112 protein-coding genes and 1 tRNA gene (1 of these 113 only partly in view) are annotated in these 113,313 nt (G+C 52.1%); 54 read left to right on the top strand and 59 right to left on the bottom strand.

The features are described from left to right. From HRQ87_RS08890 to HRQ87_RS08875, 4 genes are all read right to left on the bottom strand, one after another. On the bottom strand, positions 1-787 hold the 5' portion of the coding sequence (locus HRQ87_RS08890) for a threonine ammonia-lyase (RefSeq protein ID WP_174137439.1). The gene continues 194 nt to the left of window position 1, outside the view; only the first 787 of its 981 coding nucleotides appear in the window; the start codon lies at positions 785-787; its stop codon lies beyond the left edge, outside the window. Beyond that, positions 784-1,614 carry an alpha/beta fold hydrolase gene (locus HRQ87_RS08885; RefSeq protein WP_174137437.1) on the bottom strand — a complete coding sequence of 277 codons (831 nt, stop codon included), beginning with the start codon at positions 1,612-1,614 and terminating at the stop codon, positions 784-786. Before HRQ87_RS08885 ends, HRQ87_RS08890 begins: the two co-directional genes overlap by 4 nt. After that, the gene (locus tag HRQ87_RS08880; RefSeq protein ID WP_174137435.1) at positions 1,615-2,295 is read right to left on the bottom strand and encodes a haloacid dehalogenase type II; all 681 of its coding nucleotides are present in this window, start codon (positions 2,293-2,295) and stop codon (positions 1,615-1,617) included. A 72-nt stretch (positions 2,296-2,367) separates the two neighbouring features. Further along, a complete protein-coding gene (locus HRQ87_RS08875) occupies positions 2,368-3,153 on the bottom strand; it encodes a metalloprotease (RefSeq protein ID WP_174137433.1) in 786 nt (261 codons plus the stop codon). Positions 3,154-3,553: 400 nt separating this feature from the next. Here HRQ87_RS08875 and soxR point away from each other — a divergent pair, with 400 nt between their 5' ends. Continuing rightward, on the top strand, positions 3,554-4,012 hold the full coding sequence (gene soxR, locus HRQ87_RS08870) for a redox-sensitive transcriptional activator SoxR (RefSeq protein WP_174137431.1): 459 nt from the start codon (positions 3,554-3,556) through the stop codon (positions 4,010-4,012). Positions 4,013-4,084: 72 nt separating this feature from the next. Here soxR and HRQ87_RS08865 read toward each other — a convergent pair whose 3' ends face one another. Genes HRQ87_RS08865 through fabA form a run of 3 tightly spaced genes read right to left on the bottom strand, consistent with a single transcriptional unit; the run spans position 4,085 to position 6,641 of the window. Next, complete coding sequence (locus HRQ87_RS08865; RefSeq protein ID WP_174137429.1) at positions 4,085-4,873, bottom strand: enoyl-ACP reductase FabI; 789 nt, start codon at positions 4,871-4,873, stop codon at positions 4,085-4,087. Positions 4,874-4,880: 7 nt separating this feature from the next. Further along, positions 4,881-6,110, bottom strand: a complete 1,230-nt coding sequence (gene fabB / locus HRQ87_RS08860; RefSeq protein ID WP_174137427.1) for a beta-ketoacyl-ACP synthase I — start codon at positions 6,108-6,110, stop codon at positions 4,881-4,883. An 18-nt stretch (positions 6,111-6,128) separates the two neighbouring features. After that, positions 6,129-6,641, bottom strand: a complete 513-nt coding sequence (gene fabA, locus HRQ87_RS08855; RefSeq protein ID WP_174137425.1) for a bifunctional 3-hydroxydecanoyl-ACP dehydratase/trans-2-decenoyl-ACP isomerase — start codon at positions 6,639-6,641, stop codon at positions 6,129-6,131. 165 nt (positions 6,642-6,806) lie between these two features. Here fabA and irrA point away from each other — a divergent pair, with 165 nt between their 5' ends. After that, positions 6,807-7,223 (top strand): iron response transcriptional regulator IrrA, encoded by a 417-nt coding sequence (gene irrA, locus HRQ87_RS08850; protein WP_174137423.1) that lies wholly within the window; start codon positions 6,807-6,809, stop codon positions 7,221-7,223. On the opposite strand, the gene HRQ87_RS08845 is transcribed toward irrA, so the two are convergent. Beyond that, positions 7,220-8,002, bottom strand: coding sequence for a metallophosphoesterase family protein (locus HRQ87_RS08845; protein WP_174137421.1), 783 nt, complete (start codon positions 8,000-8,002; stop codon positions 7,220-7,222). The genes irrA and HRQ87_RS08845 overlap by 4 nt on opposite strands. A 311-nt stretch (positions 8,003-8,313) precedes the next feature. Here HRQ87_RS08845 and HRQ87_RS08840 point away from each other — a divergent pair, with 311 nt between their 5' ends. The 4 genes from HRQ87_RS08840 to HRQ87_RS08825 all read left to right on the top strand — a co-directional run bounded on the left by HRQ87_RS08840 (position 8,314) and on the right by HRQ87_RS08825 (position 12,713). Beyond that, positions 8,314-9,018 (top strand): sugar transferase, encoded by a 705-nt coding sequence (locus HRQ87_RS08840; RefSeq protein ID WP_174137419.1) that lies wholly within the window; start codon positions 8,314-8,316, stop codon positions 9,016-9,018. A 61-nt stretch (positions 9,019-9,079) separates the two neighbouring features. Next, positions 9,080-10,270, top strand: a complete 1,191-nt coding sequence (locus tag HRQ87_RS08835) for a polysaccharide biosynthesis/export family protein (RefSeq protein ID WP_343035215.1) — start codon at positions 9,080-9,082, stop codon at positions 10,268-10,270. A gap of 32 nt (positions 10,271-10,302) precedes the next feature. Beyond that, a complete protein-coding gene (locus HRQ87_RS08830) occupies positions 10,303-11,802 on the top strand; it encodes a lipopolysaccharide biosynthesis protein (RefSeq protein ID WP_174137415.1) in 1,500 nt (499 codons plus the stop codon). Next, positions 11,799-12,713: a polysaccharide pyruvyl transferase family protein gene (locus HRQ87_RS08825; RefSeq protein ID WP_174137413.1), complete on the top strand. Its 915-nt coding sequence runs from the start codon at positions 11,799-11,801 to the stop codon at positions 12,711-12,713. Before HRQ87_RS08830 ends, HRQ87_RS08825 begins: the two co-directional genes overlap by 4 nt. Here the strand turns inward: HRQ87_RS08825 and HRQ87_RS08820 are convergent. Both HRQ87_RS08820 and HRQ87_RS08815 read right to left on the bottom strand, forming a co-directional pair. Beyond that, positions 12,697-13,965 carry an O-antigen ligase family protein gene (locus HRQ87_RS08820; protein ID WP_174137411.1) on the bottom strand — a complete coding sequence of 423 codons (1,269 nt, stop codon included), beginning with the start codon at positions 13,963-13,965 and terminating at the stop codon, positions 12,697-12,699. The genes HRQ87_RS08825 and HRQ87_RS08820 overlap by 17 nt on opposite strands. Positions 13,966-13,981: 16 nt before the next feature. After that, positions 13,982-14,758, bottom strand: coding sequence for a family 16 glycosylhydrolase (locus HRQ87_RS08815; RefSeq protein ID WP_174137409.1), 777 nt, complete (start codon positions 14,756-14,758; stop codon positions 13,982-13,984). A gap of 280 nt (positions 14,759-15,038) precedes the next feature. Here HRQ87_RS08815 and HRQ87_RS08810 point away from each other — a divergent pair, with 280 nt between their 5' ends. Then, positions 15,039-16,043: a glycosyltransferase family 2 protein gene (locus tag HRQ87_RS08810; RefSeq protein ID WP_174137407.1), complete on the top strand. Its 1,005-nt coding sequence runs from the start codon at positions 15,039-15,041 to the stop codon at positions 16,041-16,043. A gap of 7 nt (positions 16,044-16,050) precedes the next feature. Then, positions 16,051-17,037, top strand: a complete 987-nt coding sequence (locus HRQ87_RS08805; protein ID WP_246251960.1) for a glycosyltransferase — start codon at positions 16,051-16,053, stop codon at positions 17,035-17,037. Here HRQ87_RS08805 and HRQ87_RS08800 read toward each other — a convergent pair. The 6 genes from HRQ87_RS08800 to HRQ87_RS08775 all read right to left on the bottom strand — a co-directional run bounded on the left by HRQ87_RS08800 (position 17,034) and on the right by HRQ87_RS08775 (position 24,074). Continuing rightward, positions 17,034-17,279 (bottom strand): hypothetical protein, encoded by a 246-nt coding sequence (locus HRQ87_RS08800; RefSeq protein WP_174137405.1) that lies wholly within the window; start codon positions 17,277-17,279, stop codon positions 17,034-17,036. The genes HRQ87_RS08805 and HRQ87_RS08800 overlap by 4 nt on opposite strands. A gap of 192 nt (positions 17,280-17,471) precedes the next feature. Next, positions 17,472-19,781 (bottom strand): polysaccharide biosynthesis tyrosine autokinase, encoded by a 2,310-nt coding sequence (locus tag HRQ87_RS08795; RefSeq protein WP_174137403.1) that lies wholly within the window; start codon positions 19,779-19,781, stop codon positions 17,472-17,474. A 165-nt stretch (positions 19,782-19,946) separates the two neighbouring features. After that, positions 19,947-20,861, bottom strand: a complete 915-nt coding sequence (locus HRQ87_RS08790) for a glycosyltransferase family 2 protein (RefSeq protein WP_246251958.1) — start codon at positions 20,859-20,861, stop codon at positions 19,947-19,949. Next, positions 20,858-21,868: a glycosyltransferase family 2 protein gene (locus tag HRQ87_RS08785; RefSeq protein ID WP_174137399.1), complete on the bottom strand. Its 1,011-nt coding sequence runs from the start codon at positions 21,866-21,868 to the stop codon at positions 20,858-20,860. The genes HRQ87_RS08790 and HRQ87_RS08785 overlap by 4 nt, the downstream gene beginning before the upstream one ends. Then, positions 21,865-23,061, bottom strand: coding sequence for a glycosyltransferase family protein (locus HRQ87_RS08780; RefSeq protein ID WP_174137397.1), 1,197 nt, complete (start codon positions 23,059-23,061; stop codon positions 21,865-21,867). The genes HRQ87_RS08785 and HRQ87_RS08780 overlap by 4 nt, the downstream gene beginning before the upstream one ends. 149 nt (positions 23,062-23,210) lie before the next feature. Then, complete coding sequence (locus tag HRQ87_RS08775) at positions 23,211-24,074, bottom strand: hypothetical protein (RefSeq protein WP_174137394.1); 864 nt, start codon at positions 24,072-24,074, stop codon at positions 23,211-23,213. A 101-nt stretch (positions 24,075-24,175) separates the two neighbouring features. Between HRQ87_RS08775 and miaB the strand changes: the two genes are divergently transcribed. Both miaB and HRQ87_RS08765 read left to right on the top strand, forming a co-directional pair. After that, positions 24,176-25,516 carry a tRNA (N6-isopentenyl adenosine(37)-C2)-methylthiotransferase MiaB gene (gene miaB / locus HRQ87_RS08770; protein ID WP_174137392.1) on the top strand — a complete coding sequence of 447 codons (1,341 nt, stop codon included), beginning with the start codon at positions 24,176-24,178 and terminating at the stop codon, positions 25,514-25,516. Between the two features lie 112 nt (positions 25,517-25,628). Next, a complete protein-coding gene (locus tag HRQ87_RS08765) occupies positions 25,629-26,462 on the top strand; it encodes a DMT family transporter (protein WP_174137390.1) in 834 nt (277 codons plus the stop codon). Between the two features lie 12 nt (positions 26,463-26,474). Here HRQ87_RS08765 and HRQ87_RS08760 read toward each other — a convergent pair whose 3' ends face one another. Genes HRQ87_RS08760 through HRQ87_RS08750 form a run of 3 tightly spaced genes read right to left on the bottom strand, consistent with a single transcriptional unit; the run spans position 26,475 to position 28,296 of the window. Next, positions 26,475-27,560: a 5-(carboxyamino)imidazole ribonucleotide synthase gene (locus HRQ87_RS08760; RefSeq protein ID WP_174137388.1), complete on the bottom strand. Its 1,086-nt coding sequence runs from the start codon at positions 27,558-27,560 to the stop codon at positions 26,475-26,477. Then, the gene (gene purE, locus HRQ87_RS08755) at positions 27,553-28,032 is read right to left on the bottom strand and encodes a 5-(carboxyamino)imidazole ribonucleotide mutase (RefSeq protein ID WP_174137386.1); all 480 of its coding nucleotides are present in this window, start codon (positions 28,030-28,032) and stop codon (positions 27,553-27,555) included. Before purE ends, HRQ87_RS08760 begins: the two co-directional genes overlap by 8 nt. A 45-nt stretch (positions 28,033-28,077) precedes the next feature. Beyond that, positions 28,078-28,296, bottom strand: a complete 219-nt coding sequence (locus tag HRQ87_RS08750) for a YdcH family protein (RefSeq protein WP_174137384.1) — start codon at positions 28,294-28,296, stop codon at positions 28,078-28,080. 155 nt (positions 28,297-28,451) lie between these two features. On the opposite strand from HRQ87_RS08750, the gene HRQ87_RS08745 reads away from it, so the two are divergent. Next, the gene (locus HRQ87_RS08745) at positions 28,452-28,868 is read left to right on the top strand and encodes an Hsp20 family protein (protein WP_174137382.1); all 417 of its coding nucleotides are present in this window, start codon (positions 28,452-28,454) and stop codon (positions 28,866-28,868) included. 3 nt (positions 28,869-28,871) lie between these two features. After that, positions 28,872-29,099, top strand: a complete 228-nt coding sequence (locus tag HRQ87_RS08740) for a DUF1150 family protein (protein ID WP_174137380.1) — start codon at positions 28,872-28,874, stop codon at positions 29,097-29,099. A gap of 141 nt (positions 29,100-29,240) precedes the next feature. Here the strand turns inward: HRQ87_RS08740 and ccoP are convergent, their stop codons facing one another. Genes ccoP through ccoN form a run of 4 tightly spaced genes read right to left on the bottom strand, consistent with a single transcriptional unit; the run spans position 29,241 to position 32,658 of the window. Continuing rightward, positions 29,241-30,098: a cytochrome-c oxidase, cbb3-type subunit III gene (ccoP, locus tag HRQ87_RS08735; RefSeq protein WP_174137378.1), complete on the bottom strand. Its 858-nt coding sequence runs from the start codon at positions 30,096-30,098 to the stop codon at positions 29,241-29,243. Continuing rightward, positions 30,095-30,310: a cbb3-type cytochrome c oxidase subunit 3 gene (locus HRQ87_RS08730; RefSeq protein WP_174137376.1), complete on the bottom strand. Its 216-nt coding sequence runs from the start codon at positions 30,308-30,310 to the stop codon at positions 30,095-30,097. The genes ccoP and HRQ87_RS08730 overlap by 4 nt, the downstream gene beginning before the upstream one ends. 9 nt (positions 30,311-30,319) lie before the next feature. Beyond that, positions 30,320-31,045 carry a cytochrome-c oxidase, cbb3-type subunit II gene (gene ccoO, locus HRQ87_RS08725; RefSeq protein WP_174137374.1) on the bottom strand — a complete coding sequence of 242 codons (726 nt, stop codon included), beginning with the start codon at positions 31,043-31,045 and terminating at the stop codon, positions 30,320-30,322. A gap of 14 nt (positions 31,046-31,059) precedes the next feature. Continuing rightward, entirely contained in the window at positions 31,060-32,658 is a 1,599-nt protein-coding gene (gene ccoN, locus HRQ87_RS08720; RefSeq protein WP_174137372.1) for a cytochrome-c oxidase, cbb3-type subunit I, read from the bottom strand. Between the two features lie 197 nt (positions 32,659-32,855). Here ccoN and HRQ87_RS08715 point away from each other — a divergent pair, with 197 nt between their 5' ends. Continuing rightward, entirely contained in the window at positions 32,856-33,695 is an 840-nt protein-coding gene (locus HRQ87_RS08715; RefSeq protein ID WP_174137370.1) for a universal stress protein, read from the top strand. On the opposite strand, the gene HRQ87_RS08710 is transcribed toward HRQ87_RS08715, so the two are convergent. Together HRQ87_RS08710 and fnrL are read right to left on the bottom strand one after the other, a co-directional pair. Next, positions 33,692-34,627, bottom strand: coding sequence for a PhzF family phenazine biosynthesis protein (locus HRQ87_RS08710; RefSeq protein WP_246251956.1), 936 nt, complete (start codon positions 34,625-34,627; stop codon positions 33,692-33,694). The two genes, HRQ87_RS08715 and HRQ87_RS08710, sit on opposite strands and share 4 nt — an antisense overlap. Beyond that, positions 34,599-35,339, bottom strand: a complete 741-nt coding sequence (gene fnrL / locus HRQ87_RS08705; protein WP_174137368.1) for a transcriptional regulator FnrL — start codon at positions 35,337-35,339, stop codon at positions 34,599-34,601. The genes HRQ87_RS08710 and fnrL overlap by 29 nt, the downstream gene beginning before the upstream one ends. 74 nt (positions 35,340-35,413) lie before the next feature. Here fnrL and hemN point away from each other — a divergent pair, with 74 nt between their 5' ends. After that, a complete protein-coding gene (hemN, locus tag HRQ87_RS08700; RefSeq protein WP_174137758.1) occupies positions 35,414-36,769 on the top strand; it encodes an oxygen-independent coproporphyrinogen III oxidase in 1,356 nt (451 codons plus the stop codon). Positions 36,770-36,839: 70 nt separating this feature from the next. Here the strand turns inward: hemN and HRQ87_RS08695 are convergent, their stop codons facing one another. From HRQ87_RS08695 to deoC, 3 genes are read right to left on the bottom strand one after another with little or no spacing between them, the layout of a single operon-like run. After that, positions 36,840-39,173: an aldehyde dehydrogenase family protein gene (locus HRQ87_RS08695; protein ID WP_174137366.1), complete on the bottom strand. Its 2,334-nt coding sequence runs from the start codon at positions 39,171-39,173 to the stop codon at positions 36,840-36,842. Continuing rightward, entirely contained in the window at positions 39,170-39,409 is a 240-nt protein-coding gene (locus HRQ87_RS08690) for a hypothetical protein (RefSeq protein ID WP_174137363.1), read from the bottom strand. Before HRQ87_RS08690 ends, HRQ87_RS08695 begins: the two co-directional genes overlap by 4 nt. A 4-nt stretch (positions 39,410-39,413) precedes the next feature. Next, the gene (gene deoC / locus HRQ87_RS08685; RefSeq protein WP_425501534.1) at positions 39,414-40,394 is read right to left on the bottom strand and encodes a deoxyribose-phosphate aldolase; all 981 of its coding nucleotides are present in this window, start codon (positions 40,392-40,394) and stop codon (positions 39,414-39,416) included. Between the two features lie 109 nt (positions 40,395-40,503). Here deoC and rpe point away from each other — a divergent pair, with 109 nt between their 5' ends. Both rpe and ybiA read left to right on the top strand, forming a co-directional pair. Further along, positions 40,504-41,187, top strand: coding sequence for a ribulose-phosphate 3-epimerase (rpe, locus tag HRQ87_RS08680; protein WP_174137360.1), 684 nt, complete (start codon positions 40,504-40,506; stop codon positions 41,185-41,187). 1 nt (position 41,188) lies between these two features. Continuing rightward, positions 41,189-41,647, top strand: a complete 459-nt coding sequence (gene ybiA, locus HRQ87_RS08675; RefSeq protein WP_174137358.1) for a riboflavin biosynthesis intermediates N-glycosidase — start codon at positions 41,189-41,191, stop codon at positions 41,645-41,647. Between the two features lie 68 nt (positions 41,648-41,715). Here the strand turns inward: ybiA and HRQ87_RS08670 are convergent, their stop codons facing one another. After that, on the bottom strand, positions 41,716-42,804 hold the full coding sequence (locus HRQ87_RS08670) for a hypothetical protein (protein ID WP_174137356.1): 1,089 nt from the start codon (positions 42,802-42,804) through the stop codon (positions 41,716-41,718). A 131-nt stretch (positions 42,805-42,935) separates the two neighbouring features. Here HRQ87_RS08670 and HRQ87_RS08665 point away from each other — a divergent pair, with 131 nt between their 5' ends. Then, positions 42,936-43,628, top strand: a complete 693-nt coding sequence (locus HRQ87_RS08665; RefSeq protein WP_174137354.1) for a response regulator transcription factor — start codon at positions 42,936-42,938, stop codon at positions 43,626-43,628. Next, complete coding sequence (locus HRQ87_RS08660) at positions 43,613-44,578, top strand: ATP-binding protein (RefSeq protein ID WP_174137352.1); 966 nt, start codon at positions 43,613-43,615, stop codon at positions 44,576-44,578. The genes HRQ87_RS08665 and HRQ87_RS08660 overlap by 16 nt, the downstream gene beginning before the upstream one ends. Positions 44,579-44,649: 71 nt before the next feature. Here HRQ87_RS08660 and HRQ87_RS08655 read toward each other — a convergent pair whose 3' ends face one another. The 4 genes from HRQ87_RS08655 to HRQ87_RS08640 all read right to left on the bottom strand — a co-directional run bounded on the left by HRQ87_RS08655 (position 44,650) and on the right by HRQ87_RS08640 (position 47,760). Next, the gene (locus HRQ87_RS08655; RefSeq protein WP_174137351.1) at positions 44,650-45,414 is read right to left on the bottom strand and encodes an ABC transporter permease; all 765 of its coding nucleotides are present in this window, start codon (positions 45,412-45,414) and stop codon (positions 44,650-44,652) included. Then, positions 45,411-46,202 carry an ABC transporter ATP-binding protein gene (locus tag HRQ87_RS08650; protein ID WP_174137349.1) on the bottom strand — a complete coding sequence of 264 codons (792 nt, stop codon included), beginning with the start codon at positions 46,200-46,202 and terminating at the stop codon, positions 45,411-45,413. The genes HRQ87_RS08655 and HRQ87_RS08650 overlap by 4 nt, the downstream gene beginning before the upstream one ends. Further along, a complete protein-coding gene (locus HRQ87_RS08645; RefSeq protein WP_174137347.1) occupies positions 46,203-47,210 on the bottom strand; it encodes an ABC transporter substrate-binding protein in 1,008 nt (335 codons plus the stop codon). Positions 47,211-47,373: 163 nt separating this feature from the next. Then, the gene (locus HRQ87_RS08640; protein WP_174137345.1) at positions 47,374-47,760 is read right to left on the bottom strand and encodes a DUF1801 domain-containing protein; all 387 of its coding nucleotides are present in this window, start codon (positions 47,758-47,760) and stop codon (positions 47,374-47,376) included. 428 nt (positions 47,761-48,188) lie between these two features. Between HRQ87_RS08640 and HRQ87_RS08635 the strand changes: the two genes are divergently transcribed. Next, positions 48,189-48,557 carry a hypothetical protein gene (locus tag HRQ87_RS08635; protein WP_174137343.1) on the top strand — a complete coding sequence of 123 codons (369 nt, stop codon included), beginning with the start codon at positions 48,189-48,191 and terminating at the stop codon, positions 48,555-48,557. A gap of 447 nt (positions 48,558-49,004) precedes the next feature. Here the strand turns inward: HRQ87_RS08635 and HRQ87_RS20635 are convergent, their stop codons facing one another. Both HRQ87_RS20635 and HRQ87_RS08625 read right to left on the bottom strand, forming a co-directional pair. Continuing rightward, positions 49,005-49,100: a DUF2798 domain-containing protein gene (locus HRQ87_RS20635; protein WP_425501540.1), complete on the bottom strand. Its 96-nt coding sequence runs from the start codon at positions 49,098-49,100 to the stop codon at positions 49,005-49,007. A 50-nt stretch (positions 49,101-49,150) separates the two neighbouring features. Beyond that, positions 49,151-49,735, bottom strand: coding sequence for a DUF1285 domain-containing protein (locus tag HRQ87_RS08625; protein WP_174137338.1), 585 nt, complete (start codon positions 49,733-49,735; stop codon positions 49,151-49,153). Between the two features lie 68 nt (positions 49,736-49,803). Here HRQ87_RS08625 and HRQ87_RS08620 point away from each other — a divergent pair, with 68 nt between their 5' ends. The 4 genes from HRQ87_RS08620 to HRQ87_RS08605 are packed head-to-tail and all read left to right on the top strand — an operon-like array spanning position 49,804 to position 56,520. After that, a complete protein-coding gene (locus HRQ87_RS08620) occupies positions 49,804-50,811 on the top strand; it encodes an AAA family ATPase (RefSeq protein ID WP_174137336.1) in 1,008 nt (335 codons plus the stop codon). Then, positions 50,808-51,680 carry a DUF58 domain-containing protein gene (locus HRQ87_RS08615; RefSeq protein ID WP_174137334.1) on the top strand — a complete coding sequence of 291 codons (873 nt, stop codon included), beginning with the start codon at positions 50,808-50,810 and terminating at the stop codon, positions 51,678-51,680. Before HRQ87_RS08620 ends, HRQ87_RS08615 begins: the two co-directional genes overlap by 4 nt. Next, positions 51,680-54,445: a DUF4159 domain-containing protein gene (locus tag HRQ87_RS08610; protein WP_174137333.1), complete on the top strand. Its 2,766-nt coding sequence runs from the start codon at positions 51,680-51,682 to the stop codon at positions 54,443-54,445. The genes HRQ87_RS08615 and HRQ87_RS08610 overlap by 1 nt, the downstream gene beginning before the upstream one ends. Beyond that, positions 54,442-56,520, top strand: a complete 2,079-nt coding sequence (locus tag HRQ87_RS08605) for a hypothetical protein (protein WP_174137331.1) — start codon at positions 54,442-54,444, stop codon at positions 56,518-56,520. The genes HRQ87_RS08610 and HRQ87_RS08605 overlap by 4 nt, the downstream gene beginning before the upstream one ends. Positions 56,521-56,526: 6 nt before the next feature. Here HRQ87_RS08605 and idi read toward each other — a convergent pair whose 3' ends face one another. The 4 genes from idi to chlG are packed head-to-tail and all read right to left on the bottom strand — an operon-like array spanning position 56,527 to position 60,430. Beyond that, on the bottom strand, positions 56,527-57,060 hold the full coding sequence (idi, locus tag HRQ87_RS08600) for an isopentenyl-diphosphate Delta-isomerase (protein ID WP_174137328.1): 534 nt from the start codon (positions 57,058-57,060) through the stop codon (positions 56,527-56,529). Beyond that, positions 57,057-58,235: a geranylgeranyl diphosphate reductase gene (locus HRQ87_RS08595; protein WP_174137326.1), complete on the bottom strand. Its 1,179-nt coding sequence runs from the start codon at positions 58,233-58,235 to the stop codon at positions 57,057-57,059. The genes idi and HRQ87_RS08595 overlap by 4 nt, the downstream gene beginning before the upstream one ends. 3 nt (positions 58,236-58,238) lie before the next feature. After that, positions 58,239-59,525 carry a BCD family MFS transporter gene (locus HRQ87_RS08590; RefSeq protein ID WP_174137323.1) on the bottom strand — a complete coding sequence of 429 codons (1,287 nt, stop codon included), beginning with the start codon at positions 59,523-59,525 and terminating at the stop codon, positions 58,239-58,241. Continuing rightward, positions 59,522-60,430, bottom strand: coding sequence for a chlorophyll synthase ChlG (gene chlG, locus HRQ87_RS08585; RefSeq protein WP_174137322.1), 909 nt, complete (start codon positions 60,428-60,430; stop codon positions 59,522-59,524). The genes HRQ87_RS08590 and chlG overlap by 4 nt, the downstream gene beginning before the upstream one ends. A 160-nt stretch (positions 60,431-60,590) precedes the next feature. Here chlG and arfB point away from each other — a divergent pair, with 160 nt between their 5' ends. Genes arfB through HRQ87_RS08570 form a run of 3 tightly spaced genes read left to right on the top strand, consistent with a single transcriptional unit; the run spans position 60,591 to position 63,210 of the window. Continuing rightward, entirely contained in the window at positions 60,591-61,010 is a 420-nt protein-coding gene (gene arfB, locus HRQ87_RS08580; RefSeq protein WP_174137757.1) for an alternative ribosome rescue aminoacyl-tRNA hydrolase ArfB, read from the top strand. Continuing rightward, on the top strand, positions 61,007-62,275 hold the full coding sequence (locus tag HRQ87_RS08575) for an aspartate aminotransferase family protein (protein ID WP_174137319.1): 1,269 nt from the start codon (positions 61,007-61,009) through the stop codon (positions 62,273-62,275). Before arfB ends, HRQ87_RS08575 begins: the two co-directional genes overlap by 4 nt. After that, a complete protein-coding gene (locus tag HRQ87_RS08570; protein ID WP_174137317.1) occupies positions 62,272-63,210 on the top strand; it encodes a phosphotransferase enzyme family protein in 939 nt (312 codons plus the stop codon). Before HRQ87_RS08575 ends, HRQ87_RS08570 begins: the two co-directional genes overlap by 4 nt. On the opposite strand, the gene pncB is transcribed toward HRQ87_RS08570, so the two are convergent. Further along, complete coding sequence (gene pncB / locus HRQ87_RS08565; RefSeq protein WP_174137315.1) at positions 63,193-64,482, bottom strand: nicotinate phosphoribosyltransferase; 1,290 nt, start codon at positions 64,480-64,482, stop codon at positions 63,193-63,195. The two genes, HRQ87_RS08570 and pncB, sit on opposite strands and share 18 nt — an antisense overlap. A gap of 198 nt (positions 64,483-64,680) precedes the next feature. On the opposite strand from pncB, the gene HRQ87_RS08560 reads away from it, so the two are divergent. Then, positions 64,681-65,664, top strand: a complete 984-nt coding sequence (locus HRQ87_RS08560; RefSeq protein WP_174137313.1) for an NAD(P)H-binding protein — start codon at positions 64,681-64,683, stop codon at positions 65,662-65,664. Positions 65,665-65,751: 87 nt separating this feature from the next. On the opposite strand, the gene HRQ87_RS08555 is transcribed toward HRQ87_RS08560, so the two are convergent. Continuing rightward, entirely contained in the window at positions 65,752-67,725 is a 1,974-nt protein-coding gene (locus HRQ87_RS08555) for a bifunctional 2',3'-cyclic-nucleotide 2'-phosphodiesterase/3'-nucleotidase (RefSeq protein ID WP_174137311.1), read from the bottom strand. Between the two features lie 191 nt (positions 67,726-67,916). Here HRQ87_RS08555 and nudC point away from each other — a divergent pair, with 191 nt between their 5' ends. The 3 genes from nudC to HRQ87_RS08540 all read left to right on the top strand — a co-directional run bounded on the left by nudC (position 67,917) and on the right by HRQ87_RS08540 (position 70,164). Beyond that, a complete protein-coding gene (gene nudC / locus HRQ87_RS08550; protein ID WP_174137309.1) occupies positions 67,917-68,882 on the top strand; it encodes an NAD(+) diphosphatase in 966 nt (321 codons plus the stop codon). Between the two features lie 7 nt (positions 68,883-68,889). After that, positions 68,890-69,351, top strand: coding sequence for an SRPBCC family protein (locus HRQ87_RS08545; protein WP_174137308.1), 462 nt, complete (start codon positions 68,890-68,892; stop codon positions 69,349-69,351). A 72-nt stretch (positions 69,352-69,423) separates the two neighbouring features. Next, positions 69,424-70,164, top strand: coding sequence for a YebC/PmpR family DNA-binding transcriptional regulator (locus tag HRQ87_RS08540; RefSeq protein WP_174137306.1), 741 nt, complete (start codon positions 69,424-69,426; stop codon positions 70,162-70,164). Here the strand turns inward: HRQ87_RS08540 and HRQ87_RS08535 are convergent. Then, positions 70,161-70,997, bottom strand: coding sequence for a hypothetical protein (locus HRQ87_RS08535; RefSeq protein WP_174137305.1), 837 nt, complete (start codon positions 70,995-70,997; stop codon positions 70,161-70,163). The two genes, HRQ87_RS08540 and HRQ87_RS08535, sit on opposite strands and share 4 nt — an antisense overlap. Before the next feature lie 267 nt (positions 70,998-71,264). Here HRQ87_RS08535 and lon point away from each other — a divergent pair, with 267 nt between their 5' ends. Beyond that, positions 71,265-73,679 carry an endopeptidase La gene (gene lon / locus HRQ87_RS08530; protein WP_174137302.1) on the top strand — a complete coding sequence of 805 codons (2,415 nt, stop codon included), beginning with the start codon at positions 71,265-71,267 and terminating at the stop codon, positions 73,677-73,679. A 74-nt stretch (positions 73,680-73,753) separates the two neighbouring features. On the opposite strand, the gene HRQ87_RS08525 is transcribed toward lon, so the two are convergent. The 3 genes from HRQ87_RS08525 to HRQ87_RS08515 form a co-directional block, all read right to left on the bottom strand. Further along, positions 73,754-75,019 carry an ABC transporter permease gene (locus HRQ87_RS08525; RefSeq protein ID WP_174137300.1) on the bottom strand — a complete coding sequence of 422 codons (1,266 nt, stop codon included), beginning with the start codon at positions 75,017-75,019 and terminating at the stop codon, positions 73,754-73,756. Continuing rightward, positions 75,016-75,822 (bottom strand): taurine ABC transporter ATP-binding protein, encoded by an 807-nt coding sequence (locus tag HRQ87_RS08520; RefSeq protein WP_174137298.1) that lies wholly within the window; start codon positions 75,820-75,822, stop codon positions 75,016-75,018. The genes HRQ87_RS08525 and HRQ87_RS08520 overlap by 4 nt, the downstream gene beginning before the upstream one ends. 67 nt (positions 75,823-75,889) lie before the next feature. Then, positions 75,890-76,900 carry a taurine ABC transporter substrate-binding protein gene (locus tag HRQ87_RS08515; RefSeq protein ID WP_174137296.1) on the bottom strand — a complete coding sequence of 337 codons (1,011 nt, stop codon included), beginning with the start codon at positions 76,898-76,900 and terminating at the stop codon, positions 75,890-75,892. A gap of 374 nt (positions 76,901-77,274) precedes the next feature. On the opposite strand from HRQ87_RS08515, the gene HRQ87_RS08510 reads away from it, so the two are divergent. The 3 genes from HRQ87_RS08510 (at position 77,275) to HRQ87_RS08500 (ending at position 80,042) form a co-directional block, all read left to right on the top strand. Beyond that, positions 77,275-77,835 carry a GbsR/MarR family transcriptional regulator gene (locus tag HRQ87_RS08510; RefSeq protein WP_174137294.1) on the top strand — a complete coding sequence of 187 codons (561 nt, stop codon included), beginning with the start codon at positions 77,275-77,277 and terminating at the stop codon, positions 77,833-77,835. Between the two features lie 62 nt (positions 77,836-77,897). Beyond that, the gene (locus tag HRQ87_RS08505; RefSeq protein WP_174137292.1) at positions 77,898-78,545 is read left to right on the top strand and encodes a DUF4166 domain-containing protein; all 648 of its coding nucleotides are present in this window, start codon (positions 77,898-77,900) and stop codon (positions 78,543-78,545) included. Positions 78,546-78,548: 3 nt separating this feature from the next. Beyond that, positions 78,549-80,042 carry a TIGR01777 family oxidoreductase gene (locus HRQ87_RS08500; protein ID WP_174137290.1) on the top strand — a complete coding sequence of 498 codons (1,494 nt, stop codon included), beginning with the start codon at positions 78,549-78,551 and terminating at the stop codon, positions 80,040-80,042. Here the strand turns inward: HRQ87_RS08500 and HRQ87_RS08495 are convergent. Further along, entirely contained in the window at positions 80,036-80,797 is a 762-nt protein-coding gene (locus tag HRQ87_RS08495; protein WP_174137288.1) for a class I SAM-dependent methyltransferase, read from the bottom strand. The genes HRQ87_RS08500 and HRQ87_RS08495 overlap by 7 nt on opposite strands. 63 nt (positions 80,798-80,860) lie before the next feature. Between HRQ87_RS08495 and gloB the strand changes: the two genes are divergently transcribed. Together gloB and clpA are read left to right on the top strand one after the other, a co-directional pair. Then, positions 80,861-81,628 carry a hydroxyacylglutathione hydrolase gene (gloB, locus tag HRQ87_RS08490; protein ID WP_174137286.1) on the top strand — a complete coding sequence of 256 codons (768 nt, stop codon included), beginning with the start codon at positions 80,861-80,863 and terminating at the stop codon, positions 81,626-81,628. Between the two features lie 204 nt (positions 81,629-81,832). Beyond that, positions 81,833-84,154 carry an ATP-dependent Clp protease ATP-binding subunit ClpA gene (gene clpA / locus HRQ87_RS08485; RefSeq protein WP_174137284.1) on the top strand — a complete coding sequence of 774 codons (2,322 nt, stop codon included), beginning with the start codon at positions 81,833-81,835 and terminating at the stop codon, positions 84,152-84,154. Positions 84,155-84,187: 33 nt separating this feature from the next. On the opposite strand, the gene HRQ87_RS08480 is transcribed toward clpA, so the two are convergent. The 3 genes from HRQ87_RS08480 to HRQ87_RS08470 form a co-directional block, all read right to left on the bottom strand. Next, entirely contained in the window at positions 84,188-85,684 is a 1,497-nt protein-coding gene (locus HRQ87_RS08480; RefSeq protein ID WP_174137283.1) for a peptidoglycan -binding protein, read from the bottom strand. Positions 85,685-85,687: 3 nt separating this feature from the next. Continuing rightward, a complete protein-coding gene (locus tag HRQ87_RS08475) occupies positions 85,688-86,827 on the bottom strand; it encodes a biopolymer transporter ExbB (RefSeq protein WP_174137281.1) in 1,140 nt (379 codons plus the stop codon). Between the two features lie 71 nt (positions 86,828-86,898). Then, positions 86,899-87,429, bottom strand: a complete 531-nt coding sequence (locus HRQ87_RS08470; protein ID WP_174137279.1) for a gamma-glutamylcyclotransferase — start codon at positions 87,427-87,429, stop codon at positions 86,899-86,901. 65 nt (positions 87,430-87,494) lie between these two features. Here HRQ87_RS08470 and HRQ87_RS08465 point away from each other — a divergent pair, with 65 nt between their 5' ends. Continuing rightward, positions 87,495-88,493 (top strand): DUF2125 domain-containing protein, encoded by a 999-nt coding sequence (locus tag HRQ87_RS08465; RefSeq protein ID WP_174137277.1) that lies wholly within the window; start codon positions 87,495-87,497, stop codon positions 88,491-88,493. 1 nt (position 88,494) lies between these two features. Here the strand turns inward: HRQ87_RS08465 and HRQ87_RS08460 are convergent, their stop codons facing one another. From HRQ87_RS08460 to rpsD, 4 genes are all read right to left on the bottom strand, one after another. Next, positions 88,495-89,103: an extensin-like domain-containing protein gene (locus HRQ87_RS08460; RefSeq protein WP_174137275.1), complete on the bottom strand. Its 609-nt coding sequence runs from the start codon at positions 89,101-89,103 to the stop codon at positions 88,495-88,497. Continuing rightward, complete coding sequence (locus tag HRQ87_RS08455; protein WP_174137273.1) at positions 89,100-90,017, bottom strand: prephenate/arogenate dehydrogenase family protein; 918 nt, start codon at positions 90,015-90,017, stop codon at positions 89,100-89,102. Before HRQ87_RS08455 ends, HRQ87_RS08460 begins: the two co-directional genes overlap by 4 nt. Continuing rightward, positions 90,014-91,099: a histidinol-phosphate transaminase gene (gene hisC, locus HRQ87_RS08450; protein WP_174137271.1), complete on the bottom strand. Its 1,086-nt coding sequence runs from the start codon at positions 91,097-91,099 to the stop codon at positions 90,014-90,016. Before hisC ends, HRQ87_RS08455 begins: the two co-directional genes overlap by 4 nt. A gap of 108 nt (positions 91,100-91,207) precedes the next feature. Continuing rightward, entirely contained in the window at positions 91,208-91,828 is a 621-nt protein-coding gene (gene rpsD, locus HRQ87_RS08445; protein ID WP_174137269.1) for a 30S ribosomal protein S4, read from the bottom strand. Positions 91,829-92,015: 187 nt separating this feature from the next. Here rpsD and HRQ87_RS08440 point away from each other — a divergent pair, with 187 nt between their 5' ends. The 4 genes from HRQ87_RS08440 (at position 92,016) to HRQ87_RS08425 (ending at position 94,093) form a co-directional block, all read left to right on the top strand. After that, positions 92,016-92,351, top strand: a complete 336-nt coding sequence (locus HRQ87_RS08440) for an ArsR/SmtB family transcription factor (RefSeq protein ID WP_174137267.1) — start codon at positions 92,016-92,018, stop codon at positions 92,349-92,351. Beyond that, positions 92,344-93,021, top strand: a complete 678-nt coding sequence (locus HRQ87_RS08435; protein WP_174137265.1) for an MIP/aquaporin family protein — start codon at positions 92,344-92,346, stop codon at positions 93,019-93,021. The genes HRQ87_RS08440 and HRQ87_RS08435 overlap by 8 nt, the downstream gene beginning before the upstream one ends. Next, entirely contained in the window at positions 93,018-93,440 is a 423-nt protein-coding gene (gene arsC / locus HRQ87_RS08430) for an arsenate reductase (glutaredoxin) (RefSeq protein WP_174137263.1), read from the top strand. The genes HRQ87_RS08435 and arsC overlap by 4 nt, the downstream gene beginning before the upstream one ends. 128 nt (positions 93,441-93,568) lie before the next feature. Beyond that, positions 93,569-94,093, top strand: coding sequence for a hypothetical protein (locus HRQ87_RS08425; RefSeq protein WP_174137261.1), 525 nt, complete (start codon positions 93,569-93,571; stop codon positions 94,091-94,093). Between the two features lie 59 nt (positions 94,094-94,152). On the opposite strand, the gene yidD is transcribed toward HRQ87_RS08425, so the two are convergent. From yidD to rpmH, 3 genes are read right to left on the bottom strand one after another with little or no spacing between them, the layout of a single operon-like run. After that, entirely contained in the window at positions 94,153-94,377 is a 225-nt protein-coding gene (yidD, locus tag HRQ87_RS08420) for a membrane protein insertion efficiency factor YidD (protein WP_174137259.1), read from the bottom strand. After that, positions 94,374-94,769: a ribonuclease P protein component gene (gene rnpA, locus HRQ87_RS08415; protein ID WP_174137257.1), complete on the bottom strand. Its 396-nt coding sequence runs from the start codon at positions 94,767-94,769 to the stop codon at positions 94,374-94,376. Before rnpA ends, yidD begins: the two co-directional genes overlap by 4 nt. A 21-nt stretch (positions 94,770-94,790) precedes the next feature. Next, positions 94,791-94,925: a 50S ribosomal protein L34 gene (gene rpmH / locus HRQ87_RS08410; protein WP_159806877.1), complete on the bottom strand. Its 135-nt coding sequence runs from the start codon at positions 94,923-94,925 to the stop codon at positions 94,791-94,793. Between the two features lie 285 nt (positions 94,926-95,210). On the opposite strand from rpmH, the gene HRQ87_RS08405 reads away from it, so the two are divergent. The 4 genes from HRQ87_RS08405 (at position 95,211) to HRQ87_RS08390 (ending at position 98,900) form a co-directional block, all read left to right on the top strand. After that, the gene (locus tag HRQ87_RS08405) at positions 95,211-95,942 is read left to right on the top strand and encodes a TVP38/TMEM64 family protein (protein ID WP_174137256.1); all 732 of its coding nucleotides are present in this window, start codon (positions 95,211-95,213) and stop codon (positions 95,940-95,942) included. Positions 95,943-95,944: 2 nt separating this feature from the next. Continuing rightward, positions 95,945-97,360 (top strand): dihydrolipoyl dehydrogenase family protein, encoded by a 1,416-nt coding sequence (locus HRQ87_RS08400; RefSeq protein ID WP_174137254.1) that lies wholly within the window; start codon positions 95,945-95,947, stop codon positions 97,358-97,360. Between the two features lie 15 nt (positions 97,361-97,375). Continuing rightward, positions 97,376-98,776: a sensor histidine kinase gene (locus HRQ87_RS08395; RefSeq protein ID WP_174137251.1), complete on the top strand. Its 1,401-nt coding sequence runs from the start codon at positions 97,376-97,378 to the stop codon at positions 98,774-98,776. Positions 98,777-98,823: 47 nt separating this feature from the next. Next, positions 98,824-98,900: transfer RNA gene (locus tag HRQ87_RS08390), tRNA-Arg, on the top strand. A gap of 475 nt (positions 98,901-99,375) precedes the next feature. Here HRQ87_RS08390 and HRQ87_RS08385 read toward each other — a convergent pair. Beyond that, complete coding sequence (locus tag HRQ87_RS08385) at positions 99,376-101,124, bottom strand: ATP-dependent helicase (RefSeq protein WP_174137249.1); 1,749 nt, start codon at positions 101,122-101,124, stop codon at positions 99,376-99,378. Then, positions 101,121-102,986 (bottom strand): ATP-dependent nuclease, encoded by a 1,866-nt coding sequence (locus tag HRQ87_RS08380; RefSeq protein ID WP_174137248.1) that lies wholly within the window; start codon positions 102,984-102,986, stop codon positions 101,121-101,123. Before HRQ87_RS08380 ends, HRQ87_RS08385 begins: the two co-directional genes overlap by 4 nt. 335 nt (positions 102,987-103,321) lie before the next feature. Between HRQ87_RS08380 and HRQ87_RS08375 the strand changes: the two genes are divergently transcribed. The 3 genes from HRQ87_RS08375 to HRQ87_RS08365 all read left to right on the top strand — a co-directional run bounded on the left by HRQ87_RS08375 (position 103,322) and on the right by HRQ87_RS08365 (position 106,725). Continuing rightward, complete coding sequence (locus HRQ87_RS08375) at positions 103,322-104,473, top strand: DUF2130 domain-containing protein (protein ID WP_174137246.1); 1,152 nt, start codon at positions 103,322-103,324, stop codon at positions 104,471-104,473. A 149-nt stretch (positions 104,474-104,622) separates the two neighbouring features. Continuing rightward, a complete protein-coding gene (locus HRQ87_RS08370) occupies positions 104,623-105,153 on the top strand; it encodes a hypothetical protein (protein ID WP_174137244.1) in 531 nt (176 codons plus the stop codon). Between the two features lie 9 nt (positions 105,154-105,162). Then, positions 105,163-106,725 carry a hypothetical protein gene (locus HRQ87_RS08365; protein WP_174137242.1) on the top strand — a complete coding sequence of 521 codons (1,563 nt, stop codon included), beginning with the start codon at positions 105,163-105,165 and terminating at the stop codon, positions 106,723-106,725. 154 nt (positions 106,726-106,879) lie between these two features. Here the strand turns inward: HRQ87_RS08365 and HRQ87_RS08360 are convergent, their stop codons facing one another. Beyond that, positions 106,880-107,632 carry a TIGR02391 family protein gene (locus tag HRQ87_RS08360; protein ID WP_174137239.1) on the bottom strand — a complete coding sequence of 251 codons (753 nt, stop codon included), beginning with the start codon at positions 107,630-107,632 and terminating at the stop codon, positions 106,880-106,882. 455 nt (positions 107,633-108,087) lie between these two features. Here HRQ87_RS08360 and HRQ87_RS08355 point away from each other — a divergent pair, with 455 nt between their 5' ends. From HRQ87_RS08355 to HRQ87_RS08330, 6 genes are read left to right on the top strand one after another with little or no spacing between them, the layout of a single operon-like run. Continuing rightward, positions 108,088-108,345 carry a hypothetical protein gene (locus tag HRQ87_RS08355; RefSeq protein WP_174137237.1) on the top strand — a complete coding sequence of 86 codons (258 nt, stop codon included), beginning with the start codon at positions 108,088-108,090 and terminating at the stop codon, positions 108,343-108,345. Then, positions 108,342-108,698 carry a plasmid mobilization relaxosome protein MobC gene (gene mobC / locus HRQ87_RS08350; protein ID WP_246251952.1) on the top strand — a complete coding sequence of 119 codons (357 nt, stop codon included), beginning with the start codon at positions 108,342-108,344 and terminating at the stop codon, positions 108,696-108,698. Before HRQ87_RS08355 ends, mobC begins: the two co-directional genes overlap by 4 nt. Continuing rightward, positions 108,695-109,981 carry a relaxase/mobilization nuclease domain-containing protein gene (locus HRQ87_RS08345; RefSeq protein ID WP_174137235.1) on the top strand — a complete coding sequence of 429 codons (1,287 nt, stop codon included), beginning with the start codon at positions 108,695-108,697 and terminating at the stop codon, positions 109,979-109,981. Before mobC ends, HRQ87_RS08345 begins: the two co-directional genes overlap by 4 nt. Before the next feature lie 41 nt (positions 109,982-110,022). Next, positions 110,023-111,894: a type IV secretory system conjugative DNA transfer family protein gene (locus HRQ87_RS08340; protein ID WP_174137233.1), complete on the top strand. Its 1,872-nt coding sequence runs from the start codon at positions 110,023-110,025 to the stop codon at positions 111,892-111,894. An 11-nt stretch (positions 111,895-111,905) separates the two neighbouring features. Then, positions 111,906-112,517 (top strand): hypothetical protein, encoded by a 612-nt coding sequence (locus HRQ87_RS08335; RefSeq protein ID WP_174137230.1) that lies wholly within the window; start codon positions 111,906-111,908, stop codon positions 112,515-112,517. A gap of 51 nt (positions 112,518-112,568) precedes the next feature. Next, positions 112,569-113,207 (top strand): hypothetical protein, encoded by a 639-nt coding sequence (locus tag HRQ87_RS08330; protein WP_174137228.1) that lies wholly within the window; start codon positions 112,569-112,571, stop codon positions 113,205-113,207. Positions 113,208-113,313: the final 106 nt, after the last annotated feature.

Below are 113,313 nucleotides of genomic sequence, written 5' to 3'. Positions count from 1 at the left end.
AATCGCGTTCATCAACAATGATGCCCGGGCCGCAAAGGCGGTGCATAATGGGAAAAGTTAGATCCCCAGGTTGCTGTGTAATAATGGCATCACAAAGGGACCCGCTAGTTTGCGTGTTGTGTTCGATTTGACCAGACACGAGTGAACGCGTGACGTCATCGAAATTCACGGGCTCAACCGGGCGAACGCGCAGACCGGGGGCTACAGCCTCTAACGCCAAGGCGATGCCTGAAGTAAAGCCGCCACCGCCACAACACACCAGCACATCAGCTGTGTCGATGCCTTCTTCTGCGGCCTGTTCTGCGATCTCAAGCCCGCAGGTGCCTTGCCCTGCGATAACCTGTGGTTCGTCAAACGGCTTGATCAACGTCAGTCCCCGTTCTGCCGCCAGTTTTTCACCGATTGCCTGACGATCTTCATTGGTGCGATCATATAACACGACCTTGGCCCCCAAGGCGCAGGTATTGTCGATCTTAAGCTGCGGTGCATCATTGGGCATGACAATGGTTGCGGGCGTTTTGTGAAGACGTGCGGCCAATGCAATGCCCTGGGCATGATTGCCTGAAGAAAAAGCGATAACCCCGGTTTTCAGCGCATTATCTGTCAGCATCGAAATGGCAGACCACGCACCACGAAATTTGAACGACCCGGTGTGTTGCAAACATTCGGCTTTGACGAAAACGCGCCGTCCCGCAATGTCATCCAGAAAAGGTGAACTGAGCAGAGGTGTCTTTCGCGCGTGACCCTTTAACCGCTTGGCGGCTTGTTCGATCATATCGATGTTCATTGCATCTGCTCCAGCCATTTTGTGATGGCCGCAATGGCCTGTGGTTCATTCAGAAAGGGCACATGACCCCGGTCTGGTACTTCGGTACAGATCGTATGCGCAGCTAAATCGCACATCTTTTGGGCTGTTTCAGCGGAAAGAATGTCAGAGTTTTGTCCACGGATCAAACCATGAGGCATCTTTGTGACAGCTGTATAAAGTGGCCACAGATCGGGCAGTGTACCTGTGGCGGATTGTTCTTGCACGGCGCGGCGCAGCAATGGATCATACCGCAGGTCAAGGCCATCATCTGCCTGAACCCAGATGTTACGCGCATGTTGATCCCACTGCGCCAAATTGACGCCGGGAAAGCGTTTGGCTTGTTTGATCTGCAATTGTGCGGTGGCTTCGGTGAAATTCTTATACCCCGGTCGGTTACCCAGATAATCCATGATCACAGCCAGCCCACCAGGGTCAATCACAGGGCCAATGTCATTCAGCATCACGCCAGCCAGCCGATCAGGGTGCGTAATTGCTAGCGACATTGCGATCAACCCACCACGAGACGTACCAAGGATCGCAACCTTTTGAATGCCCAGATGATCCAGCAATGCAAGTACGTCATGGCTTTCCTGCGCAAGGCTATATGTCTGATAATTTGTGTGATCTGACCGACCGCGTCCGCGACTATCCAAACGTATAATGCGCGCCTGATCCGCGAACTGATCAACAATCGGTTGGAAATCATCACCATTGCGGGTCAAGCCAGCCAAGCACAAAACAGGTAAGCCATCGCCATCTTCTGTGTAATAAAGCCTTACCCCGTCCTTAGTCGTGAAAAAAGCCATCTAAGCAACCAGATCAGGAATGTTTGTCAGGTCAGACAAGATATGCGCGGGAGATCCGGGCAACCTGTCTTGGGGTTCGCCATTGCGATTGACCCATGCTGTCGTGAAACCATATCCACTGGCTGCTGCCGCGTCCCAACCGTTTGAAGACACAAACAAAACCTGCTCTTTAGCGCACCCAAATGCTTTACCAACCATATCATAAACGCGCGCGTCAGGCTTAAAAATACCAACATCTTCGACTGATAGAACTGCATCCAATACATCGGCCAATCCCGCAGATTGCACGGCGCCATCCAGCATATCAGGCGATCCATTGGACAGAATACCTGTTGCCATGCCTGCTGCTTTCAGTCGTATCAGCATTTTATGAACCTCGACATAGGCGGGCAGTTCCCAATATAGCTGCAAAAGCCGTTCACGCAGGGCCGGATCAGACTGGCCTGATGCCTCAAGCGCCCAATCCAGACCATCCTGCGTCACTTGCCAGAAATTTGTATGATCTCCAGTAATTGCGCGAAGCCATGTATATTGCAGTTGCTTCAAACGCCAATCATTGGCCACACGTGACCATACCTTGGTAAAGCTGTCATCACCAATTTCCTGCGCTGCTATCCGTGCAGCACCCGACACATCGAACAATGTCCCATAGGCATCAAAAATACATGTTGTGATTGGCATCTGTTCCCCTTTGTGTCTTACGATCAGATTGGTCGCAAAAAGGGAAAGTCACAAGCCGTTTAGAAATGCATGCTAAAGGATATAGTGAACAATCAATGCAAAACCGCCCACGAAATGTGCCGCCAGCGTAAATCCATAGGCAGCCGCTGCGATAATGGCATGTCGGCGGGGTATTGCGTCTTGCAGATTGCTCAGATCAGGCGTCATCAACAGACTTTGCGCGCCAAAAAGGGCAAATATAAACAACGCTGTTGATTGCATCCAAAGGGCGGCGGCGGCAAATGCGGCACTCATTGCGACGGCCAGAAACGTCGCAAGTGCTGGCCAAAAGGCATAGGCAATGTTTCTTAAACACCGACCTCCATCTAACGGCCAAAAAGGGAGCAGATTGAAAAAATTGATAATTCCGGTGACGGATCCAAAAATCCACAAGGCATTTGAAGCCTCGAACCAATAGGGCTCTATGATATCGGACAGCGCAAAGGCCAGCGCCATTGGCGCCAAACAGATTGCGGGGCCCATGAGCGAGATAAAAAAGGATTCAAGCTGTGTGCCCGGCGCACGGTCTGATATCGCCACACCGCCCATCAAAGGGATCAGCCGAAAGCGGGCGTCGTGGTGTCCACAAATGCGATAGGCGGCTACGTGACCATATTCATGGACCATAATCGATATCACAAGTGCCACGCCGTACAATGGGCCAAAAAACCAGGCAGCCGCACCGAAAGCTGCAATACCCAGCAAAAACCCTTCGGTATCAAAACCTGACAACTGCCCACGTCCATTGGCAAAAAGCCCTTCGCGTAGCGTGTAAGTTGTAAGTGCGCAGAGCGCTAATGCCCAAAATAAAAAAGTCATCTATCAACCTAGTCTAATTCTTACGGCGCTTATTCAAAGAATATCACGGCGAAAGAAAGGCTTTTTTGAACCCAACTGGTGCAAATGTGTTCAACCTTGTGATGTATCAATCACAGTGATGCCCACCCTTTACTTCAGATGCCAAAGCCGAGTTGCCTCTTGGGATTTTGCTTTGTCATGTTGGCGTTCTAGACCGATGTCTTTTGCCGCATGCCTGTTCAATGATGTCATGTTAAATTTGGTTTGCCATGGCTTATATTTTCGCAACCCCGTATTTATAACATGCCATAGTTTGAACCGCCCAGTTTGTTTGAATGGTTTTATCACTTTCACTGACTCCAATCTTGTATTTTGCAAGAAGAGCAGGCAGTTTAATTCCTCAGGTAAGCTTGAGGTCAATATGAAAATAGTGAAAAATAACAGTGATTTATCTGTTGGGCAGCTTGCCCATAGATCAGGTGTATCCGTTTCGACATTGCATTATTATGAAGCCGAGGATCTAATTTTTGGGTGGCGTAATGCGGGAAATCACAGGCGTTATAGCCGCGATATGCTGCGGCGCATTGCCGTTATTAAGGTTGCACAATCCGTTGGCCTAAGTCTTTCAGAGATTAAATCGGCTATAGATGTGTTTCCAAAAGACAAAAAATTAAATGCATCGGACTGGCATCAGATTTCCAGTGGGTGGAATGATCTGATCGAAGAACGGATCAGGAAACTGACTTTGCTGAAAGATCAATTGAACGACTGTATTGGCTGCGGGTGTCTTTCCCTTGAAAAATGCCCACTTTATAATCCAAAGGATGAGTTGGGTAAAAATGGGCCTGGTGCGCGCCGCTGGACTGCTGATCCGACATGAAGACTGATCTTTCGCGCCGCATTCATCGCACGAAGTGCCAGAAGAAATGCACACAAGGTGCGCCCCTTTAGGTTACAGATTTTCTGGCTGTGGCATGCCGATAATATGATATCCACCATCGACATGCACAATCTCACCACTAGTACAGGCACCATAGTCACTGGCAAGGTAAACGGCGGTCCCGCCAACGGCTTCTAAGGTGGCGTTTGCACGAAGGGGTGCGTTTGCTTCGGCCTGGCGGAAAGTACGTCGCGCGCCACCAATGGCCGCCCCTGCCAGTGTTTTCATAGGGCCGGGCGATATTGCGTTGACGCGAATGCCATCAGGGCCCAGGTCATTCGCCAAATAGCGAACGGTCGATTCAAGGGCTGCTTTGGCCACACCCATGACGTTATAAAATGGCGTGACGCGGTTCGATCCCTGATAGGTCAGCGTCAGGATCGTTCCGCCATTCGGCATCAGTTCCGAGGCGCGCTTGGACACGTCGATCAGCGAATAGCACGAGATCGACATCGATGTTTTGAAGTTCTCACGCGTGGTGTTGATGAAGCGGCCCGTCAGTTCGTTTTTATCGGAATAGGCGATGGCGTGGACCAGAAAATCGATACTGCCCCATTTATCCTTCAGCGCGGCAAAGCAGGCATCAAGACTATCGTCATCCATCACATCCACGTCGATCAGGAAATCGCTGCCCACGCTTTCGGCCAGGGGGGCCACACGTTTGCCAAAAGCCTCGCCCTGATAGCTAAAGGCCAATTCGGCCCCTTCAGCATGCAGCGCTTTGGCAATCCCCCAGGCGATGGAACGTTCGTTTGCGACACCCATAATCAGGCCGCGTTTTCCGGTCATCAAATTCGCCATTGTCAATTTATCCGTTATATTTTGAAAGAAGCATCGACCCGTTCGTGCCGCCAAAGCCGAAGCTGTTGGTCATGACAGTGTCCAGGCCTGCGTTTTCAACCAGGTCGGTCGCGATTTCAGCGGGGTCCAGCGCCGGGTCCAGTGTTTCAACATTGATCGACGGCGCGATGAAGTCGTTTTGCAGCATCAGCAGGCAATAGATCGCCTCTTGCGCGCCGGTGGCGCCCTGGCTGTGGCCGGTCATCGATTTGGTTGAGCTAATGGGCGGTGTGCTGCCCTGGCCAAAGACGCGGCGCACGGCCTCAACCTCGCCGACATCGCCAACAGGGGTCGAGGTGCCGTGGGCGTTGATATAGCTGACGCGGCGCCCGTCGGGGATCGTCTCTAGCGCCAGACGCATCGCGCGTTCGCCGCCTTCGCCCGAGGGCGCGACCATGTCGTGCCCGTCCGAGGTGGCGGCAAAGCCGGTGACCTCGGCATAGATCTTGGCGCCGCGGGCCTTGGCGCGTTCCAGTTCCTCAAGCACGACAATCCCGCCGCCGCCTGCGATCACGAACCCATCGCGGTCGGCGTCAAAGGCGCGGGAGGCCTTTTCGGGGGTGTCGTTATACTTGCTGCTCATCGCGCCCATGGCGTCGAAAAGGCAGGACAGGGTCCAATCCAGTTCCTCGCCCCCGCCTGCGAACATCACATCCTGCTTGCCATACTGGATCTGTTCGGCCGCATTGCCGATACAGTGCAGCGATGTCGAACAGGCCGAGGTGATGGAATAGTTGATGCCCTTGATCTGAAAGGCCGTCGACAGGTTCGCCGAAATGGTCGAGGACATGCATTTCGGCACCGCAAAGGGGCCGATCCGCTTGGGTGCACCCTTTTCAAGAACGGTCTGATGGGCCACAAGCATCGCGCTGGTCGACGGGCCGCCGGACCCGGCCACAAGCCCGGTGCGCGGGTTGACCACATCAGCCTCATCCAGCCCCGCATCGGCAATCGCCTGTTCCATCGCGATATGGGCATAGGCCGCGCCGGGCCCCATAAACCGCAGCTTGCGCTTGTCGATGTGATCTTCAGGCGTGATTTTCAGCGTACCGGCGATCTGGCTGCGAAAGCCATGTTCGGCCATTTCCGGTGATGCTTCGATGCCTGATTTCCCGGCCTTTAATGCGGTCATAACCTCATCAGCGGTGTTGCCAATAGGGGACACAATCCCCAGACCTGTGATAACGACGCGGCGCATATGTGGTCCCCCTTACGCTTAGTCGTTGCCTGCGGACAGGCCGACTTTCATTCCTTTGACCTCATAGATGGGTTCGCCATCAGCCTCAACCCGGCCATCGGCGACACCCAATTTCAATTTTCGGTCGATCACCCGCGTAAAGTCAACATAATAGCGGATCATCTTGCGTTCAGGCGTGACCATTCCAGTCAGCTTCACTTCGCCCACACCCAAGGCCATACCCAGCCCGTGCCAGCCACGCCAGCCCAGATTAAAGCCGGTCAACTGCCACAAACCATCAAGCCCAAGACAACCCGGCATGATCGGGTTGCCGGGGAAATGGCATTTGAAAAACCAAAGATCTGGCGTGATATCGAACTCTGCGACAACATGACCTTTTCCATGCGCGCCACCATCTGCGCTGATATCAGTGATCCGATCCATCATAAGCATGGGTGGTTCGGGCAACTGCGCGTTGCCTTTGCCAAAAAGCTCTCCTCTGGCACATTTCAACAGGTCTTGCTTGTCAAAACTGCTTGGATAATCCGCCATTTGTATTGCGCCTTTTTTTAGATCTTTTCACGTTCACGTCGGTGTAACACTCTGTCGTAAAGGGGCGCAAGCCACGCTGAAAAACAGTTGCAATCGATTTTCAATTGAAACAAACGCATGTGTCACCCTATATACTATGTCTAGAACAGAAAAATGAGGCCGCAGATGACCGTTGACGCTGTAGAACGTGGAACCAATTGGCTTACAGCCGCCGGGCTGCGACCGACACGTCAGCGTGTGTCATTGGCTTCCCTTCTGATTGGTGACGGTCAAGATCGCCATGTTACAGCTGAAAGCCTTTATGAAGCAGCATCGACATCGGGCGAAAAAGTATCTTTGGCGACAGTATACAATACATTGCGTGCTTTTTGCGATGCGGGTCTGATGCAGGAAATCACTGTGGATGGATCGAAAAGCTATTTTGATACCAATATGTCGGATCACCCGCATTTCTTTTGGGAAGACAGTGGCACCTTAAGCGATGCGCCAGCAGATCAGCTGGAAATCAAACGTCTGCCCAAAGCCCCCAAGGGTGCCGAGATCGCAAAGGTTGACGTAGTTATCCGACTTCGCAAGACTTAAGTTGCGGTCTTAAAAAACGATACTTTACCATCTGACATAATCCGCGCTGCACTAAGTTTCCCCGTTTTATACGCCCCTGTGTCCAGCGCGATACGATGTTGGTTGATATGCGCTGTTTCAAATATCGTATGACCGTGCGCAATCCAAACAGCATCAGTTCTGGGTTGGCTTAAAAACGTTTTGCACCCCCATAACAACACATCTTCATCTTGATCTGCGATTGCGACGACAGGGTCTGCGGCAGCATGAACGCAAGTCAGATTACCGCTGGACCACATAAGTGGAAGATTATGTAGCCAGATGCACAGATCTTCGCCCAAAGCCTTGATTAAGGCCCGCGCCATATCACGTAGGATATCGCTATCATACAGATCATCAGGGATCGGAATACCGAAACTGGTCAACGTTTGTTCGCCGCCATAGCGCAGCCAAAGTGCAGTTTCCGGGCGGGGATCAGATAGAAAATCCAGCAGCATCTGCTCATGATTACCTTTTAGACAGATAAAGGATGCGGGCGCTTGAAGATGAGCTTTGTGCAAAAGATGCAGAACTTGCCGTGAAAACTGCCCACGATCTATATAGTCACCCAATAGAACGATGTTCAGGCGATCAATTTTGCTGCGGGCGATATCTTCGTCAATGGTTTCGAACAATTGCAAAAGCAGATCATAACGCCCGTGGACATCACCAATGATATAAACAGGCCGTTCAGGCGCGGGCTTTTGTGCCTTATCTCTGTTTGAGAATAATCCCTTTAGAACTGTACCAACGGTATTCATTTTATTTTTCACTTACTTATGGGTGCTATCCAAGAAATTTGAATATAACCCGCTTTGTCTGAAAGTGTATTCAGTACCGCGAATCAAACTGTGGCCACCTGTTTTGATCTTCCCCATTCGCCATATGGTTTAATCATCCCAACAGCAAACACGCTTCGATTAAAAACTGGGCTGTAAGGGGCGATTTCGTCAAAAAACCGCCGATAGGTCAGCATTAATGATCAATTTTGGCAGCCTTCCGCCACCCCAAATTTGTTTCGTTACAGAAAACAGTTATGGCGTTTATGCGTGCTTCGGAAGGATTTTGTAAAATGTCACATCTTAAACAAATCGAACCTGCTATGGGTCCAAGTGCCAGCTATGGCCGCCCCCAGATTGCAGTAAAACGGGCCGACAGCACTCCGACTGGCGGGGTGTGGAAGCGCATGCTGGACATCGCGGTTTCACTGGTCGCAATTGTCCTTTTGTCACCGCTTTTGATCGGTGTTGCTGTCATCGTAAAGCTGACCAGCAAGGGCGCAGTCTTTTACGGTCATGGCCGTATTGGTCACAATGGTACAACTTTCAAATGCTGGAAGTTTCGCACGATGGTCAGTGACAGCGATGCAGCGCTGCGTCGATATCTGGAACAGAATCCTGATGCGCGTGCGGAATGGGATCAGGATCGCAAACTTAAAAACGATCCGCGTATTACCAAAATCGGTAAGACATTGCGCGATCTTAGCATTGACGAACTGCCACAGCTTTTCAACATCCTAAAAGGCGAGATGAGCATCGTCGGACCCCGTCCTGTTGTTATGGATGAATTAGAAAAATACGGCCGCTCTGCCGTGTTTTATCTGAAAAGCCGACCCGGTTTGACCGGGTTGTGGCAAATCAGCGGGCGCAATGATGTCAGCTATGAACGCAGGGTATTATTGGATCGGTTTTACGTTGTGAACTGGTCGTTTTTCAAAGATCTGCGGATCATCTTGAAAACGGTTCCGGCTGTTCTTGGGTCGCGTGGTTCCTATTGATATCATTTATGGTTGTGTTGCTATGACCTTGGTCCGGATAATAAGAACGTTGTTGGCATCCGTGTCGCTGGTCTTTGGGTCAGCGGCCATGGCCGAGACGTATCAGTTGGGGGTGAACGACAGGCTGAACATTCGTGTCTATCAATGGATCAGCGCCGAAGGCGTTGTTTTGGATTGGCCTTCTGCATCAGGTGAATTTGTGGTGGGGCCGGAAGGAACGATATCGGTTCCCTTGTTGGGCGAGATTGAGGCAGACGGTCAAACGACATCCCTTTTGGCAACTGTCATTGCGGACGAACTATTGCAAAAATATGCGCTGACGGATCCGCCTAGTGTATCGGTTGAAATTGCAAAGTTCCGCCCTTTTTTCATTGGTGGTGATGTAATGGGGTCTGGTCAGTATGACTATATTCCTGGTCTGACCGTTGGGCAGGCTGTCACACTTGCGGGCGGTACAGTCGATATGTCGCGCAATACACTTGGCGAAAATCGGATTTTTCTGAATGCAACAGGCAGTTTGCGTTTACTGCAAGCCGAACGTGACAGGTTGCTGGTCAAGCGGGCGCGACTGGATGCCGAAGAAAACGGTTTGCAATCAGTTGTGGCCCCTGACGGGGTGTCATCGCCCACGCGGCTTGATCTGATCATGGCCGAAGAAAGTGATATTTTAAAAACCCGGATTTTGCAGCTGGCCAGTGACCTGGATGGTCTTGAACGCCAGAAAAACCTGTTACAAGCCGAAGTCGAAGCACTTGAGGATAAAGAAGATAATCTGGCCCGCCAGCGTGAGATCGGGGAACAAGAACTTGAACAATCACAGCAGTTGATTTCGCGCGGGTTGGCAGCCAGCACGCGGGTTAATGAAGATGAACGCTATCTGGTCGATGTGGATTCGCGCATTCTGGATTTAAGCACACAGCTATTGCGTGCCCGTCAAGGCATTGCCGAGGTTGAGGCCGAAGCTGCCGCTTTGCAGGTTGAACGCGATGCAGAAGTGTATTTGGAAAGCCAGAAAATTGATGCAGAGCTGGAAGAGATTGAACGCCGTATGGTTACGGATCAATCCATTATAACTCAGGCCGCAGGGAATATTGCTGAAATGGGCGGGCCTGGTATGCAGCTGTTTTCAGTCGAGTATCGCATCAGCCGTCGCGAAGATGGCCAAGCAGTAACCATAACGGTCGATGAATGGGCCGAGGTGAAACCGGGCGATGTTCTGAATGTCAGAAAATCGTTGATGCCGATGCAATGAAACCGTCAGTCGGACGGTCGGAAAATCATGTAATGACAAATGCTGCGTCACATTCTGCGCCCACGTCTGATGGGCATTTCGGGCACTTGCGTCAGGGCCGGTCGCTGGCTGCGATCAAGGGTGTCTTTTGGTCAACACTCAACACTGTTGTTCCCGCGATTATGACTGCGCTGGTCTTTCTTGTCAGTTCGCGTCTGTTGACACCTTATGATTTCGGCGTTGTGGCATTGGCGACAAGTATGGTGTCTTTGGCCATAGCACTTGCCCCCGCTGCCTTTGCCGAAGCTTTGGTGCAACGCAGCCAGATTGAAGATCGACATACGGATACGATCTTTTGGATGTGTTTTGGTACGGCGATCCTGTTGTTTGTTCCCTATTTTATATTTGCAGGCGTGTTGGCTGATTGGGTGGATGAACCATTGTTGCGTTGGTTATTGCCTTTTCTGGGATTGAAAATCCTGTTTGATCTGGCTGCAGCTGTGCCAACCATGCTGCTGGTTCGTGTTATGAAATTTCGCCTGGTGGCATTGCGCACGGCCGTGGCCAGCATCGGTGGTGCTGCTGTTTGTTTGACACTGTTGATGCTGGATTTTGGTCCTTGGGCCTTGGCTGCGGCGCAGATAACGACATCATTCATCGCGATGGTCGTGGCCTTTTTAAGTGCCGGATGGCGGCCTGGCAGACAGATCAGTTGGTCTGCGCTAAGGGATCTGTTCCGCTATGGTGCCTTTACGACTGGCGAGCGGTTTTTGAACCTGTTTAACCTTGATCAGATGCTGATCGGTTTGCTGACCAGCCCGGCTGTTTTGGGTATTTTCAACTTTGCATACCGATTACTGACCATTTTGAATAATCTGATTGCGGGGGCGTTATCGTCCGTTTCGCATAGCGTTCTGTCTTCGATGCAATCCGAACCGGAAAAGATGCGGCGCACATTTATGATCTCAAGCTATGCATCATCGGTCGTGGCATTTCCCCTGTTTGCAGGCCTGGCGGTTACTGCGCAGACTGCTGTCCCATTGTTGTTCGGCGCACATTGGGCCCCAGCGATTGTACCTGTTCAGGCGATTTCGATGATCGGTGTTATGGCCAGCATCAGCATTCCACAAGCGGCGCTTTTGAAAAGTCAGGGCAAAGCGCAATGGTGGTTTGGCTATCAGCTTGTCCAAAAAGTTTTCACTGTTTTGGTTATTCTGCTGTTTTACAGTCAGGGATTGTCGATTTTACTGCTCGCGATGGTCATCAAGACAATTCTGATCTGGCCCGTATCGGTCGTTATGACGGCACGCATTTTGCAAACTGGCGTGTGGGCTTATCTGATCAGTTATATTCCGCCGGTGACAGCCACTGTTGGTATGGCAATCGCTGTCATCTTTATTCCGCAATATCTGGACATTACGACACCTTGGGCCTTGCTAGGTCTGCAAGTTGCAATCGGCGTTGGCGTTTATGCCGGGTTGATCGGTCTGATGTCGATCAATCAGCTGCGCCAAATGTTCCGCATCCTTCAAAACGCAAGGGCTACGACATGAAACTGACCTTTTTTGACAATGATATCCCGAACTTCGGCGACGAAGTGAACAGAACCATGTGGGGCCATTTTACGCCGCCTGATTTTTTTGATCAGGATGAAAGTGAGTTGTTTATCGCAATCGGCTCAATCCTGTATGATGATTATCCGGCAGCCGCGCGCAAGATCGTGGCGGGGTCTGGCTATGCTGGCTATAGCAATGCGCCGAATGTCCATGACGGAACTTGGGAAATTCTGTTCGTCCGTGGTCCCCAAACAGCCGAGGTGTTGGGCATTGATCCATCGCTTGCGGTGACAGACTCGGCCGTTTTGCTGCGCGCGACACCCTTGCCTGATCCGGCACCGAACATAGGTGCTGCGTTCATGCCGCATTTTGACAGTTTGCAGCGTGGCGATTGGGCCAAGGTGTGCAAGATGGCAGGGATTACTTTCATTGATCCACGTGATCCTGTGGACAGGATAATCGCACAGATCCGGGGTGCGGATGTAGTGGTGACCGAAGCCATGCATGGCGCGATCGTTTCAGATGCTATGCGCACGCCATGGGTCAGCGTTTTGCCAATCCATAAGGCACATCGCTTTAAGTGGCTGGACTGGGCCAGATCGGTCGAAATTGACTATCAACCCAAACGATTATGGCCCTCCAGCACGCGCGAGGCATTGACGTTTTTCACCGGCCACCATGGCATTGGCGCGCGCACCAAACGCGTTCTGGATTCGGCCCCAACGCGGCCCTTTACATGGGCGATTGAACATATCGCTGCGCAAAAACTGCAAAACCTAGTAAAGCAGACACCGCAACTTAGCGATGACGCAGTGATCGAGCGTGTGACAGATCGTGCCGTCACTGCAATCGAGACGTTCGTAAAGTCACGTCGGTCAGGTGACAAGCCAATCAGGGCCGCAGAATAGCGTTCTGTTCGCCCAACAGCAGCAATGGCTTTGGCCGCATCTTTGGTGCACGGGCAATATAAAGTGCGCGTATGCCATAGATGTACCCGCAAATCAGCATCATGCTGGTGGCTGAAAAATGGGTGAATGCAGGGACTTCAACGACGCCTGTGATGGCTTTGACAAAAATAAAGGATGTGAAAAATGCGCTTTCTGCCGTTGCTGTTTTCAACGCCCATTTTGCGCATAAGATCAGCCCGGCCAGCAATATCCACATCTGAAGACCAGCACCAATGATACCGCCTTCGACCCAGGCAGCGATCAGCATGTTGTGAAAGTTAAAGCCACCACGTTCTTCGATCCCGAACGCGGCCCAAAGCTGTTCGGCCGAATTGTGGCCTTCGACCCAGAACGCCTGATAGCCAACACCCAAAATTGGCCGTTCTGCAATATAACTTATGCCAACTGCCCAAATATCAGTGCGTCCGGTCAGCGTTGTATCTTTTCCAGTTTCAGCCAGCACAAAGGATGCAATCTGATCTTGCAGATTCAGCGCTGCGATCAAACCAAGGATCAAAATCAGACCTGTGGCGGTTAGGATCACAGCCCGCGCGCCTGTCGAAAACCGGCGTAACATCAAAAGAACGGGAACCAAGATCAGGCCAGGTAAGGTCAGCAATGTCTGGCCCGCGGATTGCGCCCCCAGTAAAAGGCGCATGCCGATCAACAGACTTATTACCCCGGTAACGCGCAGCCACTTTGCAGCGCGACGGTCCATGGCAACGGCGAGGGCCAGAATAACAAATGTCGACATAGCCCCGGCAAAAGCGTTCTTACTGCCGAATATCCCCAAAAGCGCGCCATCGAAACGCGCCTTACCAATTGTCAAACTAAGCAATGCCACGGCGCCAAAAGCTGCGAAAAGGACATACATGCAACGCCTTGGGCCCAGTCGATATCCAACCGCTATGGCCACGGCCACTGTAAAACCCAGTTGCAGTGCATGGCGAAAGGTCACGCCTGGGTAAAGTGACCAAAGCATTGAGATCAAAGCATAGATTGGCAGCAGCAAAACAGCCCAATGGGTCATGAAAGCGGCATAACTGCGCTGTGGCCAAACACATAACAACACAAGACCAGATGCCAAAAATCCCAACGCACCCAGTCTGCCAAGGATCGGGATCAGCAGAATTGGCGCAAAAATACCAAAAGCCAGTACAGTGACCGGGCAGATATTATATATGCGGGTTTGGTATCCTGGCGTGATACTCAAAATGACTGGCCCTGTTTTATTGTCGCAAATCACACATGACAGACGCGTCGAACTGACAGCTGTCACTTAGACTTGTATAGGCGATCCAGTCGATTTCCATCGTGATACGCCTTGTCACAGGCCGAAATTCGCCCATCCATTCGATATTCGTATCGCTGCCCCAAAGGCTGGCAAAGATCTTTTGCGGATGGGTGGGCAGATAACGTGTGCCAATCGTTTTATGTACAAATTCCCCATTCACATACCAGCGAATTTCGCGGGGCGTCCAAAGCATGGAATAGATGTTGAACGATGTATGCGTGGGGTTTTGCAGGGGCACTTCTTTGCCGTGATGTGGTTCACCGGAAACATAGGTATTGAAGCTGACGCTATTGGTGTCTTTGGTCAAAATTTCGACGTCGATTTCATCATGCGGCTTGTTATTACTGGGGCCGATATAAGTGAAAAACGCGGCATTCAGACCCGATCCTTGGCCAGTCTTGATCCGCGCTTCAAACAGACCGTAGCCATAGGATTGATATGTCCGCAATTCCCCGCATTTGTAACGCAACGGTCCACCACCGGACCGATCAAATCCAAGGATCAGTTTGCCACCTCTCACATTCACCTGATCAGAATTCCAAAGGCAGTTCTGATATTCGCCGTTTCGCCATCCGTCAGAGATATACCATTTTTCTGTGTCCAGCTCATCAAAGTCTTCTTTGAACGATTTGCCCAGTTCTTCCGCATACGCAGAAAAAGGGATACAAAGCATAGCAAAGATCAGAAAAAAGCGGTCGATGTGAGCGCGCATGTTGGACCTCATGATCAGGATTTCCGATGATCTTATTTAACCATCTAATACACCCATAACGGGCATAAAACCTTTCCTTTGCTGATGCAGCATATTGGGCGGTTCCTGTCTTACCAGTGTTCAAAAAATGTGCGATAGCCTTTAATTTTAAGGTGTTTCGGCGGAAAACTGTGTGCTTTAGGCAAAGGCTTGCTTGGCAAGCTGGTTTTCCGTTCAAGGCATTTGCAAAAGATGTGTCTAGGGGATTACTGGCAATAACAAGCAAGAGGCGAATGATAACATGACTGGGTCCAGTATTGATTTTTCCCAGACACCTGTTTTGTCTGTGATTATGGCAAATTATAATGGTGCCAAGTATCTTGAGGCCGCGGTGAACAGCGCCTTGTCGCAGACCTTGCATGATATCGAAGTGATTGTCGCAGACGACGGTTCGACCGATAACAGCCTGGATATATTGTATGCAATGCAGGCTGAAGACCGGCGGCTTATTGTATTACCTGCACAAAAAAATGCAGGGCCGGGCGATGCGCGTAACCGGGCGATTGAACGCGCGAATGGTGAATGGCTGGCGATCGTTGACGCGGATGACGTTATGGAACCGCATAGGTTTGCGCATCTGATTGCATGCGCCAACGTACTTGGTGCGGATTTCATCGCAGATGATCAGATTTGCTTTTCGGCCGATAACATGGCCGATACCAACACTTTGTTTCAGTCGCATCTAATGGGTCTGAATATGAAACTATCGCCCGCGGTTTTTGTTAAAAGCGGTGATCTTGGCTTCATGAAACCGCTGATCCGTGCCGACAGTTTGGGCGATCTTCGCTATCGCACTGATATCCGCAATGGTGAAGATTTTGATTTTTATCTGAAATATCTCATGTCGAATGCCAAAGCGTTTTTGGTGAACAAGCCGCTGTATTTTTATCGCCGCCATTCCGCATCAATTTCGCATCGCTGGTCCGTTGCCGATATTCGGGTGATGATAAAATGCAATGATGATATCTCCACGTCCGATGCCGCAACACGCGCAGCACTGAAAATACGTCGTGATCGACTGGAACGCGCATTGGCGTTTGAACTTCTTATGACAGATATAAAAGCCCGACGCCGATTTTCAGCTGCAAAACGCCTGTGCGCAAAGCCGTTTCTGTTTGGTCCTTTGGCACGGGCTTTGCGCGATAAACTATGGCGATCAAAGACCGAAGATGCAGTTACCAAGATTGCATTACAGGTCGTAAAAAATCCGCGTGATGCCGATGATAAATCAATTCCGCAAATCTGATCTGATAATGAAGATGTTACAAACACAACAGCCCTTGGTTCACATCAGAACGCCCACTTACAAAAGGGGCGATGCGCTGCGGCGGTGTTTGCAGTCGATGGTTGATCAAACATGGCAAAACTGGGTTTGCGACGTTTATGATGATGATCCTGCGCAATCTGGTCGCAAGGTTGTGCAAGGGCTGGGCGATGCACGCGTGCACTATAATGCGAATGTGCCGCAAAAGTTTGCCTCAAGAAATATCGACGCATGCTTTAGTCGTGATAACCCCCATGATGCGCAGTATTTTTGTGTGGTCGAGGACGATAATCTGATCCTTCCGGATTTTATCCGTGACAACATCCGTATCTGCAATGATCACAACGTTCAGATCGTCTTTCGTAATCAACTGATCGAATATGCCAGTGGGACCGATCATGCCCGGCTAAGCGAAACCGGTATTCTTGAAGAAAAATACCGTGAAGGGACGTATGATCCCGCGACATTCCGGTTGTCCCTGCTTGCCGATATCGGTGTATCGAACGGTGGCTTGTTTTGGGGCAGTGATGCCGTCACCGATCTTGAAATTGGTGTCGATTGCACCGCGACATTACAGGAATACATGCGTACCTATGCGATTACTGAACCAATTTATGTGGCCTTGCACCCTTTGGCCATCTGGGCTGAAAATGGCAAAGACACCACCCGTGATCTGGGAAATGCGACGTCATATCTGCGGCGTGAACTGGATTTGAAACGTGCTATCCAAAAGCTGCAGCGAAATGCCTGGCGTCGGGGGCATACGGCTGATTTTATCAAAACGGATCGTTTTGCCTTTGATCCTGAAAAGCGGGCAACAGGATTGGTCAAAGCGCTAATTTCCCTGAACACCGGTAATGCGCTTGGGCTTTATCAAAAACTGCGACTACTGGCGCGCGGGCTGCTTATTCAAACAGTTGGACGAACGGATGATAGTTTGGACCATTTTATTGAACGCCACAATGGTCAGATTTAGCGATTTTCCGTTTTAGTCGTCTGTGATGGCATGATTGGTGTGGATTGTTGCGGGGGTGCAGATACATCCTTGCCCCAGAAAGACCAAAGCACAATCATCAACAAATATCCAAATTGAAGCGCGACAAGGGTGACCAGAACACGTAGTGCAATGACACCCCAAGTCGCATCATTAGAAGCCGACCAAATAAAGACCGCACCAACAGCGATCAATAGCAAAGCTATGAATGCATATATCCGCATGTAACCGCTTGCCTCCATGCATCCCGTTGGCGTCCTTTCTGGACATTTTCCAAAGGGATTTCCCCAAGCTGCATTTCGAATTTGTTAAAGCAACAATAAGCAGAAAGCTGCCGTCAAGCAAGGTCACTGAAGTGGTATCTTCTGGACATTTCGGGGTCAAATTTCGGGCAAGTGTCGATAAATCAAGCAGTTCTACGTCGTATGATAGCCGCTATAGGTATTGATGTATGCGTCACTTGTGTCCGCAGGTGCATAGCTTTGCAACGTGTTCATATCAACTTTGTTCAACACAACACCAAGTGATTTTTGTGCGATTTTCGGGTTCAACCGCAATTGCTGACGCAGTAATCCGCGGGGTGTATCACCCCAAGCTGCGACCAGCAGGAATTTTTGCAACAAAGGCTCAATCACCTTGGCATCCACCACAGGGCTAAGGGGCGGCAGATCGACGATCACATAGCTATATTTTTGCTGAGCCGTGGCGAGAAGCACCTGCATCCGCTTTGAAGACAAAAGCTCTGTGTAATGTGACAGCCGGTCATTGGAAAAGCATGGCACAATATGCAGTTTTTCGACGTCATGGCCGATAATAACATTTTCCAGCGTTTCATCGCCCATAAGATATGTCAGAATGCCTGATTTCTTACGGGGAATATTTAATGCCCGTGTCAGACCAGGATTTCGAATATCAGCGTCGATCAACAATGTTTTGTGCCCAGACATCGCAAGTAAAAGCGCAAGATTTGATGACACTGTTGATTTCCCTTCGCCGGGCAGGGCAGAGGTGATGCCAAGCACTTTACAGGTGTTGTCTTCGGTTGTGACGCCAAGGGCAAAACGTACATTCCGCAATGTTTCCGCAAAAACAGACCGAGGTTCGCGTAACACACGCGATGCCGTATCCAGATCAAGCGATGGCACGGGTTTGGGTTTACTGACAAAGGGCAGCGTTAGAAAACCACTTTGGGATTTTTCCGGCAAAGGCAGATAGCCTAGGAAATTCTGATCGGTTTCTGTTTCCACATCTTCTGCCGTGCGGAAAAACCGTTCGCGAAATTCACGCAAAGCCATTACGGCCAGACCAAGAAGCAGACCCAATACCAGACTTGTCATCAAAACATTGGATTTGCGCGGCCCTGCGGCATCGCGGGGCAGTGTTGCGTCAACCAGAATACGAAAGTTCGTGACTGGAAAGCTCTGCTGTTGTTCGATGGCCTGATATTGGCTTAGAAAATTCTGATAAATGCTGGCCAGCGCATCGGCCCGTTTTTCAAGGTTTTGCAGTTCGACTTGGGCTTGGGTCGCTTGCGCGTTTTGCATTGTTGCACCGGCCACACTTTGGCGCAACGCATTGACCCGGGCTTCTTCAATCTGGGCTTCGGCGCTGACTTCGTTGTAAATGCGGGTTAATTCACGGCGCAGTGCGCCTGACAATTCCTGCTGTTGGCGGATCAGGATCAGGGCCTGAGGGTGTTCGGGTCCGAATTGTGTGATGACGTCTTCCAACCTGCTGGACACATTCGAATACCGTGTCTCAAGTTCAGCCAACTGCATGTCATCAGTTGTGTTCACCAATTCGCCTGGATTTATAATTTCGGCTGGATCGCGATCAATCAAAGTTTGAAACCGTTGCATCATGGCTTCGGCTTTTGCAGCATCGGCTTCGGCCAGCGCAAGTTGTGTGTTCAGTTGATCCAGGCGCTGTTCGGTGATCAATTGCCCTTCGGTTGCAGTCAGGTTGTTGTCTGCGCGAAAGCGTTCAGTTTCAAGCGCAGCCTGCTGAGAGCTGATCGCAAGTTCTGATAATTGATCCTGCATCCACACCAAGGTACGTTCGGTCGTCTCAAGATTGGCATTCAGTTGATCGTCAAGATAGGCATTCGCAAAGGCGTTGGTAATATCAGCGGCCAGCTTAGGATCATGCGAAACATAGCCAATGCTAAGGACATAACTTTGCCCAACGCGCGTGACACGGATGGATTTTTGCAAATTCTGCGCGATAAGTTCGCGCATGTATGCAGCATCATCAACTGCGTTTGACGGTGTCTGCGGTGCAGGGCGACCGCCCAGTAAATTGCTAACAAACCTGCGTGTACCGCCCACTGTTTTCCCTATGAATGACTCGGGTGGATTTCGGAAACTTTGATTGTTTGCCAGATCAAGTTTATCGACCACCTGACGGGCAATTGGCGCGGATTTAACCACGTGGATTTCGTTCTGAATGCCTGCGTCATCGTTTATTCCGTCTGCGGTTGCGGCCGCTTGTTCAACGATTTTATTGACGCGATTATCAACCAAAACCTGTGCTTCGGCCCAATAAACCTGGGGTGTCGTCGCCAGATAGAAGATCCCCATCAAAACACCAAGACAGGCACAAATTGCGATCGCCGTACGCTGGCGCCGCAAACTGACCAGTAAACGGTCAAAGCTAATCGGCTCGGCCATGTCGCCCTGTTGGATCACATTTGCACTTTCATTAAATCGAAGGCCAATACGTGTCATCTTGTGCTTCCAATTATCTTGTGGGCTTGCATGTTTTTTGCCCGTCTCGTCACTTTGATTACAGCTATCAATAGGCGGTGGGCATCCCGCAGGGGTACCAGCACTGACATCTGCTGCGTTTCCGCGCATGGCGGAGATATCTGCTTATATTTTAGGCGATGCATTTTAGCCTGCGGTCTTGTCAGCCAGCCCATAAGGCGTAATGGCACGGGCGCCAAACAAGGCGCTGATCACACCCACATGCAGCATTCCCCTTAGAAACCAGGCATTTCGCTTATGTGCCAGTGGTATAGTCAGGGCGGCCCCGACCATGCAGAATGCAATTTTCGCAGCAGACAAAGCCAATACCTTGCATTTGCCAGCTAAACCAAGATCCTGATAATAGACTTCTGCCTGCGTTTGCCCCATCCGCTTCCGCCGCTCTGCGAGCCATTTCAGTGTCGCACGGATATCAGGAACGGCCTCGGACACGACAGCTTGAGGTGCAAAGGCAAAAAGAACATCGCGTTCGAAAAGCTGATGGAAAAAGCTGGTATCCTCGCCCCCGGTTTGCCCCTTTTCCAAATCAAAGGTTAGGTCGTTAAAAGCCATCTGATCGCGATCTAATAACACATTGCAAGTATAGCCTGTCTGGATTTGACCGTTCACCCAAACTGGTTTCGTGTCGTGAAATACGCCCTGTTTCATCCATTTTGGCGCATGTGGCATATATGTTGCCTGAACCGGACCAAGCACGACACCAGCACCAGTTTGGGCTTGGGTATCCAGCAGATGCATCAACCAATCGCGTGAAACTGTCTCATCATCGTCGATGAATGCCAAAAATCGCGCTTTACTAATCTCAAGCGCCCCATTGCGCGCGATTGAGATATTGCCTGCAGGTTTATGGGCATAGATCACAGGAAAATCCGCAGTATCCTGAAACGCCTTAATCATCGGCTTTGCGGTTGGTGACACATCATTATCTACGACAATCACCTGTAAAATGACGTCTTTTGGTACGTTCATATCCGCAATACTTTTCAGGGTTCGTATCACGCATGGTCGTTGGAACGTGCATATGCAGATATCGACATTCATTGGGTTTGGGCTGCTGTTTTGGGTTTCAACGGTCTGAACACGCCTTGCAGCAGGTTGATCCAGAACCCGGCAGACCAACTGGCATGCATAATGGCGGCTGACACTGCAGTCATTACAAACTTGGGGGATCTGTGCCTTGCTGCGATCGCGATCCCGCCAATCAAACACGCCATTGCCCATACCAAGGCCGGCACTGTGGCCAACAGTGACAAAGGTGCTAAAAAGCCAAACATCAGTGCAGGCATTACCATGATCACAACCAGTTGGCGCAGCTGTGGTGTCATTTGGTGTTCCAGCATCGTACGGGCGCGGCCATGGCCATAGTTAAAATACTGACGTGCCAATGCGCCAAAGCTATCACGTGGAAAATAAGTAATGAACGTATCGCTGGTCAGCCAGATTTTGTGACCCGCGCGGATCAATCGCCAATCTAATTCAGCGTCTTCATTATGACTGAAGGTTTCGTTATATCCGCCCACCTGTCGGAATGCGTCAATGCGCATCAGCGCGTGGTGGCCATGTACAACATATGTGCCGCTTGAATGCGCGCGATGCTTTGATCCGCCTGTTCCAAGGGCTGAATTTTGAACTGCCGCATTAATAGCCTGAATACCGCTTTTACCTTCGGCGATCATACCAACCGTTATACTGGTAGCGCTCGTCTTGGCTGCTTCGGCCAACAGCACGTCGCAATAGTCATCAGGATAACGGCTGTGGGCATCAATACGGATCAACACATCTGCGCCATCACCATAGCGCGCAACAGCCAGGTTGATCCCCGCGCTTTGCAGACGTTTGGGATTATGCATCAGAATCACGCGGGGATCGATATCTGAGGCGGTTCGAACGGTTTCAACCGTTCCATCGGTGCTGCCGCCATCTGCAACAACAATACGGGCGTTCGTTTTGTGTGCAAATGGCAAAAGCTGTGTTAACAACCCACCTATGTGAGCAATTTCGTTCAGGCAGGGGATCACGATTAAAACGCGTTGCACTTGCGACCTCATGTCTGATCCTGAAGGGCGGATTTGGGTTTTGATAAGCTGATCTGCGGAATGTTTAACTGGCTGAGCTTTGTGACAAGCTCAGCGCATTCCTTATCCGAACAAATCCACGTCGATTGCGGCTCTGATTGAACGGCGCGTCTTGCAACGGTTATATTTATCGCCTCAAGCTGCGTTGCGATTTTATCCGCATCATTCGTGTCGATAATGGCGCCGATTTTCCGTTTTTGAAGAAATCGTGCGGTTTCTGTTGTGGCGCGCACCAGTGGCACAGCACCATGCGCGCAGCCTTCGTACAGCCGATTGGGCAGCAACCAGTCCGAATTTTCGCCTTGCTGATAAAAATCCAGCAGCCAGGCCAGATCGACCTGACTGTAAATATCCGCAAGATCATCCGGATAGCGATATGGCCCGCCAAAATGAAGAAACGGATTGTTTGCAACAATCTGGTCAAAGTCGGGCATCACATCATAGGCGGGCTTGCCGCGAAGGCTTACCTGAATACGACCGTCAGTGTTGCGCGTGATTTGATCCAGAAAATGCAGCGATTTTTGACACCGCAGAATACCAAACCAGCCGATGCTGAGTTTGCCGTCCGATACTCTTGATAAATGCGGCGGAGCATTTTGCAGCATCTTGTTTTCCACAATCTGAGTTTGCGGGGCACACTGATCAAAACGGTCAAAATAATTCCGAACGAACCCCGGTGAACTGGTGATCAAAAGCGAGGTTTTGCGCATCAAAGCCCGTTCCAGCTTTCGCAGTGCCCACCCGATCACATCGCGGCGCAGCATCAGATGATGAATATCCAGACATTCGTACACAATCGGTATATCGGATCTGCCGAATTGCGCGCGAACCCGCCCTGACAGCGCAAGCATCTCAAGATTGCGCGCTATTATCAGATCAGGTTTTGGCGTGCCCGGTATCTTTTTTCGCATCGTCGCAAAACTGCGCCCCACAGCCGCGATACGCTGGATGAAGCCGCCATTTTTTGTAAGACCAAAGCAGGTCATCGTTTTTGCGGGGCCTTTGGTAACCGGTGATGCACGGGAAAACCCGGCCAGATCAACAACAGCACCGCCCGTATTCAACATGTGAACACGGCGCCATATCGCAGCGTCAGACAGATCATGTGCCAGATAAAGAATACGCAAATCAACCAACCTCGTATTCGCTTGGACAGCGAATTTCACCGCCCCGTCGATACCGTTACATCACGGGACTGTCTTTGGGTGCATTAAAACTTGGCCTGAAACGGCAGGGTTTTGCCATCCGTCGGCGGGCTTCCACCACTTTGCCTTGCAAAGGTCGCTGTTGCTTTATTCTTCAGCTATGGAAAAATCTAAAACCACTGCCCCGGTTCCATCAGGCCCAGATCCATCAATTGTTGGCTGCTCCATTTAAATTGCACTGAATTGTGCCATTTGAAGCCTGAAATATGCGGTCGTGATGCAGGATTTCGGATCAAAGCCTTGGCCGTTCGAAATGAACAAATGGCGGCCGTCAGGTTGTGGTGCCACTGGCAGGCGTATGTGTTGTATTCGTCTTCATTCAAAAGATGTTCGCCTGTTAACTTTAACCCCGGCGCACTTTTGAAAAGGCCGATCCGATCAATGCGGCGTTGCTTAAAAGGAATGTGTTCTTCGAACCGCCATTTCAGCCCACCAAAAAAGTCAAGCTGACGGTCTTTAGTGGTGCCTTCTGCATCCTTGCGGGCCAACGAATAGTATCCGGATTTATCCAGATACGCATCGGTCAAGGATACTGCGTTGTCATTTACGCCCAAGTCACCTGCATATAAATCAATGACATATGTCAGCATTGCTTTGCGACGCTCTTCTGTGTGAAATGCCAGCATTTCCCCAACCGTGCGACTTTCACAGAATGGAAAAAACAAGTATTCTGCGTTGAAACAATAATAAAACCAGATGTCGGGGGCCGCCACCATCAACTGATTGATAACAGTTTCACGTTCACCGGCTTTGACGATATTTTCGCAGATGTGGATTACGTCACCTGCAATACTATCCGGAACGGGGATTGTTTCAGGTCCAATCGCCAAAATTTGCTGGAACCCTAAATTCAGATGATGGCGCAACGTTGTTTCAAGCTCTACGTCATCCTCGATCAGGATAATCGCAATCGGCCCTTTGGACAAAATACTGCTTTTTACGGCTAAAAACTGTTGTAAACTCTCAAAACGCATTGCTCACCTTTGCTTGAAGTCATTTGCCGCAAACACGCTCTGCATTGCAAGCTGTTTGCCTTTTGGGTAACAGAACGCCAACGCACAAGCGAGAATGTCCCATGTCGAAGCAAGATCCAAAAAAGCTGTTTATCAAAACCTATGGCTGCCAGATGAATGTCTATGACAGCGAACGCATGGCCGAGGTTCTGGGCGAAAAAGGTTATGTGTCGACCGACACGCCCGATGATGCAGACATGATCTTGCTGAACACATGTCACATTCGCGAAAAGGCAGCGGAAAAAATTTATTCAGAACTGGGGCGTTTCAAAGGACTGAAAGCGGCCAAGCCTGATCTGAAAATCGGTGTGGCTGGTTGTGTGGCTCAGGCCGAAGGGCAAGAGATCATGCGCCGTCAGCCTATGGTTGATCTGGTCGTCGGCCCGCAAAGCTATCACCGCTTACCGCAGATGGAAGAACAGGTCGCCAAGGGTCGCAAGGCGCTGGATACGGATTTTCCAGAAGAAGATAAATTTGAACATATGAAAGCCCGCCCCAAAGCGCAGCGTGGTCCGACAGCGTTTTTAACAGTGCAGGAAGGATGCGACAAATTCTGCGCGTTCTGCGTGGTGCCCTATACCCGCGGGGCCGAGGTATCGCGTCCTGCTGATCGTATCCTGACCGAAGCGCGTGATTTGGTCGATCGTGGTGTGCGCGAAATCACTTTGTTGGGACAGAACGTCAATGCGTATCATGGGGCCGGACCGACCGGTGAAGTAACGCTGGCTGACCTGATCTGGCAATTAAACGATATCGATGGTCTGCAGCGCATCCGTTTCACGACGTCTCATCCAAATGACATGGATGATGCCCTGATCGACGCACATGGAACGTGCGACAAACTGATGCCCTATCTGCATCTGCCTGTGCAATCCGGCAGCGACCGTATTTTAAAAGCGATGAATCGCAAGCACACCGCCGAAGAATACATTAATCTGATTGATCGCATTCGCGGCGCACGCCCTGACATTTTGCTGTCAGGTGATTTTATTGTGGGTTTTCCCGGTGAAACTGATCAGGATTTTGAAGATACAATGGCGCTGGTCGAGGCTGTGAAATACGGTCAGGCCTATTCCTTTAAATACTCCACACGTCCGGGTACCCCTGCGGCAGAACGCGCGCAGATTGATCCGGATGTTGCCAATGATCGCCTGCAACGTTTGCAAGCTTTGTTGAAAGATCAACAACGTGATATTCAGAATCAAATGGTCGGACGTGAAGTTGCTGTACTGTTTGAAAAAGCTGGTCGCCTGCCAGGCCAGCTGATCGGAAAATCTGAATATCTGCATGCCGTACACGTCCACGCGCCCGCTGACATGCAAGGCCAGATCGCCCGTGTGCAGATTACGGAAAGTTCCTCAAACTCGTTGGCGGGAACACTTCTGCAAACTGTGGCCGCGTGATCAGGGGTATTTTTATTGTTCCTAAAATACGTCTGTTACAGGCAATCCGAATTCCCACTGGGTCCAAGATAAAAAGAACGGCGCAGCAGCGCCTGAATACAGTCATACCCACATGCGCCTGATTTTGCTGACAACCCTGACAATGATTGCCTTTGCAGCAAATTCAGTTCTGAACCGTATGGCTTTGGCTGATGGCACTATGGGCCCATCTAGCTTTGCGATTTTTCGGCTGTTGTCCGGCGCTGTCATGCTGGTCGTTCTTGTCTGGCTGACATCTGGTAACCAAAAATCCAAGTTGCCATTTTCAATCACCGGGGCGGCCACTTTGGCGTTGTATGTCATAGGGTTTTCCTTTGCCTATGTGACCCTTGATGCTGGCGTTGGCGCACTAATCTTGTTTGGCGGTGTACAGATTACCATGTTCATCGGCGCGCTTTTATTGCGCGAAGCCATACCGCCCTTACGCTGGATCGGGGCCATTTTGGCTTTTACAGGGTTAATCTATTTGATGTGGCCCGCAGGTGCGGATGTACCATCAATGACTGGAAGTATATTAATGGCTGCCGCCGCCTTTGGTTGGGGTATCTATTCTCTTGCGGGTCGTGGCGCTAAGGCGCCATTAAACATGACGGCGGCAAATTTTCTTTTGGCTGTCCCGCTTGGGGCTTTGGCTTTTTTGCTTGTGCCGTCGCAGATCACACTGGCTGGAACCATTCTGGCTTTAATCTCGGGGGCGGTCACCTCGGGCCTTGGCTATGCGCTTTGGTACAGCATCCTGCCTCAGTTGGGCGCCACACGCGCAGCCGTTTCTCAGCTAACTGTACCGATTATCGCGTTGGGGGGCGGCATTCTGTTGCTGGACGAAACTTTGACATGGCGTTTTGCAGTCGCGACGCTTTTGGTTCTGGGCGGTGTGACCTTGTCGCTGATTAAATCGCGAGCTTAGCGAACAAGGTTGTTAAGACTGCTGAACGCCCGCGGGACCCACCACGTGGTTTACATGCCCCATTTTGCGACCTGGCTTAACATCAACCTTGCCATAAAGATGCAGTGCCACGCCTTGATGTACCAATTCAGAAACCCGATCCACATCATTGCCGATCAGGTTTTCCATCATGACATCCGAATGCCGTGACCCATCGCCCAAAGGCCAACCGGCAACAGCCCTGATGTGCTGTTCAAATTGATCAATCACACAGCCATTCTGGGTCCAATGCCCTGAATTATGCACACGCGGCGCGATTTCATTTACGATCAAACCGCCATGCGTCACAAACAGCTCAACCCCCATGACGCCCACATATTCCAGTGCGTTCAAGATTTGCGCCGTCAGCAGGACAGCATCGGTTTTTTGGGCTGTGCTTAACGGGGCAGGTACCGTTGTTGTGTGTAAAATACCGTCGCGATGTACGTTTTCACCCGGATCGAAACAGGCCACCTGACCATCCATCCCACGTGCACCAATGACTGAAACCTCATGGGTGAAATGGACAAGCCCCTCCAGCACAGCGGGTGCGCCCCCCAAATCTTGCAGGGCCGCGTTTAGATCTGAAGTTTCAGATAATCGCACCTGGCCTTTGCCATCATATCCAAAGCGGCGCGTCTTCAAAATAGCGTCGGGACCAATCTGGGCCAGCCCGGATTTCAGATCCTCAAGGTTTTCAACATTGGCATAAGGCGCAGTTGCAAGGCTAAGGCTTTTCAGAAAATCCTTTTCAGTCAACCGATCCTGACTGACGGCCAGTGCTTTGCGGTTGGGCCGGATCGGACACAGTGTTTCAAGACGATCCAGCGCGGCAACAGGTATATTTTCGAACTCATAGGTGATGACATCCACCGATGATGCGAACTGTTCTAACGCCGCATTATCGTCATAGCTTGCCGTGGTAACCCGATGGGCAACATCGGCTGCGGGTGGGTTCTGACCGGGTTCAAAAATATGCGTTTTCAGGCCAAGCCGGGATGCCGCAACAGACAGCATGCGCCCCAACTGACCGCCGCCCAGTATCCCGATGGTCGTGCCGGGCTGCAAAGGATCAGTCATCAGATGGCTCATTAGGGATTGAGGCAGACAGATCTGCGCGCCATTGATCCAGGCGCTGCGCCAATTCGGGATCATTCAAAGCCAGAATACCTGCAGCCATCAGACCCGCATTTGCGGCACCTGCTGCACCAATGGCCATGGTTGCCACGGGAAAGCCTTTTGGCATCTGGACAATAGAATAAAGGCTATCAACGCCAGACAATGCTTTGGTCTGCACTGGAACGCCAACTACGGGCACACGTGTTTTAGAGGCCATCATTCCGGGTAAATGGGCGGCCCCACCGGCCCCTGCTATAATCACATGCAATCCGCGATCCACTGCGGTTTTGCCATAATCCCACAAGCGATCTGGCGTGCGATGTGCGGATACGATTTTGGTTTCATATTCAACATCCAACGCGTCCAGCACCTCTGCCGCTGCTTTCATCGTCGGCCAGTCCGACTGACTGCCCATTATAATGCCGACCTTCATACTTCGCCTCCGTTCAGGAAGCGGCACTATACGCAGGATTGACGGCTAGGCAATGATGTCAGGCGTCAAGCGGTCTTCTATATTCGCGATCTTGTCTTTCAACGCCAGCTTTTGCTTTTTCAGCCGCTGGATCGTTAGTTGATCACTGGTCCCTTTTTCCTGAAGGGCCGTGATCGCTTCGTCCAGATCACGGTGTTCGCGGCGCATGACTTCCAGCTCGATCCGAAGAACATCTTCGTTTTTCATTTCTTCTGCTGAACTCATGAAGGTCTTTCCTGCGTTGAAGGATGATACATAACAACTTTGTAGCGTCACGAAAAGACCTTGCCCCCTTGCGCGTCGCTTTTTGCAAACCCATATTAATGTCAGGCTGCCAGAATGGGGCCAAAGATAAACGTCGCTTTCAAAGGACGAAGTAAATGACGAAATTAACATTGGGGTCACACCCATTTTTGCTGGGGTTTGAACAGCTTGAGCGTTTGGTCGAACGTACCGCAAAAAGCGGAAATGACGGGTATCCGCCCTATAACATCGAGCAGACGTCTGAAACATCTTACAGAATTACGCTGGCCGTAGCCGGTTTTTCCGACGACGACCTGTCGATCACAATTGAAGACCGTCAGCTTGTGATCCGCGGCAGACAGTCCGAAGAAGATGCATCGCGCATATTTTTGCACCGTGGGATTGCGGCGCGCCAGTTCCAAAGGTCGTTTGTTCTGGCTGATGGCGTTGATATCGGCGAGGCGACAATGGAAAACGGATTGCTGCATGTAGACCTGAACCGCGCCATTCCCGACAGTGTTGTGCAAACCATCCAGATCAAGAAAGGGTCCTAAGTTATGGATACACGATATGATTTTGACGACAGTTCCAGCGAACGGATTGTGTATGTAAAACCGGTTGCCGTTTCTGATCTGCCGCAGCAGGTACAAGATCAGGCCGATGGGCTTGAAACGCTTTATGCGGTCCACACGGCCGAAGGTGAACAATTGGCGCTGGTCGCAGATCGTAATATGGCCTTTGTTTTGGCCCGCCAGCATGATTACAGCCCCGTTACAGTGCATTGATCAAAAGGCGGCGCCTAATGCACCACATTTTTTATCTCGTGCCTATTTAGGCACTCGGGATTGGCGCATACGGCCAAAGTCCGAATAAAAATCTGCCCCAAAGAGGGGCAGATTAAACAATCATCTTATGATTTTAGAGTATTATTCGCCACCACCCCGTGTGTGAACATAATGGGAAACAGCGCGTAATTCTGCTTCGGACAAGCGGGTATTCCATGGCGGCATGACGCCAAAGCGACTGTATGTGATGGTTTCGCGCAAAGTGTCGGGATCGCCACCGTAAAGCCAGATCGCATCGGCCAGATTTGGGGCACCCTGAAACACATCGCCCTTGCCATCTTCACCGTGACAAGATGAACAATTATCTAAAAACAATTCTTCACCTGCTGCTGCCATTGCGGCATCTTCGGGCGTACCGGACAGCGATATGACATAGTTTACAAGTTGGTCGATCTCAGGATCTTCCAGAATGTCACCAAAAGCGGGCATTTCGGAATAGCGGCTGTCCAGATCATCATTACGGATGCCGTGGGCAATGGTCAGGTAGATATTTTCAATATCGCCGCCCCATAGCCAGTCATCATCCAGCAGACTGGGATATCCAACGGCCCCGGCTGCACCCGACCCATGACATTGCGAACAATAGGTTGCGAAGATTGAGCCACCGGCATTTTCAGCATAGGTGCCCAGCTCAGAATTAGCCGCGATTTCAGTCAGTTCAACACTGGCCAATTGTTCATTGATCGCAGCATTGTTTTCTTCGACCAGTGCGATTTGCTCGGCCACTTCGCCCCGTGTGGAATACCCTAGCAAACCTGGCGTTGCTTGGCTGATCAGCGGCCATGCGGGATAGGCGATGGTGTAAAGAACAGCCCAGAAGATTGTTGCATAGAATGTCCACAGCCACCAACGCGGCATCGGATTATCGAATTCTTCGATCCCGTCCCAGCTGTGGCCAGTTGTTTCAACATCATCGGGGTTTTTTTGATTTTGGCTCATTTCCACGCCTCCTTGGTCGTTGCGTCAGGGCTTGTTTCATCCTGATCGCCGGCGGGTTTATCTTCGTTTCTGAAGGGGATGTTGGCTATGTCTTCGTGTTCTTTTGAGGCACCAGGGCGGAAGACCCAAAAGATAACGCCCACGAAAAAGGTGAATAGAAACAGCAACATCCAGCTGTCAGCAAATTCGCGCAAGAAGGAATATGTCTCCATGATATCCCCCTATCGACTTGGATCGGGCGTAAAGGTCGAAAAGTCGACCAATGTCCCCAACATTTGCAGATAAGCGATCAGCGCATCGGTTTCTGATATACCGGGCTGCCCATCGAAATTCCGAACCTGTGCGCCGGGATAGCGAACCAGCAGATCATCAAAATCGCTGTCTGGGTCAGCTTGTACCAGAAAATCGGCGGTCGCGTTGTCGATCATTTCATCCGTATAAGGCACGCCAACCATACGATGTGCTTGCAGCAGATCCTGAATATATTCACCGTCCAACAGGCGATCTTCCATAAAGCCGTATTTCGGCATGATGCTTTCGGGTACGACCGATTGCGGATCGCGCAGGTGAACCAAATGCCAGTCGTCCGAATAACGCCCCCCTACGCGGGCCAGATCCGGTCCGGTGCGTTTGGACCCCCACTGGAATGGGTGATCATACATCGATTCGGCCGCCAGTGAATAATGCCCATACCGTTCAACTTCGTCCCGCATCGGGCGGATCATCTGGCTGTGGCAGACATAGCAACCTTCGCGAATGTAAATCTCGCGCCCTGCCAATTCCAACGGGGAATAGGGCCGCATGCCTTCGACCTCTTCAATCGTATTTTCCAGATAGAACAGTGGAACGATCTGCACCAGTCCCCCGATTGTGACGACCAGAAAGCTAAGGATCAGCAGCAGGACAGCGTTGGTTTCAATCAGTTTATGTTTGTCGAGAATTGCCATTCAACCGGCCCCCTTTATTCAGCCGGAACCATTGACGGGTCTGCCTGTTTGGCAGGGGCCCGACGAACGGTCATCCATAAATTATAACACATGATCAGCGCACCAGCGAGGTACAGAACCCCACCCAGACCGCGCACCACATACATCGGGAACTTCGCGGCAACGGTGTCAGCGAATGAATTCACTAGGAAACCGTTCGCATCCACTTCGCGCCACATCAGACCTTCCATAATGCCAGTGACCCACATTGCGGCGGCGTAAAGAACAATGCCGATTGTGGCCAGCCAAAAGTGTGCGTTGACCAGTTGAAGGCTGTAAAGCCGTTCACGGTTCCACAGGCGTGGTGTCAGGAAGTACAGCGCACCAAAGGTGATCATGCCGTTCCAGCCCAAGGCACCCGAATGCACGTGACCAATAGTCCAATCGGTGTAGTGCGACAGTGAGTTGACCGCACGGATCGACATCATCGGACCTTCGAATGTGGACATGCCGTAAAACCCGATTGAGATGACCATCATGCGGATGATGGGATCGGTGCGCAGCTTGTCCCAAGCGCCTGACAGTGTCATTAGGCCGTTGATCATACCACCCCAGCTTGGCATCCACAGGACGATCGAAAAGACCATGCCTAAGGTCGATGCCCAGTCCGGCAAAGCCGTATAATGCAAGTGGTGCGGACCCGCCCAGATATACAGGAAGATCAGTGCCCAGAAGTGAATGATTGACAGTTTATAGCTGAATACCGGGCGTTCGGCCTGTTTGGGCACAAAGTAATACATCATACCCAGGAACCCGGCTGTCAGGAAAAAACCAACGGCGTTATGGCCGTACCACCACTGTGTCATAGCGTCTTGCACACCGGCAAACAGCTGCACAGACCGTGATCCAAAAATCGATACAGGTAAAGACAGGTTATTGATCACATGCAGCATGGCCACTGTGACGATAAAGCTTAGCAGGAACCAGTTGGCCACATAGATATGCTTTTCCTTGCGGTTCAGGATCGTGCCCAGAAAGACCGCCAGATAAGCCAGCCAGACAATGGTCAGCCAAATATCTACATACCATTCGGGTTCGGCGTATTCTTTTGATTGTGTCGACCCCAACAGGTATCCGGTTGCCGCCAGAACAATGAACAGGTTGTATCCCCAGAATACAAACCATGCTGTGTTGCCACCCCAAAGGCGTGCCGCACTGGTGCGTTGTACGATATAGAATGACGTACAAATCAACGCGTTGCCCCCAAACGCAAAAATCACCGCACTGGTGTGCAGCGGTCTTAGACGTCCGAAATTCGCATATCCTTGTGCCCATTCAAAGTTCAGCACTGGAAAGGCCAGTTGGAACGCAATAAATGTACCTGCCAGAAATCCAACGGCACCCCAGAATGCCGTTGCAATCACGCCGGCGCGAATGGGTCCGTCCATATATCCTATTGGCGTGGCAGGCTTTGGTTCGTCGGTGTGCCGAAGTGTCCAAAGAAACATGCCGCCTGCAACCAACATAATGATGACTGCGTGCACCTGATAGGCAAGATCACGTGCATAACTGGCAGCAATCGCAGCAAACAGCGCCACGACCCCCAGCATAACCAACTTGATATAATCCCACATCAATGCGTCCCTTTTAATCTTGTCTTGGCGCGCTTCTGACGCACCAATGGTATTTTCCCGTGATCGTCTATGTGGCGGAACGTGCAGTAGCTTGCTTTGATCTGGGTCAATTTTTACGTTTGCGGCGTTTGATCCGCGTCAATGCGGCGCATGCCCTGTTTGCGATAAACTGGCGTCACACGTTGGAGGAAGCGAAAATGGCACTTAAAACAATTCTGACCGTTTTAACTGATACCGAGTTGTCCAAAGACAGTTTGACGCGGGCCGCAGCACTGGCACAGGCGCAAGACGCCCATCTGGATGTTCTGGCCCTTGGCGTCGATACGACGCAGGTGGGGTATTACTATGCCGGTGCTACGGCGGTTGTTCAGCAAATCACACTTGAAAATGCCGACAATGCTGCAAAGAAAATTGCAGACTTCGCAGAACAGCAACTGGCTGGAACCATTGTGCGCTATGGCATCGAAGTGGCCGCATCACAGCTGACAGGCATGTCGCCCCTTGTCGCGCAACGTGCGCGGTTTGCCGACATCGTTGTGTTGCCCCGCCCGTATGGCGAAAATTGCGGGATCGAGATGGAGACATTGGTCGAGATCGCATTATTCGAAGGTCAAGCATCAGTTTTGATCATACCGCAGGGGGATACGTCGGACGCGTTTCCCAAACGGGTTGTTGTTGGGTGGAATGAAAGCCGCGAAAGCCTGGCTGCAATCCGCCGCGCGCTACCGTTTCTTGTGCAGGCCGAAAAGGTATCGGTCGCTGTGATTGATCCACCGCAGCACGGCCCAAACCGATCTGATCCGGGCGGGATGCTGTCGCAATATCTGGCGCGCCACGGCGTGTCGGTTGAGGTCTGCGTTATCTCGAAAACGCTGCCCCGGGTATCAGATCAATTGCAACGCCATGCGCTTGATATTGATGCAGATATGTTGGTGATGGGGGCTTATGGCCATTCCCGTTTTCGCCAGGCGATACTGGGCGGGGCCACACGCAACACGCTTGAAGGGTCCAAAATACCGGTCTTTATGGCCCATTAATTTGTGGGTCTGCGGATTTGGCCGTGACTGACTGAAACCGCTGACCCAGATACCCTGACCTGAACCAGTGCATTTTGTGTGACATCAATCCGAAGACTGATCTGACTGGGCCGGCCCATCTCGGCCCCTTGCGTGATCTCAAAACAGGTTTCGCCATCGTCCAAAGCGCCCGCCGCCAAAAGCTGACGCGCCAGAATGGCTGCGGCTGACCCGGTTGCGGGATCTTCGGGTATGCCTGCGGTTGGGGAAAACATGCGCGCGCAGATTAACTGTTCCGAGGTTTGCGTATAGACATAGGCGCTATCGACCGCGCCCATATCCATGATATTTGACCATGCGGGTTCAAATGGCCGTGCTTGCGCTAGGGCCGTTGTATCTTTGACCGGCACATAAAGAAATCGTGGACCGCCTTCCCATAAGCCGGGTGTGTGGCTGCTGAACCCGACCCGTTCAGCGCCTAATCCCAAAGCCTTGCTGATTGACAAAACGTCGGGAACAGAACCGGCGGTGGCTTGCATCGGCACAATGGGTGCCGTAAATTCGGCCCGCACCCGGCCTTGGCAGCGGGATACCGTCACAGGTACAAGGCCAGCTTCTTCTTCAAGAAAAATCATACGTTCAAAATCGCCTTGCGGCTGCGCTTGTGATGCTAAATGAATGGCACACCCGACCGTAGGATGCCCTGCAAAGGGGATTTCGCCCGTCGGGAAAAATATCCGCACGCGTGCATCATGGACCGGGTCTTGCGGTTTTTGAACAAATATCGTTTCTGACAGATTGAATTCACGCGCAATGGTCAGCATGGCCTGGTCACTTAACCCATCAGCATCCAGTATCACAGCTAATGGATTGCCGGAAAATCGGGTTTCCGTAAAAACATCCAGCGTTACGAAGTTCAGCAGATCAGGCAAGCATACCGCCATCGCTATCATCGCCAGCCTCGTCCAGCAAAATCCGCATATCCGGTACGGTCACATGGCGCTTGCCTTGCAAGACAATAACACCGTCCCGTTTCAGCGCGCTGATTTGGCGACTGACAGTTTCCAGGGTCAAACCCAGATAATCGGCCATCGCTTCGCGTGTTAGGGGCAGATCAAAAATAACGTCACCGACTTTTGGATGCGCAGTCAAAGATGCATTGCGCTGCGCTATGATCGCCAAAAGACTGGCAATCTTTTCGCGTGCCGTCTTGCGGCCCAGTAACAACATCCATTCCCGCGCCGCATCCAGTTCATCCAGTGTCATCTGCAGCAGACGTTCTGCAATATGCGGGGTTTGCATCATAATTTGCTCAAATGGTTTCTTGCGAAAACAACACATGACAAGATCTGTCGTTGCCACCACGTCATAGGCCGCAATTTCCCGACCCGGACGTCCCACGAAGTCAGAGGGCAGCAAGAGCCCAACCATTTGCGTCCGTCCATCCTCCATCGTCTGTGTTAAAGACGCGATCCCGGTTACGACTGACGCGACGAAATCCATTTTGTCGCCCTGCCAGACAACGGTCTGCCCGGCCTCAAAGCTGCGATAATACTTGACCTCTTCCAGCCGTTCCAATTCATCCGTTTCGCACCGTGCACAAACGGCGCGATGCCGGATCGGACAATCGGCACAATCTTGCGAAACAAGTTTGAGATCTTGCATTCAGGGTTCTCCACTTAGCGCGGCTTGATCTGCATCAAAGCATGGATCGACGCGTTTCTCCTAAACCTAAGCGTATGAACACGATGACGCAACTCCGACAGCTTGGTCTTTTCGACGCGAAAGTGCCCCGCTATACCAGTTACCCAACGGCACCGCATTTTGCAGATACCGTCGGGACAAGGGAATTTTCTGGCTGGATTGATGAAATACCCCAAGGCGGACAGATATCGCTGTATCTGCATGTGCCGTTTTGTCGCCGTCTATGCTGGTTTTGCGCCTGTCGCACACAAGGGACACAGTCAACCGCACCTGTGCAAGCCTATCTGCAAACGTTGAAATCCGAACTGGCGTTGCTGAAACGTAGATTGCCCAAAGGGGTCAGTCTGGCGCGGCTGCATTGGGGCGGCGGCACGCCCACATTGCTAAGTGCGGATATGATGCGTGATCTGGCCGAAAGCATTTTCACAGTTGCGCCTTTGGCCAGTGATGCCGAATTTTCCGTTGAAATCGACCCAAATGAGATTGACGCAGATCGGATCAAGGCTTTGGCCGCAATCGGGATGAACCGTGCCTCAATCGGGGTGCAGGATTTTGATCCCGATATTCAAAAGACCATTGGTCGCCAGCAATCCTATGATGTGACCCGCGATGCTGCTGATGCATTGCGTGCCGTTGGTATTCGTTCGCTGAACGCTGATATTTTGTATGGGTTACCGCATCAGACACCCCATAAGATCGCCGAAAGCGTACAGATGCTGCTTAGCCTTTCGCCCGACCGCGTGGCGCTTTACGGATACGCGCATGTGCCATGGATGGCGCGTCGTCAAGGCATGATCCCGTCAGATGCATTGCCAACACCGGAAGAACGGCTTGAGCTGTTTGAAACGGCCAGCCAATTATTTGCATGGGATGATTATGCCGAAATTGGCATAGACCATTTTGCCAAATACGATGACGGCTTGACCATTGCGCAACGGGCTGGGCGCCTGCGGCGGAATTTTCAAGGCTATACCGATGACCCATCGGATGTGCTGATTAGTCTTGGGGCTTCAGCCATATCGCGCTTTCCACAAGGCTTTGCACAGAATGCATCATCGACGTCAGCTTATACAGCTGCCGTGCGCGCAGAGCAGTTTGCAACGGTACGCGGCCATAACTTTAGCCCTGATGACAAACTAAGGGGCCGGATAATCGAGGCATTGATGTGCGATTTTCACGTCCAGACAGCCGAACTTGTGAACAGTTTTGGCGTCACAGCAAAGCAAATTGAGCTTCTTTATCAAAAGGCGCTTGGGCAGTTCCCGGGTATGCTTTCGATCACCAAAGACGGCCTGCAAATTCCGACCAAAAGTCGCGCTTTGACCCGCATGATCGCCCGTTCTTTCGACGTATACTCTGTGGATCAAGCCGGGCATTCACACGCAATCTGATCGAACCGCTTATCAAACCCTGGTCGGGTTTTCTTCGCGAGAAGTGCCCGAAGCGGGTACGACAAGCGCCCTATTCTCCATAAGGTATCCAGATATTCTTGACCTCGGTCGCGGCTTCCAGAAATACGTGGCTGTCGTCGGTTGTCCAATCGCGCACCATGCCGTTGTTCACCCAAGTCCGCTTTATATTCAGCGCGGCTCCTTTTTCAATCAAGCCGCTGATATCGGATGATGAAAAGCTCCAGACTGCATCGACGTCCATATGCGATGCCATGGGCGCGGCCAATTCGGAATGTGATCCAGTCAGAATATTCACCACACCGCCCGGCACATCCGAAGTTTCCAACACTTGTACAAAATCTGTGGCCGCCAGCGGAAACGGTTCTGATGCGATCAGAACCACCCGATTGCCCATTGCAACCGCAGGCGCCATTACCGATATCAGCCCCAGCAATGGCACATCATCCGGGCAGAACGCGCCGATCACACCCACGGGTTCCTTCATCGCCAAGGCAACGCCGCGAATTGGCACATTATGCACCTGCCCGTCATATTTATCAGCCCAAGCGGCATAGGTGAACAGCCGGTCAATGGCTTGCGCAACTTCATCGTTACCGGTCTTGCCGCCCTGCATATCATTCAGACGCCCTGCGAATTCATCTGCCCGCGCTGAAAGGTTTTCGGCAATATAATACAGGATTTGCGCCCGCAGATGCCCTGTTGTGCCTGACCATCCTTTGGCGGCATGGGCCGCTTCGACTGCATTGCGAATGTCTTTGCGATTGGCCACGGATACATGACCCAGCAAAGCGCCTTTCGGTCCCCAGGCGCCACGGGAGTAGCCCCCATCAGGACGCGCCTGCTTGCCGCCGATATACAACTTCGCGGTTCGGTCCAATGGATCAAAGGGACCGTCGTCGCCCTCAAACGCTTCAACTTGTTTCAGCACCTTTGCCTTGCCTTTGGGCTTGGTATAGGCCGAAAGCCCCTCCCATCCGCCTTCGCGGCCAAAGCCGCTTTCGCGTACCCCGCCAAAGCCTGCAGCCGCATCCATCAGATTTGTGGCATTCACCCAAACGATGCCGGCCTTCAACTTGGGCGACATGTCCAGCGCTAGGTTTATATTTTCCGTCCAGACCGTCGCGGCCAGCCCATAGCGGGAATTATTTGCAATCTCGACCGCCTCAGCCGGTGTGCGAAAAGTCGTAGCGCATAGCACAGGCCCAAAGATTTCTTCCTGCATCAGGGTCGAGGCAGGCGAAAGACCGGTGATCAACGTCGGCGGATAGAAACACCCCGTCTCAGGCACTGTGTCCGTCTGGAACATTTCGCCTTCGTTATTGGCATCGATTTTGGCTTTGATACCGTCCAGCTGAACCGGGTCCACCACCGCACCCACGTCGATGCATTTGTCCAGCGGATCGCCAATGCGCAGTGTCTGCATGCGGATTTTCAGTTTGTCATAGAACCGATCCGCGATGCCTTCCTGCACCAACAGGCGACTGCCGGCACAGCAAACTTCGCCTTGGTTGAACCAAATCGCGTCTACCAGCCCTTCGACCGCACTGTCGATGTCGGCGTCATCAAACACAATATACGGGGACTTGCCGCCCAGTTCCAAAGTCAACGCTTTGCCCGTACCTGCCGTGGCTTCGCGAATGCGCCTCCCGACCTCGGTTGATCCGGTAAAGGCGATCTTATCCACATCGGCCTTCACGATCATCTCGCCCACAGCCCCGTCGCCCGTGAGGATATTGATCACACCATTTGGCACACCGGCCTGACGGCAGATGTCGGCAAACAGAAGTGCGGTCAGTGACGTATATTCCGCCGGTTTCAGCACCACCGTGTTGCCCATCGCCAATGCTGGCGCGACTTTCCAGGCCAGCATCAGCAGGGGGAAGTTCCACGGAATGATCTGCCCGCAGACACCCAAGGCCTGACGGTCAGGCAGTTCGGTGTCCATCAGCTGCGCCATGCCCGCGTGATAATAGAAATGCCGTTGGGCCAGCGGGATGTCGATATCGCGGGCCTCGCGGATGGGCTTGCCGTTATCCAGCGTTTCCAGCACAGCAAAAAGACGCGCGTGTTTCTGCAGCAAACGGGCCAGAGCATAAAGCACCCGCGCCCGGCCATGCCCGCCCGATTTTTCCCATTTAGGCTGAGCCGTGCGGGCGGCAGTGATGGCGGCGTCGATATCGTTCGCCGTGGCTTGCGTCAGCTTAGCCAGTGTTTCGCCATTGGCCGGGTTTTTGGCTGCGAATGTTTTGCCGGGTTTGGTGAAGGTGCCGTCGATAAAGTGCCCGAACTTGCCGTCAAAGCCCTTGATCCAGTCTAAAGCCTCCGCCGCGCTTTCGGGGGCTGGGCCATAGTCCATGGTGTCGAATTTTTCTTTTATGGTCATAGGAAGCTCATGAATAAGTCCGGGATGGCAAATGCAAGGGTTATCAGGGCAAACCCAACGAAACGATTATCACGGTTCAGCAAACCTATACAGCCAAACAGCAAGGCAGGCACGGCAAAGACTACATTTTGTCCGATTTTGAAGGCAAAACTCTCGCTAGGTGTTTGCTCAATAAGCAAATATCTGGCTACGCCATACCCGATGCTGAAGAGTACGATAAACAGGACATATTTCAAAAGATCACCCCATCCCGTGCCGCCAAGCGGCCGAATAGGCGCCTGTCACGTGGTGTTCTAACTGCCGTTCGATATCGCCCAACAGACTGGACGCGCCAAAGCGGAACAGGTCGGGTTGCAGCCAGCGGTCGCCCAGTTCTTCCTTGATCATTGCCAGATAGACCAGCGCATCTTTGGCCTTGCTGATGCCACCCGCGGGTTTGTAGCCCACGCGCAGCCCTGTGCGCTGGTAATAGTCGCGGATCGCGCGGATCATCACCAGAGTCACGGGCAGCGTCGCATTGACCGGCTCTTTCCCTGTAGATGTCTTGATAAAGTCAGCCCCCGCCATCATGCAGATCAGCGACGCGCGGGCGACGTTGCGCAGCGTCCCCAACTCTCCGGTCGCCAGGATCGCTTTGACGTGAGCGTCACCGCAGGCCTCACGAAAGGCGCGCATCTCGTCGTAAAGCGCTTGCCAGTTCTGGGTCAGCACATGGCGGCGGGAAATCACAATGTCAATCTCATCCGCGCCTGCCTTGACACTTTCGCGGATCTCTTCGACCCGCAGATGAAACGGCGACAAACCTGCCGGAAAACCGGTGGATACGGCTGCCACAGGAATACCAGATCCAGCCAAATTCTGAACGGCCATTGACACCATATCATGGTAAACGCAAACAGCGCCGACGGTAATGGGCGGCATATCCAAAGCTGTTAACAGATCACCGCGTACAGGATGGCGTGCCTTGGCGCACAAACGGCGGACCCGGCCCGGTGTGTCGTCACCTGCAAGCGTCGTCAGATCAATACAGGTGATCGCCTTTAACAACCATGCGGCCTGATAATCCTTTTTCACCGACCGTCTTGCAGGCAAGGTCGCCGCTCGACGTTCAATGGCAGATGTATTGGCCTGTACACCGCGCACCCAATCTAGGTCCAGCGCCATGCCGTCATTGCGGCGCTCGACGGCAAGTGGCAGTTGTGTTGTTGCTGTTTTATCCATGGTGCGCTCTCCCATGCTGAAAACTGTCACGCAAGGGCGATAAGTACAAGTCTTGATGGTACGTGTGGAACCGCGTACATCATCGCCAAACACTGCCAAGGATATCCATATGACCTTTGATCGCTCTGTCAAAATTGCCCCGTCTATCCTGTCTGCCGATTTTGCGAACTTTGGCGCGGAATGTCAGGCGATAGAGGATCAGGGTGCCGATTGGGTCCATGTTGACGTGATGGACGGACATTTTGTACCTAATATTACCTTTGGCCCGGCAACTTGTGCCGCGATCAGGCCCCACATCAAGGGCGTGATGGACGTGCATCTTATGATCGCGCCCGTGGATCCGTATATCGAAGCGTTTGCTAACGCTGGCGCGGATATTATTACAGCGCACGTTGAGGCCGGGCCGCACATCCATCGCAGCTTGCAAGCGATCCGTGGGGCAGGGGCCAAAGCGGGTGTCGCGCTGAACCCAGGCACCCCTGCAGAAAGTGTCGAATACCTTCTGGATATGGTCGATCTGATCTGCGTGATGACGGTAAACCCCGGATTTGGTGGGCAGAAGTTCATTCATTCCCAAGTTGAAAAGGTCCGAAAGCTGCGTGCGATGATCGGTGATCGCCCGATCCATATCGAAATTGATGGTGGGGTTACGCCCGAAACGGCACCTGCCGTTGTATCTGCCGGGGCCGACGTATTGGTCGCAGGGTCAGCGGTTTTCAAAGGCGGCTCTGTCAGCAACCCCGCACCATACGGCGAAAATATCCGTGCGATACGGGCTGCTGTAAAGCACTGATATGCCGGATTATCCTGAAAGCTCGACCATCTATTTTTATGCCCAAACAGACCCCTACGCTGAATTTTCAAACTTCGCGCCTTATGGCGTGGCGATGGATGATATCTGGTGGCCAACGGTCGAACATTACTTTCAGGCCCAGAAATTCCACGATGTGGATTACCGCGAACAGATACGCCGATGCAGCAAACCCAAGGATGCTAAAGCCCTGGGTATGACCCGAAAGCTGGCGTTGCGCGAAGATTGGGAACAGGTGAAAGACCAGATTATGCTGGATGCTGTACGGGTGAAATTCCAGACCCATCCAGCACCCAGGGATCTTTTGCTGTCAACAGGTACCGCTGAAATCGTGGAAAACGCCCCTATGGACGCTTATTGGGGTTGCGGCCTCGATGGATCAGGTCTGAACAAACTGGGTTATATTTTGATGGCGGTGCGGAACAAATTGCGGATTGAATAATTCGCCGGGCTGCTCATCAGTCCTGACGGCCTTCTTCGCGAGAAGCACGCGTCAGAGTGCGACGAGCGCTAGGTCCAATCTACGGCTTTCAAAGCCTGATCTGCGACCGGATCCAGGTTCGCCTTGTCCTGATTGTTCAACCGGTTCCAGCCTTTCCAATTCGTACTGATCCCCGCGCAATGCCAATATTCCGCCCGCTTGGATGTCAGAAACTGTCCGAACGCTAACCTTTCAAGCCGATGAATATCCCAGCTGAAGCGCCGCATAGGTCCGCCCGGCACAATGCAATATTTCGTTGGACATCCATCGCGCCCTTCAAGCCGATACCGATGCGCGCCATGTCGCGTGCCGTCTTTGGGATAGCGCCATTCCCCGGGAAATTGGACATACCCTAACGGATGCGCCACGGCGGCATCAAACACAGATTTGCCACCGGCCCAGACCAGTTCATCAATATCACACTGCAAAACAGCCCGTGCTTGGCCCAAAAATCGAAACCGCAGCGCATTCAACATCGCTGTTTGCAGATATTTATTCTTCCGCTTCATCTTTTTGACGCCGCGCGGGCCATAGGGAAATGGCACATCCAGCACAATCACGTCCTGCAATCCGGTTTGCCTTAAAACTGCGCCGATCTCATCCAGCCCGTATCTGTCTGATCCATTATCCATCAACACCATCGCCTGCAGGTCATGGTGTTGGATATGAAACCGTGCAAAATCTGCCAGCCACTGCAGGTCGTTGTTTTTTGAAATCGCCACATGCACATTCAACCCGGCCAGACGATCTGGCACAGCGGGGTTCACCATCGACTGACCGACCCAGTCACCATACCGGACCTCGATCTCAGGCTTTGGACCTTTCCAGGGTAAATCCACCAGATCATGCCGCCGATATCGACGGATACGCGGACGTACGGGCCAACCATCGACAAACACTTGACCCGTCTTGAAAATTGCTTCCAAATTCAGCAACTTTGGGCAGACCAATCGCACCCGATCTGCCATTCCGATCGCATCATACCACAATGTGTCGTGATCGAATTCGGCCTCGTAATTTGGCCCCCAAAAGGCTTTTGGAACGTCACTTTCACGCGCCAGCCCGCTGCCTGCTGCCGAACAGCTGGCCAATGTGGGATATGTCTTGGACCTTGTCATCGCGCGATGCCCTAGCATGGGGCACCGCCCTGCAAAAGCCCCTGCACGAATTCTGCACAAACGCACAGCTTGGGCTGCACAGCTCGTGATTACCTGCTATGACTATCCGAAAGCTGCAAAAAGATGGCCCTATGACCGATACCCAAATCCTGATTGTTGATGATGACCCGCAAATCCGCGACCTGTTGCGCATTGCACTTGGCAAGGCCGGATATGCTGTGCGCCTGGCCAATGATGGCGCCGCCGCCTTGCGCGAAGTGGATCGCCAGACGCCTGATCTTATGGTTCTGGATATCGGGATGCCTGAAATGGACGGGCTTGAGGTCTGCCGCCGTATCCGCGCGAACAACAACATCCCTATTTTGTTTCTGACCGCGCGCGATGACGAAATTGACCGCGTTCTGGGTTTTGAAATGGGTGCCGATGATTATGTCACCAAACCTTTTTCGCCCCGCGAACTGGTGGCCCGGATAAAAGCCATTCTAAAGCGTACAAATGGCACCCCCAAGATCACAGAGGCCCAAAAGCACGGAACGCTGGAAATCGACGCGACGCGCCATTTTTGCGCGGTGGCCGGTGAAACGGTAACACTGACTGCCACTGAAATGGCGATACTGGCCAAGCTGATGCAACGACCTGATCAAATTTCGCCGCGTCCGCAACTGACCGATGCAGTCTATGGCACAAACATTCATGTCTCGGATCGTACGCTTGACAGTCACCTGCGTAATCTGCGTCGCAAACTGGCGGATGCGGGCTGCGTCGATGCCATCGAAACCGTCCATGGTGTGGGCGTTCGGATGGGCGAATGCCGCGCAACATAAACGAAAAATGGCGTCCTTCGCTTGGGCTGGTGTTGGGGGCCACTTTGACCGCTGTTCTATGCATTCCGATCATTGGATTGATCACTTTGCCCTATCTAACACGGGATTTAGGGCAATCGGTCGGGGCCATATTGATCGTTGTGATCACTGTGGTTTTTACTTTGTTTCTTGGATACGTCCTAACCCGCGTTTTGTTGCGCCCCATCACGACACTGGCAGACCGTGCCAAGGCGCTTGAGGCTGGAAATCTGGATATCACTGAACCGCTGCCGCATTATGGCACCCAGGAATTACGTGAATTGGGGCAAGCCATACTGGATATGGCCAACACCCTGCATGATCGCGAAGCGTCCGTGCGCACCTATACCAATCACGTCACACACGAATTGAAATCACCACTGACAACCCTACAAGGGGCGGCCGAATTGCTGCAAGAGGATCTGTCACCCGAAGAACGTTCGCAACTTGCAGACTCAATGCAGCAGGCCACACGCCGCATGGGCGCGTTGCTGGAAGCGATGCGCGAACTGGCCGCCGCCCGTGAACCATTGCCCGACGGCACCACGACACTGGATGTTATCGCACCCCGGCTGAAACAGGCCTTCCCTGCGCTGACACTTTCGATACAGGGCGGCACAATCACGTTGCCCTTGTTGTCCGAAGGGTTGGTGATTGTTCTGACACATCTTATCCAAAACGCCGTCCAGCACGGTGCGACATCAATCCAACTGACCGCATCCGATAGCCTGATTCTTAGCATTCAAGATAACGGCCCCGGCATTTCACCAGGTAATCAAACCCGCATTTTCGATCCGTTTTTCACTACACGCCGGGGGGATGGCGGAACCGGTATGGGACTTAGCATCGTGGTAAGCCTGCTGAACACGCGCGGTGCGCAAATCGATCATGTCCAAAGCCCAACTGGTGCGCGTTTCGATATCCAGTTCTGATGAGCACTCTTAAAACGACGCCCACAGCAGTCCCGGATTTGATCCGAGACCTCATAGATCTAGCCAGTCCGCTAATTTGGGCTGCGTTCCGCCCATCCAGCAAAGATTTTTTCCAGCGCGACCACTACATAAAACAACAAAATCCCCAGCACTGCCAAGGCAATCAGAACCGCAAACATCAGTGGGTAATCTGCATTGATCTTGCCGCTGTCGAACAGATGGCCCAGCCCTTTGCCGTGCGGCTCAACGATCTCCATCAGGTTAGTGCCGATAAACGCAAGCGTGACGGCAACCTTGAGCGCACCAAAGAATTCCGGCAGCGTTTTGGGCAAGGCGATTTTCCAGAAGACGGTGAACTGCGACGCGCCAAGCGATCGCAGGATATCGCGGTATTCTGGCTCAAGCGTTGACAGCCCAATCGATACCGATACGGCAATCGGGAAAAAGCTGATCATAAAGGCTATCAGGATCGTATTCATATCGTGCTGGCCCACAAACATCAGCGCAATCACAGGTACGATGGTCGCTTTGGGAATAGCGTTAAAGCCCACAAGCAGCGGATAAAGGGCTTCGCGCGCAACCCGCGAAAATCCCATGATCATGCCGATCCCGGTGCCAACGACCACAGCCAGCCCCAAACCTGCAACCGTGCGCCAAAGCGTCTGCCAACTGTATTCCAGAAACAACCACCGAAATCGCCAAAATGCAGGCCACAAATCCGAAGGCGAGGCCATTTTATAATTCGGCCAGTCATTCACCCAAACCAACCATTCCCAAAACAGCAGAAAGATCATGATCGCGCCTACGGGTACGGCGATTTTGCGGAATGTGTTCATGCGGCGGTCTCGGTCGTGCGGCCTTGGGCAATCTCAATCTGATGACGCAATGTCGCCAGCATTTCGACCGCTGCAGGCGTGTAAAGATCATTCAGGCTGCGTTTGTCTTGAAATGTAACAGGCAACCGATATTGCGCCGTGGCAGGTCGGCCGGACAAAACGACCACATCATCGGCCAGAAACACGCTTTCGCGCAGATCATGGGTGATCAGCAGGCAGGTAAAGGGCTCTTCTGCCCGCAAATCATGCATCGTTTGCCATAGATCTTCGCGGGTAAACGCATCCAGCGCGCCAAACGGTTCGTCTAATATCAATACCTGCGGACGATGCACGATCGACCGGCACAGCGATGCACGTTGGCGCATACCGCCCGACAGTTCCGACGGGCGCTTGTCTTCAAAGCCTTCTAGCCCGACCAGCGCCAGAAGCGCCCGCGCGCGATCTTCACGCTGCGCCCGACTAAGCGAATTTTTCACGATCTCAAGCGGCAGCATCACGTTTTGCAAAATCGTCCGCCATTCCAACAGCACTGGGTTTTGAAACGCCATTCCCACTGTAGACCGGGGCGATCTGATGATTTCGCCACCCAGCCAAACCTGCCCTTCGTCCGGGCGCATCAGGCCCGCAATCAGCCGCGTCAGCGTTGACTTGCCGCAACCCGATGGGCCGACAACAGCGGTAAAGCTGCCCTCGGCCATCTTGATGTTCAGATCCCGCAGCACCGGTAACGGCCCGCTGTCGGTACGATAGGCGTGCGTGACAGCGCGCAGTTCAATCGGAACAGGCATCTATTGCAGCGTCAGTAATTCGGCCGCAGGCAGGTAATCGTTGGTGAAATACTGCGGCGCATCCGTTGTGATCTGAAATTCATACGTGGTGGCCAGTTGTGCCAAGGCCCGTGCAAAGCGGTCCGCATCGATCCGGCCCATACCATTTTCTGCGGTATGTTCCGTCAGTACATTTGACGCAATCGCCAATGACAATCGAAGGGTTTCAAATTCAACATCGCCTGCCGGATTGCGCGCAATCACAGCTTCGGCACCCGCCTGCGGATTTGCAATCGCGTCCCGCCAACCGGCGGCAACGGCAGTCAGAAAACCGGTCACGATCTCTGGGTTGGCTTCGGCAAAATCCGTATTCACGATAATCGCATTGCCGTACAGTTCGACCCCGTGATCCGCCATCAGGATAGTTGTCAGATCGTCTTCCGGTACGCCCAAACGCACCAAATTCAGATAAGATGAAAACGAAAAGCCCGTAACACTGTCAACTTCGCCAGCAGCCAGCATCGGTTCGCGCGTAGGAAAGCCTACGGGGCGTACATCGATCTGACCGACATCAATTCCGTTTTCCGCCGCGAAAATCGGAAATTGCGCCCAAGCGCCATCAGGGGGCGGCGCGCCCAGAACAGAACCTTCTAGGTCGTCGATCCCGTTGATCCCCTGACTTTTACGCCCGATCACGGCAAAAGGCGGCTTGTCATAGACCATCATCACCGCTGTGACAGGTGCATCCGGGTTTTGATCCAGAAACTTGATCAGCGAATTTATATCAGCAAATCCGAACGGAAACGCCCCTGTGGCCACTTTGGGAATAGCATCAAGTGATCCCTGACCGGCCGAAATATCAACATTCAGCCCCTGTTCAGCAAAATGACCGTTATCTACGGCCAGAAAATAGGGCGCCGCCGGTCCTTCGAATTTCCAGTCCAGCGTAAAGTTCGCATTTGTATCGGCCTGCGTTACAGTTGCAAGCGACAACGCCGCTATCGCTGCGGTCAGTGAGGCTTTGATCATTTTGAAATCTCCGTTTGTTTCTAATTTTACAAACACCTAGCAGTCGCACAAAGTTCCGGCAGGGCTGTTGCGTCATTCGTTGTTTTAATTGGCAACCCGTGATTGTGTTCGCTGTATAAATCAGCAAAGTGCTCACAAAACAGGCAATCGCAAATTTAATTGGCTACCTTTGGTGGTACGTCAGTGCTGCTGAAATACACAGCTGAAGTGGCTTGATCACACTGCCCACATCATCTTTCAGGATCACGGCGCGATTGCCCTGAAAATCGAAAACACCCGGAAACATGTCGCGAAATTCACCCACCAGACTGGTCTGACAATGCACAAAAATCGCAGGTCGCCCGCTGGCCTTATCACGTCCAAGACGAATTGTTGTGCCGGTTTTAGTCAAATATGACGGTTGCCCCCATTTCAAAGCCTCGGTCACCGCGCTCACCTCTTTGGTGTCTATGGCCGTTGTCAGGATCAGCCTGCGCAATTCCAGCAACACGTTCCGAACGTCTTTGGGAAACGCATCATAGGCCGCTGCAATATCGTTTTCCGGATTCATAATGCGACCCTATTGGGTCATCCAATCCAGATAAAGCGTTTCGATCTGGATCACAGGATTATTCACGAAACTGCATTCATATTAAACATATCAGCTGTCGGTACGTGGATATCCGGTTGATGATATGGCCTTGCGGAACGCCACACAACGTCGACTTGTGAAACAAGCGCTGCTCTAAATCAACGACACCCGCGCGTCAGACATTGTTAACCCAAGCATCATGCATTTTGACCCGAAGCGGATCATCAAGACCACGTCGCTGATCAATATTTATGAGACAAAATTGCCAATTACAAAAGCGTGCTGAATTTCCACTCTTGGATCGCCGAAAGTTCCTTTGAATAAGAACGTCTAGCTTTTTCTTAAGGCCTCAATTCTGACAAAATAGTAGGGTGAGCGTAACAGAAGTTTCCGGAGATATATTTTCAATGAATTTTCCGAGTAAGATTTCGCGAATTTTTGTCGCTCTGGTTTGCTTAAGTAGCTCGGTGAAGGCCGATCTGTGGGGCGGCAAATCACAAGATAGCTTTGAGGTTACCTACGAGCTCATCCAAGGTGTTAAACTTAAAACCTATTCCACGTTCACGGAACATCCATACGAGGTAATGGTGCCAAACACCTCATTTGGTGATTTGATGATCTGCCAAGTTTTTGGTGCAGACGGGGAAGTGATCTCGCAGAAATATGCGAACTCCCGAAGTAATGTAACACATGTATATTTTGAAACTAAAGTCTCTATTAAGGAAGCCAAATGTGCATATGCGCGGGTGGTAGAAACGGATCATTCTTCGCCTTAGCGGTTCATAATGCGATATTAACTATGGCAAGCAGCAAGATCAGCTAAACACTGAGTTTGAAACGAAGTTAACCATTAACCGCCTTTCTTACATATTGCAAAATCTTGCACTAAGATCTGATTTGCCGATTTTGGATCAGTTCACGACGCAAAGGCTGAAGTTATCTGATGTTGTGTTTCCCATGGCTATTGAGCATCCCGGATTTCATAAAAACACCGGGCACATCAGGGCGAAGATGAAAACAAGGCCTCTTATTCATCCCAGACCATAAAATAAATCAGGAACCCGGGCTGATCCAGCATATTAAAAGTTTTGTACAAAAATTTAAGTACAAAACCCGTGTACAAAATATACAAAACTGCGTGCTCGGGCTTTTTTTATTGTTAACGCACTAGCAATTTTTCGTGCAATCGGGACAACGATCAATACCGTCGGAAATGCGATGATTCAGCTCGATATCCATCCTGAAAACCAGATCGCGACAAAGCCTTCTGCGGCCCCGATATTGCGAAATGTAACCACTGCCGAAACGATGAACGACATCATGCCTGACACCACGAAGCTAAACGCGATGTGCGCGTAACGTTCTGGAATCAAAGTGAATTATCCAAGTCTGCCATCGGAATGATTGGGAAAAACTGCCCACCTGATCGCACCCCGAACCATGCCACCCCGTCATGTTGACCTTCCTGCCCCAGATCAACAAGGCGGTAAAAACTTTTTCGATCTATCAGTGCTTCAAGGTTGGCGCGGATCAAAACATACGGCGACGGTTCATTCGTTTGCGGGTCCATCGCCACGCGGATCGGATGAACAGGCCCCGCCACAGCTTCGTCCCCGACATTGGTGAAAAATCTTAAATCATTATTTTCTTGAGTAAAATCAATAGCAACAAAAGGGGCGTCCTCAACCTGAATGCCGACCTTTTCAACCGGGGTCACAAGGAAATACTGATCCCCGTCTTTTCGTAAAATCGTCGAAAACAGTCGTACCAAGCCCGGACGACCAATCGGTGTGCCTTGATAAAACCAAGTTCCGTCCCGTTTTATCTGCATATCCAAGTCGCCACAAAACGGGGGATTCCACTTATGAACAGGTGGAATGCCTGTTTTTGAGGCAGCTTTTGCCGATGCTGCAAGGCTTTCCGCCGATGGGGTCACAATGTTTTGTCCACTCATTCGTTTTGCCATTTGTCTTTGGAATGATATCTGCTTTGTAAGACATAATGTGATTTGGAGGATTTGTCATGGCCGATACAGACGCACTTGTTGCTGAGATTGACGCTTTAGGTGCGAAATTGGCCGAGGCGAAAGCCTCGATCACCAACCGGTTTATTGGTCAGGAACGGGTCGTTGACCTGACTTTGACATCGCTGATTTGTGGCGGTCACGGGTTGCTGATCGGTCAACCTGGCTTGGGTAAGACACGTCTGGTGGATACATTGTCGACCGTTATGGGGCTGACCGGAAACCGCATCCAGTTCACCCCCGATTTGATGCCCGCCGATATTCTTGGGTCCGAGGTTCTTGAGACTGGTGAAGACGGTAGTCGTAGTTTCAGATTTATCGAAGGCCCGATCTTTTGTCAGCTATTGATGGCAGATGAGATCAACCGGGCCAGTCCGCGAACGCAATCGGCACTTCTGCAGGCGATGCAGGAAAAAGAAGTGACCGTTGCCGGTGAGCATCGCGCACTTGGAATGCCATTCCACGTATTGGCCACGCAAAACCCGATTGAGCAAGAGGGCACATATCCACTGCCCGAGGCTCAGTTGGACCGCTTTCTTGTGCAAATTGATGTACTAAACCCGGATCGTGACACCGAACGAGACATTCTTTTGTCGACGACAGGCATTGAAGATGCGCAATCCCATCAAGTCTTTGATACGACAAGCCTTTTGGCTGCTCAAACTCTGATCCGACGCATGCCTGTTGGGGATGCAGTTGTTGAAACAATCCTTGATCTGGTCCGTGCATGCCGCCCTGACGAACCTGAAGCGCCCGAAATTGTGCGCGATAGTGTCAGTTGGGGTCCCGGACCGCGTGCGGCACAGGCTTTGATGTTGACTGTTCGCGCACAGGCATTGCTGGACGGTCGTCTTGCCCCGTCAGCTGATGACGTGATTAAGATGGCGCGGCCTGTCCTGATGCATCGTATGGCGTTGTCGTTTTCAGCCCGTGCGCGTGGTGTTGAATTGGGTGCATTGATTGATCAAGTTGCCGCCCAGGTCACTCGGATCGAGGCAGCTGCGTGAGCCAACCTGCCCATCTGAGACAGCAAGCCGAAGATCTTGCCAGCCCACTTCCCCCGCTTCTTGCGGCGGCCGAGCATCTGGCAAGTACCGTTATGCTGGGTATTCACGGCCGAAGGCGGTCAGGGATGGGTGATGAATTTTGGCAATATCGCCCGGTACAGCCAGGCGATGAATTACGTACGATTGATTGGCGCCGATCAGCCCGAAGCGATGCACAGTTTGTTCAGCAAAAAGAATGGCAGATCTCGCAAAGCGTATTGATGTGGGTCGATAGTGCGGCATCAATGGACTTTAGTTCGGATAAAAACCTTGAAACCAAGGGGCATCGAGCACGAACATTGGCGCTTGCTATCTCTGTTTTATTGTTGCGTGCAGGCGAACGTGTTGGCATGACGGCCTCGGCTGCGCCGCCGCGCAGTGGTGAAATACAATTGATGCGGCTGGCGGAATTGCTGTCTGATGAAAGCACTGATGCCGACTATGGTGAACCTGATGCGCGTGGTATGTTGCCAAATTCCAGGGCGCTGTTCATATCTGATTTCATGGGGGAACTTGCCCCGGTTGAGGCCGCTTTGACAAAAGCTGCTGATCGGGGTGTGCGTGGGACACTTTTGCAAGTTCTTGACCCACAAGAAGAAATCTTTCCGTTTGATGGTCGGACTATTTTTGAAAGCATGTCCGGTTCGCTGCGGCACGAAACGCTAAAGGCAGGCGATCTGCGTGACAGATATCTAACCCGTCTGGCTGAACGAAAAGATCAATTGCTGCATCTATGCCAATCTTCAGGGTGGCAGTTCGGAACCCACCACACTGGCGACAGTGCGCAAGCGGCGCTGTTGTGGCTTTATTCCGCGATGGAGCGTATTTAATGTTCACGATAGGTGCTCTCGGATTCACCACTCCATTATTGCTTTTGGGCCTGATCGTTTTACCGATCCTTTGGCTTTTGTTGCGGGCCGTGCCACCCGCTCCGATTCGCAGACGATTTCCGGGTGTTGCCTTGTTATTGGGTCTGCAGGATGATGAAAATCAGGCCGATAAAACGCCTTGGTGGTTACTTTTATTGCGGATATTCGCAATTGCCGCTGTGATTATTGGCTTTGCCGGACCTGTCTTGAACCCTCAGGATGAACGGACAGGTGATGGCCCGTTGCTGATTGTGGCTGACGGAACCTGGGCTGATGCCCGTGACTGGCCACGCCGTATGGACCGGATCGAGGCGTTGCTGGATGACGCCGCACAACTTGCGCGCCCTGTAGCCTTTGTGTTGTTAAGCGACCCGCCCGAAGGCGACATTCAGTTTCAGGCGGCCGATGTTTTGCTAAGCCGTTTGCCAAGTCTGCAACCCAATGCATGGGAGCCGACTGAAGCAGTTGAATGGGCCGAAAATTTAACCGGGTCATTTGAAACATTCTGGTTGTCTGATGGGCTTGAACGTCTTGCCCGCAGCGACGTGCTTTTAGCTTTGGAAGCCCGTGGTTCGGTCACTGTTTTTGAAAGCCCGCGCCCAATTTACGCAATCGAGCCAGCGCGTTTTGAGGATGGCAATATCACACTAAGCGTCAATCGTGACACGGCAGGCGCCGCAGAAGAGGTGACGATTACCGCCCACGGGCTTGATCCTGCGGGTGTGGAACGACAGCTTGCTTTGGCGACAGCCGACTTTGAACCTGGTGGGAAACGGGCCGACGTTGCATTGACCCTGCCGCCCGAGTTACGCAACCGGATCACACGGTTTGAAATAGCTGGCCTTCGGTCCGCTGGTGCTGTGACGTTGACGGATGATGCGTTAAAGCGGCGCGAGGTTGCGTTGATCGCAGGCAGACAGGGGCGCGAAGGTCTTGAACTGTTGTCACCGCTGCATTTCTTGGAACAGGCACTTGAACCAACAGCTGATTTAATTGACGGCACATTGGAAGATGTTCTTTTGGCCAATCCGAATGTGATTATCTTGGCCGATGTGGCGCAGGTATCAGATCTGGAACAGGAAAAAATCTTGGAATGGTTGGACAACGGTGGGCTTTTGTTGCGGTTTGCTGGGCCACGTCTGGCCGCCAGCGATGTCAGTCGCAGGCAAGAAGATCCGTTGATGCCAGTACGCCTGCGGGCGGGTGGGCGAAGTGTTGGCGGCGCGATGAGTTGGGGTGAACCCAAGGCGCTTAGTCCTTTTCCGGAAACATCACCGTTTTTCGGTCTGAACGTGCCAGATGACGTCACCATTTCAGCGCAAGTGATGGCACAACCCGATCCTTCACTGTCAGAACGTGTTATTGCATCTTTGGCTGATGGTACGCCTTTGGTTACCCGCAAAAAACACGGGCAAGGAACGATTGTGCTGTTTCATGTCACCGCGAATGCGGAATGGTCGACGATCCCATTGTCCGGGTTATTTGTTGAAATGCTGGAACGTTTGGCGATTTCAACACGCCCCGCGGTACCGGATGCCGAAGAACTTGCAGGCATGGTCTGGGCCCCTGATCAAATGCTGTCTGCTTTCGGGGAAGTCATGGATGCCACGACATTACCCGGAGTAGAGGGCGAGACCTTGGCCGAACGTCAGTTCAGCGCAACCATGCCGCCTGGTCTTTATACGGGTGACGATCGACGGATTGCTATGAATGTCATTCAAGCCGACCGGATCTTAAACCGTGCCGAATGGCCATCGCGTATCACCGTCGAAGGATTAGCCGTTTTGGCTGAAACTGTACTGAAAGGCGCCTTTTTGACCGGAGCATTCATCGTGTTACTTATTGATATTCTCGCTTCGCTTATGGTGTCGGGCCGGTTAACGGGTCCTCGGGCCACTGCCGCCGTGGTGAGCCTGATCGCGTGTCTTGGCTTCGCGCCAGACGCCTATGCTCAGCAAAACGCTGATGCAGATATGCTGGCACTTTCTGCCACATCAGAGGTCGTTTTGGCCCATGTCGTGACGGGCAACGATGAAATTGACCGTGTTGCGGCAGCAGGTCTTTTGGGCGTGTCGAATACACTTTTTCAGCGCACATCCATCGAACCAGCGCGCCCGATCGCCGTTAATCTGGAAATCGACGAACTGTCGTTTTTTCCGTTCTTGTACTGGCCGATCACGACAGATCAACCCCTGCCATCAGTTGAAGCCTATGCCAAGCTGAACCGCTATCTGCGCACAGGCGGGATGATCCTGTTTGATACGCGCGATGCCAATACGGCCAGTTTCGGGGCCGCATCCCCCAATGGTCGCAAGTTGCAACAATTGGCTGCGCAACTGGATATCCCCCCGCTTGAGCCTATTCCGTCAGACCATGTTCTGACGCGTACATTTTATCTGTTGCAGGATTTTCCCGGCCGCTATCCCGGTCGCGATGTCTGGGTCGAGGCAGCCCCGCCAGATGCTGAACAAATCGAAGGCATGCCGTTTCGAAATTTGAATGACGGCGTGACACCTGTGGTAATTGGCGGCAATGATTGGGCATCAGCTTGGGCTATAGACGAACGCGGCGCGCCTTTGTTCCCGGTTGGGCGTGGGTATGCAGGGGATCGCCAGCGTGAAATCGCGATGCGCTTTGGCGTTAATCTGATCATGCATGTTCTAACGGGTAACTATAAATCAGATCAGGTCCATGTGCCTGCATTGCTGGACAGGTTGGGCCAATGACCGGACAGATTATCTTTGACCCGTTGATTGAATGGCCACTTGTCTGGCTGGCTATTACACTGGCAACAGTAATGATCAGTTTTGCCATCTGGCGTGGATTGGTCGGATGGTGGTTGCGTGCCTTGGCGGCGATCACCTTGGCGATTGCGCTTGCTAACCCATCGTTGCAACAAGAAGAACGCACGCCTTTGACAGATATCGTGTTGCTGGTCGTGGATGATACGGCCAGCCAAAATATCAGTGACAGACCCGATCAGACACAACAGGCACTTGAAACACTGCGCGCCCGTATCCAGGCGCGCCCAAACACAGAATTGCGCATCGTGACATTGCGGGATGGTGAAGGTGACAGCGGCACTGAATTGATGACGTCCTTGTCGCAAGCACTGTCCGAAGAACCACAGGCCCGCGTCGCAGGGATGCTATTGCTGACCGATGGCCAGTTACATGATCTGGAACGTGCGCCTGCCCTGCCTGCGCCACTGCACGTGCTTTTAACAGGGCGCGAACAGGATTGGGATCGTCGGTTGACTGTTAAAAACGCGCCCGCTTTCGCTATTCTTGGGGAAGAGGTGACGCTGACCCTGCGTGTTGATGACGAAGGGGCTGTGCCTGTTCAAACGGATCGGGTGCAGTTGCAGATTTCAGTCGATGGTGAGGCGCCGCAACTGTTCACGGTTCCGATTGGTGAAGATCTGGATTTGCCTGTGTCCTTGCCACACGGCGGCATGAATGTGATCCAATTTACCGTCGCCGAAGCCGAAGGCGAAATCACAGATCGTAACAACTCTGCTGTGGTTCAGATCAATGGTGTGCGGGATCGTTTGCGGGTTTTGCTTGTGTCGGGTGAACCGCATGCGGGTGAACGGACATGGCGGAATTTGCTGAAATCAGACAGCTCGGTCGATCTGGTGCATTTCACGATTTTACGTCCACCCGATAAGCACGACGGCGTCCCGGTTGAAGAGCTGTCGCTGATCGCTTTCCCAACACGTGAGCTGTTCATAGAAAAGATTGATGAATTCGATCTTATCATTTTCGACCGTTATAAGCGGCGCGGGATATTACCTGGCTTTTATATCGAAAGCATCGGTAATTATGTCCGTAATGGTGGCGCTGTTTTGGTGGCCGCAGGTCCGGATTTTGCAAGTGCGGACAGTCTTTACAGATCGGCATTGGGTGAAATTATGCCTGCCGCCCCAACGGCGCGTGTCATAGAAGAGGCATTCTTGCCCGAAATCACAGAACTTGGGCATCGCCACCCGGTGACTGAAGGTTTGCAAAATGTATTTCGTGAAAGCGAAATGACACAACAGGATGATCCTGAATGGGGGCGTTGGTTCCGCTTGATCGAAGTCACCCCGACCGATACAGGCAGCACCGTGATGAGCGGTTTGGGGGATCGTCCATTACTTGTTCTGGACCGTGTCGACGAAGGCCGTGTGGCGCTTATGGCATCCGATCATGCCTGGTTATGGAGCCGTGGTTATGAGGGCGGCGGACCGCAGTTGGAATTGCTACGGCGTCTTGCACATTGGTTGATGAAAGAGCCTGAGCTTGAGGAAGAAGCACTTTGGGCCGAAGCCAATGGTCAAACGATGACAGTCATTCGCCGTACTTTGGGCGAAAGTGTTGGCACTGTAACGATCACTGGACCTGATGGTGAAGCGATTGAGCTTGAGATGCAGCAAGTATCCCCCGGTCGATTTGAGGCGATATACGAGGCACCGGAAATCGGGCTTTATCGCCTTGCAGAAGGGGATGAAGATGCTGTGGTGGCGCTTGGCCCATCTGCCCCGCGTGAATTTGTCGAAACCATTGCAAGCGGCGACAAACTGGAACCGTTGGTGGATCGCACGCGTGGTGGGGTTATTCGGCTGGAAGATGGTGTGCCCAGTATTCGTGATGTGCGCCAAGGTCGCCCTGCCGCTGGACGTGGTTGGATCGGTTTGACCCCACGCGAAGCGTATGTGACGGCAGATGTTACCATCACATCATTGGTACCAGCATGGCTATTTTTGGTTTTGGCTGCGTTGTTCGCAACGGGCGCCTGGCTGCGGGAAGGGCGCCGCTAGGCCCAGTTAGGCCCGCACCAATGTGCCAAAAATACGGTCAGAATGGTCTTGCAGATAAATACGCAGCCAAGGCGTGTATTCTTCTGGTCTGCGCAAAACGTCTGCAGTCAGATCATACAGTCCAATCCATTTAACCTGCATGACTTCATCAGGGTTTGGCTGAATTTTCAAAGTGCGGCCTGCTATATCTGCAAGAAATATATCGACGACTTCGTGTTCGATCAGGCCATTGCCAACATCTGCGCGATATTCAACTGTATCTCGCAAAGCGGGGTAAACATCTTTGATGCCCAGTTCATCGTTAAGTCTTCTGACGGCACAATCGGCGGGGTCTTCATTCCAGTCTGGATGTGTACAACAGGTGTTCGCCCAAAGACCTGGCGTGTGATATTTGCCCATCGCCCGACGCTGGATCAGCACATTTGGTCCGTCCATCACAAAAACAGACACTGCTTTGTGTTTTAGTCCGCGTCTGTGAACATCCAGTTTTTCAACAGGCGTAAGTACCCCGTCAACCCATGCTGGAATCATCGCCGTCATGTACGTAACGCAGAAACGATACCGGTTAGATGTGCCAAATTCTTGATCCCTATTTTCAGATGCGCCATCGGACGAGCGCGCACCAATTCTTTGTTCATATATGCCTCAAATGTCAATTTTTGCACATCCACGTCGTGACACAATGAGACAAATCGCTCGCGTCGATCGTCTGACCTGTAATAGGCATTTTGCATCGCGCCTAAGACTTTGAACACAGTTTTATGGTCCTTCATGAACAGTTTGCGTGCCAGTTTCAAATCACTGATCCGGCCCGAGGTCAGCGCGGCTGTTGCAGCCGTTGCCGCCACACGTCCGCCGACCATCGCATAGTAAATCCCTTCCCCGGACGACGGCGCAACGACCCCTGCGGCGTCACCGGCAAGTACGATATCTTTGCCATTGTCCCACCGATCCAGTGGTTTTAACGGAATGGGCGCCCCTTCTTTACGGATGGTTTCGCAATTTTCCAGCCCGCTGGCTTTGCGCAATTCAGCAGTGGCGTGTTTTAGATCAACGCCTTCGACGGCAGTGCCCATGCCGACACTGGCTGATGTGCCATGGGGAAACACCCAGCCATAGAAATCGGGGGAAATCGCACCATCATAGATCACATCACAACGCATCGGATCATAGGTTTCAGTGGTCTCGGGAGCTTTTATGATCTCGTGATATGCAATCACATATGGGATTTTGTCACCGCCTGGCACCTCGGCTCTGGCTACGTCGGATCGCGCGCCATCTGCACCGATGATCAGTTTGGTCTGCAATCCGATATGGTTGCCGCTGGCTTTGTCACGGAAAACAACTTTGGTCGTGCCGTCCCCGCGCTCGACTCTCAGGAAGGTGCCGGTGAACCGATCCGCACCTGCGCTTTCGGCCCGTTTGCGCAGGAATTCGTCGAAATGTTCGCGATCAACCATGCCAACAAAGCCGTTTTCAATTGGAATATCCACCATACGATGGGTGGGTGAAATCATGCGCGCCGTGTTGATCTTGGCCACGATTTGGTCATCCGGGATCAGGAAGTCTGAAATCAGCCTGGGTGGCACTGCCCCGCCACAGGGTTTGATGCGCCCTGCGCGGTCTATCATGGCAACACGTTGACCGGAACGGGCCAGATCTTCGGCGGCTGTGGCCCCTGAGGGACCGCCCCCCACGACGACGACATCATACATTTCTCATTCTCCCGGAACCATGTGGGCCGTTAATTTTGGCCGGTGATCCATAATGCGCGCGGCCAGAATGGCAGCTGCGACGAATAATGTGGCTTCGGCTACGAAAACGGTGCCGAAAGCCTGTGCAGTGTTGGTGTTCAGATGGCGCAATATATCCACAGCGCCGGCACCCAAAAGGCCGCCGAACCCGGCAGCTACAGCTTGTGCTGCCCCCCAAAGGCCCATCCGTGTACCTTCGCGTGCTTTGCGCCCATCACCAGCCAGCGCCATCATCGCCCCGATTGCTGCCACGGCGAACATACCGTTGAAAAAGCCCAATGCGATCACAGATGGCACGACCATTGCGGTCCAAGTGATCTGGCCGATCATGGCGATCACACCAAGGCTGACTGCTGAGCCAAGGCACCCTGCGATTACCCAATGGCGCAGCGCGCCGATTTTCAGACCCGTCGCTGCGATACCGACGGTCAGCATTCCGAAAAACACGCCACCGTTTTGTGCGCCACTCAGGGATGTGGATTGCCCTGGTGTAAAGTCGAAGACCAACCCGGTATAAGGTTCAAGGATCAGTTCCTGCATGAAATAGGCAACCATGGACAGGAAGACAAAGATTGTGAAATTCCGTGCCTTTGGTTCATCCCAGATTTCACGCAGGCCTTGGAAAAATGGCATCGGATCAGCGTGGTGTTCGATAGTTATGCCACGTTCAATCCCTTGGACGGCAAGGATGGTCATCAAAACCGCGCCTCCGCAGACAATGATGACGATACGGAGCAATAATTCGGGCGAATAGGGATTCAGAAACGCGCCAACGGTTCCGGCTGTTATGGCGATACCAGCGATCATCATCAGCCAGGTGATTGTTGCCGCAGCGGCCCGTCTGCGTGGTGCCGTTGCTGTTGCTAAAAGGGCCAAGACAGATGTACCCGACGCCCCAACGCCCAAACCGATCAAGGCATAGGCAATGATTGCAGTGCCAAGTCCAATGGCGAAATATAACTCTAGTAAAATGACGCTAAGGGCGGCGAGACTGCCGCCAAGTGCCAATGCAATCATACCCAGAATGATCCAGCGGGTCCGATTGCCGCCAGTGTCGCTTTTAAAGCCCCATTTGGGGCGTGTGATCTGAATGCCGTAATGCAGTGCGACCAGGAAGCCCGGCAGAATGGCGGGCAAAGACAATTCGACCACCATAAGACGGTTAAAGGTTGAAGTGGTCAAAACCACAATGGCCCCAAGCGCTGTTTGCACCAACCCAAGCCGTATGATCGACAGCCAACTTAACGTCATGGCCAAATCCCGGTACTGCGGATCGCGAATGCCGTAATCATCATGCCGCTGATATAAAGCGTCACTCCGGTTGCATTATACCAAGGCGCGCGGCCCTTGGGGTCTGTCAACAACACGCGCATGGCCCAGAATTGTGCCAGTAATACCGCTGCAACAGCTAATGCGTGCCAGGGGCGATCCCATAAAAGCAAAAGCACGATAACAATTGCTTGCGGCACAGCCATGATAATACAGGCAAGTTTTGCGGCACGTTCGGCGCCAAGCCTAACAGGGAGCGACGCGATGCCGGTTTGCCGGTCGCCTTCTAATGCTTTGAAATCATTTAGGGTCATGATGCCATGCGCGCCCATGGCATAAAGAAGGGCAACAATGATAACAGGCCAAGATGGTGCGCCTGCGCTTAGAACGGCGGCCCCGGTGAACCATGGCAAACCTTCGTAACACAGCCCCACCAAACCGGGGCCCCACCAACCGGATTTTTTCAGTCGCAAAGGTTCGGTGGAATAGGCCCAAGCTGCCAGAACACCGACAACCGTTGCGCCAAACCCCCAAGGTCCCAGTTGCCACCCAACGATCAGTGACAGCACGGACATCGCAAGCGCGATCCACAGGCCCCATCGTCCCGGCACACTACCAGAGGGAATAGGCCGGTTTGGTTCATTGATTGCATCCACATGACGGTCGCACCAATCATTGGCGGCTTGGCTCATTCCGCAGACAATCGGACCGGCCAATATAATGCCCAAAATAACTAAGCCCCATTGACTTAAGGGGGAAACACCAGATGAAACGACACCGCACAGATAAGCCCACATTGGGGGAAACCATGTGATCGGTTTGATCAGTGTGATCATTGCCCGTGGTTCGGGCCAATGGCGCATATGTAAACTTTCACTGACACTCATGTGTAAACTTTGCGATACATTTCAAGAATCAGCAAGTGTAAAGTCAGTGTGACAGTGTCGCAGGCGAACTATTTATTTTGAACCTTTTGCCATTTAGCACCGCTGGTATTCGTGAAACAATGAAATGGTCTTGCCCGAAAGACCTGTGTATTATCAGGTTATGTTAAAGATAAATGATGCAATTACCCTGCAAGATTGGGAACTTACAGAAAGCTTTACCCGTGCGTCAGGGCCTGGTGGTCAGAATGTAAACAAGGTTTCGACCGCTGTGGAATTACGGTTTGAGGCTGACCGCAGTCCAAATTTGCCTGATGCTGTAAAACGGCGACTAAAACGCTTAGCTGGGCGGCGTTGGACCTTGGATGGTGCAATTATTATCCGCGCCGAAGAGACACGCAGTCAGGCGCGTAACCGTGATATTGCACGAGATAGGCTGGTTAAATTGATTAAAAAAGCTTTGGTGAAGCCTAAACGCCGCATTCCGACACGCCCCACTTTGGGCAGTCAGAAACGCAGAATTGCAAGCAAGGTCAAAAGAGGTGAAGTTAAAGCCCTTCGTGGTCGGGTGACCGAAGAATGAGTTATAATATGCTTGCGCGCCGACAGCAATTGATGGGGCCGAATGTACCGACGTTCTATGAGGATCCGGTGCATATTGTGCGCGGGCAAGGCGTTTGGCTTTGGGATACGGAGGGACGGCGTTATCTTGATTGCTATAACAATGTTCCACATGTGGGACATTGTCATCCAAAAGTGGTCAAGGCGATTGCGCAGCAAGCGGCGATGTTGAATACCCACACACGGTATCTGCATGATGGAATTCTGGATTATATAGAACGGCTTACAGTCAAGTTTCAGCATGGCTTAAATCAGGCGATCATGGTGTGCACCGGGTCCGAGGCGAATGATATCGCCTTGCGCATGGCACAGGCTATGACAGGTAAAACGGGCATTATCGCGACAGACAATACCTATCATGGGAATACGACTGCCGTTGCGCAACTGTCGACACGACGGCCCCCAATCGGCGGTTATCCTTCGCATGTGCGGCTGGTGCCTGCGCCAGATACTGTACGGCCGTTGGGTGGGTCTGTGCAGGCGCAACCACAGGTTTTTGCGGATAATATCGCAGCCGCTATTGCAGAATTGGAACAGGCTGGGCATGGGTTTTCCGGCTTTATGCTGTGCCCGACTTTCGCCAACGAAGGCTTTCCTGCCTTATTGCCTGGATTTTTGAATCCAGCGGTCAAAGTGATCCGCGATGCTGGTGGTTTGATCCTGTGTGACGAGGTGCAGCCAGGTTTTGGGCGCATCGGTGCTGCATGGTGGGGACACGAATGGCTTGGCTTTTCGCCTGATGTCGTGACCGTGGGAAAGCCTATGGCGAATGGGCACCCGGTGGCGGCCGTTATCAGCAGACCCGATATAATGGGCGCTTTCCGAGACGCATTTGGCTATTTCAATACTTTTGGCGGAAATCCGGTCAGTTGTGCGGCGGCAATGGCGACATTACAGGTGATCGAAGATGAAGGTTTGGTGGAAAATGCCTGTGATGTTGGGGCCTATGCGTTGGACCGGTTGCAGGCGATTCAGCATCCGTTGAAAGCTGAGGCGCGGGGATTGGGTCTGTTTTTCGGCATTGAATTCGTGGTGGATGATGGGACACCGGCCACAGATTTTACTGCCCGCGTAGTCGAGGCGATGCGCCACCGCGGTATTCTGCTGAACCGGATCGGACGGCATATGAATACGCTAAAAATGCGACCACCGATGCCGTTTTCGCGTGACAATGCGGATATGGCGATAAATGCGCTGGAAGATGTTCTGAAAGAGACGCGGATTTGAAAGATCTGATCCAAGAGGCGGCGCAGGCTTGGGGTGGGTTTCAAAGCGCCCCTAAATTAGTGGCGCAGCGTGAAAATGCTGTTTTTGATGTCTCCTTGTCAGATGGACGACGTTGTGCGCTTCGGGTTCATCGCATTGGTTATCAGTCAGCAGCGGCCGTCGAGGCTGAGTTGCATTGGACTGAAAGTTTGACAGCAAACGGGTTTAGATGCCCACGTCCTGTGCAAACGCCACAGGGCACTTTTTTGCATCAAACCCAAAGCGGTCAGGTGCTAAGTATGGTGTCTTGGATCGATGCGTCGACGCTTTTTGATATTCAGAATAAAAATGTATTGATCCAAAATTTTTACAATCTGGGCAATATGTTAGCTGATTTACACCAAATCAGCGATACAAGTGCCAAGCTTGACCCAACTGTCCGCCCTGCTTGGGATTGCAAAGGATTGACCGGACCAGATCCGCTTTGGGGCAGATATTGGGAGAACCCGGCATTGCAGCTAGCTGAAGCTACAGTGTTGCGCGAAAAACGGGACCTGGCGCGGACGTGGTTAAAGCAGCTGGATTATCCCGACATTGGCGCGATACATGCCGACGCCCTTGGGGAAAATGTTCTGGTTGATGATGCCGGTCTTTGGCTGATCGATTTTGATGACGCAGGCATTGGTTATCGACTTTACGATCTTGGTGTCGCATTGGTGCAATACTGGAATGATCCAGATTTATCAAATCTAATCAATGCGCTATGTGCTGGCTATGCGGATTGCAAAGGCATCGGCATCGCCAGGCTTTTAGATCAGGTCCCGCGATTTATGGCATTGCGGGCGCTGGCCTCGGCTGGATGGATCATGTCGCGTGCGTCTGCCGATGATCCTCGACAGGCTTATTATCTGGGTCGTGCGTTACATTGCGCGAAATACCTAAACGACGACGTCTAACGCCTTTTGTTCGCCCAAGTGGAACACCCGTTTATAGCGTTCAATCTCACCGGTCGGCCCCATTGCTTTTAGGGGATTGTCACTAAGCTTGACGGTGGGTCTGCCATTCGCGCTAACGGCTTTGCATACAAGGGAAAATGGTGCCAGCGCATCGTTCGGTACCAACCCACGGAAGTCGTTTGTCAGCAAGGTGCCCCAACCGAATGACACGCGCACGCGGTTTGCGAATTGCGCCTGAAGTTCCCGTATTTTTTCCACATCCAGCCCGTCAGAAAAAATAACCCGTTTTTCTTGTGGATCCTCGCCGCGTGATTGCCACCATTTGATCGCTGTTTCGGCGCCTTGTGCCGGGTCGCCACTGTCGACGCGAATGCCTGTCCATCCGGCCAGCCAGTCAGGCGCGGCGTCTAAAAATCCTTTTGTTCCATAGGTATCGGGTAAAATCATTCGCAAATTACCATCATGTTCATCGTGCCAATCGGCCAGAACTTTATAGGGTGCCTGACGCAAATCTTCGTCTGTTTCAGCCAGTGCTGAATAGACCATGGGAAGTTCATGTGCGTTGGTGCCGATGGCTTCGATATCGCGGCGCATAGCGATCAGACAGTTTGAAGTTCCAACGAATTTTTCGCCCAAGCCTTCCATCATGGCCTGCACAGCCCAATCCTGCCACAGATAGCTGTGGCGGCGGCGGGTGCCGAAGTCAGCGATTTGCAAGTCTTTGATGTCACGTAGTTTTTCGACCTTTCCCCACAGTTTTGTCATGGCGCGGGCATATAGAACCTGAAGCTCGAACTTGCGCATATCGCCCAAAACGGCGCGGCCGCGCAACTCCATCAATACGGCAAGGGCAGGGATTTCCCATAACATGACCTCGGGCCAGCTGCCTTCGAACGTTAGTTCGTACTGTCCGTCACGTTTTTCCAAATGATAGTCAGGCAGTCTAAGCCCCTCAAACCATTCCATAAAATCGGGTCGAAACATCTGGCGCTTGCCATAGAATGTGTTCCCGCGCAGCCATGTATTTTCGCCGCGGGATAGGGAAAGTGACCTTATGTGATCCAATTGTTCGCGCAGCTCACCTTCGTCGACCAGTTCGGCCAGACGAATGGATTTGGTGCGATTGATCAGGCTAAAGGTGACGTTTGTGTCAGGCTTATTACGGAAAATAGACTGACACATCAATAGCTTATAGAAATCCGTGTCGATTAGGGATCGCACGATCGGGTCAATTTTCCACCTGCGATTCCAGACGCGTGTCGCAATATCCAAAGTCGATCCCCCGTTTTTTCCAAAGTAGCTTTACGCGATTGTGTTCATCTGTGCAAAGGGCAGGGTGCAGACGCGTTTTGTATATTTTGTACATGGGTTTTGTACCAAATATTTTGTACAAAACTGCGCGCCCTGCTGGTTGAAACTGTTAACGGTTGATCTGGTGTTGGATGACCGGGATCGGCTAGGGTGCGGCACATGAGCGAACGGATATTTCAGCCATCACCGACGCCCAAGCGGGTTTTCGTTTTGGGGGGCACGGGCACCATCGGGCGCACGACTGTCGACGCCTTGATGGAGCGGGGGCACCAAGTCGTCTGTTTTGTGCGCCCGGGTTCCAAAATACGCAGCGATGTCATCGTGCGGCAGGGTGATGTGACAGATCCGGTATCGCTGGGCCGCGATGGGTTTTGTGGGGAACCGTTTGATGCGCTTGTGTCTTGCCTGGCGTCGCGCACGGGTGCGCCACGCGATGCCTGGGCGATTGATCATCAGGCGCATGTCGATGCGTTGGCCGTGGCGCAAAGGTCGGGGATCACCCAGATGGTTTTGCTGTCAGCGATTTGCGTTCAGCGCCCGCTTTTGGAATTTCAACATGCCAAGCTGGCGTTTGAACAGGTTTTGATCCGGTCGGGCATAGCCTATTCCATTGTTCGGCCTACGGCGTTTTTCAAATCGCTGTCTGGTCAGATTGATCGGGTGCGACGGGGCAAGCCTTATCTGTTGTTTGGGGATGGGACGCTGACTGCATGCAAGCCGATCAGTGACAGGGATTTAGGGACCTATTTGGCCGAATGTTTGGATGATGAAATGCGGCAGAATTGTATTTTGCCGATTGGTGGGCCGGGGGATGCGATCACACCGCGCCAGCAGGGTGAGCATCTGTTTCAACTTTTGGGGCAACAGCCGAAGTTTCGGCAGGTGCCGGTTGGAATGTTGGATGCGATTACTGGCGGGCTTGGTGCATTGGGACGATTATCACCCAAGTTGCGCGAGAAGGCAGAGCTGGCGCGGATCGGCCGGTATTATGCGACTGAGTCTATGTTGGTTTGGGATGCGGATGCAGGGCGTTATGATGCGACGGCCACCCCATCGACGGGCGCGGATACGCTGTTTGAGTTTTATGAACGTGTTTTGGCGGGTAAGGCGACGGTGGATCGTGGGGATCACGCGGTGTTTTAGTATATTGCTGTATGAGATGAGGTCCCGGATCATGCCCGGGACTGCTGCGGTGATCCCGGACATGATCCGGGATCTTAGGTCAGCCTGTTACAACTGGATGCGCAAGCGCGTGAAGCCGTCAGAGCCATCGCCAGTCTGTTCAATCTGCATATCGACATCGCTGATATAGGTCATCGCCTTAGGCCCCGTATCAAACAGAACCGATGTGTCTGGCATGGGTGCAAAGCGCCAATTGCCGTCAGCACTGGGCTCGATCGTACCCTGATCAATGATATAACGGACGATGACATCGCGATTGGTATCTGGGGCTTCAAACACAATCGTATCGCCTTTGGCACCCGGGAAATCGCCGCCGCCGCCTGCGCGATAATTATTGGTGGCGATGATGAATTCCTGTGCAGGATCAACAGGCGCGCCATCAAAGGTCAGATCGATGATACGATTGGCATCGGGGTTGATCAGCATACCCTTGGGGTCGAATTTTGACGGCTGGCTTAGGTCGATCTGATAGCTGACACCATCGATGACATCGAAATTATAGCTGGGAAAATCAGGGTTCAGCAGCACTTGGTCGGCTTGTCTGGGCGTGATCTGGTTGAACATGCCTGCAGATCGCTCAAGCCAATCTTTCAGCTGCGCCCCTGTGACTTTCACAGCCCGTACGGTGTTGGGATAGAGATATAGATCAGCCACATTCTTGATCGCCACATCGCCGATAGGGACATCGGTATAGTATTCCGCCCCGCCCCGGCCGCCTGCCTTGAAAGGGGCAGCTGCGGACAGGATAGGCAGATCGGAAAATTCGGTATCGACCAACATTTGCTTGATATACCAGCTTTGCGCGTTCGACACGATCTGCACCGATGGGTCATCTGCCACCAGCGCGAAATAGCTGTGCAGCGGGGCCGAGGTTTTGCCGACGGCGCGGCGGATATAGGCCAGTGTGCCATCGTGGATATCCGAGACTGAGGCCAGAACATCTGGGTCGCTTTCGACCAGCGGTGTGATTGAACGATCTTCGTTGCGTTTGGAAATGGGCCGCGTTTCTGCGCTGTGTGTGATCACGCGCCATTGCCCGCCATCATGATCCAGCATCAGGTCGATCAGGCCAAGATGACTGCCCCAAAAGCCACCCATCACAGCGGGTTTGCCGTGGATCGTGCCCGCCACGGGGTCGATCACGTCGTTGGCGTCATAATCAGGGCCGGGGAAGGTGCGATGATGGTGGCCGGTCAGGATCACATCGATGCCGTCCAGTGCCGCCAACGGAACAGATGCGTTTTCCATCCCGTCGCTTGCGTTCATTTCGCCAATGCCCGAATGGCTAAGCGCGATGATGATATCGGCGCCCTGTTCCTTGATTTCGGGGACAAAGGCCTGAGCGGTCTGAATAATGTCGCGTGCGGTTACGTTGCCTTCCAGATGGCGGCGGTCCCATGTCATGATCTGCGGGGGCACGAAACCGATTAGGCCAATTTTGATAGGGTGTGATGTTCCGCTGCCATCTGTGATCATGCGATCAAGGATTGTATAGGGTTTGACCAGCGTTTTGTCGGCCGTGGGTGATGCGCCTTGTTCCAGAACCACATTGGCCGACAGTACGGGAAATGCGCTGCCCGCGATAGATTTCATCAAAAAATCAAGACCATAGTTGAATTCGTGGTTGCCAAGGGTGGATGCATCGAAGTCCATTTGGTTCATCGCAGTTATGATGGGATGCATGTCGCCGTCTTTCATGCCGCGTTCATAAGCGATGTAGTCGCCCATCGGATTGCCCTGCAAAAAGTCCCCATTGTCGATCAGTAGGCTATTGGTGGCCTGGGCCCGGATGTCCTTGATGATGGATGCCGTGCGGGCCAGACCGACGGTATCGCGGGGCTGGTCGGAATAGTAATCATAAGGAAAGACATGCACATGCAGATCAGTGGTTTCCATAATCCGCAGATGGGCCTGGGTTCCGGCCGCGCGCGCAGAGAAAGGGTGCAGAGCGATCAAGGCGCTGCCTGCGGCAGTGCCGTAAAGAAAGCCCCGGCGGTTAAGATCTGCATTGCGTGTGCTCATGTTGATGTCTCCGGTTAGTTTTACGCCCGAATAAAGGTCTAGCATAACAGTTTGATGATGCTATCGTGTCCGGCGCGTTCTTGCCCACTTTGGTCACCTTTGAACAACCACTTCATACACGTTATACGTGCGTTTTGCGTGTTTGCCATCTGTTTCGTCCCGTGGCATGTGGTTTTCAAAGGGATAAGTGAATGAAAATCGCAGAAACGGTGACGTTTGGCGGGTCTGGGTTAGACCGGGCGGCCGAACTGAGGGGCAAATCAGATCTGTTGGCAGATAAGCTGACCCATGGCGCACCGGTATTGATGATATGGCGCGGTAAACCTTTGGTCGCAGGCGCAGATCGGGATCGGTTGGCGTGGGTAGATGCCAAGCATGCGTTGGTGCCGGACCGCCTTGATCAGCTCGTGTTTTTGGGTATGGATGACGGCCAGCCGCGCTTTGCCGCAGACGTATCGCACTGGGAACCGGTTGAAATGGATCGCGAAAGTTTGGGGCTGTTTCTGGATCCAAGTGAACAGCACCCGCCGGATGTGCCCGCAAATCATGTATTTGCCGAACTGCGCTTGATCATGACCCGGCTGAGCGCAAGAGATGCGGAATTGGCCGCGACCGCCAAGGCTGTACTTGGGTGGCATCATACCCATGGGTTTTGCGCGCGGTGTGGTGCAGAAACACAGATGGCGCAAGGCGGCTGGCAGCGCGATTGTGTGACTTGTGGTGGACATCATTTTCCGCGCACAGACCCGGTGGTGATCATGTTGATCACGCGGGGTAACAAGGTACTGATGGGGAGGTCACCGGGGTGGCCGGATCGGATGTATTCGCTGTTGGCGGGTTTTGTGGAACCTGGTGAAACCATTGAAGCCGCCGTGCGACGCGAGGTATTTGAGGAAGCGGGCATTCGGGTGGGGCGTGTCGATTATCTGGCCTCGCAACCTTGGGCGTTTCCATCTTCGTTAATGTTTGGGTGTTATGGCGAAGCAATAAGTGATGAAATAACCATAGACCCCACGGAAATAGAGGATGCGATTTGGGTGACGCGCGAAGATATGATGCAGGTATTTGCCGATACGCACCCCGATATTGCGCCCGCTCGCAAAGGTGCGATTGCGCATTTTCTGTTGCATCGTTGGCTGGCCGATCAGTTGGATTAGAAGATAGATGAAGTTTTCTGCACGCGAAGATGTTCAGGTTCCGATTGGGTTTGCCTTTGACTATGTGTCGGATTTCAAGGCATTTGAGCGTATGGCCATGCGTCGTGGCGTTACGATCCGGCGGCAGGATGATCTGAAAAGCCCCGGTGTGGGGATGATATGGGACATCCGGTTTAATTATCGTGGCAAGCCACGGGTTATGGATACGGAATTACAGATCTATCAGGTGCCGCACAAGCTGCGATTTGCATCGAAAGTCGGTGGGTTGAATGTTGAAACGGCGATTGAACTGGTGGCGTTATCGCCCAATAAAACCCGGATTTTTGTCAGCTTTGATCTTCGCCCGCGTTCCTTGTCTGCAAGGCTTTTGTTGCAATCGTTGCGGCTGGCCAAGGGCAAGCTGACAAAACGTTATAAAGCGCGCATCGCGGCGTTTGCCGAAGATATAGAAACACAGCATGGCCGATAGCATGGATTGCAACTGACAGCCCTGTTGTTTTATAGAACGTGCAGATTTCATAACTTAATCGGGAGAAGACCCATGGCAGGCCATTCAAAATGGGCAAATATCCAGCATCGCAAAGGGCGACAGGACGCGGCGCGTTCAAAACTGTTTTCAAAACTGGCCAAAGAGATCACTGTGGCTGCCAAGATGGGCGACCCTGATCCCGAAAAGAATCCACGTTTGCGGATGGCCGTGAAAGAGGCGAAATCGCAATCTGTACCGAAGGATGTGATTGACAGGGCCATCAAGAAATCGATGGGCGGGGACGCAGAGAACTATGACGAAATCCGGTACGAAGGGTACGGCCCCGGTGGCGTCGCCGTGATTGTCGAAGCCATGACAGATAACAAAAACCGTACGGCCAGCAATGTGCGGTCGACCTTTACCAAAAGCGGTGGCAATCTGGGCGAAACGGGGTCAGTCAGCTTTATGTTTGAGCGCAAGGGCGAGGTGACCTATCCAGCGGACGTTGGTGATGCTGATACCGTCATGATGGCGGCGATCGAAGCGGGCGCCGAGGATGTCGAAAGTTCGGACGATGGGCACAGCATCTATTGTGCAGATACAGATTTGAACGCGGTTTCTACGACGCTTGAAAATGAGCTAGGCGAAAGCGAATCGACAAAACTAATCTGGAAACCGACGACGACCACGGAACTTGATCTTGAAGGCATGGAAAAGCTGATGAAGCTACTTGACGCGCTTGAAGATGATGACGATGTACAGCGTGTGACGGCGAATTTCGAAGCCTCGGACGAGGTTCTGGCCCAGCTTTAATAGGTGTTTCGGATCGACCAGTCCCGCTTGCCCAGAATATGGGCGCGGAAGCTGTCGTTGTCGTCGCGAAAACTGTCATCCATCCAATAATCCAGCGCCTCACGCGGGCGCATGGCTGTGTGGTGCAGGGCCGTATTCACCTTGCATTTTTCCGCCTTCAGGCTTTTGATGGTGATTTCGAAAACACCTTCGTCAAAGCTGCTGTCGCTTTCAGACGGTTCGCCAACAAAATAGTATCGGCAGGAATTTGGCGGGTCCTGATCCAGGAATGTGATCGACATATTTTCAAACGTATCTTCGCCGATTTGAAAGCGCAGGTTGACTGTATCGGGGTCTTCGCGGTCTTGATGAAAACCGGCCAGATTGCCTGTCCAGTATTCATCGGGCGGGGCAGCGCCGGGAACGATAGCCGACCAAACCGCTTCGCGTGATCGTTTGATCTTGTATTTGTGCCTGTTGCCAACTTTCAGCGAAATATTCAGCCAATCAGACCAGCGACCATACAAAAGCACATAGCAAAACATGGTAAACAGAACAAAGACTGTACCGCCAATGACTTGTTCGGACAGCCATGTATAGGATACTGGAAACATAAATTTTACCATCGCTTCGGCAAAGATACCCAATCCGATCAGCTCAAGTAAGCGTCGCCAGCGTGGTAAAAGGATAATAAAAATTGCACCGATCAGAAAAACGACGAAAAATGCAGCAGCTGCAGTCGCAAGACGTAACGAAATCGCCTGTGCCTGCGTAAATGTAATGACGCCGGCAAGGGTCACAAAAAGCGCGAACAGAAAGATACGCCTACGTTGGCGAAAAATACGTCTTAACATGGCCTTAACAGTCCCCTGCGGGGTTCATTGACCCGACATTGTGGCAATGCTTTGTCAGACTGTGGATAATACTGTGTCGGATTTTCCATATTTTTGTACTTTTTGTTAGCTTGTAGTTCTTCTTTGCTTTCGTATGTTGGGATCAACATTTTGGCGGTGCGCTTGAAACCTGTCCGCTGATACACCAAGTTACACAGTCTGACCGGAAAAGGCCGTGCGTTGCTGCCAAGCGGGACCGGAGCCTTTTTGCTAATATAAGGAATGAGCATGCAAGAGCCACTCAGCCAATCCTATCCTGTACTGCCGCTGCGCGATATAGTGGTATTCCCCCATATGGTGGTGCCATTATTCGTTGGCCGCGAAAAATCTGTGCGTGCATTGGAAGATGTGATGCAAGATGACAAACAGATTTTATTGTCAAGCCAGATTGACCCAAGTGTGGATGACCCCGAAAGCGACGGGATTTACCAGACCGGTGTTCTGGCCAATGTTTTACAGTTGCTGAAACTGCCGGATGGCACTGTGAAAGTGCTGGTCGAAGGACGCGCACGTGTGCGGATCACTGAATATATCGAAAACGACAGCTTTTTCGAAGCGCAGGCTGAATATTTGCCAGAAGCGCTTGGTGATGAAGAGACCGTCGATGCATTGACCCGCTCTGTCGCGAAAGAGTTTGAGCGGTATGCGAAGGTCAAGAAAAACATCCCCGAGGAGGCGCTGGCCGCCGTTGCGGAAAGTGATGAAGCCAGCAAGCTGGCCGATCTTGCCGCGGGTCATTTGGGCGTCGAAGTCGCGCAAAAGCAAGAATTGCTTGAAACGCTGATCGTGTCTGAGCGGCTTGAAAAGGTCTATGGGCTGATGCAGGGCGAGATGAGCGTTCTGCAGGTCGAGAAAAAGATCAAGACTCGCGTGAAATCCCAGATGGAGCGTACACAGCGTGAATATTATCTGAATGAGCAGATGAAGGCCATTCAGAAAGAGCTGGGCGATGGCGAAGAGGGCGGCAATGAAGTGGCCGAACTGGAAGCACGCATCGCTGACACAAAACTAAGCAAAGAGGCCCGCGAAAAGGCGGATGCCGAAATCAAAAAGCTGAAGAACATGTCGCCCATGTCTGCAGAAGCAACTGTGGTGCGGAATTATCTGGATTGGATGCTGTCGATTCCATGGGGTGTCAAAAGCCGCGTGAAAAAGAATCTTGGCAACGCTGAAAAGGTTCTGGATGCCGATCATTATGGTCTGGAAAAGGTCAAGGAACGCATCGTCGAATATCTGGCCGTGCAGCAACGATCGACCAAGCTGAAAGGCCCGATCTTATGTCTGGTTGGCCCGCCCGGTGTTGGTAAAACATCGCTTGGAAAATCAGTGGCCAAGGCGACGGGGCGTGAATTTATCCGTATTTCGCTTGGTGGGGTGCGCGACGAATCTGAAATTCGCGGTCACCGACGGACCTATATCGGGTCAATGCCTGGCAAGATCATTCAGGCGCTGAAAAAGGCGAAAACGACCAATCCGCTGATCCTGTTGGATGAGATCGACAAGATGGGCCAAGATTTCCGTGGCGATCCTGCAAGTGCGATGCTTGAGGTTCTGGATCCTGAACAAAACAGCACATTTGTCGACCACTATCTTGAGGTCGAATATGATCTGTCAAACGTCATGTTCCTGACTACGGCCAACAGCTATAACATGCCAAGTCCGTTGCTGGACCGGATGGAGATCATCACCCTGGCCGGTTATACCGAGGACGAGAAGCGCGAGATCGCCAAGCAGCATCTGATCGAAAAACAGAAAAAGAACCACGGTCTGCGCAAGTCTGAGTTCGAAGTCAATGATGAGGCGTTGCAAGAGATCATCCGCACTTACACCCGCGAAGCTGGTGTGCGGAACCTTGAGCGTGAGATCGCGAAGCTGGCCCGGAAAGCTGTGACCAAGATCGTCAAGAAAGAGGTCGAAAAAGTCCAAGTAACGGCTGATAACCTTGAAGACTATTTGGGTGTAAAGCGTCACCGTTATGGTCTGGCCGAACAAGATGATCAGATCGGTGTTGTAACTGGCCTGGCTTGGACCAGCGTTGGCGGTGATCTGTTGTCGATTGAGGCACTGCGTCTGCCTGGTAAGGGTCGGATGAAAACGACGGGTAAATTGGGCGATGTCATGAAAGAGTCGATTGATGCGGCGTCCAGCTATGTCCGGTCGATCAGTCCGCAGATCGGGGTCAAGCCGCCGAAATTCGACAAGCTGGATATCCACGTCCATGTTCCGGATGGGGCCACACCAAAGGATGGGCCGTCGGCTGGTCTTGCTATGGTGACGTCTATTGTTTCAGTGCTGACGCAGATTCCTGTGCGCCGTGATATTGCGATGACTGGCGAAGTTTCGTTGCGTGGGAATGCTATGCCCATAGGCGGATTAAAGGAAAAGCTGCTGGCAGCCTTACGAGGCGGTATCAAAACCGTGCTGATCCCTGAAGAAAACGAAAAGGATCTGACAGAGATTCCTGATAATGTGAAAGAGGGTCTTGAGATCATTCCTGTCAGCCACGTCAGCGAAGTTCTAAAACTTGCCCTTGTGTCTGAGCCAGAGCCGATTGAATGGGACGAAGCGGCCGAAGAAGCTGCTGCTGCTCAAAAATCGCTTGATACATCGAGCGATGGAAGATCGGGCACAGTCACACACTGATTTTTGATTAATGTAAAAGAAAAGGCGCGTCACAATCGACGCGCCTTTTTTGTATTAAGTGTGATTCACGGGGCTTAGGATTTGCCCTTCCAAGGCACCAGCACCCGTTCACCCCAACGCATCAGAATATCAATTCCAAAACCGATGATCCCGATCAGGATGATGCCCATGATCACGATATCTGTTAGCTGAAATTTTGAAGCTGCGACAATCATCTGACCGGCACCTTGTTCAGCGGCAACCAGTTCAGCGGCGACAACCGTACCCCAACATACGCCCATGGCCACACGCGCACCGGTGAATATTTCAGGCAACGAGTTGGGCACAATCACATGTCGCATGATCTGTGCCTTGGACGCCCCAAGCGAATAGGCCGCATGGATTTTAGAGATATTCACGCCAGATACGCCCGACCTAGCCGAAATCGTCATGATCCACAAAGATGCCAAGAACAAAAGGATAATCTTTCCCGTTTCACCAATGCCAAACCAGATGATGATCAGCGGGATCAGCGCCAATGGCGGCACCGGACGCATGAATTCGACAATCGGGTCAAACCACCCGCGGAACCAGTTGGACAGGCCCATCGCATACCCAAGCGGAATACCGACAAGCGCGCCCAGAACAAAACCGACAACCACACGAAACAATGAATAGCCTAAGTGTTCAAACAATGTGAAATTGCGATAGCCATCCTTGGCAATGTTCCACAGCCGATAGACCACCTGTTCGGGGGGTGGCAGCCAGATCGGCTCCATCTGCCAGCCTTTTGCAGGTTCAAAGTTCAGCGTTCCTTTGGGGGTCATCGATACGCTTCCGATGTCGATTGAAACCTCACCGCCTGGTGCAATGGGTTGGCCGTTCACGGCGATTACCGTGGCCCCGTCATCCCGAGTTACCTCGTCATTACGATCAACACGGATCAAGTCACTACGCCAAACGGCAAGCGACATTGCGTCATTCTTGGCAAAGCCATCACCGGGTTCGACTGTAGGGGCATCAACTGGTTCGCCCACAGCATGAACGATGACCGAAACAGTTGCATCATCTGTGGTCCCGTCCGCAGTTTGAGCCGTATAGGTAAAGGCCCCTTCGCCCTGAAACGGTCCGGGTACGTGAATGGGCGTTAACCAAGATCCTGTGAATGCCCCCCACAACAGAAATATGGTCGCGATTGATATGATTGAGGCTACTTTATTTGGAGTAACGGCGCTTTCATCACCAAAGGTGACTGTTTTCAGCGAAGTGAAATCGCTGGTTTTGGTCATCCCTTTTGCAATCGCTTTTACGGCGAAGAAGGATCCAATGAAAATCGCAACGTAGATCAGAAAAGGTATCATGATGTTGCCTCCGTCCGGCCCATGATTTCCTCTTCCATGTCCCAGATCATACTTAGGATTTCGTCGCGCGTTTCAGCGAAGCTTTCGGATTTTTTCACCTCGCGAAGGTCAGCGCCGACGCCGCGTTCGGCAAATGGTAATTCGTATTCTTTGTGAATTCGGCCAGGCCGGGGGGCCATCACAATCAGGCGTTCGCCAAGCAGCAACGCTTCTTCAACTGAGTGCGTGATCAGGATGATGGTTTTGCCGGTTTCTTTCCACAGCTTCAGTACCAGCCCTTGCATCTTTTCGCGGGTCAGCGCGTCAAGCGCGCCAAGGGGTTCGTCCATCAGGATCACGTCAGGTTCATTGGCAAGACAGCGGGCCAAAGCCACGCGCTGCTGCATACCGCCAGACAGTTCATAGACAGCTTTTTCTTTGAAATCCTGCAACCCCACCACATCCAGCAAATGGTTGACGATTTCGTTCTTCTTGGCGTTTGCCATGCCCTTCATCCGTGGGCCAAAGCCGACATTTTCACGCACGCTCATCCATTCGAACAGTGCGCCTTTTTGAAAGACCATACCACGTTCGGCACCGGGGCCGGTGACCGTGTGATTATTGATGACGATGCGACCTTCGGTGGGCGCCAGAAATCCGGCCAGGATATTAAGCAATGTGGTCTTGCCACAGCCTGAAGGTCCCAGAACACTTAGCAGTTCGCCTTCTTTCAGTTGAAGCGATACATCTTGTAACGCCTGTACGGATGCGCCGTTCGGAAGATCGAACCGCATTGAAATATTTTCTACTGACAGCCCTGACATGGCCCGTCCTTTTTATTTGGGGAATGGGCGGGCGACGCAATGAAACCCGCGTCGCCCAGATAACAATTTACATGTTGTCCAGTGATTTCAGGGCGTCAATTGCAACAGCACCTTCATAGCTGTCACGTGCGCTGTCGATATTGCCGGTTTCGACAAAGAAGTCAGCTACTTCTTTCAGGAAAGTCTGGCTGCCACCGCCAAGCCATTTTTCACTAAGCTGATCTTCGACCGACGGAAACACAAATGTGTCCATTGTGGCAGCTGTGGCCGCAACATCCATGCCTGAATCTTTGGCAATGACTTCCAGCATTTCGTCGCGGTTTTCGCCAGCGTTCCACATGGCATTCATGTCGGCGGTGACTTTCAGGAATTTCGCCAGCAATTCAGCTTCTTCAGCCACAAAGTTAGAGGGTGCTGATGTGACATCAAACACCTGAATGCCTAATTCTTCTTTTTCTGCACCAGACAGCAACACGTTGCCATGTTCTTTCATGCGACGCAGGGCACCACCCCAACCACAGGCCATATCAAGAGACCCTTGGGCCAGCGCTGCCGCACCTTCAGCGGGGGCCATATCAACGACTTCCATTGATGATACATCAACGCCGAAATGTTCCATTTGCTTTAAAAAGCCGTAATGTGCAGCTGTCCCAATTGGAACGCCTGCTTTCTTGCCCGCCAGTTCGCTGGCCGAGGCTGCATCAATTTCCAAGCCGGATGCCACGACACAGTTGTCATTTTCGGAATAGGCGACAGCAACATCAACGATCTGAATATCCTGCCCTGCCGAGGCTGCCACAACAAAGGGCGGCACACCTTGGCTGATGGACAACTGCACATCACCTGATGCCATGGCTGCACTCATCGCGGTGCCTGCATCAAATGTGCGCCAGTTAATGGTAACGCCCAGTTCTTCTTCATAGATGCCATTGACCTTGGCGTATTGAAACGGCATGGGCCATTCTAGAAAATAACCAACCGTCAATTCGCCGCCATGGCCAGCAGCCATTGCCGCTTGTGCGCTGGTCAGCATCGCAACCCCGGCCATTGCGCCGAAAAAGTTTGTTTTCAGGGTCATTCGTATTCTCCCGTGTGGTTTGACCGCATTTGCGGTTTTGACTGTTAAAAGCGATCTTGCGTCGCGTTGTGATTTTTACAGCAGGCTCTTTACGTGGCCCGAATACCTTCAGCGAAGCACACATCGGTTCACCAGAAAAGCCCTCAAGTTGCCCGTTATGCATTTTTTGTGACAATTTCTGATAGTAAACGTATTTATTGCGCAATTAAAAATGCATGTTTTGCATCTTTCAGCAAAGCCGAAGTTTCACTTCAATTTTAAGTGTTTAAGCGATGTGATCATATATCAGCGGATTTCACCTCAGTTTTCCAAGAAAATATAAGTTTGGTGAGAAAGTTATTGACATGTGGGCTGAAATAACAGAAATTTCTGTCATGACAGAAATAAAAGATATATCCGAATCTGAAGCACGTCAGCAATTTATCCTGTATTGGGGTGACATGGGCGGTCAGTGGGGCGTGAACCGATCCGTTGCTCAAATTCATGCGCTGCTTTTTCTCAGCGTATCCCCGATGAATGCAGAACAGATTTCAGATCAATTGGGCATTGCGCGTTCCAACGTATCCAATTCGCTGAAAGAATTGGTTGGCTGGAAGTTGATCAAGCGCGTGCCTGTATCAGGGGACCGACGTGAACATTTCGTGGCTGAAGTTGATGTATGGGAAATGGCCATGCGTATCGCAGCGGGTCGTAAGGAACGTGAAATTGATCCTGCAATGGCCGCTTTGGCTGAATGCCTGGAAACTGCCAAGACTGAGCAAGGTTTGAACCCTGTTGTGATGCAGCGCATGAAAGAAATGCAAGATTTTCTGGCGATCGCAGATCATTGGTACGGTCAAATGTTGGGTGTACCGAAATCAAAACTTCAGATGCTGATGAAGATGGGGAACAAAGTGTTTTCCATGCTTAAGATCACTGGAAAGAAGTCTGAATAAAAAATTTATCAAAATATTTCCGTTAATACAGAAATGAGTGTTATTACCGAACTGGACGACAGATGCATATACGTCATATAATTTCCCCCGAAGCCCGCGACCCCGATACCAGATTTTACGATTTGTTGGGGCAAGAAAACTGGTTCCGTCTGCCGCCTGCTGTGCGTCGCCGTTTTGGCAAAAAGCTAAAAGCTGGCGCCAGTGTTGTTTATCAAGGTGAAGTCACTGCAATGAAGATCAGCAGACTGGGCAAGATATTGGCGCAGGTCACACGTTTGATCGGTGCGCCGTTGCCCTATGATCTGTCTTCTATCGGCAAGCCTGCCGTTGTCACTGTGACCGAAGACTGTGCAAGCAGCGGTCAGTTTTGGATCCGGCAGTATGGTCGGCAGTCTGGGTTTCCACAGTTGGTGCACAGCTCAAAAAGGTTTGCCGGGTCGACAGGACTGGAAGAATATATCGGCTTTGGCATTGGTATAGCGTTGCGGGTTGAAGCAACCAATGATGCGCTTTTGTTCAAAAGCGATCATTATTTTCTAAAGGTTTTCGGCCGTCGTTGGCGGTTGCCACGGGTGCTTAGCCCCGGCGCGCTGACAATTGGTCATCATGATCTGGGCGACAGCAAGTTTTTGTTTTCGCTGAATCTTCATAACCGACTGTTTGGGCTTTTGGTCCAACAGGATGCCGTTTTCCAGGATGCAAAGGAATAAGCCATGGATAACCCTGTTCTTTGGACATTGATATCAATTCAGGTTTTGATGGGGGCATTCGATACGCTTGTGCATCATGAGGGTACCGAACGTTTAGCTTGGCGCGCATCACAAAAACATGAACTGCGGTTGCACGGTGTACGGAATTTCTTTTATGCGGTGATTTTTATATGTTTCGCGTGGATTGAACCCCACGGTATTTTCACCATAATTTTAGTGGCGATCCTTATTGTGGAAGTTCTGATCACTCTTTGGGACTTCGTGGAAGAGGATTTGACCCGCAAGTTACCAGCGACAGAACGGGTCAACCATACCTTGTTGGCATTAAACTATGGTGCGATCCTTGCGTTGGCGGCCCCTTACCTTTGGGAATGGGCGTTTTTGCCAAGCGGTTTGACCCCTGTCAGCTATGGCTGGTGGAGTGTGATGGCAACCGTTTCTGCCATTGGTGTCGGTGTGTTCAGTGCCCGCGATCTGCTGGCGGCATCCCGTAGCGACAGATTGGGGCGGGGCGATCCGGCACAACTGGTGTCTGCTTTGAAACCACGTCAACGGATTTTGGTGACAGGTGGAACGGGTTTCATCGGGCAGCGGCTGGTGCAGGCTTTGGTTGCAGCTGGCCACCGCGTCACCGTGTTGACCCGGGATATCCGCAAGGTTGATGAATTGGCGCATCCCGTGCGCGTGGTCGCTGACTTGGGTCAAATATCGGATGATGAGGTTTTTGATGCAATCGTAAACCTTGCTGGCGAGCCTATCGCAAACGGTCTTTGGACTGTAAAGAAACGCATACGAATTATCGCATCGCGGGTTGATATGACTAAGGGCGTAAGTGATTTGGTCGGTCGGTTAAATCATAAGCCTGATTGTGTGATCAGCGGGTCTGCGGTTGGGTGGTATGGCTTGCAGGGTGATCAAACACTGGATGAATATTCCCGGCCCGAACCGGCTTTCGTTCATAACATCTGTCAGGCCTGGGAAGATGCGGCAGCGCCGATTGAACAGTTGGGTGTCCGGCTCGTCCGGCTGCGCATTGGGTTGGTTATGGGGGTCGACGGCGGACTATTGGCCAAACTGCTGACCCCGTTTGAATTTGGCGGCGGCGGTAGAATGGGCGATGGGCAACAATGGATGCCTTGGATTGAGCATGATGACATGATCCGTGTGATTGCCTTTGCGATGTCCAATCCGAATATGGCGGGGCCAATGAATGCTGTCGCGCCAAATCCGGTGCGGAATGAAGAATTCACCCAAAAGCTGGCAGTGGCTTTGACCCGCCCTGCGTTTTTGCATTTGCCTGCCTGGCTTTTGACCACTGTACTGGGGGATCTGGCGCGTGAAACTATGCTGGGCAGCCAGCGTGTTTTGCCAAAAGTGCTTTTGGAAAACGGGTTCACATTTAGGCATACACAACTTGGTCCGATGCTAAGACAGATCACTGGCGCCAAAGACGTGGTTACTGCAAAAAACGTGACTGATGCTAGGGCGGTTCAATGACGCCCGTGTGGAACAGGTTTGGGCGCTGGATTGGTAAGACCGTCCAGTGCCTCAAGCGGGCGCTTTACGGCGGCGGGCAGACCGGGTTTGCGGGGGGCATAGACCTGTTTGCTGACCTCGACCATCAGAACGCCGCCGGTGGCAAGGATGGGAATGCTTTGACCACCCGCCTCCCAAAAGGGGGCGGTTTTGCGCCAGAACTTTTTGGAGGACGGCGGTTGATACAGGGCCGAGACAGAGTGTTCGACAGCGAAGGAGTGGCTTTTCAGCTGTGCCTCAAGCTGACGCAACGAATAGGGACGACCATAGCCAAAAGGCGTCAGATCGCTGCGCGACCAAAGCCCCGCGCGGTTGGGCACGATAAAAACCGCCTTACCGCCAGGACCAAGACAGCGCCAACATTCGTTCAAAAGCGCCGTCGGGTTTTCGCAGGTTTCCAGCCCATGCAACAAAACAAGCTTATCGATGCATCCGGTTTGCAGTGGCCAGTGGGTTTCTTCGCAAAGCACGCTGACATTTTCCTGTCCTTTGGGCCATGGCATCACGCCTTGCGGGCCGGGCATCAGGCCTATGACGCGCCTGGCATCGCCCAGATAGGGGCGCAACAAAGGGGCCGCAAAGCCAAATCCGGTAACGGTTTGACCGTGTGCTTCTGGCCAAAGTCGCAGCAACTGATGTCGCAAAACCGTTTGTGCCGCCCGTCCCAAAGCACTGCGATAATAAAAAGATTTTAGGTCCAATACATCAAGATGCATTGCGCACACTTTCCAGATTAGGCAACGTTAAGTCAAACCTTATCACCCAGAAAGGGAAAGACCATGCCCCTTGAGATTATCACCATCCCGTGCCGCACCGATAACTATGCCTTTTTGGTCCATAATTCCGATAGCGGTGAAACTGCATTGGTGGATGCGCCCGAATTTGAACCCATAAAAGACGTTCTTGATCAGAATGAATGGCAGTTGACTGATCTGTTAATCACGCACCACCATTTTGATCATATCGATGCCGTTGCGCAATTGCGTGATAGCTATGCCCCACGCGTGATTGGGGCCAAGGCAGATGCAGCCCGGTTGCCCGATCTTGATGTACAGGTGGCAGATGGCGATACGCTGATCGTATGTGGCGCAGAATGCCATGTGATGGATGTGCCCGGCCACACGGTTGGGCACATTGCCTTTCATATGCCATCGACAAAGGCAGTTTTCACAGCGGACAGTTTGATGGCACTTGGATGTGGGCGTCTGTTTGAAGGTACGCCAGATCAGATGTGGAACAGCCTTTGCAAGATCAGGGCTTTGCCTGCTGATACGCTGGTGTACTCTGGTCATGAATATACTGCGAGCAACGCAAAATTTGCCCTGACTATTGAACCTGAGAATAATGATCTTATCTCTCGTTTCCGTCAGATTGAAATTGCTCGTAAAAACAACACCCCGACCGTGCCATCGCGCTTGTCAGATGAATGTCTGACCAATCCTTTTTTGCGCGCAGACTTGGCGGATGTAAAATCTGCAATACATATGGATGGAAAAAGCGATGAGGAAGTTTTCGCAGAAATCAGAAAGCGTAAAGATAACTTTTGATGGTTTTTGCACTATAGTTGGGTATTTTGTCGATCAGACGACGCTAAAGCGGGCTATTTTACAAGGATTGCCCAGAAAGTGATCGCCCGCGACGAAAAAAACCTTGAAGGTTTCAGAAAACAACCGAACCTTAATACTTAAGAGGCCACGGTTGTCGCGGGGTTCTTGGCCCCCCGTCGACCCAGATTAGAGGAGCACGCCACCGTGCCGTCATTCTCGAACACACTTGAGCAGGCAATTCATTCCGCGCTGGCCCTGGCCAATGCGCGCAACCACGAGCTGGCAACATTAGAGCATTTGTTGCTGGCATTAGTGGATGAACCTGACGCTGCCAAGGTCATGCAGGCCTGCAGTGTCGACTTGGAATCATTACGAAAAACACTTGTGGACTTCATAGATGATGATCTTGCGACATTGGTCACCGATGTTGAGGGATCAGAGGCTGTTCCGACGGCGGCATTCCAGCGCGTCATCCAACGTGCAGCCATCCATGTGCAAAGCTCTGGCAGGACCGAAGTAACCGGCGCCAACGTGTTGGTCGCAATCTTTGCTGAACGCGAATCAAACGCGGCCTATTTCCTGCAAGAACAGGAAATGACCCGCTATGATGCCGTAAATTTCATCGCACATGGTGTGGCAAAAGATCCATCTTTTGGCGAAGCGCGCCCTGTAACAGGTGCGACAGATCTTGAGGAAGAAGCCGCAACGCCTGAGGGTGGAGAGGCCAAGGAATCTGCGCTTGCTAAATATTGCGTCGATCTAAATACCAAGGCCCGTAAAGGTGATGTTGATCCATTAATCGGTCGTGATCTTGAAGTTGAACGCTGCATTCAGGTTCTGTGCCGCCGTCGTAAAAATAACCCGCTGCTGGTGGGCGATCCTGGCGTTGGTAAAACCGCGATTGCAGAAGGTTTGGCGCGAAAAATCGTAAAAGGCGAAACGCCAGAAGTGTTGTCAAACGCGACAATCTATTCGCTGGATATGGGCGCACTTTTAGCCGGAACCAGGTATCGCGGCGATTTTGAGGAGCGGCTGAAAGCAGTTGTGACCGAATTGGAAGATCACCCTGACGCGGTTCTGTTTATTGATGAAATCCACACTGTGATCGGTGCCGGGGCAACATCTGGCGGTGCAATGGACGCTTCTAACCTTCTGAAACCTGCGCTTCAGGGTGGAAAGCTGCGGTGCATGGGGTCTACGACGTACAAGGAATTTCGTCAGCATTTCGAAAAAGATCGTGCGCTGTCACGGCGTTTCCAGAAAATTGATGTGAATGAACCGTCAGTCGAAGATACCGTCAAGATCCTAAAAGGGCTAAAGCCTTACTTCGAAGATCACCATTCGATCAAATATACGTCCGATGCGATCAAAACGGCCGTTGAACTGTCGGCACGTTATATCAATGATCGCAAGCTGCCCGACAAGGCGATTGATGTGATTGATGAGGCAGGGGCAGCCCAGCATTTGGTCGCCGAATCCAAACGTCGCAAGACGATCGGTGCAAAGGAAATCGAAGCTGTTGTTGCCAAAATTGCGCGTATTCCGCCGAAAAGTGTATCGAAAGATGACACTGAGGTTCTTAAGGATATCGAAACAACATTGAAACGGGTTGTTTTCGGTCAAGATGATGCAATTGGGGCATTAAGCTCGGCTATTAAATTGGCGCGTGCCGGCTTGCGGGAACCCGAAAAACCAATTGGCAACTATCTGTTCGCAGGCCCGACTGGTGTGGGTAAAACCGAAGTGGCTAAGCAGCTGGCAGATACTTTGGGCGTAGAGCTTCTGCGCTTTGATATGTCTGAGTATATGGAAAAACATGCTGTCAGCCGTTTGATCGGTGCCCCCCCCGGATATGTTGGCTTTGACCAGGGCGGTCTGTTGACAGACAGTGTGGATCAGCATCCGCATTGTGTTCTGCTTTTGGATGAAATCGAAAAAGCACATCCAGATGTGTTCAACATTTTGCTGCAGGTCATGGATAATGGGTCGCTGACCGATCACAATGGTCGTACGGTAAATTTCCGCAACGTGATCCTGATCATGACGTCGAATGCTGGCGCGACAGAGCTTGCTAAAGCTGCGATTGGCTTTGGACGTGATCGTCGCGAAGGTGAAGATACGGCGGCGATAGAACGTACATTTACACCTGAATTCCGGAATCGTCTGGATGCTGTGATCAGTTTTGCGCCATTGCCAAAAGAAGTCATCCTGCAAGTTGTTGAGAAGTTTGTTTTGCAATTGGAAGCCCAGTTGATGGATCGCAATGTCACGATTGAGCTGACGAAAGATGCTGCAGAATGGTTAGCTAATAAGGGTTATGACGATAAAATGGGTGCACGTCCTTTGGGTCGTGTTATCCAAGAATACATCAAGAAACCACTGGCCGAAGAACTACTTTTCGGAAAATTGGCCAAAGGTGGCATCGTGAAAGTCGGTATGAAAGACGGAGAGCTTGATTTGGAGCTTGAAGCGCCGGAAAATCGACGGCTATCAACGAAAAAACCGCCACTTTTGACTGCGGATTAGTAATGAAAAGGCCTCGGGAAATCACGAGGCCTTTTACTTTTCGGTGAATTTCAATTCAATCCGGCGGTTTTGTGCACGCGCATCAACGGTATCTGCGGGATTGATTGGTTGATATTCCCCAAACCCATTAGCAGACAATCTGTTTGGTGGAATGTCAAGTTCTTCAACCATATAGCGCACAACAGACAGTGCGCGGGCTTGGCTAAGTTCCCAGTTGTCATCGAAAGCACTGCTGCGTGAAACAGGTGTGTTGTCGGTATGGCCATCAATCTGCAATACCCAATCAATATCGTCCGGAATATCAGTTGCAACGGCTTGTAAGATGCCGGCAATCTTGGCGATTTCACCACGTCCTGCGTTAGACAGGCTTGCGCTGCCAAGGGGAAAAAGAACTTCGGATGAGAAGACGAAGCGGTCACCAACTATTCGCACGCCTTCTTGTGCGCCAAGCAAATCGCGCATGCGACCGAAAAATTCTGACCGATACCGTTCCAGATTTTGCGCTTCGGCTTCAAGTCTTTTGCGTTCAGCTTCCTCAAGCTGGCGACGACGGCGTTCTTCGGAAGCCGCGCGTGCAAGCGCTGAATTTAATTGCGTGCCTAATGCTTCGATTTGAACATCTGCATCACGATCGGCTTCGGCCGAGGCATCAATCAAACCTTGCAAACTGGCCATTTGCGATCTGAGTGCCGCAATTTGTTGGTTCATCAGGGTCAGTTTGCGACGATCTTCTGCTGATTGCGCTTCGCTTTGGGACAGTGTGTCATTTGCAATCGCCAGCAAAGCTTCGCGTCGTTCGACTTCGGTTGTGGCTTGTTCTGACTGGGCTTCGGCGGCTGCAAGCAAGGTCAGTGTTTCTTCCGCTTGTCTGCGCTGTTCTTCCAAGGACAAGGTCATTGCGATTAATTCATCTTCGGCACCTTGCAGCCTGTCACGTAAAGCTTGCGCTGCTGCAGCTTCGGCCAATCGTGCAGCTTCGGCAAGGGTCAAAGTATCCTGCGTTGTTTCCAATTCGCCTTCCAAATCTGCAATCAGCGCTTCCAAGGCTTGTCGCCTTGCTGCTGCCAATCGTGCAGCTTCTTTTTCGGCATCGATTTCATCGCGTGCCTCCGCAAGGGACGCATTCAGATTGGCCTGTTGGGATAAAAGCGTTGCGACTTGCGCCTCAAATCCGGTTATCTGTGTTTGCGCATCGGCAAGCGCCTGATCTTGTTCGGAAATACGGGTCTGGGCTATTTCCAAGGCACTTTGTGTGTTGGTGAGTGTGTTGGTCAGTTGACCCAGTTCTTCTTGTAGTTCTGTTGCGCGATCCTGTTCCAAACCTAAAGCATCAGATAGTGACATGACCTGCGACGCCAGTGCATCCAATTCGCTTTCCTGGCCCGTGATTGTTTCGCGCAGCATGAACTGCACGACCATAAAGATCGTCAGAACAAACATCAAAACCAGTAAAAGGGCCGTCATCGCATCAACAAATCCAGGCCAGATCGAGGCCTGAAAGCGTTGTCCAGTGCGACGCGATAGCGACATGGTTTAAGCCTGATCCATCTTGGCAGCCTTACGAATGGTTTGGGTCAAAGTCGCAATATCGTTGCGCAAATCTATCACAGATTCCTGACGGCCTGCGGATAATTCTTCAAGAATTTTCAACATTTGGACATCAATGGACCGCAAATGCAGGCGTGCTTCATTGTCTAATCCGTCGCCGGTTGCACCTTCTTCCAGCTTTGCCAAAAGGGCTGCCTTGACCAGACTGTCGCCTTCCATCTGGCTGGCCAGAACTTCGACCGCCTGTGTCATCTTGCCCAGTTTTTCATCGACATCCACACGGCTTTCTGTCGCTTCGGTGAACATCAGTTGCATGTTTTCCATTTGTTCGGCCATTGTATCCAATACACCAGCCATAAAGTTCTGTTCAGCGCTGCTGTCGCCGTCGCCTGCGGAAAAGCCAAGGCGGGTGAACGTGGACAACCATTCTTCTAACTCGCGGTAAAATCGGTTTTGGCCGTGACCTGCGAAAAGTTCCAAAAGGCCCACGACCAGCGATCCGGCTAATCCCAAAAGGGATGATGCGAAAGCCACGCCCATGCCGCCCAACTGGGCTTCAAGCCCGCCCATCAGTCGTGAAAAGATCTGAACGCCACCTTCACCATCCTGAGGCGCAAGGGACCGGATTGTGTCCACAAGGGCAGGGACAGTCGTGGCAAGGCCATAAAACGTGCCAAGAAGGCCAAGAAAAATCAGCAGATTGACAATATAGCGCGTGATTTCACGTGCTTCGTCAATGCGCGTTGCAACGGAATCAAGAATTGATCGGGTAGACGATGCGGACACTTTCATGTTCGCACCCCGTGACCGCATCATAGCGGCCAATGGGGCCAGAAGTTGTGGTGGTGTGGTTAATTCATGTCCACTACGATTGGCGGCAAATCCTTCGATCCAGGCAACGGACGAAATCAGCTGAAGCACCTGCCAGAAACAGGCTAAAACACCAATGACGAAGACCAAAAAGATAAATCCATTCAGATATGGATTTGCCAGAAAGACGGGCGCCACACTGGGATAGGCCAGATAGGCACCGCCGCTCACTAGTGCAAGGGACACCAGCATCAAAACGATCTGGCGGATGGGTTGCGAGAAGAACGGCTCGGCCTCTCGGTCGGTGATGTCCATTTGGACTTATCCTGACACTATCTTGTTTTCTTTATACATAACCTACGCCAGCCTGTGCAGTTCGCCAAGTCTTATTGGACGATTGACCTGACCCGTTCCGACAACCAGTTTAAATTGTTGTCTACAATCCCCAGTTCCTGCAAGTGTTCTGCCGTATTAAACAGGTATTCTGTATTGGGGCCACGCCCCCCGGTTGCATTAGCAATAATTTGTGCTTGTTCTTCCAAATCAAGACTTCCGCAATATTGTGTATGATCGGCATCAATCACATAGCTGACAGCCTGTACCTGACGGCCATCTGCAAGATGCACGGGCAATGTCTTTTCCAGATAGGCAGATGACACCAGTTCGCGTTCACGTAAATAGTGCAATGTTGCAGTGGTCTGTTGATCTGGCACCCTTAGGGCCAGACCTTCGCAAAACGTTTCGGTATTTTCATCCAATGCCAGAACCAGACCTGGATCTTGCGGAGTTCCGCGATGGTGAATGGATTTCATGCAAAAAGACCGGGAATAGCCGTGAAGTGTTGCAATAATCCGTTCTTCGACATCAAAGCCAGGATTCCATATCAGTGATCCATAGCCAAAGACCCAAAGCGTCATATGATCTGGTCCTTCCTGTTTTCCATCTATAAACATCAAACAGGTCGCTTCGGAAAGGGAGACCGATGCGTAAGCTGGTTATTTTTTGTATCGTGCTTGGCTGTATTTACAGTGGTTACTGGTTTGCGGCTGCAACAGGGCTTGAGACCGGGGCAAAGACATGGCTTGCAGATCGCCGGTCAGAAAACTGGGTTGCTGATGCGGATGTAAACGTTACTGGATTTCCGTTCACGTTTGAAACGACCATGACCGGTGTGCAGTTGGCTGATCCTGACACCGGTTTGGCTTGGACAGCGCCTGTGTTTGAAGTTCAGGCGCAAAGTTATAGCCCAAGCTATATTACAGCTATTTTCGCAGATCAGCAGATGCTTGCATCACCCGACGAAAAACTGACCCTTACATCGGACGATATGGTGGCAAGTGTCGGGTTTGTTCCAAATACCAGCTTGGCATTGGACACATCATCACTTGCCATTGCCAATTTGCGAGTAACATCATCGAAAGGCTGGACCAGTCGATTCGACACTGGGCAATTTATGACCACCCAATCTGATGCTGTTCCCTTTGGTCATCATGTTGACGCAGATTTGCAGGGTTTGGTGATGGACCGGGCACTGCGTCGTCAACTTGATCCTGCGGGTTTTTTGCCAGAGCAGATTGAAACCATGCAGCTGGATATGACGGTGGGTTTTGATGCCGCATGGAACCGGTTCGCGATTGAACAGGCCCGCCCCCAACCCACCTCGATTGATCTTGATCTGATACGTGCCAATTGGGGCGAGCTAGAGCTTTTAGCAACGGGTCAGTTGACCATAGATACACAGGGCATTCCACAGGGGCGCATTGACGTAAAGGCGCGAAACTGGCGGGATATTCTTGGCATCGCGGTGCAAGCTGGTTTTGTGCCTGACGACATCGCGCCAACTGTTGAAAATGCGCTGGAACTTCTTGCAGGGTTATCGGGCAACCCGAATACGCTGGATGTGCCATTATCGTTTCAAAACGGTAATATTCTGTTTGGGCCAGTTCCTATAGGTCCGGCACCGCGTATCCGCATTCGCTAAACTAACGACAATATGGGCCTGAACGATAATCAGCCGTGTCGAAATGAAAGTGATCTTGATGAAAACGGTCACTTTCGGGGCCAAGTACGGTACCAAAGGGACCACAAGCAGACTGATGCATTTCGCGCAGGATTTTACGATACTCCGGGGATGTCCAACCATCTTGAACGGTGATTTCTTCCCCGTTTTGCAAAACAAACGCCGAGATATCAATCGCCCGTCCTTTGCCATGTTCCGAGATTTTGGCACCACTTTGGCTGTTGCGACTGCGGCAGGCATAATGGGCGGCGACGCGCAGGCTGTCTAACCCACCACCGCGTCGTCCAACCGCAGGTTTTGCGCTCTTGGTCACCCATGTGTGCAGTGCGCGGGCCGTATCACATTCCATTATTGCGCCCTGGCTTAACTGAACACCTGCGATTTCAGTGACTTGCACAGGATTTGACACACCACACCCATCCAGCGTTCCGACAATCGGATCAATACGATCCCCTTGGATGCCTTTGATGCCACATAGCGATCCGCGTGCGACATCGTCACTTTCCATTGGGCCGCATCCGCTTAAAACCGAAACACACAACGCTGATATAATAGTGACCTCAATATTCATTTTTTCGGTCCTCGGCCAAAATTAGGTGCATCTGTGTCCTGACCTGCTTCGATAATGCCGCGACGAATGGCGCGTGTGCGGGTAAAGTAATCATGCAGTTCTTTGCCATCACCTTTGCGAATGGCGCGTTGCAGCGCAAAAAGTTCTTCCGTGAACCGACCAAGGATTTCCAGTGTCGCATCCTTGTTGTTTAGAAAAACATCCCGCCACATGGTAGGGTCAGATGCCGCGATGCGCGTAAAGTCGCGAAAACCCGCTGCAGAGTATTTGACAACTTCGCTGTCTGTTACGCGGCGCAGGTCATCTGCCACGCCAACCATAGTATAGGCGATCAGGTGCGGCGTGTGGCTTGTAACAGCCAAAACCAGATCGTGGTGATCTGGCTCCATGCATTCGACGTTGCTGCCAAGGCCGTGCCAGAAATCTGCTAGCCGATCAACTTGTGCCGGGTCGGTGTCTTCCAAGGGCACCAGCAGGCACCAGCGATTATCAAACAGTTCGGCAAAGCCTGACGTGGGACCGGATTGTTCTGTGCCTGCCAAAGGATGGGCCGGAATAAAGTGCACATCATCAGGCAGATGCGGGGCAACAGCATCAATGACAGCGCGTTTGACTGATCCTACATCACTGACTGTTGCGCCAGATTTAAGGCCAGGCGCGATCTGCATTGCAACATCTTCCATCGCACCGACTGGAACGCATAGCACGATCAGATCAGCATCGATAACAGCATCCGTCAGATTATTGCAGACACGATCACACAGGCCAATTTCGCGCGCTGTATCGCGTGTTTTGGCGGATCGGGAAAAGCCAGTGACCTCGTTCGCCAGCCCGGCGCGTTTGATGGCCCAGAACATTGATGATGCAATCAAGCCCAATCCGATCAGGGCAACGCGGTTGTAAATCACGCTCATTGCGTTTGTTCTTTGAACTGTTTGACTGCATGTGCAACACGCCGACAGCCTGCTTCGTCACCGACCGTGATACGCAGGCAATTTGGCAGATTATATCCTGCGACACGCCGCACGATGATGCCCTGCTTTTTTAAAAACTCATCGCAAGAATTCGCTTCTGTTCTTGAGCTGAAACGCGCCAGAATGAAATTTGCAGTTGATGTATCAGACGGCACGCCGAGTTCGGCCAAGGCCTCGGCCAGCCATGCGCGCCAGCGGGTGTTCTCAGTGCGGCATTTTTCGACATAATCTGTGTCACCAATAGCAGCCTCGGCCGCGGCAAGGGCAGCTATCGACAGGTTGAATGGCCCGCGGATGCGGTTCAGGATATCGATGACCTGTTGGCTGCCATATCCCCAACCAACGCGAAGACCGCCAAGACCGTATAGTTTGGAAAATGTACGTGTCATAAAGACATTGTCGCATGTGTCGATCAAAGATGCGCCGCCATCGTATCCATCAACGTATTCCGCATATGCGCCATCCAAGACCAACAATGCGCCATCTGGCAGACCGTCAGCCAGCCGCGCGATTTCATTTCCGCCAATCATGGTACCCGTCGGATTATTCGGGTTGGCGATAAACACAAGTTTGGTCTTTTCGGTGCAGCCATTCAGAATGGCATCGACGTCCGTGGTGCGTTCACGCTCAAGAACTTCAACCGGTGTTGCGCCTGCTGCCAATGCCGATATTCGGTACATCGCAAAGCCGTGTTCCGTGTGGATCACTTCATCGCCCGGACCTGCGAAGGCCTGACATAGAAAAGTAATAATCTCATCCGATCCGACGCCACAGATCACGCGATCTGGATCAAGCCCGTGTATATCGCCAATGGCAGCACGAAGTGATTTGTGATCCGTCGATGGATACCTGTGTAAATGGAACGCTTCACGACGATAGGCTTCCATTGCGGCATTTGACGGTCCGAATGGATTTTCGTTCGAGGACAGCTTCAGCACATTTGACACGCCGTCCACATGGCTTGCACCGCCTTGATACAATTGAATGCCCATAATGCCGGGTTGTGGTGTGATCTGTGTCATAAACGTGCCTCCGTCGATCATTACTAGCGGTGGATTGATGCCATGGCGAGACAGAAAAAGGCCGCGGCGGTTTCCCGTCACGGCCTTTTTTACGAAATGCAGAAAGTTTTAGTTCTGCGCGTAATATTCGATGACGAGGTTCGGTTCCATCATCACTGGATAAGGCACGTCACCCAGACCCGGTGTGCGAACAAATGTTGCAGTCATCTTCGAATGGTCGACTTCCAGATAATCCGGGACATCACGTTCGGGCAGCTGAGCGGCCTCAATCACGACAGCAAGCTGCTTGGAACGATCACGCACTTCGATCAGGTCGCCTTCTTTCACGCGATAAGATGGGATATTTACCTTTTGGCCGTTCACTTTGACATGCCCATGGTTCACAAACTGACGAGCGGAAAAGATGGTCGGTACGAATTTCGCACGATAAACCAAAGCATCCAAACGACGTTCCAACAAACCGATCAGGTTTTCACCTGTATCACCTTTGACACGCTCAGCTTCGCGGAAGATGCGGCGGAATTGTTTTTCAGTCAGATCGCCATAATAGCCTTTCAGCTTTTGTTTGGCGCGCAACTGCAGACCAAAGTCAGACAGTTTGCCTTTACGGCGCTGACCGTGCTGACCGGGGCCATATTCACGACGATTAACTGGCGATTTGGGACGACCCCAAATGTTTTCGCCCATGCGGCGATCAATTTTGTACTTGGCAGACGTGCGTTTTGTCACGGCTGGTCTCCTTCTTGCGTTACGAAGGGCGTTGTCCTTTGCAAGAACCGCTAGAGTTCCGCCGACAGGCATCCCTTTGCAGGGGCCACCAACACCAAATTAAGTCGCGCTTATACAATGCTGTTTCCAGCTGTCAATGCTGTAAGTTTTCTTGACAAGTACTCCATATTTCAAAATATCATGAAGTATGGATATAAAAACCGCAACCGAGGCATTTTCTGCCCTTTCCCAGCCCATGCGACTGGATGTCTTTCGATTGCTGGTCAAGGCTGGCGAAAATGGAATGCTGTCTGGCGAAATTGGCACGGCTCTTGAGGTCAAACAAAACACGATGTCAGCCAATTTGGCAATTTTGTTGCAAGCGGGATTGGTCAGGAATGAACGCCATGGGCGCGCCATCCGGTATTTCGCAAATATAAAGGGCATGCAGGATTTGCTGACATTTCTATTACAAGATTGTTGTGGGAGCAGGCCGGATTTATGTCAGCCACTTGTGCGCACATTAGGGATGGATCATGTTTAACCTACCGCGCCGGTTGGTGGCTGAATTTATGGGAACCGCTTTGTTAGTTGGCACAGTGGTTGGGTCTGGCGTGATGGCCGATAAACTGACAGATGATGTCGCACTGGCCTTATTGGGAAACACGATACCAACCGGGGCGATTCTGGTCGTGTTGATCACGATACTTGGCCCGATTTCCGGGGCGCATTTCAATCCTGCAGTCACCTTTGCTTTTGCCTTACGGGGTGACATTAAAGTCAGTGAAAGCGGGCTTTATATCGTGGCGCAGATTGCTGGCGGTATTCTGGGCAGTCTGATTGCGCATGTCATGTTCGAATTGCCGATTTTGCAATTATCACAAACGGTGCGCACAGGTACTGGGCAGTGGATTGCGGAAATCGTGGCGACGTTTGGGCTGGTTGCAACGATCTTTGCTGGGATCAGGTTTCGCATTGATGCGGTGCCATGGCTGGTTGGTCTTTATATTACAGCGGCGTATTGGTTCACCGCTTCAACATCCTTTGCCAATCCTGCCGTCGCAATTGCGCGGGGGGTATCGGACACCTTTGCCGGGATCAGACCAATAGATGTGCCAGCCTTTATTTTGGCACAGTTGATCGGTGCAGGGATCGCGTTTTTGCTTATGCACTGGCTCTTGCGATCATCGGTTCAGGACAGGGAAATAGCATGAGCATTGTCATTCACCATAATCCGGACTGCGGTACATCCCGGAATGTTCTTGAAATCATTCGGGCATCTGGGGCTGATCCGATTGTGATCGAATATCTTAAAACAGGATGGACCCGCCCGCAGCTTCAGGCACTGTTTGCTTCTGCCGATTTAACACCGCGTGCGGCTTTGCGCACCAGTAAGTCCCCTGCTGAAGATCTGGGATTATTGGACCCGTCTGTATCAGATGGTGCTCTTTTGGATGCGATGCTGGAACATCCGATTTTGGTCAATCGCCCAATTGTTTGTTCCGCCAAAGGTGTGCGGCTTTGTAGACCAAGTGAAGCTGTGCTTGATTTGCTGGATCAATTGCCGCCGGGCCCAATGTCTAAAGAGGATGGTACATTGCTGATTGATAGAAACGGGCAGCGTGTCAGTTGATACATGCAAACTTACCCACTTTGGTTTATTTGTACTGTTTCTAAAAGAAACATCACATTTAGATTTTGAGCGTTTCATTTTACGGTTACCGTGATTTTAAAATCTAAAAGCCGACTTTGGAAGAATAAATGGATTTTGGTAGCAAAAACGAACAGGTAAGTTTTCTTTCGGCGCATGGGTATTCCTATATACTTGATTCAGAACAGATGCCGGGAAAAACTACGCTTTGGTATCATTTTGAGACAGAAACTCATACAAGTTCAGCATTGATATTAGCGAAGTATCTAGCAGATTTTGGTAATGAGAAAGCAACGACGTTAGTCACTTTGGATAATATGTATCTCTGGCCTTCTGGTCGGGATGAATACCTTATCAAAACAGCATTTAAGTCAATAACCGGCGCTAAAGTCGTACAGCCTGAAGACGGCACAATGTTTGTTTGGCACAGATCAGAGATGAAAGAAGCGATCACACTTTATCATATGGCGATGTTGTTTGGTTGGGACGCGTACATCTATCCAAAGGATGCAAAGGTAAGTGCCTTCATAAGCCATGATGGTTTTATCGAGATAAATACAGATGCTGATCCTCTGGCGCTAGCGACTAATATAAAAGAGAAAACTGGCAGGAAGTTTACTTTAATAGATCAATAAGATGGTAATATTTCTAACCGGTTCGGCATTCAAATCTAGCGAAACAATTCTTTTTAACGCTATTTATCCGGCACATTATCTATACCTGAACCACCGAACGGGTGGCATCGCAGTATGCGCCGTAATGCCAGCCAGCTGCCTTTCAGGGCGCCGTGCTTTTCAAGGGCCTCAAGCGCATAGGCGGAACAGGTCGGATGATACCGGCAATTAAATCCAACCCACGGGCTGAAAATCAAACGATAGGCCCGGACGGGCAGGGCGGCGATATGGGCAAGTGGGGTCATTTATGCACCTGTTTCAGTGCATAGATAAGATCGCTTTGCAGTTTTTCAAAATCGCGGTCGTCTGTGGCTTCAGCCCTGCCGATCAGTACATAGTCCCAACCGGGCTGCCCATGATCAGGCAGAACAAGCCGCGCCACTTCGCGCAGACGTCTTTTAGCGCGGTTGCGTTTGACAGCGTTGCCCACTTTTTTGGAACAGGTAAAACCCACACGGATCAGCGCGTCTTTATCCGCACGGTTGCGACCTTGCAGCATCAGACCTTTGGTCCCTTGGCGCCGTGCGCGTGCGGCCAACAAAAAATCGGATCGTTTTTTAAGAACCTGCACACAATCAGAAACCGCCGCGGGCGGTTCAGCCCCGGCGGTTGCGTCACAAGTATCAGGCGAAGTCATCAGGGACCCCGCAGTCGCAGATCAAGCGCTAAGCGACTTGCGGCCTTTTGCGCGGCGCGCGTTCAGGATTTTGCGTCCGGCTTTTGTCGCCATACGCGCGCGAAAACCGTGGCGGCGTTTGCGAACCAGGTTAGAAGGTTGAAAGGTGCGTTTCATCGCTCCGTCTCCATTTAATAGCCCAAACCGCATCAGATGGATTCGAGGGCCAATGTCATTCGAAGCCCTGCGTTTAGAAGGACAACCCGCCCCTGTCAATCGCATTAGGGCAGGTTTTCTGCAACAAACCACACCGATGACACAGGGAAATGTTTCAGGCATTGGGTAAAATGCTTCAATTCTGAAACATAGTGCGTCAACCGATCAATGCGCCGTGATGCCCCTTACGCAAATGTGCTGCAAACGGCATGTAATGCTCAACACGGCATAGAAAGGCACTTTGATATGAATGATACGGCCAAACCCGAAAAAGGTGCGCTGGCAAAGCGATTGCCATTGATCGCAATCTTGATCGTTGCAGTGATCGGTTTCTTTACTTTGCGTGAATACCTTAGCTTTGAGACGCTCAGCGATAACCGCGAGGCGCTGATTGCCTTTCGTGACAATAACTATCTGCTGACGGTGCTGGTCTTTATTCTGATCTACGTCGTGATCGTCGCCTTTTCACTGCCCGGTGCCACGATTGCCACGCTGACCGGCGGGTTCCTGTTTGCGACCTTCCCCGGCGCGCTGTTCAACATTACCGCTGCCACCATCGGGGCCACGATCATCTTTCTGGCCGCGCAGTGGGGTCTGGGCGACAAACTGGCCGCCAAGATGAACAGTTCGGACGGTGCGGTGAAAAAGATCAAGGACGGGATCGACGAAAACCAATGGTCAATGCTGTTTCTGATCCGGCTGGTGCCTGCCGTGCCCTTCTTTGTCGCCAATCTGGTGCCAGCGCTGGTCGGTGTGCCGCTGTCGCGCTTCGTGATTTCGACCTTTATCGGGATCATTCCGGGGGCCGTCGTCTATACATCTGTTGGGGCCGGTCTTGGCGAAGTGTTTGAACGCGGTGAAACACCCAATTTCGGTATTATCTTTGAACCTCATATTCTGCTTCCGATCCTTGGTCTTTGCGTATTGGCTGCTTTGCCCATCGCGTTGAAAGCCATTCGCGGCAAGAAAGGCCTGTAATCATGACACGCATTAAAACAGATATCTGTATCATTGGCGCTGGATCAGGTGGGCTGTCTGTTGCGGCGGGGGCCAGCCAGATGGGGGCAGATGTTGTTCTGCTGGAGGGGCACAAAATGGGTGGTGATTGCCTGAACTATGGTTGTGTGCCGTCCAAGGCACTGATCGCCGCGGCCAAGCAGGCCCATGCGATGGAAACCGGCAAACCTTACGGTGTGATGCCCGTTGAGCCGACTGTAGATTATGCTGCCGCCAAAGATCATGTTCACAAGGTTATTGAAACCATCGCCCCCGTCGACAGCCAGGAACGGTTCGAAGGCTTCGGTATTAATGTGATCCGCGAATACGGGTCTTTTATCAGTCCGACCGAAGTGCAGGCTGGTGATACCGTGATCGAAGCACGCCGGTTCGTCATTGCGACCGGATCTGGTCCCCTCGTGCCACCCATTCCAGGGGTTGAAGATGTCACCTATTACACCAATGAAAACATCTTTGATCTGCGCGAACGCCCCAATCACCTGCTGATCATTGGCGGCGGCCCCATCGGGATGGAAATGGCCCAGGCCCACATCCGTCTGGGCAGCAAGGTCACCGTGATCGAGGGCGCGCAGGCGATGGGCAAGGATGACCCCGAACTGGCTGCCATTGTGCTGGAAAAGCTGAAAGCCGAAGGGATTGAGATCGTCGAAGGCGCGAAGGCCGAAAAGATCAGCCAAAGCGGCGATCAGATCACGGTTGAAACGCCCAAGGGCAGCTTTACCGGGTCACACCTGCTGATGGCCGTGGGCCGCAAGGTGAATGTGGACAAGCTGAACCTGGAAGCCGCCGGTGTCGACTATGAACGCCGCGGTGTGAAGGTGGGCGATGATCTGCGGTCGTCGAACAAGAAAATTTATGCTATCGGTGACGCAGCCGGTGGGCTGCAGTTCACCCATGTGGCGGGTTATCATGCGGGCGTCATCATCCGGTCGATCCTGTTCGGCCTGCCGTCCAAAGCCAAGACCAGCCATATTCCCTGGGCCACCTATACCGACCCCGAACTGGCGCAGGTCGGCCTGACCGAGGCCGAGGCGCGCACGAAACATGGAGCCAAGCTGGACGTTGTACGGTTCGAATATGAACACAACGACCGTGCCATTGCAGAAGGCAAGACCACCGGTCTGATCAAGGTCATGGTGGTCAAGGGTCGGCCTGTCGGGGCCTCAATCGCAGGTGCCATGGCGGGTGAAATGATCGGGATGTGGGCCATGGCTATTGCGAATAATTTAAAGATGAGCGCGATTGCCAACACTGTTTTGCCCTATCCGACGATAGGCGAGATTAACAAACGCGCTGCGAGTGCCTATTTTAGCCCTAAGTTGTTTGACAGTGCGCTTGTCAAACGGGTGGTTCGCTTCGTACAACGCGTTCTACCCTGAGTTAAAGGAGAGGACATGATCAACTCGCTCTCGGGTCGGTTTCTGATCTTGACCACGGTCTTCGTGATGTTGGCCGAGGTGTTGATCTTTGTCCCCTCAATCGCGCGGTTCCGGCATGATTATCTGTTGGACCGGCTGGAACGGGCACAGATTGCGTCGCTCGCCTTGCTGGCCGAAGATATGATCAGCGACGATCTGGAACAAGAGTTGCTGACCAATGCCGACGTATTGAACGTCGTCCTGCGTCGCGATGAAATTCGCCAGTTGATCCTATCATCCGAAATTCCATCCCCAATCCACGCCAGCTTTGACTTACGTGATCCGCCCGCACTTGAACTGATTAGCGATGCGATGGCCCGTTTGATCGACACAGAAGACCGAGTGATCCGCGTGATGGGCAACCCGGTGCGTGACGCTGGCCTGATGATCGAAGTCACGATGGAAACATCACAACTGCGCGCGGCCATGATCGATTATGGCGTGCGCATTCTGATCCTGTCAGCTGTGATTTCTATTTTCACCGCAATCTTGCTGTTTCTGGCTGTGCGTCGGTTTCTGGTACGTCCGATCCGCAGCGTTGTTGGTCATATGAAAAACTATGCGGCCGCCCCAGAGGACGCCCGCCGGATCATCACCCCAACAGCAGGCGTGACAGAATTGCGCGAGGCGGAAGAAACCCTGCAAAGCATGCAGACACAATTGACCAGTGCGCTAAAACAAAAGGAACGCCTTGCACAACTTGGCGAAGCTGTGGCCAAAGTCAGCCATGATTTACGTAATATCCTGACATCTGCACAGCTGTTTACCGATCGTATCGATGCGAGCGAAGACCCCACAGTGCGCCGCATGGCTCCAAAACTGGTGAATTCGATTACCCGGGCCGTGCATCTGTGCGAGTCGACGCTTGCCTTCGGCCGTGTCGAAGAGCCCGCCCCCCGTCTGACCCGTATTCCGTTGATGCAGGTGGTGGATGATGTCATCGACAGCGAACGTCTGGCAGTCAAAGACTATGATCTTAAGTTCTCTGAAGACATCCCCGCAGGTCTTTCTGTTCGTGCAGACCCTGAACAGTTGTATCGCGTTCTATCGAACCTTACCAGAAACGCCCGGCAAGCTATTTTGGCGACAGGTAAGTCGGGAGAAATCTGCATCAGTGCAACCGATGACAGTGATGCATGGTGGATTAAAGTCACCGATACAGGCCCAGGACTGCCGCCAAAAGCCCGTGAACATTTGTTCAAACCATTTCAGGGCGGCACGCGCAAAGGCGGTTCTGGACTTGGTTTGGCCATTGCACAAGAACTGATCCGCGGCCATGGTGGCACGCTTGAACTTTCCGATACCAGTGAAACTGGAACAACCTTCGCTATTTGCCTTCCCAAGTCAGAAATCGTCTTTGATGCAGCAGCACAGTGATTTCGGGCTTGCAATAGATGCAATGTGCCTCTAACTAACGCCCCGACGCGCTGGTAGCTCAGTTGGATAGAGTACTTGACTACGAATCAAGGGGTCGGGGGTTCGAATCCTCCCCAGCGCGCCATTTCTAAACTGTCGAACGTCATATGACTTTGACCTTTGCATCATAAACTGACCCAATCTTCATACTTGACCCATCAGGTTCGTTTCGTTTGATCCCGTTTCCCAACCGGAAAATTGGGCGCGATTTGAAGGTCAGACGGCGAAGCCGCCTGCTCCTGCAAATCTGCCACGTGGCGAACGCGGGAGGGGGCGAGGCAACCCAATTCGACAGAGGTGGTGCGGCCCGCAGGCGTAGCCGAGGACACGGCTCTGTCTAATTTGGTTGCCCGAGGGGGAGGGCCGCGCCCTCACCCTTTGTTAACAACGGTTTTCGTGTTTTTCCGACACAAGGTGCTTTGTATGCCGGAAAGCGGAAGTGCGCTGCTTATGCGAGAAGACATAGACAGAGGATAGAAAGCGGTCCTTCGTTTCCAATACCGTTCAAGCGAGCATTCCAGAATCTCGAACTAAGCTGTGTCCTCTCGGAGCCTGGCTAACTAGATTTCTCGGACATTTACAGATGCACCCTGCGCTTCAAGATGCGTTTTCAAACGCAGTGCTTGGCTTCTTGGCACGGCTAAGACCAAGAGCTTTTCCGCTCGCGATGCCGCCACATATAGCTTTCTAGCATTCTCTGCCTGGTCAGCAGGCTCGCCCGTCAACAAGAAATCGAGAATTCTGCCTAGGGTTCTCGACGTCATCACCACACACACGGCAGGAAACTGCATACCCTTGACCGAATGGATCGTGCGCGGAAGGGGAGTGTCCGTCGGAGCGTCTGCAAGCAGGCCTTCGAGATTAGTATTCCACCGCAGTTTCTGCGAGATCGTTTGACCATCATCAATAGAAAGTTCCCGCTCCAGAACTTGCTTTACAGCACCGTGCCAACCACGGGCATCTCCATGAACGCCTAGGGAAAATCGAAGCGTGCGCAGAAGTTTAACCACTTGCGAGCGCCAACTGGCAGGATCAATGTCGTTATCGGCGATGTACTGGTGGTAGGACAGGCCGCCAAGCTTGCCCTCAAGTAGCAGAAACAGTTCATGGGCACTGTCCATGGCCTTCTTCATATCACTGTAGCCAGCGGCAAATTGAAACTCCGATACCACTTCGGCAAGACGAAGGGTGCGATCCTGTGAACCTGTAGCTTTGGGCTGACCGGATGCGGCGGCCCCGCTGGCCTTTGTGGAAGCGACAATTGGGGCGGAAGAAGGAAGAATACCAGCGCCCCGCAAAATGGTGGAGAATGTTTCTCCTATCGAGGGCGGAACGCTAATGCCTCCGTAGGACAGGATTTCGACAGATGCTGAGTGGCCCCTGAGCGAGCCAAGCGCTTCATCGGGATCGCCCCGTACGGGGATAGGGCGAAATCCGGCGACGGCCTTGCAGATATTTGGGGAAGAACGGAAGTTGCCGGTAACCTTTTTGCGCTGAGCGGCAGGAAAAGTCTCTGCAAATGTACTAAGGTGGTCAGTGACCCCGCCTCGAAACTCGTAGATGGCTTGATTGGGGTCGCACACGACTTTTGTCGGAAGGCCGGAGTCACGAAGCCAAGCAATGATCCTCAGATCATCGGGGTTACAGTCCTGCGCCTCATCAACAATAACTTCACAAAATCGCCCTTTTAGAGCAAGCGCGATCCGTCGCGCGATTTGCGTATCTGAAATTCTCTGCAAAGCAACTGACCGCGCTTCGTCAAAGCCGAGATGACCGCGCGCAAGGAGGCGCTCTCGTATTCGACTGGCAGTCGTTTCATAGGCCTGGACCTGATAGTCCTGCTTTTTGGATACATCAAAGCCCTTGGACTTTGCTTCCGCCGGAAAGATCGCACCTGTATCGGGGCAAAAGCAAGAAAGCGGTAGAGTTTGTGCATTTTCGTACGGCTCGACGGGTAGGCCTGCCGTATCCGCAATCAAACGAGGTCGAACAGTTGCGCCTGGCAGTCCAAACGGTGCGACAAGGAAGTGCCAGACAAAGCTATCGAACGTTCCTATGAAGTTTGGAAAAATCGGCGCGGGAAGCAATCGTTCCTGCGAAAGTCGCGTTTCCAGCTCGAAGACTGCGGCATGAGTGAAGGACAAAAAAGCGATACCTTGGCCTTGTCTCAATGCGCCGAAAAGCTCGCGAGCGCGTTCGATCAAAATCCTGGTTTTCCCAGCACCTGGGCAGGCATCAACAAACGCTGAGCCTTCATGGTCAATGACAGCGCGCTGCTCTTCAGTAGGCGCGAAAGGCTTTGGCGTCATTTGACAATGGCCTTTATCGCATCGATCAAATACTGTGGTACTTGGAATTCAGCAGATTTTGCGACCTGCTCGGCCAGAAGCTGGGCGAAGTCTCCTTTTGGTGTGTCTTTGAAGATCTTCTGCACAGCCTTGGCCTTGGCATAGCCTGCCAATGCAACAGCCGTATCCCATTTCTCTTCCGATCTGGGATGCAGGCCGAGATAGACTTCTTTCATGACCGCGACATTTCCGGCGTTCACAAGTTCGGTCTCAAGCGAATAGGTATTGATGCAGACATCCAGATTGCCAGAAGCCGAATTGTCTCTTGCCAGTTCCTCCAGCTTTTCTTTGCGGATCTGGCCGGGCCGCTTTGCACCTTCATCAACAGACTGCGCATCGCCATCTGTCAGGATCACCAACCTCTCGGCGATCCTGACGTCGTTGTAAGGTGAGAGAAGAGCTTTTGCGTATGGTTGAAAGTCGACGCCATCGATCGGTACAAAGACGGCTGACCGAAAGACGCGAAAATCCTCAGGCTTGCCCTTGAACACGTGGTGCTTTGCGATGGCGGGCAGGATTAGTGCTTCGGCAATGCCTTCAACCAGAAATACCCGTCCCCCGAACAAGAGCGCGGATTTGGTAACATCGAGATAGCGGTCGATCTTGCGTCGCTCTTCATCATTGAGAACAAGCTTCGAGAGAGGGATGCACCTCGATTCCGGTCGCGGCGCTTGCGCCGAGTCCGCGGGATCGTCGGCATGGCTTTGAGGCTCAGCGCTAGCCTCGGTTTCTACGACTGATTGGTCGTCGTCGCCTGCCTGAGGCTCTTGGATTTCTTCGGTTACAATTTCAGGGATGATCGATTTGACGAAGACGAGGTTGCGGTTCGGCACCCAGGCCGAGAGGTTCGGAGAGTGCGTGGCGACGACGACCTGCAAATTTCCTGCGGGCGCATTTGGATCACTCTTTGGTTTGAAGGATTGTTCGGCGCGCTCTTCGAGGAAATTCAGAACAGCGGCCTGAAGTTGCGGATGCAGGTGTGCTTCCGGCTCCTCGACAAGAAAAAGCGTTAACTCGGCATTGTCGGTCTTCTCCAGCTCGACGGCGATAATCGCCATGTATAGTAGGTTGGCATAACCGTGACCGGAGTATTTCAGATCCTCAGGCGAAATACCGTGGTCGGCAAGTTTGAACCGGAGGTCGCGGGCAATGTCGATCAGGCTTTCATTTGTGTTGAATCCCAACTCGGCGCTTTGCCGCCTTACGCCCGCGGTCAATACATCCAGACCGCTTGCAACGGCACTGTCAACGTTACCGAGGATCGGGTTTTCGGCACCGCGGGCAAGACTCTTTGCCACATCGGCGGCGTCTTGGTCTCCAAGAAAGTGGTTGAGCAGAGCGTTTATCCGCGTGGGATTGCCGGATGCCAATGCAAGCTTGGCATCACGTAGGGGCGGCAAATAGACATGGCGGATCATCTCGTGAGAGCCAGGCTCAGGAGCGGCTTTAAAGCGCCCACCCCATAACGTCGGCCGCACATAATGCTTTCTAGAAGAAGCGTCGTATGTGAGGCCAAAACAGGCTACTTCCATGCTCACGTCAGTTGTTGCCGAAAGCATACGCCCCTGCTGCGGTGGTGTTAGATCGCTAAAGCTGGCCTTCAAATCAAAGCTTGCGGTACTTGACCCAAATCGAACGTCGGTTTGCTCGCAATAGATTTCTCTGCGGCCGCCAAGCGGCGTCGTGAGAAGTCGCATGGCATCGATAATATTACTCTTGCCACCATTATTTTCGCCAACAAGCACGGTGAGTTTCTTCTCGAAATACGTGGTCTCTTTAGAGAAGGATCGAAAATTGGTTAATTCTAGTTCACTTAGGTGCATACTGTTCCTTCAGACGCTAGAATCTGCGCCTACATGCCTGGGCATTAAACGTGCTTAAGCCACGCTAAAGACAATAACTCAGCTAGCTTATGTATTCACTTAAAATTCTGTGGATCTTTGAACACGGTTCTGAATTTCAGCTGGCCTAACTCGCAAGCGACGCTTCGGGGCTGTTAGAAATCCAACGTGACACGCCGCGTCGAAGTAATGTGGTCGAAGAATTTCAGGTTCGAACCGACGGACAGAGGCCAAAGAGTCATCTAGGCGTACCCGCTCTGGAGGCGCATACTTTTCCATGATAGCTTTGGTTTTCTGCAAATTTTTGAGGTGAGCGCATGTCCGAGTTGAAGATTCAGTGCCCGAAGTGTTCCCATGAAATTGAATTGACCGAGCAACTTGCAGGCCCGATGCTCGCTGACCTCCGCGCGTCTTTCAAAGATGAGCTGGCCAAGCAAGAGGCACAGGCGACCAAGGCGCTCGCCGAAGCACGGGCGCAGGCCAAGGATGCGGCCAAAGCTGAAACTGCGGCAGAGCATGCCGCTCTTGAGCAACGTATCAAAGCGCAGGAAGAAAAGTTGCGAGAGGCTCAACTGGCGCAAGCCGCTGCGTTGAAGCATGAACAGGAACTCAAGGACAAAGAAGCCGAGATGGAGCTTACTTTGCAAAAAATGCTAGCGGCAGAACGTCCAGCACTCACTGAAAAGCTGACACGAGAAGCAAATGAGAAGGCCGAATTGAAACTGGCCGAACAAGAACAAGTCATGCAGGGCATGAAACGGCAGATCGAAACGCTGAAACAGAAATCCGAGCAAGGTTCAATGCAGACCCAGGGCGAAGCGGCGGAGATTGTTTTGGAAGAAACCCTCGGTGCGGCCTTTCCGATGGATACCTTTGTTCCAGTTGCCAAAGGCATCAGCGGCGCGGATGTGCGCCAAGACGTGACCGCATCGGGTGGCATTGCCGGCAGTATCCTATGGGAAAGCAAACGCACCAAGAACTGGACCGCGGGCTGGCTAGCCAAACTGCGCGATGACCAACGGTCTTCGGGATGTGAAGTGGCTGTGATTACCTCTCAAGCCCTGCCTGAGGGGATTGACAGTTTCGGCATGGTTGACGGCGTCTGGGTCTGTGCACCGCGCTATGCAGTCCCACTAGCGTCCTCCTTGCGCCAAGGTTTGTTCGACGTAGCAAATGCCAAGGGCCGCGCAATGGGTCAGGAAACCAAGATGGAAATGATTTATGATTATCTGACCGGGACACAATTCAAGCAACGCATGGATGCAATTGTCGAACGCTTCGAGGATATGCAAGATAACCTGCGCAAGGAACGCGTCTTTATCGAAAAGCAATGGGCGCTACGGGCCAAACAGATTGACCTGGTTATCGCCTCAACAGTTGGGATGCATGGTGACTTGCAAGGGATCGCTGGACGGTCGATGCCTGACATTGAAAGCGTTGAAGCTTTGTTGATCGGGAAAGATGACTAATGCTGAATAACGCCTCGAAGTGGGCGATCGGTGTTTTGTCGGCAATTCCATTGGCGCCTGTGCCGCCAAGCAGCACTCCTTTCGATTGAAAAGCTTTCAGCATCCCCGTAGGTTCGCCAGAACGAAAAACGAACATCTGGGGCAGTGTTATGGATTATGCAATTGAGCTTACCGAAGATGAGTTAGAAATCCTCAGCGGCGTTGAGTTGGATCAATCGGCGCTGAATCATGAGCAATACAAGCGGCAAGGACCGTTGGTCTTGAGCCTGTTGAAGTCGCTTGCGGAACGAGGTGCCATTCCCGAAGCCCGTTTGCGCTATTGGTCGGATCCAGAGTATCAGATCGGACGCTTGAAGGCATCTCACAAAGGGCTGTTTGAGAGGAATGGACGGCAGGGCGATGAAATCTACACGCACCCGCACTTCCTGAAATACCTGCGCTACTTCCTATTCGGCGCGCAGCTACCCGCACGTGCAATCGCGGAATTTGAAGAGGTGGTGGGCAACCCGGAGTGGGTATCGTCAGGCGACATTACCGACATTACGAAAGGAACACGGGCAATTGTTCGCAAGTACGGATTGCAGGAGGAAGGCGAAGAGTTTTATCGGCTCGCGTTGGATGCGGGGTTGAACCAATGGTTCGCCAAGTCCGTTCGGGATGCGGTGAAGCAAGTTCGCTGACGCAAGCTGATGCGTGACCACTACCGAAAAAAGCTGAACAAGTTGTTGTCGCGGGCTGGCAACGAAGAGTTTATCCAACTCTTGTGGGCCGTACATATTCTTCAATCAGAAAACCCCGCCCCGGCGCGCAAATTTATTCTGTCGGAAACCATTCCTGACGGCGCTATAAGTGCGAAGATGCCAAGCGAGCATTCGATACATAAGTGGGAAATCGAGACGCTGGCAAACGAGTTGATGACAGTTCCAAAGGCCAAGCCGAAAAAGAACGGCCCGATAAGGACTTTGCGCTGGGACCACTTTGGCGCCGCGACGGATTGCGTGAACTGGCTCCGCAAGTTGGAAAACGTCGAATATCGAGTCCAGAAGAAACGTGAAGATATATTTATCGAAATGGGGCGGATTGCTGCGCGTCAGTTTGACTGGCAGCGTGGCTTTGTGAACATTCCACAGTTTTACCGCAACGCCTTTGTTTACGGTCAGGGGCCTTGTGCCGCGCAATTCGAAAAAGCACACGGAATCACACTGAACCGTTTTTCACAAATCGGGTTCATGCTCTTCGTATCGTTGACCAACTTCCCTGTTGTGCGGAACGACAGATCTTGGGTGAAAATGGGAGTCGAGCGGGATGAAGTCGAAAGGGTCTTGGCGCTGATAGCAATGCCGTTTCCAAAGGCTGCGGCTCTGGCAAGAGACAGGCGACGCAAAATGATCCACACGGCAGACAAACCGAGCATTCTTCGGCAGGCCCCCTGCTTGCGCTTTGGCGAAGAGGGTGAACGAATACGCGCGCCTTTGCCGGAACTCATCCTTGAGCGAGTCACATCTGGTGTATTCTATGACGTGGTGGGCGGCGGCGGGCCGATCCGAGACGACTACGGAAGACGGTTCGAAGACTACTGTGCAAGGTACCTTACTGAAGTTTTACCCGGTTTCGAATGGGAAAGAGAATTCAGCTACCGGAAGAAACCGAACAACCTCGATACCCCAGATATTCTTTGTAAGCAGAGTGAACAGATTTCAGTCGCATTCGAGTGCAAAGCAACGCGAATGTCACAGGAAGCAATGTTTGGAGTAAACCCCATTGAAGTACGGGGCTATCAAGACATAACGAAAGCTGTTTTCCAACTGTGGCGGTTCTTCTCACACTGCCGCAGGGGATACGCAGGGAGAACTGTCGATGACGATGCCGTCGGAGTGGTTCTAACATTGGACAATTGGCTTGTGCTGGCTGACACCCTGAGAAAACAGGTTCTGGCAGACGCAGAGAAAATGGCGCTTGAAAAGGACCCCGAGATCTCTGAGGCGGACAGAAAACCCATCGTCTTCGTCGCTGTTCCGGAACTTGAGCGCACATTATCGACTTCAACGGAAGCTACCTTTTTACAGGCCCTGAAATCATCCAACACCAAAAAGTATTGGGGCTGGCGTTTGGACGGCGTGCACGACGATTTGGTTGCGGGTACAGCGCATCCAAGTCGAGACTACCCGTTTGCCAATGAACTTGGAAAACTACTCCCGTGGTGGGATGAACTCTGCGAAGAACGAGGCGATCGCCGCGATAGCGAAACGTGAAAGAACCTCGGGTGCCTACCTTTTCGCGATCAAAATACTTTCACTAATAAGGCGCGTGCTTACAGCTATTCTCTGTTTCGAAGGGTCGTGGCTTGGCGTGGCCAAAACAAATTGAACTGCAGCTAGGGTCCGATCTTCTCGGATGTCTCGTGATCTATTTGCCGTCCAACGTCCGGCGAGCATCAACAATGCGCAAGAGATGGCTAGCGAGCAAAACAATCTCAATCGCTTCTTGAGCATCATCCATAGATACATTTCGGTGAGAGTGCGGGTTCTTGTAGGACCCGATGGCCCCCGCAAAAAGGTGCATCAATGCTTCGGCCTCGGCGTCCTGTTGTGTGGGGTCGCGCAGTGGTCCATCCTTGAGATTGAAGGCGCGGCGTATCATTGGGACGCCATGATCTCCTTCGGGAAAACCTGCGGCAGTACGAACTGCAATCTCGACCGCCCGCATCGCCTTAAATACGGCCTCAGCATAGTCTCCCCGAACAAATGCGATCCAGACGTTTGTGGCAATCTCAGGGTGGAGTAAATCGCGTTGCAACCGACGCGCGGTCACATATTGGTCGAAATCTGTCACTGTTTTTAGAGATTTAGCTCGCCTGCTGAGAAGCTTCCAACTCTCGTTTCCAGGTTCCGGCACAAGAAAGCCCTGAGATTGTAGCCATGCCAGAGCTTCTGAAACAGCCAGGCTAACTCGCTCTATATATTCTCTTGGATAACTAGGGGTCCTGTCATTGTGCCCGGCCGAATTCTTTGTCTCCAACATCAAGTTGTGAATGCTGAAGGCGCGATCGCCGCGTTCACATCTTTCGCGAAGGAAGAAAAGCAATTTGCCCGCCAACTCTTCAGGTTCAAACGCAAGTACAACCTCTGGATCCGGAAAATTTGCAGGAAGCTCGTGCACAATTAGACCCTATCATAAAATGAGTGTCCTTCTTTGCGCATGTATCAAACCGTTGGCCGAACTCCAAGATGCACGAATGGCCGCTTTGGTGAAGCTGCACAGCAGCGCTCGACGATGTTGCAGGAGTCAGCTTTGGGCCGAGAACTACGGTTAGCTGGTCAACAAAAATCCCCAATCAAGACAGGCAGATGCACTAGCGTACCAGAGAAATCCTGGCTCCTTGGGGTTCGGCCTTGACCGAACGCCACTGCGTCTCGTTAGGGTGAAGGCGCGGCCTTCCCCCTCGGGCAACCCCATTAGATAGGGCCGTGTCCTCGCCTCCGGCTGCGGGCCGCTCCACCCCTATCGAATAGCGTTGCCTCGCCCCCATCCGCGTTCGCCACGTGGCAAGGTTTCAGAGCAAGCCGCTTTCAGCGGTTGTTAAGAAAACCTGCCCGAACTGGAAGGAACAACGAATGAGCCAATGCACTAAAATCGACGGGAAAGGCAAAGGTCTGTCGCAAAAGGCAGAACTATGTGTCGTCTCACAAATGATTTTATTGGCGCGCTCGAACAGAGAATGTTCGAACTCATCTGTACCCGATTTTCACGCCTCTGCAAGTGCCGAACCGCTCCTCTCGCCGGATCAATGTGACGAGCTGTTTGAAGAGTTGGAACGCTGGCACGATGTGCTCAAGCCCCATGCGGATGAGCTGCGGGGGCCACGCCCATGAGCCGTCTTGCCCCGTTTTCACTGCGCCTCACGATACAGGAACGCCAGCAACTGGAAGCCCAGGCCGGATCAATGCCGCTTGGGTCGTATATCAAGTCTGTGGTTTTTGCCTCGGAGGCCCCCACATACCGGAAGAGGAAAAAACCACCTATTGCGGAGCAACAGCTTCTGGCTGCAGTGCTAGCTCGGCTTGGACAAACCCGCACCGCCAGCAACCTCAACCAGATCGCCAAGCATCTGAACCAAGGCACGCTCAGCATTGATGAAGAGCTGGAAGCGGACCTGAATGCCGCCATTGCCGAAGTGGCGTGGATGCGCGTCACTTTGATGCAGGCTTTGGGGATGAAGCCATGATCCTCAAGGGCTCACAGCGCGCGGGCGCATCGGCTCTGGCGGATCACCTGATGAATGCGCGTGACAACGATCACATTTACATCTTAGAGTTGAGGGGATTCGTATCCAATGACTTACACGGTGCCTTGTTAGAAACCCACGCCATTTCTAAAGCCACACGTTGTCAGCAATACATGTTTTCACTCAGTCTTAATCCACCGCAAGATCATATCGCGACTGAAGATCAATTTCTAGACGCGGCCAACCGCGCTGAAGAAAAGCTGGGTCTTAGCGGTCAGCCCCGCGCTATTGTCATCCATGAGAAAGACGGCAGACGGCATGCCCATGTGGTGTGGTCGCGGATTGATATTGATGAGATGAAGGCAATCAATCTGCCGCATTTCAAAACCAAGCTGCGCGATCTGTCGCGTGATTTGTTTCTGGATCATGGCTGGGTGCTCCCGGATGGGTTGGCTACATACGGCAATAAAAGCCCGCTGAATTTCACTCTGGAAGAATGGCAACAGGCCAAACGCCAAAGCCTCGATCCCAGGGAAATCAAGCAGGTGTTTCAACACGCCTGGGAACGGTGTGACAGCCAGATCGGCTTCAAGAATGCTTTGGAAGAGCGCGGCTATTTCCTGGCCAAGGGCGACCGGCGCGGCTTTGTCGCCTTGGATGTCGATGGCAATGTCTATGCCATCGCCAAATGGACGGGCCTGAAAGCCAAGGAGGTCAAAGCCAAGCTGGGTTCGCCGGACAATCTGCCATCTGTTGATGACGCCAAATCCATCATTCGTTCCAAAGTCACGGATCAGATGCGAGGTTACATCAACCAAATCAAAGACCGTCATGATCGCGATCTCGACCCGCTGCGCGATGACCATCGTGCCATGACCAGAGCGCATCGCGCCGAACGGCAACGCCTGAAAGACGGACAAGACAAACGCTGGATCGAAGAAACCAACGCCCGATCTGATCGGCTGAACAAGGGCGTTCGTGGTCTGTTTGACCGGCTGACCGGCAAGGCCAAAATCATTCAATCCGAGAACGAACTTGACACAATGCGCTGTGCCAAACGCGATCAAGCGCAACGCGACCAGCTGGTCCTCGATCAGATGCAGGATCGGCGCAAATTACAGAAGAAATTTATAAAACTGCGCGATCAGCAGCGCCAGGACCGCAGGGTGCTGGCCCGCGACATCATGCATAGTCTGCGCATCGCAGCAAAACCGACCAACGACCTCACACAGAACAACACCCGACCCAGGACGCGATCACGCGGTCCTGATTTATCCCTCTAAGTCTCGTCCTCACCTCAATAACCCCTCAAGGAGATCTTTTCATGACCCGGTCACAATTTGTAACAGCCGTTTTGGCTGCCAGTAGTCTTGTGCTTATCGCAAGCCAATCTGCCGACGCGCGATCTGTGTTTGAAAGCTGGTTTTATGACCCTTACACGCGGCAATCCACTGGTGGGATAATTTTTTATCGTGTGTTGTTGATGGCAATTCCGTCCGGCATTGGGTTCGCGCTCGGTTGGATTTTATCACCTCAGGGCCGTGAAGCCCGTGTTGTAACTTTGATGTTAATGTTCGGCGTTGCGGTTTTGATCGGTATGTTTCACACTGGCAATCTTGGATGGGTGCTGGCCGGTAATGTTGCGATTGCTGGTTTTTTGTTTGGCCTTTTTTATTGGCTCGCGCGCGGCGTGCGGTCTTTGTCACGCATCCCCACGACCTTCGGCTCTGCTAAATGGGCGACAAGACCCGATTTGGTCGCCAACAAACTGATTGGCGTGGCTGGTATTCATCTTGGTAAATTTGGCGACAGCAGTAGCCAGACTGACATCTCATATCAAGGGGACCGCCACCTTCTGACCATCGCCCCCACGCGCTCCGGCAAAGGCACAACACAGATCATTCCAAATCTGTTGACCTACCAAGGATCGATGCTGGTGATTGATCCAAAGGGCGAGAATGCCCTGATCACCGCCAAAGCACGTCAGAAGCTGGGACAGAAGGTGCACGTTGTTGATCCCTGGGGCATCGCCTCGGATACAGGCCTGGACACGGCCAGGTTCAATCCGATGGATTGGTTGGTTGAAGGCGATCTGGATATCGCAGAAAACGCGATGCTGTTGGCCGATGCCCTGGTGATTGCGGACAATCATGGGGATCAATTCTGGATAGAAGAAGCCAAGGCGCTGATCCAGGGGATCATTCTGTTTGTGGCCACTGATCCTGAAGAAGACGGCCAGCGGCATCTTGGCCGGGTGCGCGACCTTTTATTGCAAAACAGTGAAACACTGAAGAAACTCTTCGCCCATATGACGCACTCGCCCCATCATATCGTGCGCAGTACAGGTGAGCGGTGTCTGCAAAAGGAAACCAAGCTGATGTCGAATGTGCTGGCCACGGCGCAGGCTCAGACGCATTTCCTGGACAGTACCAAACTGCGTGACAGCCTGTCGCAATCGGATTTTGCGTTCGACGATCTGAAAGCCAGCCCCATGACAGTCTATCTGGTGCTGCCCGCTGATCGGTTGCACACCTTTAGCCGGTGGTTGCGATCACTGGTGCAGCAGGCGGTCACGGTCAACGCGCGCGACATCGCGACCAAACCGGCTAAACCGGTGTTGTTCCTGCTGGATGAGTTGCCCTCCCTTGGGCGTTTGACAATGATCGAACAGGCCTATTCCTTGATGGCGGGTTTTGGTTTGCAGCTGTGGGGGATCGTGCAGGATTGTAGCCAATTGAAATCGCTTTACGGCGAAGGCTGGGAAACCTTTATCGGCAATTCCGGCGTGGTGCAGTATTTTGGCAGTCGGGACCGGATGACGGCAGAATACTTTTCTGCGCTTTGCGGGGACACAACGGTTTGGAACTTCAGCACGGCGGTGTCGGCGACCTTTAGCAGTTCCAGCGGTGCAACAGGGGGTGGGTCGTCCAACTCAACAGGGAACACCGACACCCGCGCGGCTGCCCAACGCAAGCTGGCCTATCCAGATGAGTTGATGCGGCTGTCGGCAGACAATCAGCTTCTCTTTGTCGAGAATATGGACCCGATCATCGCTCATAAACGGCCCTGGTTCAAAGACCCGGCTTTGAAAAAACTTGGAGCCAATCTCTACGGTGCGGATGCTGCTGAGCCAAAGATAACCCGATCACCGCAAAGTGCAGCAGAACCACCCGCTGCAGCCGCCCCTGCTGAATAAGGAGACCCCCAATGACAAAAGATCCTTCTAAAGACGGATATGCGGCCGCCAAAGGGCGGGCCAAAGCCGAGTTCAACATGCGATCCTGGGAAACCAAATCTGTCGAGGAGATTCTGAAGGACCAATCGGACCAAGACATTCGGGATCAGGATAATGCGCAACCCACACCGCCAAAACCCAGTTGGGCTCAAAAGCCCGCGCCAAATCTTGCCCCAAGCGGAGCCTCCGGGATTAAACGATCCTGGAACGAAACCCCTGAGATATCGCAAACGTCAGAAAATCAGCAAAACACAGTCGAGTTTGAGTTAGATATCCAGCCACTCGATATGCCACCCGGCATCAGTGACGCGGGAATCTATCCGGCAAAGGATGGAGATGTACATTACCGATATAGTCTAGAAACGGGGGAAAAAGAGGAATATCCCCTCGAAGGTACAAATGTTGTTCAACTTGAAATCTATCATAAAGGCGAAATTCTTGCCCAATACGATAGCGGCTGGCTTAAGAAAGTCGAACTTCCTCAAGTGAATGAGGCTATTCGTTGGATTGAGGAAACCAATGATCCTGCTCGTGCTGAAGAAATATATCAGAAGAAGGATAAAGACCCAGATATCGACATTTAATATCGGGCAAAAGTGATTGAGATAACGCCGATATTCTGATATAATTTGACTGTGGACGATATAGAAGAAATTGTAGCAAAGGCACTTAAAAACACGTCGAGTGATGAACAAGTTGGAAGGCAGCTCGTAAACGCGCGTGGTGCTCAAGAAACAGTTGTTATGCCAAAGCGGCATTGGAAATATTTGGACTGGCTTGTAGAGCGTAAATTGGTAAATTTGGAAGAACTGGTTGAGCAAGCTGACATCAAGCGCCATCAACCAAAACTGTGGGCCAGTCTTGATACAGCAATTATGATCGCTCTTGCAAAAGATGAGAGAAAGAGAAAAAAGGCTGGTGCTGAGTTTCCTGGGTTTATCATTCCAAAGATATCAAAACGCTATGTTCCAAAACTCATACAAGGCCGCCCACACGAGATAAAGGAAGATGACTTAAGAGGTCGTCGCCTGATCAATGCGTTTGGCGTTAAGGAAACCGCTCTGATGTCGCAGGCTCATTGGGAATATTACTATTGGTGTTCCGAACAAAACTGCAACATGGTGACTTGGGCCAAAGGTGCGGATGAACTGCGCCCCAAGGATAAAAGCTTTGGCGAAAATCTGATGTATTGGCTTTGGGATGATCTGTGTGCCCGATATCGCGAAGGAGTAGATGTCCCAGAAGGACCACTGCCCGAGGGGTATGAGACGTAAATCAGGGACGTAGGCTACTTCCGTACGCCATGGATCGCGCGATGCAGGGTCTGTTCTGAGACATTCAGCTGCCGGGCCAGATCGCGCAATGTGACCGCGCCGCTGT

The organism is Parasulfitobacter algicola (genome assembly GCF_013315265.1).
Classification (GTDB): Bacteria; Pseudomonadota; Alphaproteobacteria; order Rhodobacterales; family Rhodobacteraceae; genus Parasulfitobacter; species Parasulfitobacter algicola.
The sequence above is the reverse complement of the archived record's forward strand: the minus strand, read 5'-3'. Positions and strand labels throughout refer to the sequence as shown.

Bases quoted from the DNA above. Each gene is read 5' to 3' on its own strand.
- HRQ87_RS08885 (WP_174137437.1), bottom strand. From the start codon at position 1,614: ATGGCTTTTTTCACGACTAAGGACGGGGTAAGGCTTTATTACACAGAA.
- HRQ87_RS08880 (WP_174137435.1), bottom strand. From the start codon at position 2,295: ATGCCAATCACAACATGTATTTTTGATGCCTATGGGACATTGTTCGAT.
- HRQ87_RS08875 (WP_174137433.1), bottom strand. From the start codon at position 3,153: ATGACTTTTTTATTTTGGGCATTAGCGCTCTGCGCACTTACAACTTAC.
- soxR (WP_174137431.1), top strand. From the start codon at position 3,554: ATGAAAATAGTGAAAAATAACAGTGATTTATCTGTTGGGCAGCTTGCC.
- HRQ87_RS08865 (WP_174137429.1), bottom strand. From the start codon at position 4,873: ATGGCGAATTTGATGACCGGAAAACGCGGCCTGATTATGGGTGTCGCA.
- fabB (WP_174137427.1), bottom strand. From the start codon at position 6,110: ATGCGCCGCGTCGTTATCACAGGTCTGGGGATTGTGTCCCCTATTGGC.
- fabA (WP_174137425.1), bottom strand. From the start codon at position 6,641: ATGGCGGATTATCCAAGCAGTTTTGACAAGCAAGACCTGTTGAAATGT.
- irrA (WP_174137423.1), top strand. From the start codon at position 6,807: ATGACCGTTGACGCTGTAGAACGTGGAACCAATTGGCTTACAGCCGCC.
- HRQ87_RS08845 (WP_174137421.1), bottom strand. From the start codon at position 8,002: ATGAATACCGTTGGTACAGTTCTAAAGGGATTATTCTCAAACAGAGAT.
- HRQ87_RS08840 (WP_174137419.1), top strand. From the start codon at position 8,314: ATGTCACATCTTAAACAAATCGAACCTGCTATGGGTCCAAGTGCCAGC.
- HRQ87_RS08830 (WP_174137415.1), top strand. From the start codon at position 10,303: ATGACAAATGCTGCGTCACATTCTGCGCCCACGTCTGATGGGCATTTC.
- HRQ87_RS08825 (WP_174137413.1), top strand. From the start codon at position 11,799: ATGAAACTGACCTTTTTTGACAATGATATCCCGAACTTCGGCGACGAA.
- HRQ87_RS08815 (WP_174137409.1), bottom strand. From the start codon at position 14,758: ATGCGCGCTCACATCGACCGCTTTTTTCTGATCTTTGCTATGCTTTGT.
- HRQ87_RS08810 (WP_174137407.1), top strand. From the start codon at position 15,039: ATGACTGGGTCCAGTATTGATTTTTCCCAGACACCTGTTTTGTCTGTG.
- HRQ87_RS08805 (WP_246251960.1), top strand. From the start codon at position 16,051: ATGAAGATGTTACAAACACAACAGCCCTTGGTTCACATCAGAACGCCC.
- HRQ87_RS08800 (WP_174137405.1), bottom strand. From the start codon at position 17,279: ATGCGGATATATGCATTCATAGCTTTGCTATTGATCGCTGTTGGTGCG.
- HRQ87_RS08795 (WP_174137403.1), bottom strand. From the start codon at position 19,781: ATGACACGTATTGGCCTTCGATTTAATGAAAGTGCAAATGTGATCCAA.
- HRQ87_RS08790 (WP_246251958.1), bottom strand. From the start codon at position 20,861: ATGAATGTCGATATCTGCATATGCACGTTCCAACGACCATGCGTGATA.
- HRQ87_RS08785 (WP_174137399.1), bottom strand. From the start codon at position 21,868: ATGAGGTCGCAAGTGCAACGCGTTTTAATCGTGATCCCCTGCCTGAAC.
- HRQ87_RS08775 (WP_174137394.1), bottom strand. From the start codon at position 24,074: ATGCGTTTTGAGAGTTTACAACAGTTTTTAGCCGTAAAAAGCAGTATT.
- miaB (WP_174137392.1), top strand. From the start codon at position 24,176: ATGTCGAAGCAAGATCCAAAAAAGCTGTTTATCAAAACCTATGGCTGC.
- HRQ87_RS08765 (WP_174137390.1), top strand. From the start codon at position 25,629: ATGCGCCTGATTTTGCTGACAACCCTGACAATGATTGCCTTTGCAGCA.
- HRQ87_RS08760 (WP_174137388.1), bottom strand. From the start codon at position 27,560: ATGACTGATCCTTTGCAGCCCGGCACGACCATCGGGATACTGGGCGGC.
- purE (WP_174137386.1), bottom strand. From the start codon at position 28,032: ATGAAGGTCGGCATTATAATGGGCAGTCAGTCGGACTGGCCGACGATG.
- HRQ87_RS08750 (WP_174137384.1), bottom strand. From the start codon at position 28,296: ATGAGTTCAGCAGAAGAAATGAAAAACGAAGATGTTCTTCGGATCGAG.
- HRQ87_RS08745 (WP_174137382.1), top strand. From the start codon at position 28,452: ATGACGAAATTAACATTGGGGTCACACCCATTTTTGCTGGGGTTTGAA.
- HRQ87_RS08740 (WP_174137380.1), top strand. From the start codon at position 28,872: ATGGATACACGATATGATTTTGACGACAGTTCCAGCGAACGGATTGTG.
- ccoP (WP_174137378.1), bottom strand. From the start codon at position 30,098: ATGAGCCAAAATCAAAAAAACCCCGATGATGTTGAAACAACTGGCCAC.
- HRQ87_RS08730 (WP_174137376.1), bottom strand. From the start codon at position 30,310: ATGGAGACATATTCCTTCTTGCGCGAATTTGCTGACAGCTGGATGTTG.
- ccoO (WP_174137374.1), bottom strand. From the start codon at position 31,045: ATGGCAATTCTCGACAAACATAAACTGATTGAAACCAACGCTGTCCTG.
- ccoN (WP_174137372.1), bottom strand. From the start codon at position 32,658: ATGTGGGATTATATCAAGTTGGTTATGCTGGGGGTCGTGGCGCTGTTT.
- HRQ87_RS08715 (WP_174137370.1), top strand. From the start codon at position 32,856: ATGGCACTTAAAACAATTCTGACCGTTTTAACTGATACCGAGTTGTCC.
- HRQ87_RS08710 (WP_246251956.1), bottom strand. From the start codon at position 34,627: ATGATAGCGATGGCGGTATGCTTGCCTGATCTGCTGAACTTCGTAACG.
- fnrL (WP_174137368.1), bottom strand. From the start codon at position 35,339: ATGCAAGATCTCAAACTTGTTTCGCAAGATTGTGCCGATTGTCCGATC.
- hemN (WP_174137758.1), top strand. From the start codon at position 35,414: ATGAACACGATGACGCAACTCCGACAGCTTGGTCTTTTCGACGCGAAA.
- HRQ87_RS08695 (WP_174137366.1), bottom strand. From the start codon at position 39,173: ATGACCATAAAAGAAAAATTCGACACCATGGACTATGGCCCAGCCCCC.
- deoC (WP_425501534.1), bottom strand. From the start codon at position 40,394: ATGGATAAAACAGCAACAACACAACTGCCACTTGCCGTCGAGCGCCGC.
- rpe (WP_174137360.1), top strand. From the start codon at position 40,504: ATGACCTTTGATCGCTCTGTCAAAATTGCCCCGTCTATCCTGTCTGCC.
- ybiA (WP_174137358.1), top strand. From the start codon at position 41,189: ATGCCGGATTATCCTGAAAGCTCGACCATCTATTTTTATGCCCAAACA.
- HRQ87_RS08670 (WP_174137356.1), bottom strand. From the start codon at position 42,804: ATGACAAGGTCCAAGACATATCCCACATTGGCCAGCTGTTCGGCAGCA.
- HRQ87_RS08665 (WP_174137354.1), top strand. From the start codon at position 42,936: ATGACCGATACCCAAATCCTGATTGTTGATGATGACCCGCAAATCCGC.
- HRQ87_RS08660 (WP_174137352.1), top strand. From the start codon at position 43,613: ATGCCGCGCAACATAAACGAAAAATGGCGTCCTTCGCTTGGGCTGGTG.
- HRQ87_RS08655 (WP_174137351.1), bottom strand. From the start codon at position 45,414: ATGAACACATTCCGCAAAATCGCCGTACCCGTAGGCGCGATCATGATC.
- HRQ87_RS08650 (WP_174137349.1), bottom strand. From the start codon at position 46,202: ATGCCTGTTCCGATTGAACTGCGCGCTGTCACGCACGCCTATCGTACC.
- HRQ87_RS08645 (WP_174137347.1), bottom strand. From the start codon at position 47,210: ATGATCAAAGCCTCACTGACCGCAGCGATAGCGGCGTTGTCGCTTGCA.
- HRQ87_RS08640 (WP_174137345.1), bottom strand. From the start codon at position 47,760: ATGAATCCGGAAAACGATATTGCAGCGGCCTATGATGCGTTTCCCAAA.
- HRQ87_RS08635 (WP_174137343.1), top strand. From the start codon at position 48,189: ATGAATTTTCCGAGTAAGATTTCGCGAATTTTTGTCGCTCTGGTTTGC.
- HRQ87_RS20635 (WP_425501540.1), bottom strand. From the start codon at position 49,100: ATGTCGTTCATCGTTTCGGCAGTGGTTACATTTCGCAATATCGGGGCC.
- HRQ87_RS08625 (WP_174137338.1), bottom strand. From the start codon at position 49,735: ATGAGTGGACAAAACATTGTGACCCCATCGGCGGAAAGCCTTGCAGCA.
- HRQ87_RS08620 (WP_174137336.1), top strand. From the start codon at position 49,804: ATGGCCGATACAGACGCACTTGTTGCTGAGATTGACGCTTTAGGTGCG.
- HRQ87_RS08610 (WP_174137333.1), top strand. From the start codon at position 51,680: ATGTTCACGATAGGTGCTCTCGGATTCACCACTCCATTATTGCTTTTG.
- HRQ87_RS08605 (WP_174137331.1), top strand. From the start codon at position 54,442: ATGACCGGACAGATTATCTTTGACCCGTTGATTGAATGGCCACTTGTC.
- idi (WP_174137328.1), bottom strand. From the start codon at position 57,060: ATGACGGCGATGATTCCAGCATGGGTTGACGGGGTACTTACGCCTGTT.
- HRQ87_RS08595 (WP_174137326.1), bottom strand. From the start codon at position 58,235: ATGTATGATGTCGTCGTCGTGGGGGGCGGTCCCTCAGGGGCCACAGCC.
- HRQ87_RS08590 (WP_174137323.1), bottom strand. From the start codon at position 59,525: ATGACGTTAAGTTGGCTGTCGATCATACGGCTTGGGTTGGTGCAAACA.
- chlG (WP_174137322.1), bottom strand. From the start codon at position 60,430: ATGAGTGTCAGTGAAAGTTTACATATGCGCCATTGGCCCGAACCACGG.
- arfB (WP_174137757.1), top strand. From the start codon at position 60,591: ATGTTAAAGATAAATGATGCAATTACCCTGCAAGATTGGGAACTTACA.
- HRQ87_RS08575 (WP_174137319.1), top strand. From the start codon at position 61,007: ATGAGTTATAATATGCTTGCGCGCCGACAGCAATTGATGGGGCCGAAT.
- HRQ87_RS08560 (WP_174137313.1), top strand. From the start codon at position 64,681: ATGAGCGAACGGATATTTCAGCCATCACCGACGCCCAAGCGGGTTTTC.
- HRQ87_RS08555 (WP_174137311.1), bottom strand. From the start codon at position 67,725: ATGAGCACACGCAATGCAGATCTTAACCGCCGGGGCTTTCTTTACGGC.
- nudC (WP_174137309.1), top strand. From the start codon at position 67,917: ATGAAAATCGCAGAAACGGTGACGTTTGGCGGGTCTGGGTTAGACCGG.
- HRQ87_RS08545 (WP_174137308.1), top strand. From the start codon at position 68,890: ATGAAGTTTTCTGCACGCGAAGATGTTCAGGTTCCGATTGGGTTTGCC.
- HRQ87_RS08540 (WP_174137306.1), top strand. From the start codon at position 69,424: ATGGCAGGCCATTCAAAATGGGCAAATATCCAGCATCGCAAAGGGCGA.
- HRQ87_RS08535 (WP_174137305.1), bottom strand. From the start codon at position 70,997: ATGTTAAGACGTATTTTTCGCCAACGTAGGCGTATCTTTCTGTTCGCG.
- lon (WP_174137302.1), top strand. From the start codon at position 71,265: ATGCAAGAGCCACTCAGCCAATCCTATCCTGTACTGCCGCTGCGCGAT.
- HRQ87_RS08525 (WP_174137300.1), bottom strand. From the start codon at position 75,019: ATGATACCTTTTCTGATCTACGTTGCGATTTTCATTGGATCCTTCTTC.
- HRQ87_RS08520 (WP_174137298.1), bottom strand. From the start codon at position 75,822: ATGTCAGGGCTGTCAGTAGAAAATATTTCAATGCGGTTCGATCTTCCG.
- HRQ87_RS08515 (WP_174137296.1), bottom strand. From the start codon at position 76,900: ATGACCCTGAAAACAAACTTTTTCGGCGCAATGGCCGGGGTTGCGATG.
- HRQ87_RS08510 (WP_174137294.1), top strand. From the start codon at position 77,275: ATGACAGAAATAAAAGATATATCCGAATCTGAAGCACGTCAGCAATTT.
- HRQ87_RS08505 (WP_174137292.1), top strand. From the start codon at position 77,898: ATGCATATACGTCATATAATTTCCCCCGAAGCCCGCGACCCCGATACC.
- HRQ87_RS08500 (WP_174137290.1), top strand. From the start codon at position 78,549: ATGGATAACCCTGTTCTTTGGACATTGATATCAATTCAGGTTTTGATG.
- HRQ87_RS08495 (WP_174137288.1), bottom strand. From the start codon at position 80,797: ATGCATCTTGATGTATTGGACCTAAAATCTTTTTATTATCGCAGTGCT.
- gloB (WP_174137286.1), top strand. From the start codon at position 80,861: ATGCCCCTTGAGATTATCACCATCCCGTGCCGCACCGATAACTATGCC.
- HRQ87_RS08480 (WP_174137283.1), bottom strand. From the start codon at position 85,684: ATGTCGCTATCGCGTCGCACTGGACAACGCTTTCAGGCCTCGATCTGG.
- HRQ87_RS08475 (WP_174137281.1), bottom strand. From the start codon at position 86,827: ATGGACATCACCGACCGAGAGGCCGAGCCGTTCTTCTCGCAACCCATC.
- HRQ87_RS08470 (WP_174137279.1), bottom strand. From the start codon at position 87,429: ATGACGCTTTGGGTCTTTGGCTATGGATCACTGATATGGAATCCTGGC.
- HRQ87_RS08465 (WP_174137277.1), top strand. From the start codon at position 87,495: ATGCGTAAGCTGGTTATTTTTTGTATCGTGCTTGGCTGTATTTACAGT.
- HRQ87_RS08460 (WP_174137275.1), bottom strand. From the start codon at position 89,103: ATGAATATTGAGGTCACTATTATATCAGCGTTGTGTGTTTCGGTTTTA.
- HRQ87_RS08455 (WP_174137273.1), bottom strand. From the start codon at position 90,017: ATGAGCGTGATTTACAACCGCGTTGCCCTGATCGGATTGGGCTTGATT.
- hisC (WP_174137271.1), bottom strand. From the start codon at position 91,099: ATGACACAGATCACACCACAACCCGGCATTATGGGCATTCAATTGTAT.
- HRQ87_RS08440 (WP_174137267.1), top strand. From the start codon at position 92,016: ATGGATATAAAAACCGCAACCGAGGCATTTTCTGCCCTTTCCCAGCCC.
- HRQ87_RS08435 (WP_174137265.1), top strand. From the start codon at position 92,344: ATGTTTAACCTACCGCGCCGGTTGGTGGCTGAATTTATGGGAACCGCT.
- arsC (WP_174137263.1), top strand. From the start codon at position 93,018: ATGAGCATTGTCATTCACCATAATCCGGACTGCGGTACATCCCGGAAT.
- HRQ87_RS08425 (WP_174137261.1), top strand. From the start codon at position 93,569: ATGGATTTTGGTAGCAAAAACGAACAGGTAAGTTTTCTTTCGGCGCAT.
- yidD (WP_174137259.1), bottom strand. From the start codon at position 94,377: ATGACCCCACTTGCCCATATCGCCGCCCTGCCCGTCCGGGCCTATCGT.
- rnpA (WP_174137257.1), bottom strand. From the start codon at position 94,769: ATGACTTCGCCTGATACTTGTGACGCAACCGCCGGGGCTGAACCGCCC.
- rpmH (WP_159806877.1), bottom strand. From the start codon at position 94,925: ATGAAACGCACCTTTCAACCTTCTAACCTGGTTCGCAAACGCCGCCAC.
- HRQ87_RS08405 (WP_174137256.1), top strand. From the start codon at position 95,211: ATGAATGATACGGCCAAACCCGAAAAAGGTGCGCTGGCAAAGCGATTG.
- HRQ87_RS08400 (WP_174137254.1), top strand. From the start codon at position 95,945: ATGACACGCATTAAAACAGATATCTGTATCATTGGCGCTGGATCAGGT.
- HRQ87_RS08395 (WP_174137251.1), top strand. From the start codon at position 97,376: ATGATCAACTCGCTCTCGGGTCGGTTTCTGATCTTGACCACGGTCTTC.
- HRQ87_RS08385 (WP_174137249.1), bottom strand. From the start codon at position 101,124: ATGACGCCAAAGCCTTTCGCGCCTACTGAAGAGCAGCGCGCTGTCATT.
- HRQ87_RS08380 (WP_174137248.1), bottom strand. From the start codon at position 102,986: ATGCACCTAAGTGAACTAGAATTAACCAATTTTCGATCCTTCTCTAAA.
- HRQ87_RS08375 (WP_174137246.1), top strand. From the start codon at position 103,322: ATGTCCGAGTTGAAGATTCAGTGCCCGAAGTGTTCCCATGAAATTGAA.
- HRQ87_RS08370 (WP_174137244.1), top strand. From the start codon at position 104,623: ATGGATTATGCAATTGAGCTTACCGAAGATGAGTTAGAAATCCTCAGC.
- HRQ87_RS08365 (WP_174137242.1), top strand. From the start codon at position 105,163: ATGCGTGACCACTACCGAAAAAAGCTGAACAAGTTGTTGTCGCGGGCT.
- HRQ87_RS08355 (WP_174137237.1), top strand. From the start codon at position 108,088: ATGAGCCAATGCACTAAAATCGACGGGAAAGGCAAAGGTCTGTCGCAA.
- mobC (WP_246251952.1), top strand. From the start codon at position 108,342: ATGAGCCGTCTTGCCCCGTTTTCACTGCGCCTCACGATACAGGAACGC.
- HRQ87_RS08345 (WP_174137235.1), top strand. From the start codon at position 108,695: ATGATCCTCAAGGGCTCACAGCGCGCGGGCGCATCGGCTCTGGCGGAT.
- HRQ87_RS08340 (WP_174137233.1), top strand. From the start codon at position 110,023: ATGACCCGGTCACAATTTGTAACAGCCGTTTTGGCTGCCAGTAGTCTT.
- HRQ87_RS08335 (WP_174137230.1), top strand. From the start codon at position 111,906: ATGACAAAAGATCCTTCTAAAGACGGATATGCGGCCGCCAAAGGGCGG.